The organism is Acinetobacter sp. SH20PTE14 (assembly GCF_021391555.1).
GTDB classification, from domain to species: domain Bacteria; phylum Pseudomonadota; class Gammaproteobacteria; order Pseudomonadales; family Moraxellaceae; genus Acinetobacter; species Acinetobacter amyesii.
Window position 1 is genome coordinate 518,321 of the sequence record NZ_CP090067.1, and the last position, 115,343, is coordinate 633,663.

The 115,343-nt window shown below is 42.0% G+C and carries 102 protein-coding genes, 1 tRNA gene, 1 pseudogene and 1 riboswitch (2 of these 105 running past the window's edge); of the genes and pseudogenes, 64 read left to right on the top strand and 40 right to left on the bottom strand.

Annotated features, from left to right (window positions below):
- A protein-coding gene (locus tag LXF01_RS02595; protein WP_180183933.1) for a PHP domain-containing protein crosses the window boundary here: on the top strand, nucleotides 1–605 show its 3' portion. 253 nt of this gene lie to the left of the window's left edge; only the last 605 of its 858 coding nucleotides appear in the window; its start codon lies beyond the left edge, outside the window; it ends in the stop codon at nucleotides 603–605.
- On the opposite strand, the gene LXF01_RS02600 is transcribed toward LXF01_RS02595, so the two are convergent.
- The 3 genes from LXF01_RS02600 to radC form a co-directional block, all read right to left on the bottom strand.
- Nucleotides 592–1,641 carry a hypothetical protein gene (locus LXF01_RS02600; protein WP_111885438.1) on the bottom strand — a complete coding sequence of 350 codons (1,050 nt, stop codon included), beginning with the start codon at nucleotides 1,639–1,641 and terminating at the stop codon, nucleotides 592–594. The genes LXF01_RS02595 and LXF01_RS02600 overlap by 14 nt on opposite strands.
- Before the next feature lie 77 nt (nucleotides 1,642–1,718).
- The gene (locus LXF01_RS02605; RefSeq protein ID WP_078191309.1) at nucleotides 1,719–2,630 is read right to left on the bottom strand and encodes a bestrophin family protein; all 912 of its coding nucleotides are present in this window, start codon (nucleotides 2,628–2,630) and stop codon (nucleotides 1,719–1,721) included.
- Between the two features lie 63 nt (nucleotides 2,631–2,693).
- Nucleotides 2,694–3,407 (bottom strand): RadC family protein, encoded by a 714-nt coding sequence (gene radC, locus LXF01_RS02610; RefSeq protein ID WP_233944984.1) that lies wholly within the window; start codon nucleotides 3,405–3,407, stop codon nucleotides 2,694–2,696.
- 112 nt (nucleotides 3,408–3,519) lie between these two features.
- Between radC and coaBC the strand changes: the two genes are divergently transcribed.
- Nucleotides 3,520–4,791: a bifunctional phosphopantothenoylcysteine decarboxylase/phosphopantothenate--cysteine ligase CoaBC gene (coaBC, locus tag LXF01_RS02615; RefSeq protein WP_180128650.1), complete on the top strand. Its 1,272-nt coding sequence runs from the start codon at nucleotides 3,520–3,522 to the stop codon at nucleotides 4,789–4,791.
- A gap of 389 nt (nucleotides 4,792–5,180) precedes the next feature.
- Nucleotides 5,181–5,699, top strand: coding sequence for an Asp-tRNA(Asn)/Glu-tRNA(Gln) amidotransferase subunit GatC (locus LXF01_RS02620; protein ID WP_180026766.1), 519 nt, complete (start codon nucleotides 5,181–5,183; stop codon nucleotides 5,697–5,699).
- Between the two features lie 118 nt (nucleotides 5,700–5,817).
- Here the strand turns inward: LXF01_RS02620 and dusA are convergent, their stop codons facing one another.
- Nucleotides 5,818–6,849 carry a tRNA dihydrouridine(20/20a) synthase DusA gene (gene dusA, locus LXF01_RS02625; protein WP_180183935.1) on the bottom strand — a complete coding sequence of 344 codons (1,032 nt, stop codon included), beginning with the start codon at nucleotides 6,847–6,849 and terminating at the stop codon, nucleotides 5,818–5,820.
- Between the two features lie 284 nt (nucleotides 6,850–7,133).
- Between dusA and LXF01_RS02630 the strand changes: the two genes are divergently transcribed.
- From LXF01_RS02630 to LXF01_RS02640, 3 genes and pseudogenes are all read left to right on the top strand, one after another.
- The gene (locus tag LXF01_RS02630) at nucleotides 7,134–8,549 is read left to right on the top strand and encodes a methylenetetrahydrofolate reductase C-terminal domain-containing protein (protein WP_233944985.1); all 1,416 of its coding nucleotides are present in this window, start codon (nucleotides 7,134–7,136) and stop codon (nucleotides 8,547–8,549) included.
- Nucleotides 8,550–8,736: 187 nt separating this feature from the next.
- Entirely contained in the window at nucleotides 8,737–9,147 is a 411-nt protein-coding gene (locus LXF01_RS02635) for a hypothetical protein (RefSeq protein ID WP_233945414.1), read from the top strand.
- 97 nt (nucleotides 9,148–9,244) lie between these two features.
- Nucleotides 9,245–9,889: pseudogene (locus LXF01_RS02640) on the top strand (hypothetical protein).
- A gap of 55 nt (nucleotides 9,890–9,944) precedes the next feature.
- Here LXF01_RS02640 and LXF01_RS02645 read toward each other — a convergent pair.
- Together LXF01_RS02645 and LXF01_RS02650 are read right to left on the bottom strand one after the other, a co-directional pair.
- Nucleotides 9,945–11,141 carry an MFS transporter gene (locus LXF01_RS02645; RefSeq protein ID WP_180183189.1) on the bottom strand — a complete coding sequence of 399 codons (1,197 nt, stop codon included), beginning with the start codon at nucleotides 11,139–11,141 and terminating at the stop codon, nucleotides 9,945–9,947.
- A 123-nt stretch (nucleotides 11,142–11,264) separates the two neighbouring features.
- Nucleotides 11,265–12,182 carry a DMT family transporter gene (locus tag LXF01_RS02650; RefSeq protein ID WP_180183190.1) on the bottom strand — a complete coding sequence of 306 codons (918 nt, stop codon included), beginning with the start codon at nucleotides 12,180–12,182 and terminating at the stop codon, nucleotides 11,265–11,267.
- Nucleotides 12,183–13,123: 941 nt separating this feature from the next.
- On the opposite strand from LXF01_RS02650, the gene LXF01_RS02655 reads away from it, so the two are divergent.
- The 5 genes from LXF01_RS02655 (at nucleotide 13,124) to LXF01_RS02675 (ending at nucleotide 18,351) form a co-directional block, all read left to right on the top strand.
- Nucleotides 13,124–14,251, top strand: coding sequence for a Re/Si-specific NAD(P)(+) transhydrogenase subunit alpha (locus tag LXF01_RS02655; protein WP_111885447.1), 1,128 nt, complete (start codon nucleotides 13,124–13,126; stop codon nucleotides 14,249–14,251).
- 11 nt (nucleotides 14,252–14,262) lie between these two features.
- A complete protein-coding gene (locus tag LXF01_RS02660) occupies nucleotides 14,263–14,583 on the top strand; it encodes a proton-translocating transhydrogenase family protein (protein WP_078191287.1) in 321 nt (106 codons plus the stop codon).
- A 3-nt stretch (nucleotides 14,584–14,586) separates the two neighbouring features.
- Nucleotides 14,587–16,041, top strand: coding sequence for an NAD(P)(+) transhydrogenase (Re/Si-specific) subunit beta (locus LXF01_RS02665; RefSeq protein ID WP_078191286.1), 1,455 nt, complete (start codon nucleotides 14,587–14,589; stop codon nucleotides 16,039–16,041).
- A gap of 347 nt (nucleotides 16,042–16,388) precedes the next feature.
- Nucleotides 16,389–17,720: an ammonium transporter gene (locus tag LXF01_RS02670; RefSeq protein WP_180183191.1), complete on the top strand. Its 1,332-nt coding sequence runs from the start codon at nucleotides 16,389–16,391 to the stop codon at nucleotides 17,718–17,720.
- 13 nt (nucleotides 17,721–17,733) lie between these two features.
- The gene (locus LXF01_RS02675) at nucleotides 17,734–18,351 is read left to right on the top strand and encodes a hypothetical protein (protein WP_168378723.1); all 618 of its coding nucleotides are present in this window, start codon (nucleotides 17,734–17,736) and stop codon (nucleotides 18,349–18,351) included.
- 92 nt (nucleotides 18,352–18,443) lie between these two features.
- On the opposite strand, the gene rsfS is transcribed toward LXF01_RS02675, so the two are convergent.
- The 5 genes from rsfS to LXF01_RS02700 all read right to left on the bottom strand — a co-directional run bounded on the left by rsfS (nucleotide 18,444) and on the right by LXF01_RS02700 (nucleotide 24,359).
- Nucleotides 18,444–18,836 carry a ribosome silencing factor gene (rsfS, locus tag LXF01_RS02680; RefSeq protein WP_086178424.1) on the bottom strand — a complete coding sequence of 131 codons (393 nt, stop codon included), beginning with the start codon at nucleotides 18,834–18,836 and terminating at the stop codon, nucleotides 18,444–18,446.
- A gap of 73 nt (nucleotides 18,837–18,909) precedes the next feature.
- Nucleotides 18,910–19,707, bottom strand: coding sequence for a hydroxypyruvate isomerase family protein (locus LXF01_RS02685; protein WP_180102850.1), 798 nt, complete (start codon nucleotides 19,705–19,707; stop codon nucleotides 18,910–18,912).
- A gap of 42 nt (nucleotides 19,708–19,749) precedes the next feature.
- Entirely contained in the window at nucleotides 19,750–20,619 is an 870-nt protein-coding gene (locus tag LXF01_RS02690; RefSeq protein ID WP_180078719.1) for an NAD(P)-dependent oxidoreductase, read from the bottom strand.
- Between the two features lie 32 nt (nucleotides 20,620–20,651).
- Nucleotides 20,652–21,440 (bottom strand): crotonase/enoyl-CoA hydratase family protein, encoded by a 789-nt coding sequence (locus tag LXF01_RS02695; RefSeq protein WP_233944986.1) that lies wholly within the window; start codon nucleotides 21,438–21,440, stop codon nucleotides 20,652–20,654.
- 111 nt (nucleotides 21,441–21,551) lie between these two features.
- Nucleotides 21,552–24,359: a GacS-like sensor histidine kinase gene (locus LXF01_RS02700; protein WP_233944987.1), complete on the bottom strand. Its 2,808-nt coding sequence runs from the start codon at nucleotides 24,357–24,359 to the stop codon at nucleotides 21,552–21,554.
- 153 nt (nucleotides 24,360–24,512) lie between these two features.
- Here LXF01_RS02700 and cysM point away from each other — a divergent pair, with 153 nt between their 5' ends.
- The 24 genes from cysM to LXF01_RS02820 all read left to right on the top strand — a co-directional run bounded on the left by cysM (nucleotide 24,513) and on the right by LXF01_RS02820 (nucleotide 47,308).
- The gene (cysM, locus tag LXF01_RS02705; RefSeq protein WP_078191278.1) at nucleotides 24,513–25,433 is read left to right on the top strand and encodes a cysteine synthase CysM; all 921 of its coding nucleotides are present in this window, start codon (nucleotides 24,513–24,515) and stop codon (nucleotides 25,431–25,433) included.
- Between the two features lie 32 nt (nucleotides 25,434–25,465).
- Nucleotides 25,466–26,284, top strand: coding sequence for a 3'-5' exonuclease (locus LXF01_RS02710; RefSeq protein WP_180004601.1), 819 nt, complete (start codon nucleotides 25,466–25,468; stop codon nucleotides 26,282–26,284).
- Nucleotides 26,285–26,290: 6 nt separating this feature from the next.
- A complete protein-coding gene (gene rlmD, locus LXF01_RS02715) occupies nucleotides 26,291–27,688 on the top strand; it encodes a 23S rRNA (uracil(1939)-C(5))-methyltransferase RlmD (RefSeq protein WP_180102845.1) in 1,398 nt (465 codons plus the stop codon).
- Between the two features lie 24 nt (nucleotides 27,689–27,712).
- Nucleotides 27,713–30,019: a RelA/SpoT family protein gene (locus tag LXF01_RS02720; protein ID WP_078194183.1), complete on the top strand. Its 2,307-nt coding sequence runs from the start codon at nucleotides 27,713–27,715 to the stop codon at nucleotides 30,017–30,019.
- Nucleotides 30,020–30,213: 194 nt separating this feature from the next.
- Nucleotides 30,214–30,837: a beta-ketoacyl synthase chain length factor gene (locus LXF01_RS02725; protein WP_111885454.1), complete on the top strand. Its 624-nt coding sequence runs from the start codon at nucleotides 30,214–30,216 to the stop codon at nucleotides 30,835–30,837.
- Nucleotides 30,831–31,643 carry a lysophospholipid acyltransferase family protein gene (locus tag LXF01_RS02730; RefSeq protein WP_180177121.1) on the top strand — a complete coding sequence of 271 codons (813 nt, stop codon included), beginning with the start codon at nucleotides 30,831–30,833 and terminating at the stop codon, nucleotides 31,641–31,643. The genes LXF01_RS02725 and LXF01_RS02730 overlap by 7 nt, the downstream gene beginning before the upstream one ends.
- Nucleotides 31,627–31,887, top strand: coding sequence for a phosphopantetheine-binding protein (locus LXF01_RS02735; RefSeq protein ID WP_086178413.1), 261 nt, complete (start codon nucleotides 31,627–31,629; stop codon nucleotides 31,885–31,887). The genes LXF01_RS02730 and LXF01_RS02735 overlap by 17 nt, the downstream gene beginning before the upstream one ends.
- Before the next feature lie 9 nt (nucleotides 31,888–31,896).
- Complete coding sequence (locus tag LXF01_RS02740; RefSeq protein ID WP_111885456.1) at nucleotides 31,897–32,145, top strand: acyl carrier protein; 249 nt, start codon at nucleotides 31,897–31,899, stop codon at nucleotides 32,143–32,145.
- The gene (locus tag LXF01_RS02745) at nucleotides 32,142–32,696 is read left to right on the top strand and encodes a septation protein IspZ (protein ID WP_180177120.1); all 555 of its coding nucleotides are present in this window, start codon (nucleotides 32,142–32,144) and stop codon (nucleotides 32,694–32,696) included. Before LXF01_RS02740 ends, LXF01_RS02745 begins: the two co-directional genes overlap by 4 nt.
- 54 nt (nucleotides 32,697–32,750) lie before the next feature.
- Nucleotides 32,751–34,418: an AMP-binding protein gene (locus LXF01_RS02750; RefSeq protein ID WP_233944988.1), complete on the top strand. Its 1,668-nt coding sequence runs from the start codon at nucleotides 32,751–32,753 to the stop codon at nucleotides 34,416–34,418.
- Nucleotides 34,419–34,433: 15 nt separating this feature from the next.
- Nucleotides 34,434–35,168: a glycosyltransferase family 2 protein gene (locus LXF01_RS02755; RefSeq protein WP_180177118.1), complete on the top strand. Its 735-nt coding sequence runs from the start codon at nucleotides 34,434–34,436 to the stop codon at nucleotides 35,166–35,168.
- Between the two features lie 68 nt (nucleotides 35,169–35,236).
- Complete coding sequence (locus LXF01_RS02760; protein ID WP_218954599.1) at nucleotides 35,237–36,115, top strand: LpxL/LpxP family acyltransferase; 879 nt, start codon at nucleotides 35,237–35,239, stop codon at nucleotides 36,113–36,115.
- 5 nt (nucleotides 36,116–36,120) lie between these two features.
- Entirely contained in the window at nucleotides 36,121–37,644 is a 1,524-nt protein-coding gene (locus LXF01_RS02765; protein ID WP_180177116.1) for an HAL/PAL/TAL family ammonia-lyase, read from the top strand.
- A 15-nt stretch (nucleotides 37,645–37,659) separates the two neighbouring features.
- Complete coding sequence (locus LXF01_RS02770; protein ID WP_180134499.1) at nucleotides 37,660–38,079, top strand: acyl-CoA thioesterase; 420 nt, start codon at nucleotides 37,660–37,662, stop codon at nucleotides 38,077–38,079.
- Nucleotides 38,080–38,149: 70 nt separating this feature from the next.
- A complete protein-coding gene (locus LXF01_RS02775; protein WP_233945415.1) occupies nucleotides 38,150–38,728 on the top strand; it encodes an outer membrane lipoprotein carrier protein LolA in 579 nt (192 codons plus the stop codon).
- The gene (locus LXF01_RS02780; RefSeq protein ID WP_180177114.1) at nucleotides 38,703–41,048 is read left to right on the top strand and encodes an MMPL family transporter; all 2,346 of its coding nucleotides are present in this window, start codon (nucleotides 38,703–38,705) and stop codon (nucleotides 41,046–41,048) included. The genes LXF01_RS02775 and LXF01_RS02780 overlap by 26 nt, the downstream gene beginning before the upstream one ends.
- On the top strand, nucleotides 41,045–42,343 hold the full coding sequence (locus LXF01_RS02785; protein ID WP_180177113.1) for an NAD(P)/FAD-dependent oxidoreductase: 1,299 nt from the start codon (nucleotides 41,045–41,047) through the stop codon (nucleotides 42,341–42,343). The genes LXF01_RS02780 and LXF01_RS02785 overlap by 4 nt, the downstream gene beginning before the upstream one ends.
- The gene (locus LXF01_RS02790) at nucleotides 42,333–42,902 is read left to right on the top strand and encodes a DUF3261 domain-containing protein (protein WP_180177112.1); all 570 of its coding nucleotides are present in this window, start codon (nucleotides 42,333–42,335) and stop codon (nucleotides 42,900–42,902) included. The genes LXF01_RS02785 and LXF01_RS02790 overlap by 11 nt, the downstream gene beginning before the upstream one ends.
- A gap of 7 nt (nucleotides 42,903–42,909) precedes the next feature.
- On the top strand, nucleotides 42,910–44,091 hold the full coding sequence (locus LXF01_RS02795; RefSeq protein WP_373685128.1) for a beta-ketoacyl-[acyl-carrier-protein] synthase family protein: 1,182 nt from the start codon (nucleotides 42,910–42,912) through the stop codon (nucleotides 44,089–44,091).
- A complete protein-coding gene (locus LXF01_RS02800; protein ID WP_233944989.1) occupies nucleotides 44,088–44,519 on the top strand; it encodes an ApeP family dehydratase in 432 nt (143 codons plus the stop codon). The genes LXF01_RS02795 and LXF01_RS02800 overlap by 4 nt, the downstream gene beginning before the upstream one ends.
- Before the next feature lie 2 nt (nucleotides 44,520–44,521).
- The gene (locus LXF01_RS02805; RefSeq protein WP_180177109.1) at nucleotides 44,522–45,247 is read left to right on the top strand and encodes a 3-ketoacyl-ACP reductase FabG2; all 726 of its coding nucleotides are present in this window, start codon (nucleotides 44,522–44,524) and stop codon (nucleotides 45,245–45,247) included.
- Nucleotides 45,247–46,467 carry a beta-ketoacyl-ACP synthase gene (locus LXF01_RS02810; RefSeq protein ID WP_180177108.1) on the top strand — a complete coding sequence of 407 codons (1,221 nt, stop codon included), beginning with the start codon at nucleotides 45,247–45,249 and terminating at the stop codon, nucleotides 46,465–46,467. Before LXF01_RS02805 ends, LXF01_RS02810 begins: the two co-directional genes overlap by 1 nt.
- Before the next feature lie 21 nt (nucleotides 46,468–46,488).
- The gene (locus LXF01_RS02815) at nucleotides 46,489–46,923 is read left to right on the top strand and encodes an excinuclease (protein ID WP_180177107.1); all 435 of its coding nucleotides are present in this window, start codon (nucleotides 46,489–46,491) and stop codon (nucleotides 46,921–46,923) included.
- Nucleotides 46,924–47,128: 205 nt separating this feature from the next.
- Nucleotides 47,129–47,308: a hypothetical protein gene (locus LXF01_RS02820; RefSeq protein WP_233944990.1), complete on the top strand. Its 180-nt coding sequence runs from the start codon at nucleotides 47,129–47,131 to the stop codon at nucleotides 47,306–47,308.
- Nucleotides 47,309–47,733: 425 nt separating this feature from the next.
- Here LXF01_RS02820 and secF read toward each other — a convergent pair whose 3' ends face one another.
- The 8 genes from secF to queA all read right to left on the bottom strand — a co-directional run bounded on the left by secF (nucleotide 47,734) and on the right by queA (nucleotide 55,996).
- Nucleotides 47,734–48,696: a protein translocase subunit SecF gene (secF, locus tag LXF01_RS02825; protein ID WP_233944991.1), complete on the bottom strand. Its 963-nt coding sequence runs from the start codon at nucleotides 48,694–48,696 to the stop codon at nucleotides 47,734–47,736.
- A gap of 10 nt (nucleotides 48,697–48,706) precedes the next feature.
- Nucleotides 48,707–50,605, bottom strand: coding sequence for a protein translocase subunit SecD (gene secD, locus LXF01_RS02830; RefSeq protein ID WP_233944992.1), 1,899 nt, complete (start codon nucleotides 50,603–50,605; stop codon nucleotides 48,707–48,709).
- Nucleotides 50,606–50,659: 54 nt separating this feature from the next.
- Nucleotides 50,660–50,989: a preprotein translocase subunit YajC gene (yajC, locus tag LXF01_RS02835; RefSeq protein WP_078191271.1), complete on the bottom strand. Its 330-nt coding sequence runs from the start codon at nucleotides 50,987–50,989 to the stop codon at nucleotides 50,660–50,662.
- 106 nt (nucleotides 50,990–51,095) lie between these two features.
- On the bottom strand, nucleotides 51,096–52,226 hold the full coding sequence (tgt, locus tag LXF01_RS02840; protein WP_233944993.1) for a tRNA guanosine(34) transglycosylase Tgt: 1,131 nt from the start codon (nucleotides 52,224–52,226) through the stop codon (nucleotides 51,096–51,098).
- 80 nt (nucleotides 52,227–52,306) lie between these two features.
- Nucleotides 52,307–53,203: a DUF4303 domain-containing protein gene (locus LXF01_RS02845; RefSeq protein WP_233944994.1), complete on the bottom strand. Its 897-nt coding sequence runs from the start codon at nucleotides 53,201–53,203 to the stop codon at nucleotides 52,307–52,309.
- A gap of 81 nt (nucleotides 53,204–53,284) precedes the next feature.
- Complete coding sequence (locus LXF01_RS02850; RefSeq protein WP_078191268.1) at nucleotides 53,285–53,851, bottom strand: LemA family protein; 567 nt, start codon at nucleotides 53,849–53,851, stop codon at nucleotides 53,285–53,287.
- Nucleotides 53,852–53,905: 54 nt separating this feature from the next.
- Nucleotides 53,906–54,934, bottom strand: a complete 1,029-nt coding sequence (locus LXF01_RS02855; protein WP_233944995.1) for a hypothetical protein — start codon at nucleotides 54,932–54,934, stop codon at nucleotides 53,906–53,908.
- A 21-nt stretch (nucleotides 54,935–54,955) separates the two neighbouring features.
- Entirely contained in the window at nucleotides 54,956–55,996 is a 1,041-nt protein-coding gene (queA, locus tag LXF01_RS02860) for a tRNA preQ1(34) S-adenosylmethionine ribosyltransferase-isomerase QueA (protein WP_180173448.1), read from the bottom strand.
- 178 nt (nucleotides 55,997–56,174) lie between these two features.
- Between queA and LXF01_RS02865 the strand changes: the two genes are divergently transcribed.
- Nucleotides 56,175–56,261 (top strand) — tRNA-Leu (locus LXF01_RS02865).
- A 258-nt stretch (nucleotides 56,262–56,519) separates the two neighbouring features.
- Here the strand turns inward: LXF01_RS02865 and LXF01_RS02870 are convergent.
- A complete protein-coding gene (locus LXF01_RS02870; RefSeq protein WP_180164886.1) occupies nucleotides 56,520–56,819 on the bottom strand; it encodes an HNH endonuclease in 300 nt (99 codons plus the stop codon).
- 191 nt (nucleotides 56,820–57,010) lie between these two features.
- Nucleotides 57,011–59,245: an NADP-dependent isocitrate dehydrogenase gene (locus LXF01_RS02875; protein WP_233944996.1), complete on the bottom strand. Its 2,235-nt coding sequence runs from the start codon at nucleotides 59,243–59,245 to the stop codon at nucleotides 57,011–57,013.
- A gap of 559 nt (nucleotides 59,246–59,804) precedes the next feature.
- Here LXF01_RS02875 and LXF01_RS02880 point away from each other — a divergent pair.
- From LXF01_RS02880 to LXF01_RS02915, 8 genes are all read left to right on the top strand, one after another.
- Nucleotides 59,805–60,895, top strand: a protein-coding gene (locus LXF01_RS02880; RefSeq protein ID WP_085940648.1) for an IS4-like element ISAba1 family transposase whose coding sequence is annotated in 2 segments (ribosomal slippage) — nucleotides 59,805–60,345 and nucleotides 60,345–60,895 — 1,092 coding nt in all. Because the reading frame shifts where the segments join, the coding sequence is not laid out codon by codon here.
- A gap of 661 nt (nucleotides 60,896–61,556) precedes the next feature.
- Nucleotides 61,557–62,858, top strand: coding sequence for a sensor histidine kinase (locus LXF01_RS02885; RefSeq protein WP_180177103.1), 1,302 nt, complete (start codon nucleotides 61,557–61,559; stop codon nucleotides 62,856–62,858).
- Between the two features lie 92 nt (nucleotides 62,859–62,950).
- Nucleotides 62,951–65,710, top strand: coding sequence for a bifunctional [glutamate--ammonia ligase]-adenylyl-L-tyrosine phosphorylase/[glutamate--ammonia-ligase] adenylyltransferase (glnE, locus tag LXF01_RS02890; RefSeq protein ID WP_180177102.1), 2,760 nt, complete (start codon nucleotides 62,951–62,953; stop codon nucleotides 65,708–65,710).
- A gap of 18 nt (nucleotides 65,711–65,728) precedes the next feature.
- Nucleotides 65,729–66,655 carry a branched-chain amino acid transaminase gene (locus LXF01_RS02895; protein ID WP_078191262.1) on the top strand — a complete coding sequence of 309 codons (927 nt, stop codon included), beginning with the start codon at nucleotides 65,729–65,731 and terminating at the stop codon, nucleotides 66,653–66,655.
- 83 nt (nucleotides 66,656–66,738) lie between these two features.
- On the top strand, nucleotides 66,739–67,632 hold the full coding sequence (locus LXF01_RS02900; protein WP_233944997.1) for a mitochondrial fission ELM1 family protein: 894 nt from the start codon (nucleotides 66,739–66,741) through the stop codon (nucleotides 67,630–67,632).
- A gap of 89 nt (nucleotides 67,633–67,721) precedes the next feature.
- Complete coding sequence (locus LXF01_RS02905; RefSeq protein WP_233944998.1) at nucleotides 67,722–69,191, top strand: phosphoethanolamine transferase; 1,470 nt, start codon at nucleotides 67,722–67,724, stop codon at nucleotides 69,189–69,191.
- Nucleotides 69,192–69,329: 138 nt separating this feature from the next.
- Nucleotides 69,330–70,139, top strand: coding sequence for a polysaccharide deacetylase family protein (locus tag LXF01_RS02910; RefSeq protein WP_078194168.1), 810 nt, complete (start codon nucleotides 69,330–69,332; stop codon nucleotides 70,137–70,139).
- A 2-nt stretch (nucleotides 70,140–70,141) separates the two neighbouring features.
- Nucleotides 70,142–71,134, top strand: a complete 993-nt coding sequence (locus LXF01_RS02915; protein WP_180039878.1) for a glycosyltransferase — start codon at nucleotides 70,142–70,144, stop codon at nucleotides 71,132–71,134.
- Here LXF01_RS02915 and LXF01_RS02920 read toward each other — a convergent pair.
- Nucleotides 71,131–71,802, bottom strand: a complete 672-nt coding sequence (locus LXF01_RS02920; RefSeq protein WP_180039880.1) for a hypothetical protein — start codon at nucleotides 71,800–71,802, stop codon at nucleotides 71,131–71,133. The genes LXF01_RS02915 and LXF01_RS02920 overlap by 4 nt on opposite strands.
- Before the next feature lie 102 nt (nucleotides 71,803–71,904).
- Between LXF01_RS02920 and LXF01_RS02925 the strand changes: the two genes are divergently transcribed.
- A complete protein-coding gene (locus LXF01_RS02925; protein ID WP_180039882.1) occupies nucleotides 71,905–72,573 on the top strand; it encodes an SGNH/GDSL hydrolase family protein in 669 nt (222 codons plus the stop codon).
- Between the two features lie 30 nt (nucleotides 72,574–72,603).
- Here the strand turns inward: LXF01_RS02925 and LXF01_RS02930 are convergent, their stop codons facing one another.
- Entirely contained in the window at nucleotides 72,604–73,647 is a 1,044-nt protein-coding gene (locus LXF01_RS02930) for a polysaccharide pyruvyl transferase family protein (RefSeq protein WP_180039884.1), read from the bottom strand.
- Between the two features lie 124 nt (nucleotides 73,648–73,771).
- Between LXF01_RS02930 and LXF01_RS02935 the strand changes: the two genes are divergently transcribed.
- Nucleotides 73,772–74,734, top strand: a complete 963-nt coding sequence (locus tag LXF01_RS02935; protein ID WP_180177099.1) for a hypothetical protein — start codon at nucleotides 73,772–73,774, stop codon at nucleotides 74,732–74,734.
- On the opposite strand, the gene LXF01_RS02940 is transcribed toward LXF01_RS02935, so the two are convergent.
- From LXF01_RS02940 to LXF01_RS02955, 4 genes are all read right to left on the bottom strand, one after another.
- Nucleotides 74,731–74,955 carry a hypothetical protein gene (locus LXF01_RS02940; protein ID WP_067767767.1) on the bottom strand — a complete coding sequence of 75 codons (225 nt, stop codon included), beginning with the start codon at nucleotides 74,953–74,955 and terminating at the stop codon, nucleotides 74,731–74,733. The genes LXF01_RS02935 and LXF01_RS02940 overlap by 4 nt on opposite strands.
- Nucleotides 74,956–75,080: 125 nt before the next feature.
- Nucleotides 75,081–75,947, bottom strand: coding sequence for a lysophospholipid acyltransferase family protein (locus LXF01_RS02945; protein WP_233944999.1), 867 nt, complete (start codon nucleotides 75,945–75,947; stop codon nucleotides 75,081–75,083).
- Nucleotides 75,948–76,262: 315 nt separating this feature from the next.
- Entirely contained in the window at nucleotides 76,263–78,047 is a 1,785-nt protein-coding gene (gene aspS / locus LXF01_RS02950; RefSeq protein ID WP_180102833.1) for an aspartate--tRNA ligase, read from the bottom strand.
- Between the two features lie 160 nt (nucleotides 78,048–78,207).
- The gene (locus LXF01_RS02955) at nucleotides 78,208–78,987 is read right to left on the bottom strand and encodes a DUF4184 family protein (protein ID WP_180102832.1); all 780 of its coding nucleotides are present in this window, start codon (nucleotides 78,985–78,987) and stop codon (nucleotides 78,208–78,210) included.
- Between the two features lie 147 nt (nucleotides 78,988–79,134).
- Between LXF01_RS02955 and znuD the strand changes: the two genes are divergently transcribed.
- Entirely contained in the window at nucleotides 79,135–81,219 is a 2,085-nt protein-coding gene (znuD, locus tag LXF01_RS02960; protein WP_180173458.1) for a zinc piracy TonB-dependent receptor ZnuD, read from the top strand.
- A gap of 109 nt (nucleotides 81,220–81,328) precedes the next feature.
- Complete coding sequence (locus tag LXF01_RS02965; RefSeq protein ID WP_180102830.1) at nucleotides 81,329–82,795, top strand: phospholipase D family protein; 1,467 nt, start codon at nucleotides 81,329–81,331, stop codon at nucleotides 82,793–82,795.
- Nucleotides 82,796–82,884: 89 nt separating this feature from the next.
- Here LXF01_RS02965 and LXF01_RS02970 read toward each other — a convergent pair whose 3' ends face one another.
- The gene (locus LXF01_RS02970) at nucleotides 82,885–83,343 is read right to left on the bottom strand and encodes a hypothetical protein (RefSeq protein WP_180102829.1); all 459 of its coding nucleotides are present in this window, start codon (nucleotides 83,341–83,343) and stop codon (nucleotides 82,885–82,887) included.
- Between the two features lie 183 nt (nucleotides 83,344–83,526).
- On the opposite strand from LXF01_RS02970, the gene LXF01_RS02975 reads away from it, so the two are divergent.
- Nucleotides 83,527–83,991 (top strand): RcnB family protein, encoded by a 465-nt coding sequence (locus tag LXF01_RS02975; protein ID WP_078191247.1) that lies wholly within the window; start codon nucleotides 83,527–83,529, stop codon nucleotides 83,989–83,991.
- Nucleotides 83,992–84,038: 47 nt separating this feature from the next.
- On the opposite strand, the gene LXF01_RS02980 is transcribed toward LXF01_RS02975, so the two are convergent.
- On the bottom strand, nucleotides 84,039–84,536 hold the full coding sequence (locus LXF01_RS02980) for a phosphate-starvation-inducible protein PsiE (RefSeq protein WP_180059425.1): 498 nt from the start codon (nucleotides 84,534–84,536) through the stop codon (nucleotides 84,039–84,041).
- Nucleotides 84,537–84,704: 168 nt separating this feature from the next.
- Here LXF01_RS02980 and LXF01_RS02985 point away from each other — a divergent pair, with 168 nt between their 5' ends.
- Nucleotides 84,705–85,337, top strand: coding sequence for an FMN-binding negative transcriptional regulator (locus LXF01_RS02985; RefSeq protein ID WP_180173470.1), 633 nt, complete (start codon nucleotides 84,705–84,707; stop codon nucleotides 85,335–85,337).
- Nucleotides 85,338–85,351: 14 nt separating this feature from the next.
- Entirely contained in the window at nucleotides 85,352–85,897 is a 546-nt protein-coding gene (locus LXF01_RS02990) for a GNAT family N-acetyltransferase (RefSeq protein ID WP_180102828.1), read from the top strand.
- Nucleotides 85,898–86,009: 112 nt separating this feature from the next.
- On the opposite strand, the gene LXF01_RS02995 is transcribed toward LXF01_RS02990, so the two are convergent.
- From LXF01_RS02995 to LXF01_RS03005, 3 genes are all read right to left on the bottom strand, one after another.
- Nucleotides 86,010–87,791, bottom strand: a complete 1,782-nt coding sequence (locus tag LXF01_RS02995) for an acyl-CoA dehydrogenase C-terminal domain-containing protein (RefSeq protein ID WP_180078760.1) — start codon at nucleotides 87,789–87,791, stop codon at nucleotides 86,010–86,012.
- Nucleotides 87,792–87,984: 193 nt separating this feature from the next.
- Nucleotides 87,985–89,787 carry an acyl-CoA dehydrogenase C-terminal domain-containing protein gene (locus LXF01_RS03000; RefSeq protein WP_078194152.1) on the bottom strand — a complete coding sequence of 601 codons (1,803 nt, stop codon included), beginning with the start codon at nucleotides 89,785–89,787 and terminating at the stop codon, nucleotides 87,985–87,987.
- Between the two features lie 316 nt (nucleotides 89,788–90,103).
- Nucleotides 90,104–90,733, bottom strand: coding sequence for a hypothetical protein (locus LXF01_RS03005; RefSeq protein ID WP_180102827.1), 630 nt, complete (start codon nucleotides 90,731–90,733; stop codon nucleotides 90,104–90,106).
- Nucleotides 90,734–90,867: 134 nt separating this feature from the next.
- Between LXF01_RS03005 and baeS the strand changes: the two genes are divergently transcribed.
- The 6 genes from baeS (at nucleotide 90,868) to LXF01_RS03035 (ending at nucleotide 99,692) form a co-directional block, all read left to right on the top strand.
- Nucleotides 90,868–92,538, top strand: a complete 1,671-nt coding sequence (gene baeS / locus LXF01_RS03010) for a sensor histidine kinase efflux regulator BaeS (protein ID WP_233945000.1) — start codon at nucleotides 90,868–90,870, stop codon at nucleotides 92,536–92,538.
- A 12-nt stretch (nucleotides 92,539–92,550) separates the two neighbouring features.
- On the top strand, nucleotides 92,551–93,237 hold the full coding sequence (locus LXF01_RS03015) for a response regulator (RefSeq protein ID WP_078191240.1): 687 nt from the start codon (nucleotides 92,551–92,553) through the stop codon (nucleotides 93,235–93,237).
- Nucleotides 93,238–93,323: 86 nt separating this feature from the next.
- Nucleotides 93,324–94,730 (top strand): hypothetical protein, encoded by a 1,407-nt coding sequence (locus tag LXF01_RS03020; protein WP_218948622.1) that lies wholly within the window; start codon nucleotides 93,324–93,326, stop codon nucleotides 94,728–94,730.
- Between the two features lie 26 nt (nucleotides 94,731–94,756).
- A complete protein-coding gene (locus LXF01_RS03025; protein WP_233945001.1) occupies nucleotides 94,757–95,848 on the top strand; it encodes a hypothetical protein in 1,092 nt (363 codons plus the stop codon).
- 438 nt (nucleotides 95,849–96,286) lie between these two features.
- On the top strand, nucleotides 96,287–97,984 hold the full coding sequence (locus tag LXF01_RS03030) for a carboxypeptidase regulatory-like domain-containing protein (protein WP_180102825.1): 1,698 nt from the start codon (nucleotides 96,287–96,289) through the stop codon (nucleotides 97,982–97,984).
- A gap of 352 nt (nucleotides 97,985–98,336) precedes the next feature.
- Nucleotides 98,337–99,692 carry an amino acid permease gene (locus tag LXF01_RS03035; protein WP_233945002.1) on the top strand — a complete coding sequence of 452 codons (1,356 nt, stop codon included), beginning with the start codon at nucleotides 98,337–98,339 and terminating at the stop codon, nucleotides 99,690–99,692.
- A gap of 247 nt (nucleotides 99,693–99,939) precedes the next feature.
- Here the strand turns inward: LXF01_RS03035 and LXF01_RS03040 are convergent, their stop codons facing one another.
- The 5 genes from LXF01_RS03040 to LXF01_RS03060 all read right to left on the bottom strand — a co-directional run bounded on the left by LXF01_RS03040 (nucleotide 99,940) and on the right by LXF01_RS03060 (nucleotide 104,242).
- The gene (locus tag LXF01_RS03040) at nucleotides 99,940–100,251 is read right to left on the bottom strand and encodes a 3-hydroxybutyryl-CoA dehydrogenase (RefSeq protein ID WP_180035831.1); all 312 of its coding nucleotides are present in this window, start codon (nucleotides 100,249–100,251) and stop codon (nucleotides 99,940–99,942) included.
- Between the two features lie 136 nt (nucleotides 100,252–100,387).
- Nucleotides 100,388–100,759, bottom strand: a complete 372-nt coding sequence (locus tag LXF01_RS03045) for an MmcQ/YjbR family DNA-binding protein (RefSeq protein WP_218948640.1) — start codon at nucleotides 100,757–100,759, stop codon at nucleotides 100,388–100,390.
- Between the two features lie 36 nt (nucleotides 100,760–100,795).
- Nucleotides 100,796–101,401: a L,D-transpeptidase family protein gene (locus tag LXF01_RS03050; protein ID WP_180103180.1), complete on the bottom strand. Its 606-nt coding sequence runs from the start codon at nucleotides 101,399–101,401 to the stop codon at nucleotides 100,796–100,798.
- A 112-nt stretch (nucleotides 101,402–101,513) separates the two neighbouring features.
- Nucleotides 101,514–102,959, bottom strand: a complete 1,446-nt coding sequence (locus LXF01_RS03055; RefSeq protein WP_180103181.1) for a protein adenylyltransferase SelO — start codon at nucleotides 102,957–102,959, stop codon at nucleotides 101,514–101,516.
- Between the two features lie 122 nt (nucleotides 102,960–103,081).
- Complete coding sequence (locus LXF01_RS03060) at nucleotides 103,082–104,242, bottom strand: acyl-CoA desaturase (RefSeq protein WP_078194143.1); 1,161 nt, start codon at nucleotides 104,240–104,242, stop codon at nucleotides 103,082–103,084.
- A 189-nt stretch (nucleotides 104,243–104,431) separates the two neighbouring features.
- Here LXF01_RS03060 and LXF01_RS03065 point away from each other — a divergent pair, with 189 nt between their 5' ends.
- Entirely contained in the window at nucleotides 104,432–104,965 is a 534-nt protein-coding gene (locus tag LXF01_RS03065) for an META domain-containing protein (protein WP_180103182.1), read from the top strand.
- Between the two features lie 66 nt (nucleotides 104,966–105,031).
- Here LXF01_RS03065 and LXF01_RS03070 read toward each other — a convergent pair whose 3' ends face one another.
- The 3 genes from LXF01_RS03070 to LXF01_RS03080 form a co-directional block, all read right to left on the bottom strand.
- The gene (locus LXF01_RS03070; protein WP_078194141.1) at nucleotides 105,032–105,745 is read right to left on the bottom strand and encodes a glycerophosphodiester phosphodiesterase; all 714 of its coding nucleotides are present in this window, start codon (nucleotides 105,743–105,745) and stop codon (nucleotides 105,032–105,034) included.
- A gap of 185 nt (nucleotides 105,746–105,930) precedes the next feature.
- Nucleotides 105,931–106,515, bottom strand: a complete 585-nt coding sequence (locus LXF01_RS03075) for a cob(I)yrinic acid a,c-diamide adenosyltransferase (protein WP_180074270.1) — start codon at nucleotides 106,513–106,515, stop codon at nucleotides 105,931–105,933.
- Nucleotides 106,516–106,562: 47 nt separating this feature from the next.
- Nucleotides 106,563–108,416: a TonB-dependent receptor plug domain-containing protein gene (locus LXF01_RS03080; RefSeq protein ID WP_180103183.1), complete on the bottom strand. Its 1,854-nt coding sequence runs from the start codon at nucleotides 108,414–108,416 to the stop codon at nucleotides 106,563–106,565.
- 236 nt (nucleotides 108,417–108,652) lie between these two features.
- Nucleotides 108,653–108,808, top strand: a riboswitch (cobalamin riboswitch).
- A gap of 126 nt (nucleotides 108,809–108,934) precedes the next feature.
- On the opposite strand from LXF01_RS03080, the gene LXF01_RS03085 reads away from it, so the two are divergent.
- The 6 genes from LXF01_RS03085 to LXF01_RS03110 all read left to right on the top strand — a co-directional run.
- The gene (locus LXF01_RS03085) at nucleotides 108,935–110,803 is read left to right on the top strand and encodes a TonB-dependent receptor domain-containing protein (RefSeq protein WP_180103184.1); all 1,869 of its coding nucleotides are present in this window, start codon (nucleotides 108,935–108,937) and stop codon (nucleotides 110,801–110,803) included.
- Between the two features lie 160 nt (nucleotides 110,804–110,963).
- The gene (locus LXF01_RS03090) at nucleotides 110,964–111,605 is read left to right on the top strand and encodes a phosphoribosylanthranilate isomerase (protein WP_180103185.1); all 642 of its coding nucleotides are present in this window, start codon (nucleotides 110,964–110,966) and stop codon (nucleotides 111,603–111,605) included.
- Nucleotides 111,589–112,815, top strand: coding sequence for a tryptophan synthase subunit beta (trpB, locus tag LXF01_RS03095; RefSeq protein WP_180103186.1), 1,227 nt, complete (start codon nucleotides 111,589–111,591; stop codon nucleotides 112,813–112,815). The genes LXF01_RS03090 and trpB overlap by 17 nt, the downstream gene beginning before the upstream one ends.
- 221 nt (nucleotides 112,816–113,036) lie before the next feature.
- Complete coding sequence (locus tag LXF01_RS03100; protein ID WP_180103187.1) at nucleotides 113,037–113,762, top strand: CPBP family intramembrane glutamic endopeptidase; 726 nt, start codon at nucleotides 113,037–113,039, stop codon at nucleotides 113,760–113,762.
- Nucleotides 113,763–113,783: 21 nt separating this feature from the next.
- Complete coding sequence (locus LXF01_RS03105; RefSeq protein ID WP_180055840.1) at nucleotides 113,784–114,308, top strand: DUF1543 domain-containing protein; 525 nt, start codon at nucleotides 113,784–113,786, stop codon at nucleotides 114,306–114,308.
- A gap of 139 nt (nucleotides 114,309–114,447) precedes the next feature.
- Nucleotides 114,448–115,343, top strand: the 5' portion of a protein-coding gene (locus tag LXF01_RS03110) for a DUF2804 domain-containing protein (RefSeq protein ID WP_180035840.1). Its footprint extends 97 nt past the window's final position; 896 of the gene's 993 nt are visible here — the first part of the coding sequence; the start codon lies at nucleotides 114,448–114,450; the stop codon falls past the right edge of the window.

Sequence of the window (115,343 nt, forward strand, 5' to 3'; positions counted from 1 at the left end):
TAAATATGCAAAATCCTGCGCCTTTACAAGCCTTATTGATGGATCAAAAGCGTATTCGAGCGGAACGTGCTCGGCAGATTTGTGACTTACTGATACCGTTAATCGGTCAAGATATTTATAGCGATGTGATTGCCAAGGTCGACCATATTCCAGATCGGGTAACACGTACCCATATTGCCAAAACTTTGGTGGAAAAGGGTGTGGTTTCACGTTCACAACAAGCTTTTGATAAATATATTAAAGAAGGCAAAAAAGCCTTTGTAAAATTTGAAGGTCCGAGTCTTGCTGAAACCATTGAGGTGATTCATGCCAGTGGTGGCTTTGCAGTGTTGGCGCATCCGACGCGTTATGATTTATCTGCGACCAATATTCGTTATTTGATTGAAATCTTTGCTGAAGCGGGCGGTGATGCAGTGGAATTACCACCGGCAATTGAGCCATTATCGACTCGTCAAATGGTAGATCGTATGATTGCTGCCTTTAACTTAAAAGTTTCTGTTGGCAGTGATTTTCATGGTGACAATATGCCGTGGATTAAACTCGGCAATATTCCTCGAGTGAAAGAGGGGCAAGTTGGAATCTGGGACAGTTTTAAGTCACATTGACATCAGGATCTTCGATAAACGGTGAAGTTCGATAATGCTGAATGTTACGGTAAAGCAGATAGAGGCAGCCCACGGCAACGCATGCCCAGAACCATGCCTTGAACAAAAACGCGATGATAAAAACACTGATGGCGATTATGCACAACAGTAGACTTGTCACGCGTTGAGGATGCCTCTTGGTCAGCAAGGCAGATTGCATGGTAGGTTGATGTTTAAAATTGCGATAAGGAATAAAATCAATGGCGCTTGAGAGTGCCAATTCGAGTTTATCAAAATGCCGTGCCTGTGAACTGATACGATAGCTCTGCCCATAACTGGTTTTCAGTTTGAGGAGATAACCGGGTTGATCTTCTTCACGAACGGCATGAATTTCCGATAAATAAGGTAAATCCAACGTAAGCCGTGTTGGAATCTGCTCAAAATAGATATTCCCCGTATAGGGCATGGCAAAGTAGTTTTTCATTTGATGAAAATCATCAAGCTGATCATGCGCATATAACTGCACGATGGTGCGCGTACGTGCCAAATAATGCACCCAAATCTGTTGCCCAATGAGGGCAGAATTCAATTGCACATGAATGTTTAAAAACAAAGTACTCGCAAAGACTTGATGGAGATCGACGCTAAACCATTTCGCCTCTTCAAGTTCATTGAGCTTTAAGAGCAATTGTTGCTGTTTGCCTTGCCACCAATGTTCACGGACCTCTCGATAATCCACAATCACAGCATCTGAACTGCGTAAGGCGTGTTCTTTTAAATCCAAAGCCAATTTGGGATCAATCAAATGCTGTTGAATCCAAAATGGAAATTTGATTCTTTGCGATTTGTCACGAAATATACTGATGACAAATAGAGCACTCATCAGGAATAAGAATTGCCAATTGCTTTGCCATGATGTGAATAATATGCCTTGCCATGCTAGGAGTAATGCGATGCTAAACAGCAACACAACGAACATGAAAATCACAGCAAGCGCTTTGCAAGGATGCAGAATCGGTTGTGGCTTATAAGTGAAAATCCGTTTTTTTATTTTCATGATTTTTCCTTATTATGGGTGTTGTATGGATCATGGATCTGAATGCGATCCGTGCATTCAGGCGAAACGCATACCAATTATAATAAATTATGATCTTTAGCTTGAATCGGTGGTGGGGTGGGTTTTCCTAAAGTTCCAAGAAGTTCAATTTCAATAGTACGCACCATCGAGTCCAATGGAAGGTCATTACTTTGTGTACCAAAGGGCTCTTCAATCTCAGAACTCAGCGCATCTAAGCCTAAAAAGGTATAGGCCAAAATTCCGACCAAAAGGGGGGTTGCGAGACCTAAAGTAGAACCCAAGCTAAAGGGTAAGACAAAACAGAAAAAATAAACGGTTCGATTCAGCAAGACCGAATAAGCAAACGGTAATGGCGTGGTGGCAATCCGGTCACAGCCGGTTTGTACGGTGCTGAGTTCCATCACATGCTGATTCATCTGGGTATAAATAATATCTGAAATCTCACCATCTTTGAGCGCCTGCATCAGCTCCCATTGAATCAAACTCAACGTGTACTGCGGTGCATTGGCCTGTTGGTATAACTGGGTGATGGCATTCGCACTCATGCCGCTGGTTTCAACCAGTTCAGTGGGATTGGCGGTTTGATGGCGGAGTCGGTCACGTAAAACGTTGGCAAAGACGATCACATGTTGAATCACACGTTCACGACGACCTTGACTGAGTAAACGGCAGTCACGGTCAAAATGGCGTGCATTGGCAATCAAAATGCCCCATAAACGCCGAGCTTCCCACCAACGGTCATAGCAGGCTGAGTTTTTAAAGCCTAAGAAAATCGACAGCACGACACCAATTAGGGTAAAGCCGACCAAAGGAAATTCGGTAAAATGAAAGATATCGACATAGGATAAGCCGCCCACAATGGCAGACAGCAACATAACGATCCCGAGCGGCGGTAAAACCTTAGGTAAAATCGTTCCTCGCCAAGAAAATAGCAGTTTAAAAATACTCGGTTGGTCACGGACGATCATGTTCGAATGATAATTTCTAGTTTTAAAAAATTATGATGATCTTCGGGTTTGCTCAAGCACTTGTCAATAACTGTTTGATGCAGATGAGTGTGCTTGGAGCAAGCCATGTTCAGCAAAGGAAAAACTCCCTTCTGTGGAGATAATGCAATGATCGATCAGTCGAATTTCCACCAGCTGACAAGCCTGCTGAATGAGTCGAGTCAATTCCAGATCGGCAGCAGAGGGTTCTGCACGACCGAAAGGATGATTATGTGCAATGACAATACTGCTGGCGTGTTCAGAAATGGCATAACGCAGCAGTTGATTGATGGAAATTTCACAGGTATTGAGGCTGCCATAAAAAAGTTTTTTAAAGTTTATTTTTCTTAAATGCGCATCTAGACAGAGCACGCCAAAGACTTCTTGACGTTCAGCTAAAAATTCAAAGCGAAGAAAATTTTGTAATTGTTCAGAGTGTTGCAAGTGCAAGGCTTCATTTTGAAAATGTTGACTCACATAGCGTTTACCGAGTTCTTTTACCGCCATGAGCTGCGCATATTTACTGTTTCCGATGCCATGAAACTGGCGCAAATCCTCAAGTGACGCATCCATCAGCGCTTGCAACTGACCAAAATGTTGAATCAGGAGTCGTGCGAGCTCGACAGCAGAATGCTGCTGGGAACCAGAGCGTAGGAAAATAGCCAGTAACTCAGCATCGGATAAACTTTGTGCGCCTTTTTGAATCAGGCGCTCACGTGGGCGCTCTTGTTCAGGCCAATTTTTAATTGAATTATTCATTATTCTTAGACTTTTTTATTATCAGTCAATCGGCTTTTTCACAGCAGATTGTTGGGTCAGTGCATATTTAATGCTATTGTGAGCGCCACTGCAACAGATAGGTAGCCTGTTCGTGAGCTTTGATTTAAGTGTAATGCCCACAAAAAATATTCTTTTAGGTGTCACTGGTGGTATCGCAGCCTATAAAAGTGCCATTCTTGTCCGTCGGTTAAAAGATGCCGGATTTGATGTGCGCGTGGTGATGACTCAAGGTGCGCAAGCCTTTGTGACCCCGCTAACGTTTCAGGCGCTTTCAGGCAACCCTGTACATACCGAATTACTCAATCCCGAAGCAGAAGCGGGCATGGGGCATATTGAATTGGCACGTTGGGCTGATTTGGTATTGGTTGCTCCTGCAAGTTGCGACACGCTGGCAAAATTTGCGGCGGGTTTAGCAGATGACCTACTTTCGACACTTTATCTTGCAACAAAAGCACCCGTCTGGGTTGCCCCTGCGATGAATCAGCAAATGTGGGCAGCCAAAGCGACACAGCGTAATTTAAATACACTGGTTGAAGATGGCGTACATGTGATCATGCCCGATGCCGGTTCTCAAGCCTGTGGTGATGTGGGCTTAGGGCGTATGCCTGAGCCTGAAGATTTAGCGAATCAAGTGACGGCCTATTTTCATCAAGCACAGCGAGCTATTGCTGAAAAATTTGGCATGCTTGCAGGCAAACATGTGGCGATTACAGCAGGTCCTACACGTGAGTCGATAGATCCTGTTCGTTATATTTCCAACCACAGTACAGGTAAAATGGGGTTTGCACTGGCAGCGGCTTGTTATGCAGCTGGGGCTAAAGTGACGCTGATCGCAGGACCCGTCAGTTTAGATACACCAAATGGTGTACGACGGATTAATGTGCAGTCTGCAATTAAAATGTTAGAGACCAGTCTGCAAATGTTAGATGAAGGCTGTGATATTTTTATTGCAACAGCAGCCGTTGCGGATTATCGCGTGGCAGAAGTTGCAGAGCATAAAATCAAAAAAGCTGGCGATGAACTCAATGTGGCTTTAATTAAAAATCCAGATATCGTTGCAACGATTGCGCAGCAGTCAAAACGTCCATTTATGGTGGGATTTGCCGCCGAGACACGCAATGTCGAAGAGTATGCTGCAGGCAAACTTGTGGCGAAAAAACTCGATATGATTGCGTGCAATGATGTCTCACGTAAAGACATTGGCTTTGCTTCAGACGAAAATGCCATGACCGTGTTCTTCGCCGATCAATATCAAATGGAAAAGCGTGATTTAGAGAAGGCGTCAAAACAAGAAATTGCACAGCAATTGGTGGAAGCCATACATGATGCGCTACATCATGAGCCTGAAATGGACGATGAATAATTTCAGTTGATTCCTTAAAAATCCCCGCAATATTCGGGGATTTTTTATGGCGCCTTTACGATGTTTTATTTCAGGATTTATATTGAAAATTCACAATGGAATCGTTTTCATGTTGAAAATATGAAGGTTAGGAAACTACTACCAAAATGGTCATTTTCAACAAAAATATGTCAGCAAGAGACCAAGGCTGTCAGTGTTTTAAAACAGTAAAAATGCAATTTAAGTGATTGATATCAAAATTAAATATAAAATTGAGAAATCTTGATAATTTGGCTTGTGCTGTGTGTTTTATTGGCTATTATGAAGCAAACAATGAGGAATGTTTGGATCGGAATCTGTGATCGGTCTGACTTTTTCATCAAGAATAAATGCATCATGGGGGATGCAATATGTTTCGATGGCTCACCATTTTTTTACTGTTGAGTTTGGCTGGTTGTAGTTATTTTGTCTCGACAGATGAATTATCTCGGCAGATTGAGCAGCAGATGCAGCACGAGTTTGATCAGAATCCAGATTATCGGCAGTACCATTTACGGATTCAAAATATAAAAGTATTAGAACGTAAGGGATTAAGTTTTAAGGCTCAGGCGACGTTGCAATACGATGGTCAGCCTTATACTGTTTTGGTCGATATTTACAAAGATTTGCAAGGTTATGCATGGAAAATAGATGAAGAACAATTTGCCTTCATTGACGAAGCTGAAATTGCAAAATATCAGGCGCAGTTAGATCAAGAGTTGAATCATTTGGTTGAGGAATTGGAACAGCCAACCGAGGAGGTTGAGCCTGTTACATCGGCGCCTGAGAGCTATGTGGGTTTGCGTGAGGAAGAAGATCCATCAGATTATCAATGGACTGGCTATGATGAGCCTTTTCCCAAGGGGAACATTACGGTCAATAGTCATTGAGCAATGATGTGACTGTTTAGATGATTTAGCTGAGTTGTGACGATGTTGCCAAATACGTACTTGGTGAGGCATGACGAATAAAAAAGCCCGCAAAATAGCGGGCTTTTACTTTATAGGATTAATCTTCTAAAACGACTTTAGGATGATCACGTAAATAGTCTTCTGTACGTTGCATTGCATCTTTAATATTTTGGATGGCATTTTCCACATCGGCAAAGGTTTTGGCATTGCCACCACTTAAAGCCTGACGCCATTTTCGAGCACCTGGTAGGTTTTGGAATAAACCTAAAATATGACGGGTAATGATAGAAAGCGGCGCACCTTCTTCCATGCGTTTAGCAATATATGGCAGCATCTGCTCGATAATATCGAAACGGTTAGGTAATTCGAGATCCCAAAGCTGACCGATCTCAGCCAATAAGTATGGGTTGTGATAAGCCTCACGGCCAATCATCACGCCATCAACATGTTGTAAATGTTGTTGTGTTTCAGCAAAGGTTTTCACTCCGCCATTAATTTCGATCAATAAATTTGGACGTTCTTGTTTCAGACGATAAACATCTTCATAACGTAAAGGTGGCACATCACGGTTTTCTTTTGGCGACAAACCTTGCAGCAGGGCAATACGGGCATGCACGATAAAATTGTCACAGCCAGTCTTTGCCACGGTATCGACAAAATGCAGCATTTCTTCATAAGACTGCATGTCATCAATCCCGATGCGGTGTTTCACGGTCACTGGAATATCAACAGCATTTCGCATTTCAGCAATACATTCAGCCACCAAATCAGGCTCTGCCATCAAGCATGCACCAATTTTATTGTTCTGAACGCGGTCACTCGGACAGCCGACATTGAGGTTCACTTCATCATAGCCCCAGTCCTGTGCCATCTTGGTACAAGTTGCTAAATCTTTAGGATTTGAACCGCCAAGCTGTAACACAATCGGGTGTTCTTCGTTGTTATAGTCCAAATGACGATTCGCACCACCAAATAAAATCGCACCTGTGGTGACCATCTCGGTGTAGAGAATCACATTAGGGTTAAACAAACGTGCAAAGAAACGATAGTCACGAGTCGTCCAATCCATCATCGGCGCAACACTAATTCGTGGTTGAAGTTTATTTTCAATGGGTTGGAGATCAGTCATTAAAAAAACACGCCTTAAAAGAACAAGATGGAAGAACGAAATGGAAAATGGTGAAGAAATACCAAAAGCTGTCTGAAATACGATGAAAAAAACCGCATTTCAAGACGCGCGCAATATTAGCATAAATTGTGGTTTGGGGCATGGTCTTGCTAGCGTGACATATTCAAGGTCAGGCTAGAAAAAGTCGGAAGTGTGGCTTAAGTAATTTAAATTTTTATGTGATTAATCTATAATTTTATAAACTTTATTGTATGGTTTCTCAGCAGATTTAACTGCCTGCCTTTATGTCTTTATTTTCCCAATATCTATTGCAACGCCAGTTTTGTATCTCGTTTGAATATCTAACGACGCAAAAAACGCATCTGGTCCCAACGACATTTGCAGGCTTTCCTGTGTGCATGACATTGGCTGACCGAGTACAAAGTGACACGGATATTGCTCCTTTAGAAGCAATGCAAGACTACCCTCAAAGCATTGAAAAAATTCTGCATTATTCGGGGAAAGGTCGAGATATCTCAGATTTTCAAACTTTTCTGAAAGATGCTCAGCAGCACGGGGTAGAGAATTTACTTTTGCTCAGTGGTGATAAACTCAAGCAGCATCAGGATGGGGCAAATGATCCGAGTTTACGGAGTCGTTATTTAGAGTCGGTCAATCAAGTCATGGCAGCCAAATACTTTGGCGGGTTTTATTTAGGGGTGGCGTTTAATCCTTTTAAATATGCAGAAGCAGAAAAGGATGCGCAGTATTTTAAACTGGATAAAAAAATTCAAGCTGGCGCTGACTATGTGATTACACAGTTGGGCTTTGACATGGATGTGTTGAGCAGTTACCAACACTATATGCAGCAATACTATCCACATGTACCTGTATTGGCGTGTGTCATGCCGCTGACCTTTATCCGTGCCCGCTTTATGGCCAAGCAAAAAGTCGCAGGCATCGTGCTTTCAGCAGATGTATTAAATTTTTTGCAACAAGAACAGCAAACTGACGCCATACAAGCTGAACAAAATGTCTATGCCCGCTGCGCTTTACAAATATTAATGTGTCAGCATTTGGGCTATGCAGGGGTTCATTTATCGGCCTGTCATAAAGCGGAAGAACAAGAGAAGTTGCAAAAAGCAATTTTGCAATTTGCCACATTAACGTTTGAACAATGTTTAGCAAAATGGAAAATGCTTTGGCGCTCTAGTGTAGATGTGAACTTCCACCCGACGGGCGCAAATAACCATAAAGCTCCAGTTGAACAAGTTTTGAAATATAAAAGTATGCATGTCATGCATGAGTTATTTTTTAGTTCAAAACTGGCCAAAGGGGCGGGATCTTATATTTTTGCGGCCAAATTATGGCAAAAACCGAAAGCTGATGCGGCCTTGCTGAAAACAGAATTTATCAGTAAACATGGCATCGTGGGCTGTGAGAATTGCGGACAATGTCGTTTAGGTGAAACCTTATATATTTGTCCTGAAACCTGTCCCAAAGGATTAGCCAATGGACCCTGTGGTGGCTCCAACCTTGACCGCTGTGAGTTTGAAGACCGTGAGTGTATACACTCGGTCAAAGCGCGTTTGGCGAAAGCCGTCGGTCAAGAAAAAATGCTGAAGCAAGAGCTCATCCCTACCGTTGCAATTGAAACTCGGCACAGTAGCTCTTGGAAAAACTGGTTCGTTCCACCGAATTCGTCACCAACAGAACATTAATTCACTTAAAGCATTATTCAGTCTGAAACTTTATAAATGTGAATCTTTCAGGCGCTAATCATTCTAAAAATCAGACGAATAGTCGTATAAAAAAATGAAAAAGATGAAAGAAACAATTAAGATCAACAGCAGATGAAAATCAAAAATTAAAAATAGAAATTTGAAGAATTTGGGGGAATACCACATGATGAAAAAAACCTGCTTAGGATTAGCTTTAGTTTTCACATTGTCAGGCACAACAGGCTGTTCAGTTGTCATGGCAAGCAAGCAGCCAAGCAAGAAAAATACCGAAATGATTCAACAAGTGCTGTCTCGTAACTTGGTGATTGCTGAATTTGGCGCACCGATCACCTCTGAATATAAAAATGGCAAACGCCATGAAATTTATACTTTTACTCAAGGTTATTCGACTGCCAGTAAAGTGGGACGTGCGTTTTGGCATGGTGCGGCAGATGTGGCGACCGTGGGCTTATGGGAACTTTTAGGAACACCTGCCGAATCCGTTTTTAACGGAAAGAAAATGTCTTATGAATTGATTTTTGATGAAAATGATCAGTTAGAACGTTATACCTATCTCATACAAGATGAGACCAAATAGTTGAATACAGAGATATTTTTATTGCATGCCGGTAAACAATTGCGCTAAGTTCAAATGGTAGAAAAATAAACGAATTATCCATTGGAATTTAGCAGGCATGATGCTACTTGAAGAAATATTTAAAAGTAAAAAGTTGGAACATACCGACCAATTTAATTTACGCATTCATCGTGGGTTAAGTTGGCTGAAAAAGTCGATTGATCTTTAAGATGACCTCGATTTGCAATTTATCAGTTTGTGGGTGTCCTTCAACGCAATATATGCGCAAGACTTACAGATTGCTCAGGACAAGCAAAGCTTAAGGCAGTTTTTATATGTGATTTGCCAAAAGGATACAGAGCATAAAATCTATAATATTTTATGGGAGCGTTTTAGTCAGCCGATACGATTGTTTTTGGATAATCCCTATGTTTATCAAGGTTTTTGGGATTATCAAAATCAAAAAATTAGCCATGACGCATGCAAAGAGGGCTTAGTGCATGAAAAACAGAAAGTACTGCACGCGCTTAAAGAAAAGGATTCCGTTGATATTTTAATGGTGCTGTTCAATCGCATGTATACGCTACGCAATCAAATGGTTCATGGCGGCGCGATCTATAAAAGTTCGGTCAATCGGAAACAGCTTCAAGACGGCTGCACAATACTGTTGGCACTCTTACCGGTGTTTATGGTGATTCTTTTGGAAAATGCAGAAACCTTGGATTTAGGCAAACCCTTTTATCCTGTGGTGCAGGTCAGTTAATTTTCAAAAAACTAAAGCCACAGTAATGTGGCTTTAGAGTAATGATCCATACATTTCATTGTGGATATTTTAGTTGCCGCGCAGTATAGAGTTGATCGATCAATACAAAAAAACCAGAAGCAATGACTAAGGCAATCCCTGTCATGCAGGTGGTGGTCCAGCCGCCATGATGCCATGCAAATACGCCCAAAGCTGAGCCACATGCACCACCGACAAAATAAAAAGTCATGTAAATTGAATTAATTCGAGATCGTGCAATCGGGTTGAGTTGGAAAATAATATTTTGATTACAGCTATGCACCATTGCCAAACCGAGGTTGATTAGACCATAGCCCAAAATATAAAAGGCGAGGGAGCTTCCACCCATATACAGCAGTCCCCAACTGAGGGCTAAGATGCTACAACCGAGCCAGGTTAATTTTCGGTTGAAACCCAAATCCGCCCAACGCCCAATCCACTGTGTCGATAGCGCACCAAACACACCAACTAACGTTACAACACCAACCCAAACATCGGCCAATTGAAAAGGTGGCTCAGTCAGTAACATGGCAATGGTGGAAAACAGCATACTCATCGCGGCAAAGACACAGCCTCCAATTAGAGAACGGAAAATTAACCGTGGCTCATGTTTGAGTAATGCGCCCATGGACTGGAAAACTTGGCTGTAGGGCATCCGTGTGATGCTGACCACGGGCAGACGTTTTTTGAGTAATAGTGCTAATACCAACATCAAGAGAGCACTGAGGATGTAAATCGATTTCCAATGAAACAGATAGGACAATAAGCCAGAGAGACTGGTCGATAACAGAATGCCGACCAATAACCCACTCATTAAAAAGCCAACAACTGCCCCAATTTTTTCAGGTCGAATCGCAACCGTGACCAAAGGGATGAGGACCTGAGCAGCCACTGAAAATAGCCCGGTGATAATGGTTCCTGCCCAAAGCATGTATAGATTGGTTGAAAAAGCACAGAGGGCTAAACCGACAGTTGCACCAAGCATGAGCAGAGGAATAAATTTGGCTTTATTCACAATATCGCCAATCGGCACAATAAACAGTAGACCCAAAGCATAAGAAATTTGCGCAAAGGTGACGGTTAGCGCCACCTCTGATTGTGGAATTTGAAAGCTTTGTTGGATAGAAGCGACTAAAGGTTGGCAATAATAATTGGCACCCGCACATAAACCACATGCAGCAGCCATAAGCCACAACAAAGTTTTATCATGGCTAATGTCGATCGAGGCTTTCATAAATTTTCCAGATTTTGGGCGGAAGCGTATGCAAAGAATTTGCTGCCACGCTGTTGTGGTCACTATAAGGAAAATCAAACAGGTCTTAAAGTGTTTCTCTGTGAATAGTATCCAAGTAGGGGTTTAGGATTTCTTACTGAGACTGATCATCAAGACACCCAGCATATTCAGACCGCAACCGACCCATTGCCATAGGTTTAAATGTTCATTCAACAACGCGACGGCCAGTAAAATCGTTAAAATGGGCCCGATAGAGGCAATCATGGCCGATTGTGCTGCCCCGAGTCGGACTATACTTTGCATCATCAAAATGGTTGGAAGTACGGTAACCAATAGTCCGAGCGCTAAACCATACAGCCAGACTTGACTCGGGAGTTGTTGAAGCAAGGCAATGGGCTGCGGTGTTGCAAATAGAAAATGAATAATCGTCCCAACGCAGGCTATGCTCAGGGCTAGACCAGTAAAGTGTAAAGAACCAAACTTTTGCATGAGGCCTGGCGTGAGTAATAAGTAAATTGCAAATAACACGGCGCTGGCAAAAACCAAACTACATCCGATCCAAAAGTACTGATCATGTGGTGTGGCATTTTGTTCTTGTAGCATCACTAAAACTGTCCCGCCATAACTTAAAATCAGGGCAAGAATGGTTTTAAAACTTAGTGGCTTTTTGAATAAAACAGCGGAAGCCAGCACGGTTAATGTGGGATATAGGAAAAGTATAATTCGTTCAAGTGAAGCACTGATATACATCAAGCCACGGAAGTCGAGCCAGCTCGAAAAGTAATAGCCGATTAATCCTGAAATGAGCAAGAGCACCCAATCTTTTCGTTGAATCATTTGATAGGAACATCGACTCAGCCATGCAATGACCAAGAAAAACGGCAATGCACTCATCATGCGTAAAGCCATGAGGACAGTGGCATCGACAAGAGGAGAAAGTGCATAGGCTTGCTTAATAAAGATCGCTTTGGTACTAAACAAGAAGGCAGCAATCAGCGCAAAAATTGCACCGATGAAGTGCGGACTAAGGTTTCTTGACATAAGTTAAGGTGTGCCTCATGACGACTGAACGAATTCGACAGCATTGATCCGATAAGTTTGAACTGTCATTTTGATTATAAAAAATGCATCGTGTGAGTAAAAATGCAAAAAAAGAATAGTACTTATTCCTTTATGCATAAGGGATTGCTAGATCAAACATGAAAAACAGTGGAAGAAATGACCAATTTGGTTTTGAATTTTTTAATCTCAACATGACTCGGCAGGTCAAATATATCAGGCTGAAACATTTAAGGTGAAAATTGCACACAAATGGTGCAATAGTGTTTTTTAGGGATAGAAACTCAGTAGCAATATCATGATGCTAAATATTCAAAAAATTATTTTTTTAACTAAAAAAGTCAATTCTAAGACTTAAGGCGAAGCATCAGGTGGGGAGGGCAAGATCTCAATAAACCCGAAACGTGGGCAAAAATCCATCGGATATTCAAGCTGACCGATTTGACGAGACTGTGGCAGAAAAAAGTCAGTTTTCAATGCAGGTCAGCATGTCAAAACTGTCAAATGAGTCAACGAGCTGATGCAGTTTGGATGAAAGAGTGGCTTTACCTGACTTAAGTCGATTTTTCACGACACGTTCAGGTCATTCTGTGTTGAATGAAAATGTCACAATGATCAACGCAGTGAAACAATCTGCACTAAAACTAGCGAAATTATTTATGTTTTTGGTCTTAAGTAATATTAAAAAGTTATAAATAGGATAAAAATGAGTAATAAATCGACAAATAAAACTGAATAAATGAAATATCGCACCATTCTTTTCATGAATCATGAGTTCAAAATATGGGTATTTATTAAATAAATATTGGGTAGTATTTTAAAAAAGTTCAATTAGAATCCAAAAATTGTACAAAAACACATCCTGAGGGGAGACATCGCGGATTGCGATGTTTACTTAAGAAAAATTAGCTTGAGGAACGCTCATGCAGATCGGAATTCCAGCCGAAACTGTTGTCGGTGAAAATCGCGTCGCTGCGACGCCTGAAACAGTAAAGAAGTTGATCAGCGCTGGTCATAGCGTCGTTATTGAACGTGGAGCAGGGGTAAACGCTGCTTACATCGATAGTGCCTATGAACAAGTTGGTGCCAAAATTACGGATGATGCCTATACCGGTAGTCAAATGATTTTGAAAGTTCGTGCGCCTAAAGGTGACGAAATTCAAAAACTCACAGCGGGTACCACCGTTGTGGGGATGTTTGACCCTTACCGCAACACCGAACTTGACCAATTTGCGTCACAAAACGTGTCTGCATTTGCATTGGAACTTTTGCCACGGACCTTATCTCGTGCGCAAAACATGGACGTACTTTCATCTCAAGCCAACCTTTCAGGTTATAAATCTGTGCTTTTGGCTGCGGCAGAATATCAACGTATGTTCCCAATGTTGATGACAGCAGCAGGTACAGTGAAACCTGCACGTGTTGTGATCATGGGCGTAGGTGTTGCAGGCTTACAAGCTATTGCAACAGCAAAACGTTTAGGTGCCGTAGTTGAAGCAACTGACTTACGTCCTACAGCACGTGACCAAGTTGAATCTTTGGGTGGTAAATGGTTAGACGTACCAATGTCACCAGAAGAGCAACAAAAAGCAGCTGATGCTGCGAAAAATGGTTATGGCTGGATGCCGGGTGAAGACTACATTCGCGACCAAGCGATTATTGTTGATAAAGCCGTATCGAATGCTGACATCGTGATTACGACTGCATTATTGCCGGGTCGTGACGCACCACGTTTAATCAAAGCAGAAACTGTTGCCAAAATGAAACCAGGCTCAATCATTTTAGATATGGCGGTTGAAACTGGCGGGAACGTTGAAGGTTCTGTCTGCGGCGAAAATGTTGTGACTGCAAATGGCGTGAAAATTCTCGGTATTCCAAATATTCCTTCAACAGTTTCGACTGAAGCGTCGGCACTATACGCACGTAACGTTTTGAATTTCATTGAAACCCTGTTTGATAGCGAAAAGAACTTCGCAATTAACCCTGAAGAAGAAATTCAAAAAGCACTACTTGTCACTCATGGCGGCCAAGTGCTGCTGAAACGTGGTTAAGGAGAATCATCATGGTTGAAACGATTACTATTTTTGTCTTGGCAATCTTTGTTGGTTACTACGTGGTTTGGGGGGTAACACCTGCACTACATACACCATTAATGGCTGTAACCAATGCTTTGTCATCGATCATTATCGTTGGTGCGATGATTCAAACCGTTGGTATCCCAGGTATTGTGGATGCAAGCGTACAGTTCCAAAGCATTAACGTGGTGAGTATTTTAGGTGCGATTGCCGTTTTCCTTGCAAGTATCAACATTTTTGGTGGCTTTGCGGTGACTGCACGTATGCTTGAAATGTTCAAACCTAAGCAAAAGAAAAAAGAGGGTTAATCCATGGAATTCATTAAAGAATATGCGGATTGGTTCTACCTGATTGGTGCCGTTCTTTTTATCTTAACGTTGCGTGGTTTGTCTGGTCCAAAAACTGCGATTCAAGGTAACCGTTATGGCATGATCGCAATGGCAATTGCTGTAATTACTACATTCTTTGTCGCAGATCATCCAGTGATTTGGATGATTGTGGGTGCAATGGTGTTGGGTGCGGTCGTTGGTATTGCACGTGCAAAAACAGTTCCGATGACGCAAATGCCTGAAACTGTGGCACTGATGCACTCATTGGTCGGTTTGGCTGCGGTACTGATTGCGATCGCTGCGATTCTACATAACAACCAATTGACTGCGGCATTCGCGGAGAATGAAGCGGTATTAACAGCAGCGGGTGTAGAACATGCCCACATGAGCAAAGTTCATTTATTTGAATTGTTTGTAGGCTGTTTCGTTGGTGCGATTACATTCACAGCATCGGTATTTGCTTACGGTAAATTGGCTGCGAAGAAATGGGCAAAAACCATTTCAGGTGGATGGGTAAAACCTGTTCAAGCTTTAATTTTCCTAGCGATGTTGGCGTGTGGTATCTACTTCTTTACCACAGGCAACATGAACGCATTCTGGGCAATGACTGTTCTTGCACTTGCATTTGGTTGGGTATGGATTGCGCCAGTAGGCGGTGGTGATATGCCTGTGGTGGTATCGTTACTAAACTCGTTCTCAGGTTGGGCAGCAGCAGGGATTGGTTTCACGCTTGAAAACAACATGCTGATTGTTGCAGGTTCACTGGTTGGTTCATCGGGTGCAATTCTGTCTTACATCATGTGTAAAGCCATGAACCGTTCAATCATCAACGTTTTGTTTGGTGGTGCAATGGGTGGTACAGCAGTAGCGGCGGCGGATAATGGTGAAAAAGCACAGCGTAATCACCGTTCAGGCTCTGCAGACGATGCTGGCTTCTTGATGTCAAATGCGGATAGCGTGGTGATCGTACCGGGTTATGGTATGGCGCAAGGTCGTGCACAAAATGCCGTGAAAGAATTGTGTGAAATCTTAAAAGAACAAGGTGTAAAAGTTCGTTTTGCGATTCACCCAGTGGCAGGTCGTATGCCGGGTCACATGAACGTACTTTTAGCTGAAGCTGATGTTGCATACGAAGACATTCTTGAAATGGACGAGATCAACTCAGACTTCCCAGCAACAGATGTAGTACTGGTGATTGGTGCGAATGACGTTGTCAACCCAGCGGCAAAAGACGATCCAAGTTCTCCAATTTACGGTATGCCAATCCTTGAAGCGCATAAAGCACGTACCATTATGGTGATCAAACGCTCTATGGCTACAGGCTACGCAGGTCTAGACAATGACTTGTTCTATAACGATAAAACGATGATGATCTTCGGTGATGCGAAGAAAGTTGTGGAAGATATGACAAAAGCCATTAATGGCGGCGGTCATTAATCCATATTGCCAAAGTCCCGCTGTGATAAAGCGGGATTGAGGAAGATTTAAACCACCTTCGGGTGGTTTTTTGTTTTCTTCGCTTTTATTTTCTTGGCTTTTGATTAATGAATGCTTCACACTAAAAGTGCACAAATATTTAGCGCATCAGGTGCTTGAATCAAATTGATGCGTATTTTGAAACAAAGGTGCAGATTGATGCGCTGTTTTGTTTCATTAGATTTGATCTCAGCGATTCAGAACATCGTTGCGAACTGATTTTGTGATGCAATGTATTGAAAAATAATTAATTGTCTGAAATTTGGTATTCTTTTTGCACAGCATGGTTATTCTTGGGGGGAATAATCATGAAAAAAACATACTTGATGGCACTGTTTCTGAGTGTCCTGACATCGACTGCATGGGCAGTTGACCAGCAAATCGCCAGTAATATTCAAGAAATTCGTATTTCACTCGACAGTATTTGGGTGGTACTGGGCGGTATCTTGGTCTTCTTTATGCAAGCCGGATTTGCCATGATCGAAAGTGGTTCAGTTCGCAGTAAAAATACCGTGAATGTACTCATGAAAAACTACATGGATGCCTGCTTGGGTGGTCTGGTGTTTTGGTTGGTGGGTTTTGGTCTGATGTTTGGGGTCAATACCACGGGCTGGTTTGGCTTCAGTCATTTTGCACCCGATCAACTGGATGATTGGCACTGGAACCTTCTATTTTTCCAAATGATGTTTGCTGCAACGGCAACCACCATTGCCAGTGGTGCAATGGCAGAGCGGATTCATTTTGTGGCTTATGTGGTGAGTGCGGCCGTTGTCTCAGGTCTGATTTATCCTGTCTTTGGTAGTTGGGCATGGGGCAGTTTATTTGGCGGAGACGGTTGGTTAAAAGCACTCGGATTTATCGACTTTGCAGGTTCGACCGTGGTGCATTCAATGGGCGGCTGGGTTGCCTTGGCTGGCATCATTGTATTGGGACCACGTTTGGGTCGATTTGGACGCAATGGGCAAAGCCATTATTTACCAGGGCATAACTTACCTTTGGTAGCATTAGGCGGTTTTATTTTATGGTTAGCATGGTTTGGTTTTAATGCAGGCTCGACCATTAATGCCAATGTCAGCGTAGGACGTATTGCTTTAAATACGCATCTTGCGGCGTGTGCTGCCGTGGTTGCATATATGTTGCTCTGTCTCATCCGATCTAAAGCCATTTTGATCCGCAGTACGATCAATGCCTCACTGGGTGGCTTGGTTGCCATTACGGCAGGCTGTGCAACGATGTCTCCACTGTATGCGGTCATCACCGGTTTATGTGCAGGTGTGATGGTGACCTTCCTACCAATGCTCATGGAAAAAATGAAACTGGATGATGTGGTTGATGCGGTGACCGTGCATGGATTCTGTGGCGCATGGGGAACATTGGCTGCTGGGATCTTCCTTGAAAATAATATGTTTAATGGCGATGTCATCGCGATACAAGGGCTTGGAGTGATTGCAGCCTTTTTATGGGGCTTTGGCGTTGCGTTCATTGTATTTAAGGTCTTGGACAAATTGTTGGGTGGCTTACGGGTGAGTAAGCAACATGAACAACGGGGTTTGGACTATACCGAACATGCTGAATTGTCTTATCCCGAGTTTCAAAAAGATGTGACTTTTGAAACGGATGATATGACCAAGCGTCATTAACAGGAGTAAAGCAATGAGCACCGAACTGTTGAATTTGGCACAACGCCGCGAAGCTTTAGAAAAAGGCTTACAACAATTTATTCATGGGACTTTACTCGACAGTGCGCTACGGCACTGGGAACAGCAGTACAGCATGAAACCGTCATTTGTCTTGAATCGCTTCTTAAATGATATCTGTACCACAGAGGAGCTTCGCTTTTATCGTAAAGATATGCTGAAGCAAGTTTTGTATGAGTTATCTACCTTAGAAAAGCAGGAACTGTTAAGGGTTGAAAAACCGCAGGAGCAGGAGCAAGAAGACGAGCTCATTGCAGAGACCATTAGCGAGGCCTTTTTAGGCTTTATCGAGTCAGTCATGCTGACGGTGAAATCTACAGATCAGGCTGATTTCACCCAAGATGTGATTCAGCAATTAGAAGAAATCGGGCTGGCAATTGCAGCAAATGCACAAATTAATTCAGCGAGTTTTGTCGAGTTTTTGCCCTTGACCAGTTATGCCAAAGTTTTGACGAGCATTTATGAAGTGTATTGTGACTTTTATGGCCCGATGCGTGCAGACCAAGTTTATGCACAAACCAAGCTGAAAATTAAAGCCAATTATCCTGAGGTGGATTTACATCAACTGCTTTAGTGTAGGGGGTAAAACACCATGAAGCTGATTGTCCGTGTATAAAGTGAAGGGATAAAAAAAGCGACCTAATTAGGTCGCTTTTTTCTGGAAGCTTAAGCTACAGTTTCTGGAGCTGTACGCCATAAGCTTTCTAGATCATAGAATTTACGTGCTGTAGGTAACATCACATGTACCACTACAAAACCGAGATCAATCAGGATCCATTCTGCATCACGTTCACCTTCAACGCCAATCGGGCGGAATCCAGCTTTACGTGCTTCTTCTGCCACGTTGTCTGCAAGAGACTTAATGTGACGAGTTGAAGTACCGCTCGCAATTACAATCGCATCTGCGACATTGCTGATTGCTTTGATATCAAGTTCAACAATATCTTTGGCTTTTACATCTTCAAGTGCTTCACGTACAACAGCTAAACAAGCTTGTACATCTTTGATATTTGCGAGATCGTGAGAATTAGAAGCGCTGGGCGATGGTTCTAAATTCATAGAGGGTATGATTTCCTGACAATTTTACATGTTCTAATATAGCGGTTTTGTTGATGAATTTCAAATCAACACGTCATTGACCATTAGCTAAATGAGGGAAGTATTTGTCTTTCCACGCAAAAGAATGTGATGAGTTGCTTCGTGGTCGGTATTCAGCCGCGATGTAACCTGTATATTGGCTTTGATCTAACCATTTAAAAATCTCAGCAAATGGAATCTGCGCTGAGTCAGGTTCATGTCGCCCCGGACAGTCAGCAAACTGTATGTGACCGATATCCTGAATATTTTCTGCCAAAGTACTGAGAATATCTTCACCCATCATCGCCATGTGGTAGCAGTCATATTGCATCTTCAAAGTAGAGTGTTGTACAGCTTCAAGCATTTCCTGAGCTTGGGCAATATTTTGGACCAAAAAGCGCGGCATATCAGTGCTATTAATCATTTCAAATACCGGTTGAATATGATGTTCAGACAACATGTGGCACGCCAGTTTGAGGTTGCTCGACAAGGTATTTAAACATGGGAGCAAGTCAGCATCTTGTGGCTGTTTGCCGGCTAAAATATTGACACTCGGTACATTTAACGCAGTGGCATAGCGAATGCATTGTTCTAAGGCCTGATGAAATTGATTTTCACGCCCCGGAACTCCCGCAAGACCATCACCGCCTTGCATCAAATCACCCGCAGGGACATTGATTAAACACAGGCTTAAATCATTAATGGTGAGTTGGGTTTGGATCTGCTCAATACTCAGCTCATACGGAAACTGAATTTCTACATGCTTAAAACCGTGTTCACGAGCCAAAGCAAAACGCTCTAACAACGGCACTTCGGTAAAAATCATGGATAAATTAACCGCGAGCTGAGTCATGTATATCGTCCTTGAAGCAATTTACTTCTAAAGTGAAAGTCGTTAGTTTTGTTCGACATGTTGAATGATGGTGGCTAAATCTTTTTCTGCAAAACCATTGTCCTGATGGGCTTTGAGTTGCGATAAAGCTAGGCTGGCAACAGGGATGCTTAATTCAAACTGGGCAGCCAGTTGGACTGCATTATTCAGGTCTTTAGATAAAGTTTGAACTTTCCATTGCACGGGTTCGAACTGATGCGTTGCCATACGTGGGGTTAAAATCTGAAAAGGCTTTGAATCTGCAAATCCACCGGCAAGCGCTGGTGCCAATAACGTGGTGTCTACACCTGATTTCTCGGCCAGTGCGACAGCTTCTGCGATTAACGTGCTATTGGCAGCGACGATCAGCTGATTACAAATTTTGGTGGCTTGACCTGTACCTGAGTCGCCCATGCGGGTAACACGTTGAGATAAAACATTGTAAATCAGACTCAAATCTTGAATCGTTTGAGCATCACCACCGGCAAAGATGACCAAGGTGCCTTGTTCAGCACCTGCTGTACCCCCCGAAACAGGCGAGTCAATCCAAGTGACTTGTTTCAACTTTGCAGCATGAGCCAATTGATGGGTTTGATTCACAGATAGACTCGAGAAGTCGACAATAATTTGTCCTGCCGCTAAATGATTTTCGATGCTTGCATATACCGCAGCAACAGCAGCATCGTCTGCGAGACAAGATAAAACCACAGGATAATGGGCAATCTTCTCCAATTGAAGCGCTGTCGCGCCAATCGCAATCAACTCATCACACGCAGCAGCAGTTCTGTTCCACACCGCAACTTCAAATCCTGCCTGAATGAGACGCGTGGCCATACGGCTACCCATCAGCCCCATACCTAGAAATGCAATTTTTGTATTACGATCAAACGCCATGTGCTGTACTCAATCTATCCTGTGTGACTATTTTACTTATATTGGCGTGGTAAAAACTGAACCTCTGGGTTCTTGTCTTTTTTACGTGCCAATTTGCTGTTTTTGCCGAGCAGTAATTTTAATTGCCAGATTTTTTCTAAGCGTAAAGATCGTTTTGGACTATGTTCCATGGCATCTAGCACTTGTTTTGCCGCTGCCAAGGCATCTGGTGAACGTTGTGATAATTCTTCGGCTAACTGCTGCGCTTGAAGCAAAGGCTGTTCATTTAAATGCGTCACTAAGCCAATATCCTTGGCATATTCTGCGTCAAAAATACGTGCTGTTAAGGTTAATTCTTTGGCTAAATCCAGTCCTATCACACCTTTGAGTGAGCGAGTTAAGCCCATATCAGGGACTAAACCCCAACGACTTTCCATAATCGACATTTGCGTTTTCGGGTGGGCAATACGGATATCGGCAGCCAAGGCAAGTTGCATGCCTGCACCAAAGCAAAAGCCTTCAAGTGCGGCAATCACCGGCACAGGAAGTTGCTGCCAAATCAGAAAGGCTTTTTGAAATAAACTTTGACCGGGTTTTAACAGTTCCCATGCAGCATAGGCACGATTTTTCGGATCATTTAGGTCAGCCAAATCAATGCCAGCACTAAATACATTGGCTTCACCGGTTAAAATGACACAGCGTAAGCTACGATCTTTTTTTAATTTTTCAGCGGTGCTAACCAATTCTTTGAGCAATGCAAAGCTCATTGCATTACGTTTTTCTGGACGGTTTAAGTAAACCGTTACAATGCCATTATTTTTTTCTACACGTAATAAAGCCATGGTAATTACTCTTGTTGTTTCTGCGCCCGAGCATAGCATGCACCCTGACAGGATACATGACAGTGCAGTCACAACAGAAGCTAGACGGCACTGACTTTAGTCGGACTGCGCTTAATTATTTTGTTTGGCTAAGATTTGTTGAGCTGCGTGTTCAACTTGCGCCATGACATTTTTTAACTCATCAAAACGGTTCAAGGTTTCTTGGACAAAAGCGTCATCCGCTTTACGGCGTTCCTTACGTAAGGTCGAAACAAATTGCTCAAATTGACCTGAAACCTCTTGGAGGGTTGGAGCGCCCACATAGCGGGTTGCGCCATAAAGCCGATGTAGTACATGCTCTAATTGTGGAAAATCTTCATCTTCGATGAGCTGTGCCATTTCATGGATTTCTTGCTCAAAGCTATCGACGAGCATTTTTAGTAAATCGACTGCAAGGTCTTCTTTATTCGCGGCCAGCTGCAAGCTTTGTTGCCAATCTAAAATACTCGGCTCTAGGGCTTCAATCACTGAACTGCGCTCTAAAACCGGCACTTTCTTAAAGTTATCGGTAGTCCATTGGGTCAAGATTTGAATAATTTGATCCATTTGAATGGGCTTGGTGACATAGTCATCCATACCACTTTGCAGAAGCTTTTGTTTTTCATCAGAGAGCGCATGTGCCGTCAAAGCGATAATTGGAAGGCGCTTATGATTTTCAAAAGTCGACTCAAGTGAACGAATGGCACGCGTGGTATCGACACCTGACATCACTGGCATTTGAATATCCATAAATATGAGGTCAAAAGCCGTCAAACCTTGCTCTTGGCGAGCTTGAATGATTTCAATGGCTTCTTGTCCATTCAAAGCCTTGGTGGTTTTCACATTTAACTCAGAGAGCAGGGCTTCAAGTACAATCAGGTTCGGTAAATGATCGTCGACAGCCAAAATGTGCAGACCTTGACCATTAAATTCTTCATGTTGCTCTTGATCAAACCACGGCTCATTACTCAACAACTGAATCAGCGCTGTACGGCTGAGGGGTTGATGCAATGGGCGAGCACGGTACTCGTTCAACATGTTTGGATCGAGCATCATTTGGTAGCCATAAACCGCTAAGTTACCGCTATAACGATGACGAATTTCTTTCAGTAAGGCTTCGGAGTCGCCGCTATGGTCGACGATCAACCAAGTATTTTCATTGGTTTGCAACTGATTGAGTCGGCTAAATAAATCTAGGATTGACTGCGTTTCAATATGTTCAACATCATAATTTTCTAAATAATGACGTAGGACATTGGCGGTTGCTGGATGCGCTAAATAAGAAACAACATGTAGATTGCTAAATTGTGGATGCACAATTTCAATTTCATCATCCACCACAAAACGCGCAGTAAACCAGAAGGTTGAACCTTTTTCTGTTGGGGCACGTTCTTGGTTATCTTCAAAACCAATTTGTCCATGCATTAGGCTGACCAATTGTTTGGAAATGGCAAGACCTAAACCCGTACCGCCAAATTGACGGGTCACAGATGCATCACCTTGCGAGAAGGATTCAAACAGTTTCTTACGGTCAGTACCACTTAGCCCGATACCACTATCTTGGACACTAAAGTGCAGCAGACATTGACCGATGTCATCGTGCTCCATACGGACACGGACAATAATTTCACCATCTGGGGTGAACTTAATCGCATTTGAAATTAAGTTGGTTAAAATTTGTTTGAAGCGTAGGGCATCACCAACCACAAATTTCGGCACATTGTCCGCATAGTAGAAGGTCATATCGATGTGCTTTTGCGCTGCCAATGGAGACAACATATCCATCACATCAAAGACGGCTTCTTCTAAGTCAAATTGCGCAGTTTCAAGTTCTAGTTTGCCTGCATCGATTTTCGAGAAATCAAGCACGTCATTAATTAAAGCCAATAAATGCGCAGAAGATTTACGAATCGTTTGTAGATATAAATTTTGTTCATTACTGAGGTTGCCTTGGCGCAGTAAAAGATGAATAAAGCCATCAATACTGTTAAGTGGCGTGCGCAGTTCATGGGAAATATTGGCTAAGAACACCGACTTCGACTGATTGGCATGGATCGCTTGGTCACGAGCTTGACGATAGGTGATGTTTTGCACTTCCAAAGTATCGAGGGTGCGTCTTAAGTCATCTTCCGTTTGTTCGGTATGTTCACGTAACTCTAAGAAACTGAAATGCAAGCGTTTAACCACATTGGCAATATCACGCTGTAATAAACGGAGTTCGCCAGTACTGTTAATGATCATGTGCTGATCTAGGGTGTCGGCATTTAAACGTTGTAACTGCATACGAATTTCGTACATTGGTGCAATCCAACGACGTGAATAGAAATTCAAACACAGCAAAAGTAATAAGAGCGTCAATAAACCTGTTGCAATCAACACGATTAACACGCGATAGCGGGCAATTTGCAGCGGTTGATTATCCAGTTCAATGCTTAACCATGCCGGCGTCTGGGTTGAATCTGAAATTTTCAGGGCATAAACATGGTTACCCTGATGTGGAATTGGTCCAATAAAAGATGCTTTACTGTCAAAAGCAGGCCAAATAGCTTGATCTTGAAAGCCAATGCTCAGGCGGTTATTGCCTTTGAAATCTATAATCGCAGCACGAATCAAATGTTTTTCGTTCAACATGCTTTGCATGGCATTACGAGCTTGATCAAACTGCCACGGATAATGGTTGAGCAACTCTATAGCCGATTCTGATGTCGGTTGATAGCGCGTCAGAATCGCAACAGCCATTTGTCTTTGTTGTGCTTTGGCTGCATTGGAGGTTTCTGTTATTACCAACATCGCACCGACACAAGCCAAAATGGTGATCGGCACGAAAATAAGTGCAATCAACTGACCATAGGCATGATTTAAGTGTAGGCGTTTAAAAAGCTTTTTGTTGATATTTGACATGGTTTAAGCAGTTTATTCCTTATGCCCCGAATATTAGCATGGATTATTTAAAACTGATTGTGCTTTAATCACTTTCACGAAAAAGCGAGGCAAATGGGTGCAGGCAAAGGCATTTTTTCATACAATAGGCGCACCTCGATATAGGTGTGAATAATGAGTAATACAACCCCTGATTTTCAAGCAGACGATTTTTTATTAGACCATTACGTCGGCAACACGCCGTTAGTGCGTTTACAGCGTCTGGCAAGTCATACTCAAGCAACAGTATTAGCCAAGTTAGAAGGCAATAACCCAGCGGGTTCGGTCAAAGATCGCCCTGCATATAACATGATTATGCAAGCGGAAAAGCGTGGTCAGATTAAACCGGGTGATACGTTGATTGAAGCGACGAGCGGAAATACAGGGATTGCTTTAGCTATGGTTGCAGCAATGCGTGGCTATAAAATGACCTTGATCATGCCTGCAAGTTCTAGCCAAGAGCGTAAAGATGCCATGCGTGCCTACGGTGCTGAACTGATCGAATCTGAAAACATGGAAGAAGCACGTGATCTTGCCCTTCAAATGGAAAAAGACGGCAAAGGTTTAGTCCTAAACCAGTTTGGTAACCCGGACAATGTGGAAGCACATTACCTCACTACGGGGCCTGAGATTTGGAAACAAACAGGCGGTAAAATTACACATTTCGTCAGCTCAATGGGAACCACTGGGACCATTATGGGGATTTCGAAATATTTAAAAGAACAAAATCCGGATATTCAAATTGTTGGTTTACAACCGTCTGAAGGTTCAAACATTGCCGGTATTCGCCGTTGGCCACAAGAATATCTTCCTACGATTTTTGACCCTTCACGTGTTGATCGCATTATGGATATTCCGCAAATTGAAGCGGAAAAAACAGCTCGTCGTTTAGCACGTACAGAAGGTATCAGTGCAGGTACCTCATCGGGTGGTGCGGTATGGGCTTCAGTTAAATTGGCTGAAGAAAATCCGGATGCCGTGATTGTTTGCATCGTATGTGACCGTGGTGACCGATACTTGTCTACTGGTCTATTCTCTGTTGTTGATCCTGAATAATTACAGTGGCCGATTGGCACTGGTGAGTACTTATGCGTTTACCTGTTTTAATTTTTGATATCGAAACACTGACAGATTTGAAGTCAGGTGCGCATTTGTATGGACTGGATCTGCCTGAGGTGGATCTAGATGCTGCGCTGACTAAACTGCGTCGCCAAGAGGCGGGCACGGATTTTCAGCGTTTGGCCTTGCATGAAATTGTCTGTATCTCTGGACTATGGATTGATGAAAAGGGCATGAAGTTGTTTTCATTTAGCCGTGAAGACAATAGCGAAGCTGAAATTTTAAAAAAATTCGTTTCTATTTTTGAAAAGCGTCATCCGACCTTGGTCAGTTGGAACGGTTCACAGTTTGATTTGCCTGTGATTTTGTTCCGTGCCATGTATCACGGACTATCTGCACCAAGTTTGTTCGATCAGGGCGAGATTGATACGCAAAAGCGCTATAATAACTACCAGAATCGTTATCATCATCGTCATGTAGATTTGATGGATGTCATGGCCATGTTCCATGGTCGTCATTTTCAAAAGCTCGACGATGCAGCACATTTACTCGGTTTCCCCGGTAAACGTGGTGATGGTGGCTACCATGTGCCTGAATATGTGCGTGAACAACAGTGGATGGAACTGACCAGCTACTGTGAAGGTGATGTGCTCAATACATGGTTGATTTATTTACGCTGGCTGTTGCTGAAAGGACAGTTATTGTTAAATGATCATCAGCACCTGATTCAAAGCACGATTCAATATTTACAAACTCAGCCGCAACACGCTGATTTTTTATCGGTATGGCAGCAAACCTCGCAACGTACCGAATTCACCCAATCTGATTTCCCATCTTCCACACATTAGGTACGCATGAAACACAAAGCCAAACCCCAAAAAGCCCAACAACCCATTTATACATTTCAGGTTGAATCGCTTTCACATGAGGGGCGAGGCATAGCGCACTTTGGCACGCATCCAGATCATCCTGCAGAAAAACACGGTAAGAAAGTCTTTATCCGTTATGCCTTGCCGGGTGAAACAGTGCGTGCGCGTATTACCAATGTCGTTAAGCGTCTTGAAGAAGCAGACAGTCTTGAATTACTGAGTGAAGAGTCTGCTTTACGGGTAAAACCGGCCTGCCCACATTATGGGGTCTGTGGTGGTTGTAGCATGCAGCATATCCATCCAGATGAGCAAATTCGTTTAAAACAAGACGTTTTACAATCACATTTGCAACATTTTGCCGGCATTCAGCCTGATCAATGGTTAGCTCCTTTACGTTCATTGCGTGAAGATTACCGTCGCAAAGCACGTATTGGCGTGCGTTACCTACCTGCAAAAGATAAGCTCGTGGTTGGCTTTCGTGAGAGCCAGTCAAATAAACTGACTTCGATTGACCGTTGTATGGTGTTGGATCGTGAGTTTGGCTCCATCACCACACTCAAACAACTGTTACAAGGTCTGCAAGGTAAAGCAGATATTGGGCATATGGAACTGGCCATGGGAGATCAAGAAATTGCCCTCCTGATTCGTCATACGGCGGAACTTTGCGCGGAAGATGTCAACCAATTAGTAAAATTTGCGTTACATAAAGAGTGGCAACTGTACTTACAACCTGAAGGGCCAGACAGCTTACATCGCGTGGATCATCCCGATGCACCGATGCGTCTGCACTATGGTCTAAGTGACTTTGCTGTGGAATTTGGCTTTAATCCTCAGGACTTCACGCAAGTGAATTCCACGATTAATCCGCAAATGGTGAAACTGGCATGTGAATTGCTTCAGTTACAACAGGGTGAGCGAGTTCTAGATCTGTTTTGTGGCTTAGGAAACTTTTCTTTACCACTTGCTCAATGTGTGGGTTCAACGGGTCAAGTCGTTGCAGTTGAAGGGAGTGAAGAAATGGTTCAGCGTGGTGCAGAAAATGCACAAAACAATGGCCTTTCGCAACTGAAATTTTATTCACAAGATTTAACAAAAGATTTTTCGCATCATTCTTGGGCAAAACAAGGATTTGATGCATTATTGATAGACCCACCACGTTCTGGTGCAGAAGAAATAATGCGTTATGTGCCCAAATTTGGTGCAAAAAGAATCGTTTATGTGTCATGTAATCCTGCAACACTAGCACGCGATGCTGGAATGCTGGTACAACAAGGCTACCGTTTGAAAAAAGCGGGTGTCATGGACATGTTTACCCATACAGGGCATGTCGAATCGATTGCTTTGTTCGAAAAAGAAAATCAGATAAACGATCAAAAGTTATGAAGCGTAGAAAACTAGGAGTAGGGTATGGTCACAGTACGTGAACAATTACCTGGACGTCTCAATGAGTTGTCACAGGAAACGACTGTAGAACATGCCGAGCAAGCACAGCATGATCTAGCTGAATGGCTAGAGCGCGTGAGTGGCATGTTTGACGGGGCTCCTCTAAAGCAACTCGAAGAAGTTGCACATCTGACCTTGCAGAATGAACTTGAAACAACGGTCAACCATCGCTCGAATACCTTTTATACGGGTATTGAAATGGCGGATATTCTTGCTCATCTGTATGCGGATGAAGATACGTTATCAGCAGCCATGCTGTATCGAAGTGTTCGTGAAGGCGTAACCAGTTTAGAAGAAGTCCAAAGCAAATTTGGCGATCAAGTGCATGCTTTGGTCAAAGGCACGCTTGCTATGGGTAAGTTGTCTGATCTGATTGAGCAAAATAAACGTCTAGAAGATCATTTTAATAATAACCAACGTGAACATTTGACCGGCATTTATAAAATGCTGATTTCGGTGACCGAAGATGTTCGTGTTGTATTAATCAAACTTTCTGAACGTACTTATGCATTACGTGAGCTAGCGCATTCAACCAAAGAACGTCAAGAGCGTGTCGCACGAGAAATTTTAACCATTTACTCGCCGCTCGCGCACCGTTTAGGGATTGCACAGCTTAAGTGGGAGCTTGAAGATCTTGCTTTCCGTTATCTTGCACCTGAACGCTATAAAGAAATTGCCTCTTTACTGAATGAAAAACGTTTAGAGCGTGAACAATATATTCAGTTCGTGACAGAAAAGTTGCGTAAAGAACTATTAGATCATGGCATTGAGGCCGAGATTAATGGTCGGGTGAAACACATTTATTCGATTTATCGAAAAATGAAGAGTAAGAACCTGAGCTTTGATCAGCTTTATGACATTCGAGCAGTTCGCGTTTTGGTGGATAATGTACCTGAGTGTTATCACACACTGGGGATCGTTCATCAGATTTGGCGTCATATTCCGCATCAGTTCGATGATTATATTACCAACCCGAAAGCCAATGGTTATCGCTCACTGCACACGGCCGTGATTGCAGAGAACAAATCTTTAGAAGTGCAAATTCGTACGCATAATATGCACGAAGAAGCTGAGCTCGGGGTGTGTTCGCACTTTAACTATAAAGAAGGTTCTAAAACCACAGATTATTCATTTAATCATCGCTTACATTCTTTACGTGCAGTGCTTGAACATTATCAAGAACGAAATGATGCTAGCGCCCATAAAGAAGATGAGGCTTCTGAAAACTTCGAACAAATCCAAGAGTTTGAAGATTTTGAGAAAATCTATGTGTTCAGTCGTGATGGTGATATCAAAGAATTACCACGCGGTTCGACCGTGCTTGACTTTGCCTATCATGTGCATACTGAAGTGGGCAACAAGTGCTATGCAGCACGGGTGAACCAACGTTATGTACCTTTAACCTATACCCTCAAAACTGGGGAACAGGTCGAGATTTTAACCAAGAAAGATCGTGAGCCTAACCGAGATTGGTTGGTAAACTCGCTGGGTTATATCAAGACGGCTCGTGCACGTGATAAGTTGCGTCATTGGTTCCGTCAGCAAGACCGTAGTAAAAACTTGGAAGTGGGACGTGAGATTCTGAATAAAGAATTATCACGTTTGGCGATTCACCCGAAAAGTATCGATTTGAATGATTACTGCAATCATTTTAATGTGAAATTGGGTGAAGATATATTGATTGGCTTGGTGAGTGGTGACATTAGCTTGCATGCTTTAATCAATCAGGTTAACCGTCATATGCACCTCGATCAGGATGAGCCTGAACTGGTGTTAAAACCAACCTTGAACCCACGTGCAAGTCATACGCTTTCGGCGCATGGTATTTTGATTGATGGTTTGGACAATGTAGAACTACACATTGCTCAGTGTTGTCAGCCTGTGCATGGTGAATCGATTGCTGGTTATATCACCCTGAATCGTGGCGTAAGTATCCATAAGGTCGCATGTCCGGATTATATCCGTATGATTGGGCAAGAGCCTGAACGTGCGGTTGAAGCGGATTGGGAAATGCAGCCAACTCGTGGTCAAAGTGTGCAAATCGTGGTGGAAGCTTATGACCGTCGTGGTTTGCTTAAAGATCTGACTCAAGTGATTTTCTCAGACCAAATCAATATTCGTCAGGTGAATACCATTTCCGAGAGTGATGGTATTGCCAATATGAAGCTATTGATTGAAGTGAAAGGCTTGGCGCAGTTGTCGAAACTGTTGGCACGTCTAGAGCAACAACCAGGCATTATTAGCGCACGTCGATTGGTACAAGGTAGCTAAAAATAAAGCTGTATAAAAAAACCCGCTGCGTGCGGGTTTTTTATATTTTGGCATTTATATTATTTCATGGGGAAATATAACTAAATCTATGATATTTCATACGGTCAACATATATTCTGTAAAAAAAAAATCGTCAATGCTATAATCCGCACCATTCTGAAATATATGTTTTAAAGGCTAAGGAAATACAGCGCATGGTGCTTATGAATATGTCTCGGCTGGTGATGAGCCGGGCCGATGAGGTATTTCCTGCCTTAGAGCAAATTCCTGCAATGCAGCGTCGCCGTTTGTCATTGGTGGCGAAGCTGGCTTTAAACTCGGCTATGCAGGTTTTGGCAAAACAGCGCGTTGACTATATTGTATGGGTTTCGCAGTATGGTGATGAAACCAAGACCCTGAAAATTTTAGAAGATGTGCTGCATGAGCAAACACCATCGCCGACGCAGTTTTCAACTTCTGTACATAACGCTGTATCCGGTCTGTATTCGATCTTATGCAAAGACGCTACTCCTTCAACCAGTTTAGCTGGTTCTTGGAATGATGCATTGATTGAAGCCTATGCTTGGCTCAAGACGATGCCCGAAGCCAGCCGCGCGTTGGTGGTGTATTATGATGAAGCCTTACCTGAACTGTATGCTGAACATCAGCCCTTTACTGCTTTTGCTATGAGCGCATTGGTTTCACTGCAACCTGAAAATTTAAAGCTGGATCTTTCTCACCATTCGGACATACAGACGTATTTTCAGCAGGCATTACAATTTTATCATTTCTGGCAAGATGACAGTCAATTTGAAAGCGCTGCGTGGACAAAATGCTGAACTTAAAAAATATCAAGAAAAAAGCCAATTATGTCTGGCGTGTCGGTGCGACAGGCTTTAGTTTTGCCAGCTTTGGAGCAGGTGGAGCAGCGATAGGTGGCCTTGTTGCGCCTTTGGTGAAACTCAGTACCCAAGATGAAGCCTTACGCATACAGCGCACGCAAAAAGTCATTAAGCACAGCTTTAAAGGCTTTACTGAAATGATGGTTAAGCTAGGCATTATGACCTATGAAGTTGAAGGGCTGGAAAAACTGCAGCACAGTCAGCAGGAGTTGGTGATTGCCAATCATCCGACACTGATTGACGTTGTGATATTAATTGGTTTAATGGAACAGGCAAATTGCGTGGTCAAACAGACGCTGTGGTCTAACCCATTTACCAAAGGCCCTGTGCAGAGTGCGGGCTATATTCTAAATGCAGGTTCAGAACAATTTATTCAGGATTGCGTGAACAAACTGCAGCAGGATAAAGCGGCATCATTACTGATTTTCCCAGAAGGGACACGGACTGAAAAAGATAAGCAGCTGAATGACTTTCAGCGCGGCGCTGCCAATATTGCCTTGCGCGCAGGTGTGCTGATTCGGCCAGTACTGATTACATGTACACCTTCGACCCTGACCAAAAATGAAAAGTGGTATCACATCCCAGAACAGCCTTTTCATATTCACGTGAAAGTTTTGGATGCGATCCAAGTGGAAGACGTATTGGATGATGTAACGGTCAATCCAAAAAATGTACGTCAATTAAATCAACAATTACAGTGGTTTTTTAACCAAGAGTTATCCTTAAATGAACAATCTTGCTGATGAATTGAAGCAAATGATTATTGATGTGCTTGCCCTAGAAGACATCACCATTGCAGACATTGAAACAGAAGCGCCTTTATTTGGCGACGGTCTGGGTTTGGATTCAATTGATGCATTGGAGCTGGGCTTGGCATTGAAAAAGCGTTACGGCATTCATTTAAATGCAGAGTCTGCAGAAACCAAAGAACACTTTAAATCAATTCAAAGCTTAGTGGCTTTAGTTGAAGCTCAGAAAACAGCATAAGAGGTTGCTATGCTTGCACAAGAAACCGTTTTAGAAAAATTGCGCGAATGGATGGACGAATTGTTTGAAATCGCGCCTGAAGATGTACAGCTTGAGTCCAATCTGGCAACAGATTTGGATGTAGACAGCATCGATGCGATTGATTTGGTCGTAAAGATTAAAGAATTAACCGGTAAGCAAGTAAATCCGGAAGATTTTAAAAATGTCCGCACCGTACAGGACGTTGTAGCCGTCATTCAGAATATGTCAGCTGAATGAATGCAGTTTTTAAAGGGATAGCAGTAATCGGATTGATTCTCTATCCTTTTTTTGTCGGCTATGGTTTGGCAAAAGGCCACTATGCATGGGTGAGTGTGCTGCTGATTGCACTGGGCATGATGCGCATGTTCAGCAAGGGCAATGCTTTGCTGTGGCCTTTGACCGGCTTTGCTATACTCTGCGGTGGGCTAAGCTTGATACTTAAAGATCATGCGTGGCTAAAACTGTACCCAGTCTGCATGAATGTGGGTGCTTTGATTATTTTCAGTATGACCTTAATCAAACCGCCATCCATGATTGAGCGCTTTGCGCGGTTAGCTGAGCCAGACTTACCGCCAGAAGGCGTGCATTGGACACGTCAAGTCACCAAAGTGTGGTGCGGATTTTTTGCTATCAATGCGCTGATTGCATTATGGACGGTGTATTTTGTGTCAATGAAGATTTGGGTGCTGTATAACGGTTTTATTTCCTATATGTTGATGGGTATTTTATTGCTCGGAGAGTACCTGCTGCGCAAACGCCAGCAGCGATTGCATCAGGCGCAAAAATAGCGTCATTTTCATTTTTTTAATTTAGAAAATAATCACGGTTTAGAAATAACATTTATGTCTTGTCATTTTCAGCACCATCTGCATTCATCCCGAACTTTATGTATTCAGTCTGATCTACGTGAAATTTCATTTCAGGATTTTTGGCAGGATGTTGCGCTGCAGGCAGCTCAGATCCGCATGTCATCTGAACCTGTTTGGGCGCTGTGGGAACAAGACAGCTATGAGTTTTTGGTGCTGCTATTTGCTGCTTTGCAGGCAAAAAAACAGGTATTGCTGCCGCCAAACCGTGTCAGTGACTTAGAAAAAGAATTGGCTGCCGAGCAGATCTATTTTCTAAAACGTAGTAAAAGCTCAGATAAAAAGCATCAAGAAACTTTTGAATTTGATGACGCCTTTTTAAATCAGGCGCAGGTGTATTTTTATACATCAGGCTCTACAGGCCAACCGAAAAAAATTCCTCGCACCTTACAGCAGCTGTTTAATGAAGTTTGCGGCCTAGATGCTAGCTTTACTTTGCCCGAACAGGCCATCGCAATTGCAACAGTCAGTCATCAGCATATATATGGCTTACTATTTAAACTGCTGTGGCCTTTGGCGAGCGGGCGCAGCTTTTATCAAAAGCAATTGGCCTTTCCTGAAGATGTGGCCGATATTCAAAAGAAAATTGCGCATTTACAGCTGCCAAACTATGTGATTTCCAGCCCAGCCTTGCTCAAGCGCTGGACCAAGGATGTGCTGTTGCAAGACTGTATTACGGTGTATTCCTCTGGCGGCAAGCTGGATGCGGGTGTCCGCCCATATTTGAACAGTCCCATTACAGAAGTGTTTGGCAGTTCTGAAACAGGCGGAATTGCGCATCGTCAGCAGGATGATGCCTTATGGACTCCTTTTGCCAATGTTGATATTCAGGCTCAGGAACAGCAAGAATTGGCAGTCAAAACCAATCATGCATTTAGTACAGACTGGATTTTGACGGGTGATAAAGTCGAACTGACAGAAATGGCGAACCCTAAGAGCCCATTTCGATTGCTGGGCCGTTTAGACCGAATTGTGAAACTGGAAGAAAAGCGTTTAAGCCTCGATGCCATTGAGCTGAAAATTGCAGATTTAAATGCTGTACAGCAATGCCACGTTTTGGTGTATGAAAAAGAGCACCGTCAAATTTTAGCCGCGGTGGCTGTGCTGACGGATGAAGCGCGTCAGCATCTGCAGGAAATGGGCAAAGCGGCATTCGTAGCGCAGCTAAAAAAACAATTAAGTGAAAAGCTGGAAAGCATTGCCATTCCGCGGCAATGGCGCTTCTTGTCCCTGATGCCGCAAAATGCACAATCAAAACTCAATAAGCAGTATTTAAAGTCTTTGTTTCAGCCAATGCAGCTGCCTGTAATTTTGACACAGCAGATACACGATGAGCAGCTTAATTTAGCGCTGGAATTCAGTCCTGAGTTAGAATGCTTTAAAGGACATTTTCCGAATTTTCCAATTTATCCAGGCGTTGGTCAAATTGGCTTCATTCAGCATTTTGCAAAGCAGCATTGGGCGGATTTGCAATGGTGCAATGGTTTTGAGCAGTTAAAATTTCAGGACTTGATTCGTCCTTATCAATGTGTGGATTTATCCTTGATGCGAAAGGCGCACAAAGTCAGTTTTGAACTGAAACAACACGATAAAACATTGGCTTCTGGGCGGCTGCTGTTTGCTGTTTCAGCGGTGGAAGAATAAGCCGAGGGTATAAGAATGCAGCATTGCTTTGTAATTCCAGTTTACAACCATCCGCATTATTTGGCGGCCTTAACTACGCATCTAAACGTTTTTCAGTTGCCTATTATTATGGTGAATGATGGCAGTGATGCTGAATGTACAGCGGTGCTGCGGTCATTGGCTGCAGATAATCCTTTACTGGATTTGGTTGAGCATGAAGTCAATCAAGGCAAGGGCGGGGCGGTTATGACGGGGCTGCAGCATGCATATAAGCAGGGCTATAGTCACGCCTTGCAATTAGACTCGGATGGTCAGCATGACTGGAATGATATTCAGCACTTTTTAGATGCCTCGACGCAGCATCCAGAAGCGATGGTGATTGGTCTGCCTGTATTTGATGAATCTGTGCCGAAAAAACGCTTATATGGCCGTTATGCCACGCACATTTGGGTGTGGATTAACAGCCTATCCTTTGAAATTAAAGACAGTATGTGCGGTTTTCGAGTTTATCCGCTGGCGCAGACAGTAAAAGTACTGAATAGCGCTAAATTTCAGCCCCGTATGGGCTTTGACTCAGAAATTTTGGTGCGCTTGAAATGGGAAAATGTACATTTTGTGAATGTGCCGACGCGGGTCATCTATCCTGAAGACGGTATTTCGCATTTTAATGTTTGGCGAGATAATTTAGGGATGGCTCGCGCGCATAGCCGGTTATTGGGCGGCATGCTGCTGCGTTTACCCAAATTGCTGTATTACAAAGTGAAAGGCTAAGCGTGTCAGAGCAAAACGTGTCAGAACAAAAGACTCCCAAATGGAGCAGCATCAAAGAGCGTGGCGGCATGTTGCCACTGATGCTGATGCTCGGCTTTTACCGATTGGGTGGACGCTGGCTGTGCAGATTGGTGCTGTATTTTGTGATTATGTGGTATTGGCTGTTTTCAAACACAGCACGCCAAGCTTCTTTACTGTATTTAAAAAAGCTGCATTATTTTGCAGGCAGTCAATCACCTTTTGCGTCTGAGCCGCATATGGGGCAGACCTATACGCATCTCATGCAGTTTGGCGAATGCATTTTAGATAAAATTGAAGGCTGGCTGGGCAATGTGGCCGAGCAAGAACTGCAGCTGCATGGGCATGAACATTTCCGTGCGCATTACCAAAAAGGCGCAGTGATTGTGGTGTCGCATTTTGGCAATATCGAGCTGCTGCGAGCAGTGAAATCTGAGCATCCGCAAAAAATTAATGTGCTGGTCTATCAAAAGCACGCGACAAAATTTAATGAATTTTTAAAGAAGCTGAATGAGCATGCCGATGTGAATTTGGTTTCGGTAGATGAGTTGGGTATTGAAACCGCATTGATTTTGCAAGATAAGCTGGATCAAGGTGAGTGGGTGATTGTGGCTGCCGACCGTGTACCTGTGCAGTCTGGCCGTGTCCAGCCTGTTGAGTTTTTAGGGGAACAGGCGCTGTGGCCGCAAGGCGCGTGGATTTTGGCAAGTTTATTGAAAGCGCCCGTTTTGGCGGTGTTTTGCTATCGGGTGCAAGCGCATTTTGAAGTGCATATTCATAAAGTGGCCGATCAGCTGAACTGGCCGCGTAAAGAGCGCATGCAAGCCATGCAGCAGACCACTCGGCAATATGTGCAGCTGCTGGAAAAGCATTGCATGCGTGCGCCGTATCAATGGTTTAATTTTTATAATTTTTGGAATAAAGGATAAGTCTTGTGTTAACGATTGGGGAATTCGCTCTCAGCATTGAAGATATTGTGGCTGTTGCGCGTAAAGAACATCAAGTAGCACTGCCTGCTTCAGATGAGTGGAATGCATTGATTCAGCGCGGCGCAGATTTTCTCGATCAGTTATTGCAGGATGAAGGCGTTATTTATGGCGTAACCACAGGCTATGGCGATTCTTGCCTTGTGGAAATTCCACCGCATCAAGTGAATGAATTGCCTTTGCATTTGTCACGCTTTCATGGCTGCGGTATGGGCCAAAATTTGGATTTAATCACCGCGCGTGCAGTGGTTGCCGTACGGTTATGTTCGCTGGCACGTGGCTATTCAGGTGTATCGCATGCCTTGCTGCAGCGTTTGGCGTGGATGCTGAATGAAGATGTGATTCCCGTCATTCCATCGGAAGGTTCTGTCGGCGCTAGCGGTGATTTAACCCCATTGTCTTATATTGCGGGTGCTTTGGTCGGTGAGCGTGATGTGTATTATCAAGGCAAGATTGTACCCATTGCAGAGGTATATGCTGAAAAAGGCATGCAGCCTTTAGTGATGCGCCCTAAAGAAGGTTTGGCGTTGATGAATGGCACGGCAGTGATGACGGCTATTGCCTGCTTGAATTATAAAAAAGCAGAACAGATAGCCTTGACCAGCACCATGGTGACAGCATTGAATGTCTTGGCGCTGGAAGGTAATCCAAGCCATTTTGATGAGGTCTTATTTGCGCAAAAGCCGCATCCAGGCCAGCAGCAGATTGCTGCGCAACTGCGTGTTTGGCTGAACAGCCAAGTGCAGACAGAGCACCAAAGTTCACGTCTGCAGGACCGTTACTCACTGCGCTGTGCACCGCATATTATTGGCGTATTTGAAGACTCAAAAGTGTGGCTGCGCCAGTTTATTGAAAATGAATTAAATTCCAGCAATGACAATCCATTGATTGATCCTGTGAATTTGCGTGTACTGCATGGCGGACATTTCTATGGCGGTCATATTGCGCAGGCCATGGACAGTTTAAAAATCATGATTGCCAATATTGCAGACTTGATGGACCGCCAGCTCGCGCAATTGGTCGATTACAAAATGAATAACGGCCTGCCGCGCAACTTGACGGGTTCAAGCCCAGAACGCATGCCGTTGAATCATGGATTTAAAGCCGTGCAAATTGGGGTGTCGGCATGGACAGCAGAAGCACTGAAACAGACTTTGTCAGCATCAATTTTTTCTCGTTCAACTGAATGTCATAATCAAGATAAAGTCAGTATGGGAACCATTGCAGCGCGTGATGCGAGTCGTGTGATTGCGCTGACTGAACAGGTAATGGCGGCATTGAGCTGTGCTGCTGTGCAGGCGGTTCAATTGAAAGGTTTAGATACAGAACTCAGTCCAGTATTAACAGCATTTCAACAGTGGGTGCTTCAAAGCTTCAACTATGTGGAGGAAGATCGCCCTTTACAAAACGAGCTGCAGGCGCTGGTCAACCGTTTTGAAAATTTAGAACTTTTGAACAGCATTGCTGTATAAGCCAAGGATAAAGCGATGCATGCAGATGTGATTATTGATGTGCCTTTTCATGATGTGGACACAATGAATGTGGTTTGGCATGGGCATTATTTAAAATATTTTGAAATTGCCCGCTGTAAGCTGCTGGATCAGTTTCATTATAACTATACGCAAATGCGTGATTCAGGCTATGTATGGCCTGTAATTGAAAGCCATGTGCGCTACGTGCAGGGCATCGAATTTGAACAAAAAATCCGTGTACGCGCAATTTTAAAAGAATGGGAAAACCGTCTGAAAATTGAGTATCAGATTTTTGATGCAATTTCGGGCAGACGCCTCACTAAAGGTTATACCACGCAAGTGGCAGTGAAGATTGCAACACGTGAAATGTGTTATCAGTCGCCTCAAATTTTATTGGACTGTTTAAATGTATGGTCTGAATTTAAAGCGGAGTAGTAGGATGAATATTCGATCTCCTATTTTAAAAGCAGTATTGCCGCTGTGTTTGATTACAGCTTCTGCTCTGATGACATCTGCAGGTCATGCGCAGAATACCGAATTGAAGCAGGTCTTTTCGCAATTGGCGGCAACGCCAGTGGTACGCGCCAATTTTGAACAGCAGAAAAAATTGGCTTCGCTGAATAAAACCTATGTTTCGAAAGGCGAAGTGCTGTTCAGTAAAAATCAGGGCGTGCTTTGGCAAATTCAAAGTCCTGTGAAAGCAGATCTAATCGTGACGCCGCGTAAGCTGGTGCAAAAAACGCAGCGCACTTCAAGCCAAATTGCAGTTGATAAAACGCCTTATGGTTCTGTTGCGACTATGTTTTTACAGCTGATGTCTGGTAATGAAACTGCACTGGCGAAAAACTTTAATGTGGTTTCAGCCAATTATACTCCTGCACAGTGGAATGTGGTGCTGACACCAAAGAGCAGTTTATTTAAAAAACTGTTTGTCCGTGTTGATGCTCAAGGTCAGCGTTATGTGAACCGCATTGTGATTCAGGAACAGGCCAATAACAGCACGGTCATCCGATTTAGTCAGCAAAGCGCTCAACCTCAAACTTTAACGGCTGCGGAAAATGCGCTTTTCCAATTGGCAAAATAAATTTACAGCCATTTGGCTGGTCATACTCTGTGTCATTGCGGTCGTTTTAGCTGCGGCATGGCTGAACAATGGCATTAAAATTCAGACCAATATTTTTGCCTTGCTGCCAGAAACACATCAAGATGCGAATCTGGAGCGTGCGCAAAACTATGTCAGCAATCAGCTGAATGACAAAGTCTTTGTAGTGCTGGATGCTCAAAATGATCAGCAGCTGGATCAAGCCACAAAACTACTGAAAACGCAGGCCAATCAAAGCCAACTATTTCAGCCTATGCGTCCTCAGCTGGACTATGACAAATTTGCCAAACTGCTGTATCAGCACAAGGCAGGGCTATTAACCCAGAGCGATCGTGAACTGCTGCAGCACAAAGATTATGCCACCTTAGCAGAGCAAGGCTTATTGCAATTGATGAGTCCGGGTATGCCGGTCACGGCGGAAATGCTGCAAAGTGATCCGCTGTTGCTGTTTCCACGTTATGCGATGGGGCTTAGCGCGTTACAGAACAATTCAGATATTAGCCTAGAACAAGGCTTTGCCACCAAGCGCGATGAACAGGGCATTTCCAGATTGGTGGTGCTGCAGCTTAAGAACAGTCCTTACAGCATTGCCTATCAAGAACAGACCGATGCTTTTATTCAGCAGATGAATCAGCATCTGCGCCAATTGCAGGTTAAACCGCATTGGACAGGAACACTGCTGTTTGCGCAATTTGGTACAAACTCTGCAAAAGAAGAAATTTCGACGATTGGTGTCGGTTCAACCCTCGGCATTCTGCTTTTGGTGTGGTTTGGCTTCCGCTCTATCCGCCCCATGCTGACAGAAATGGTCGCGGTGGGCACAGGCAGCTTGGTCGCATTTGCTGTTACCTACAGTATTTTTGGCGAAATTCATTTAATGACTTTGGTTTTTGGTGCCAGTTTGATTGGCGTCTGTGTGGATTTTTCATTTTACTTTATGGCCATGCAGTCGCAGCACCGTCAAATTGATGGTTTTGCCGTCTTAAAGCCATTATTGCCGAGCTTGTTTGTGGGGCTGATGACCACGCTGCTGGCTTATGTGGTACTGAGCTTTACGCCATTTCCGGGCTTTAAGCAGATCGCTGTGTTCTCTATGGTCGGTCTAAGCGCCGCATGGATTACCAGTATTTTACTGCTGCCGCGCTTGCCTGCTTTAAATGCCGAACCTGCGATTCGTGTGCTGAGTTTTATTGGCCATTCGCGCAACTACATTCAAGCGCGCAATCGCTTACGCTATATCTTGATGGCGCTGATAGTTGCAGTGACTGGCAGCAGTTTACTGTTCTTAAAAAGCAATGATGATATCCGTAACTTGCAAAGTATGGATCAACGCTTAAAGCAGGAAGATCAGTATGTGCGTGAACGATTTATGCAGCAGCAGGGCAGTGATTATTTTGTAGTACAAGGCAAAACATCTGCAGAATTAGAGCGCAATGAACAGTACTTACTGGATCAGCTGTCTGTGTTGCAGCAGGCTGGAAAATTAGATGCGCTACAGGCACTGGGGCAGTGGGTGCCGCCTCTGGCGCAGCAAAAGCAGAATGTAGCTATGCTTCAAGCCATTCCAAAGCAGGCATTGCGTGATTATGCACAGGTGCTGCAACTGAATGAGTCTGACGTTTTGAATTGGCAGGTAAACTTGAAGCATCAGCCGCTGCTGAGTGATGCTGTGTTTCAAGATCATCCGCTGCATTTTTTACAGATGAGTTCTACCCAGCGTTTAGTCATGCTGCAAAATGTGCATGATGTGGCAGCTTTGCAAAAATTAAGCAATCACAACGTGCAGCTGCTACGGCCAGTTAATCAGCTGTCTGAGCTATTTCAGCAGCATCGTATGCAAGCACAGTGGCTGCTGCTGAGTGCTTTGGCAATTTTAGCCATTGGCTTAGGGCTGCTATATGGGAAAAAATCCATCCTGCCGCTGGTGCTTCCCGTGACCATGGCGTTGATGACAACCTTTGCCATACAGGCTTGGTTAGGCGTAGAAATTAATTTGTTCAGCATTATGGGCACCTTCCTGATTATTGGCATTGGCGTGGACTATGCGATTTTCTATCGTCATGGGCATGACCATCCGCAAGTGGTCGGCATGGCGCTGTTTCTATGCATGATGTCGACTTTCTTTGGGTTTGGACTTCTGTCCTTTAGCCATACCTATGCCATTCACAGCTTTGGCTTGACGGTGCTGCTCGGGGTCATTTTTTCATTTATTTATGCAACATTGTTTACATCTTCCGATGCAGAGCATGTTGTGGTTCAGCAATATCAGCCAAAGCTGAGTAAAAAGGTAATAGTGCAATGAGCACACTACAGCACACAGATGTTTTAATTATTGGCGCAGGGCCTTCGGGTAGTTCGGCAGCAGCCTTACTGCGTCAAAAAGGCTATCAAGTGACGGTGATCGAAAAACAATATTTTCCGCGCTTTTCAATTGGGGAATCTCTACTGCCGCAGTCTATGGTATTTCTAGAAGAAGCTGGCCTGCTGGAGACGGTGCGTGAGCATGTCGAAGAATATGCATTTCAATTTAAAAACGGCGCAGCTTTCCTAAAAGGCCCGCAGCGCAGTTTCTATGATTTTACTCAAAAATTCAGTGAAGGCCCGGGCACTACTTGGCAAGTACGCCGTGCCAATTTTGACCATTTGCTGGCGCAGCAGGCAGGCAAAATGGGTGCAGACATCCGCTTTGGTCATGAAGTGACAGCTGTAGATGTAGAAAGCGCGCATCCTATTTTAACGGTGAAAGATGAACAAGGTCAGCCTTATCAAATTCAAGGCAAGTTTCTTCTGGATGCCAGCGGCTTTGGCCGAATTTTGCCTAAATTTTTAGATTTAGAAAGCCCATCAGATTTCCCAGTTCGTCGCGCCGTATTTACGCATATTGAAGACGGTATTTTGGATGATCTAGAATTTGACCGTGAAAAAATCTTGATTGCGGTGCACGAAAAAGATCATCGTGCATGGTATTGGCTGATTCCTTTTGCCGATGGACGTTCATCGTTTGGTGTAGTTGCAGAACAAGACTTTTTTGAAAAATACGGTTATGACGGTAGTCCCGATTATGATTTAGAGGCATTGCAAAAACGCATTTTGGCGGATGATGTGAGTTTATCTAAGGTGCTGCGCAATGCGAAGCATGATACGCCAGTCCGTACATTGGTTGGCTATTCTGCCAATGTTAAACAGCTGGCTTCACATAATTATGCATTGCTCGGCAACGCGGGCGAGTTTTTAGATCCTGTATTCTCTTCAGGGGTGACTATTGCGCTGAAATCTTCTAGCTTGGCCATTCCTTTGGTTGATAAAGTATTGCAAGGTCAGTCTGTGGACTGGATGGTGCAGTATGAAAAACCGCTGCGCAAAGGTATTCAAGTGTTCCGCGCCTATGTGGAATCTTGGTATACAGGCGAATTTCAAGATGTGGTATTTTCCAAGAAGCAAGATGAAAAAATCCGCCGTATGATAGCCTCGCTTTTGGCAGGCTATGCGTGGGATGAAACAAATCCGATTCACCGTAATGCCAAGCAGCGTTTGAGCACATTGGCGGAATATTGCCGCGAAGCGCAAATGCGGGAAACCATGACAGATGGCACTTAATTTAAATGCTAAAATCACTGCTTTAGTTTTGGCTGGCGCTGTTTTGTGCAGCGGCTGTCAAAGCTTGGCGCCTAAAATTCTGCCTAAGGCGCAAGGCTTGTCTGCGCCGCAATGGACCGCGCAAAGCTATCAGCGCCAAGATCAAATTGAAGTGCAATGGAAAGAACATGGCTTCAGTTTTTTGCTGTATCAGCAGCAAAGCGGTCAGCAGCTGGACATGCTGGCGCTGAGCCTGACTGGGCAGCAGCTGTTTAAACTTAGTTTTGATGGGCAGCAGGTTCGTGTGGAACAGCGTATAGATGCCATGAAATACTTGTCCTTTGACTACGTGGTGCGGGATATTCTGTACGCAACCTATCCACAGTTCATGGCATTACATGCAGGGCAAACGGCTGTGACGCAAAAAGACGGTGTGGTATATATCAATCAGCAGCCCGTATTAAACATTCAGCCGCTAGAAGGAGCGGTTGAACTGAATAACCTGCAAGTACCGTATCAAATGGTAATCAGCGCGGTGAGCAATACTTTGGAAGATGATCGAGGCGAGAGTGACCAATAACAATATCATGCGCCATTCTGCTGTGGGGATACAGTTCAGCGCGGCTTTGTCTGCTTTGGGGGAAAATGCCAGTGAATTGAAAAATGCACTGTGCACTGCAGACAATACATTAACGCAGCGTCAAGATTTAATTGCAGAGCGCACGGTTTGGGTGGGGGCTTCTGCTGCATCCTTAGAACAAAACATACCTGAATATTTACAGCCTGCAGATTCGCGTAATTTACGATTTGCTTTAACCGCTTTGCGGCAAATAGAGGCGGATATTCGCGTCTATACCGCGCAATTTGCAAAGCAGCGCCTTGCGGTTATTGTCGGGACATCTACGTCAGGCATCGCAGATAATGAAACTGTGTTGAAAGTGCATTTTCAGCAATTGTCTAATGAGTCAGTGCAGCATCAGAAACAGGAAATGGGCTGCATAGCCAAATCACTGCAGCAGTACTTGGGCTGGGAAGGCCCTGCATATACTATTTCAACAGCATGCTCTTCGGCAGCCAAAGCCATGGCTGCAGGGCAGCGCCTGCTAAATACCGATTTGGCCGATGCTGTATTGGTTGGCGGTGTAGATACACTGTGCAAGTTAACTTTAAATGGCTTTGATAGCCTAGAAAGCCTGTCCAGCAGTATATGCCAGCCTTGTGGTGCGCAGCGTGACGGCATCAATATTGGTGAAGCGGCGGCGTTATTTTTATTGTCCAAAGACTCGGCTCCAGTGATGCTGTTGTCAAGTGGTGAATCTATGGATGCATGGCATATTTCTGCGCCGCATCCAGAAGGACAAGGTGCGGCAGAAGCTATGCAAAAAGCCTTGAATAGTGCAGGCTTGAAAGCCAGCGACATTGGCTATTTAAACTTGCACGGTACATCCACTCCGCAAAATGATGCGATGGAAATTAAAGCGGTGCAGACTGTTTTTGCAGATTATCCAGTTGCACTGAGCAGCACCAAGCATAAAACGGGTCACTGCCTAGGCGCGGCAGGCGCGATTGAAGCTTTTATTTGCCAGCAGGTGCTGTTAGATCAGTCTTGGCTGCCTTTGCATCACGCAGGTGAATTAGATCCAGCTTTAGCCCAGCAGAATTATGTTTTGGACAGCCATGCAGCGCAGCCGATGCATTATGTTATGAGCAACTCCTTTGCTTTTGGCGGCAGCAATATCAGTTTAATTTTAGGAACCGTTTTGCCATGATGGATGCCGTACAGTTTATTCCGCATGAAAAACCCATGGTTTTTGTGGATCATCTGATTCAAGCCAATGATCAGTTTGCGATTGCGGAATTACAGATTCGACCTGAGCTGATGTTTTGCGAAGCCGAAGGTTTGCCGACATGGAGCAGCATTGAATTAATGGCGCAAACCATCAGTGCCTATGCGGGGCATAAAGGGCAAACTAAAGGCTTGCCGCCTAAAGTCGGCTTTTTATTGGGTACGCGTAAAATGCAGTTGCCATGTCCATATTTCGCTTTGGGCAGTACCGTGTGTATTCGAGTTGAGCAGAGTTATCTGCACGAAGGTCTAGGCCAGTTTAATTGTGAAATTGAATATCAAGAACATCGCTTTAGCGCCATGCTGAGTGTATTTGAACCAGAAAATATGAATGACGCGATTGGGAAATGAACGTGAGCAGAAGAATTTTAGTAACAGGATCCAGCCGCGGTATAGGTAAGGCAATTGCTTTAGAATTGGCAAAAGCTGGTTTTGATATCACTGTGCATGCGCGTTCTCGTCAGCAGGAAGCGGAGCAGGTAGCGCAAGAAATTCAGACTATGGGACAAAGCAGTCATGTGCTGATGTTTGATGTAAACGACCGTGAAAATATAGCCTCAATTTTAGAACAGGATATGGCTGAGTATGGCGCGTTTTATGGTGTAGTGCTGAATGCAGGCTTAACCCGTGATGGCGCTTTTCCAGCCTTGACCGATGATGATTGGGATGAGGTGGTATCGACCTCACTGAATGGTTTTTACAATGTGCTTAAGCCATTGATGATGCCGATGATCCGATTGAAAAAAGGCGGGCGTATTGTCACATTATCCTCAGTTTCTGGTGTGATGGGCAACCGCGGACAAGTCAATTACAGTGCTGCCAAAGCAGGCTTAATTGGTGCAACCAAAGCGCTGGCGCTGGAATTAGCAAAACGGAAAATTACCGTTAACTGCGTGGCGCCCGGTTTAATTGAAACCGAAATGGTGACAGATGAAGTCAAAGAACATGCGCTAAAAATGATTCCAATGCAGCGCATGGGGCAAGTGGATGAAGTGGCAAAAACGGTTAAGTTTTTATGTAGTGATGATGCCAGCTATATTACCCGCCAAGTGATTTCGGTAAATGGAGGACTGATTTGATGAAACGTGTAGTCGTTACAGGCATGTCAGGCATCACTTCATTGGGTGAAACCGCAGATCAAATTTTTGAACAATTTGCAGCAGGTAAAAGCGGCATCCGCTACATGCCCGATTGGGAAGTCTATGGTGATCTGCGCAGCAAGCTTGGCGGTCCTGTAGAGAGCTTTACCGTTCCCAAGCATTTTAACCGTAAGGTGACCCGTGGCATGGGCCGTGTAGCATTAATGTCTGTAGTCTGCGCAGAAAAAGCGCTGGAAGATGCTGGCCTGCTCAACCATAAGATTCTGCAAAGCGGTGAAGCTGGCGTGGCCTTTGGTTCATCTGCCGGCAGTGTTGATGCGGTCGGTGAGTTTGGCGCCATGCTGCTGGACAATAATATGAACAAGCTGAATGCGACGACCTATATCCGGATGATGTCACATACCAGCGCGGTCAACATGACGGTATATTTTGGTTTGAAAGGCCAAACATTTCCAACGTCCAGCGCCTGTACTTCAGGTTCCATGGCGATTGGTCAGGCATACGAAGCCATTAAATACGGTAAGCAGACAGTGATGATTGCAGGCGGAGCAGAAGAGTTGAGCGCTGCAGGTTCTGCGGTGTTTGATGTGCTGCTGGCGACCAGTACGCAAAATGACAGCCCAGAAAAAACACCGCGTCCCTTTGATGCAAAGCGTGATGGCTTGGTGGTGGGCGAGGGTGCAGGCTGTCTGATTTTAGAAGAATATGAACATGCCAAAGCGCGCGGAGCGAACATTTATGCAGAAATTATTGGTTATGGAACCAATACCGATGGTCAGCATGTAACACGTCCAGATTCTGAGATGATGGGACGCTGCATGCAGCTTGCACTGAAAGATGCGCAGGTAGATGTCTCGGAAATTGACTATGTGAACGCGCATGGTACATCGACCGATCAAGGTGATGTCGCTGAAACTCAAGCGACAGCCCGCATATTAGGCAAGAAGCCGATCAGCTCATTAAAGAGTTATTTTGGGCATACGCTAGGTGCTTGCGGCGCGATTGAAGCCTGGCTGAGTATTGAAATGATGCAACGTAAACAGCTGGTGCCGACTTTAAATTTAGAACAGCTTGACAGTGCCTGCGGCGATTTGGATTATATAGTCAATGAAATGCGTTCAGCAGAAACGCACATGCTGATGAGCAACAATTTTGCATTTGGAGGGATTAATACCTCCTTGATATTTAAACAGGTTTAATTTAAAAAAGAGGGAAAAATAATGATATTGAAAAATATCTGTGCTGCAGCTGTATTGATGGCAGGGGCAATGACCGTTGTGCATGCAGCAGATGCCATGCATGATTTTAATTTCAAAGAAGCTGTTGATCGTGCAGTTGCTGACGGTACGCTAGATGGTTCTGTGAAATTTTATCTGGCAGGGACAAAATCTGGCGGTAAAGTCATTGAAAAAGGTTTAGTCACCAATAAAAAAACCAACGGTTTTGCCAAATCTGCAGAAAGCTCATGTGATCATGTACTGCGTTCTGCATTGATTCAATTCCAAAATACCGCTAAAGCCAAAGGCGCGAATGCAGTAACTAACTTGGTGAGTTTCTACAAGTCAAATGAAACTCGCAGCACCTCCACATATCAATGCGCGAAAGGAACTGCGATTGCAGGCGTAGCGCTGAAAGGTGATATCGTTAAATTTTAAGTGATTGCTGTATTTTAAACATAAACATCAAGCTGAGCAGGGCATGAATAAGCCAAGAACCATTCAAGTGCTACAAATGCCATTGCTCAACTTGCGCCTTTAACGCGCGATGAATTTTCTGATATGCGCGCTTATCAGGCCTATAAAAAAACAGCAAATTTATCAGCAGCGCAATTTACATCTTTCAGACGCCATGCAGCGGCCCATGCAAGACACAGATTTTTTAAAGACTGAATTTGGTAAACCTTATTTAGCCCAAACAGCAGCGCTCGCCTTTAATCATTCGGATAGCCAGCAGCATTATGCTTTGGCAATCAGCAGTCATAATCATGATATAGGCGTAGACGTGGAAGACTTAGCGCGCAAAGTGTGTTTCGAGGCATAGACTTGTCATGACTTTCATCCCAATGAGTTGGTGAACTTGGGGCAGGCAGACTCCTGATGAATACTGGTTTAAAGTGTGGACGATCATGGGAGCTGTACTAAGCGCTTGTGGACTAGGTATCCGCATGAGTTTAAATGTGTTTGATACGCAGGCGTATCCTTCGCACAATGGCGAGATATACTGTCATGCGAAAATAGGTTCATTTGCTTATTAATACTATTGTTCCCGAACATGATGTTGACCGAATCATGGCGATCAAAGTAGTCTTACAAATAGTTTACATTTCCTGAAATTCAAATTTTTTAGCATGAATAGAATTCTGCATAAAGCATAAATTTAGAGTTGCTTATTCGCTGCATATTGTAATTCGCCATAAAAAAACCCATCCGAAGATGGGTTTTGAACTGAAATCAAAGTTGAAAACCTTAAGGAATCTCTTCTTCTTCAAATTCAGGCTTCACTTGTACAATGAAGTCTTGACGGTTTAGACCACGCCATAGCGCGAAGGCTGTACCAATGTAGATTGATGAATATGTACCCACAAATACACCAACAAACATTGCAACAGAGAACCATTTCAGACCATCACCGCCCAGTACCATCATCGCTACAACAACCAGTAATAGTGTCATTGAGGTATGAATGGTACGGCGAAGTGTTTCAGTTAATGCACTGTTGACAACTTCGAGAGGCTCAGCACCACGAATCTTACGGAAGTTTTCACGAATACGGTCAGATACAACGATGTTATCGTTGAGCGAGAAACCGATAATCGCGAGTAGTGCAGCCAAAACTGTTAAGTCAAACGGCCACTGCATCATGGCAAAGATACCAATGGTCACCACGATATCGTGGAATAAAGACAGTACAGCACCCATCGCAAGTTTGAATTCAAAGCGAATAGTGACATAAACCAGCATGAGCAGTAGGGCAAGACCTACAGCGCCAGCAGAACGCACGTAGAGTTCATTACCGACTTGACCGCCAACCACATCAACTTTATGTACTTCTGCTTTATTGCCCGGCAATTGAGCAGCAGTCGTAATGGCTTTGGTTAGGTCTTCAGCTTCAATGTCTTTTTGAACTGGCATACGAACCATCAGGTCGCGGTCAGATCCTAAGGTTTGTACCACAGGGTCTTTAAAACCAGCTTTTGTCAGCGCTGAGCTCACATCGGTAGATTTTACTGGTTGACTATAGTTCAACTCTGCTGCCACACCGCCAGTAAAGTCCAAACCGAGGTTTAGACCTTTGGTGCAAATAAAAAAGATACTTGAGAGCGTTAAAATAATCGATATCAAGGCTGCCGATTTGGCAATCTTCATAAACGGAATAATGCGCTCGTTGTCAGGACGGCCGTATTGTTTCGGTTGAGTATTTTCAGTCATCTTAGATCTCCTAAATGCTCAACTTCTTCAGGTTACGTTTTTTACCATAAATGATTTGTACGATTGCACGTGTCACAGTAATTGCTGTGAACATTGAGCAGACAATACCAATCATTAGGGTAACCGCGAAGCCTTTAATTGGGCCTGTACCAATTGCGAACAGAATGAAAGCAACCAAGAATGTGGTTAAGTTGGAGTCAAAGATGGTGTTATACGCACGATCATAACCCGCAACAATCGCCTGTTTCGGCGAGGCACCCCATTTAATTTCCTCTCGTATCCGCTCACAGATCAGTACGTTGGCATCGACCGCCATACCAATGGTAATTACGATACCTGCAATACCCGGAAGGGTGAGGGACGCGCCAATCCAAGACATGATGGTTAAAATCATGGCAAGGTTAACCACGAGTGCAAAGTTGGCAATCAAGCCGAACACACGGAAGAAGACCACCATCCAAATCGCAACCAATAAGAAACCGATTTGAGTTGATAATACGCCTTTGTCGATGTTTTCTTGACCGAGACTCGGACCAATCACACGTTCTTCAACGAAGTACATTGGCGCTGCTAATGCACCTGCACGTAACATCAATGCAAGTTCAGACGCTTCTTGAGGTGAATCTAGACCAGTAATACGGAACTGGGAACCCAATACGGCTTGAATCGTTGCCGCATTGATGACCACAGATTCGGTATAAGGTGTACGAACTTCAGTTTGTGTACCTGTTGCAGGATCAGCAACATAACTAATTTTTTGTTTGTTCTCGATGAACAGAACAGCCATTCGTTTGCCTACAGCATTACGAGTGGCTTCAGACATCAACTTACCGCCCGCAGTATCCAAAGTAATATTTACTTCAGCACCACCTGTATCTTGGCTAAAGCCTGATGACGCATTTTGTACACGTTCACCTGTTAAGATACGGTTACGGTTAAGCAATAATTGACGACCGCTGTCCAAAGATTCATAAGCAAATGCTTCTGTACCTGGCGGTAATGAGCCTTTTGCTTGACCTGTGTAAGGATCGATATATTGATCGTTTAAATCAGAAACTAAGCGGAACTCAAGGTTCGCAGTACGACCAAGTACACGTTTTGCTTCAGCAGTATCTTGCACACCCGGTAATTCAACCACAATACGATTGCTACCTTGAGTTTGTACTAATGCTTCCGCTACACCTAACTCGTTAATACGGTTACGTAAAGTTGTTAAGTTTTGGTTGACAGCATAAGACTGAATTTCTTGTTTACGTGTATCCGTGTAGCTTAAACGTAGTGTTGAACCTTCAGTTGTTGCAACCGCTTGTTGAGTATATTCATTGCCGTTACGACGAAGGAAATCCATAGCTGCAGAACGATCATCATTATTTGCAAATTGCATCGTAATGGTGTTGTTGTTCAAAAATAAGCTATTGAATTTTAATTTATTGTCGCGAAGTTGGCGACGTAAGTCAGCCGCAGACGTTTCCATACGTTGTGAAATGGCTTTATCCATATCCACTTCAAGTAGGAAATGTACACCACCACGTAAATCCAGACCTAGCTTCATTGGTTTAGCACCAATTTTTTGTAGCCATTCTGGCGTAGTAGGCGCAAGGTTCAGTGCGACGACATAATTTTCACCGAGCCCACGACGTAGTGCTTCTTTCGCTTTTAATTGTTGTTCGCTCGAATCAACACGTAATAAAGCGGCATTATTGGTGAAGCTATTGTCATGGCTGGCAATATTTTCAGATTTTAAAATCTGCTCTGCTTTTTGTACGATGCTTTGGTCAATCTGGGTACCGGCTTTGGCACCTGAAATTTGAACAGCAGGTTCATCAGGATACAAACTTGGCAGGGCATATAATGTACTGATGACTAGTACCACTAGAATCAGTAGATATTTCCATGCTGGGTAACGCATTCGTTTTCTTCTTAAAATGAAAAAAGCCGTGCGGGTGCACGACTTATTTTTTGATTAAAGGTTATTTAGAGTGCCTTCAGGCAGAACTGAAATCACACTTGCGCGTTGTACTTTTACTTCTACGCCACGGTTCAGTTCAACAACTGCAAAATCACCTTCGATTTTTGTGATTTTACCCATTAAACCGCCCGCAAAAACAACTTCACTACCAACACCTAGGCTTTCAATTAGTGCACGATGTTCTTTTGCACGTTTTGATTGAGGGCGCCAGATCAAGAAGTAGAAGATTGCGACAAATACCGCAATCATCAACAGGTTTGCCATCATGCTTGGTTGCTGTGCAGCTTCACCTGCTGCGTGAGCAGTAGAAATAAAAAGGCTCATTTCATTTTCCTAAACTAAAAAAACTGGTTATCAATACTTTGATAAATAAATTGGACTTGTTCAGCAATTTACCTTGTCTTTTTCTTCAGCGCAAATGCTGAAAGAATTAATCTTGAGGACAAGGTGGCACTTCCATGCCGCGACGACGATAAAAGTCTTCAACAAACTCATCAAAAGTGCCATGATCGAGAGCATCACGCATCGCTTCAGTCAGACGTAGGTAATAACGTAAGTTATGAATAGTACCGAGCATCGAACCGAGCATTTCGCCGCACTTCTCAAGATGGAAGAGATAAGATTTGGTGAAGTTTGTACAGGTATAGCAGTCGCAATGTGGGTCAAGCGGACTTTGATCATGACGATATTTGGCATTACGAATACGCACTAAACCGTCGGTCACAAAATAATGACCATTACGTGCATTTCGAGTTGGCATTACACAGTCAAACATATCGACACCGCGACGAACCGCTTCTACGATATCTTCTGGTTTACCGACTCCCATCAAGTAACGTGGTTTATCCGCAGGCATTTTCTCTGGAAGATAATCCAATACTTTGATCATTTCTTCTTTAGGTTCGCCAACAGACAAGCCGCCAATCGCATAACCATCAAAATCAATTTCTTTCAGACCATTTAAAGATTCATCACGTAAATCTTCGTACATGCCGCCTTGGATAATACCAAACAGGGCATTACGGTTTTTCAGCACGTCATGATGTTGAGTCTTACAACGTTTCGCCCAACGCAATGAAAGCTGCAATGATTTTTGCGCTTCTTCATGTGTCGCAGGATAAGGCGTACATTCATCAAAAATCATCACGATGTCTGAATTTAGCGTGTGCTGAATATCCATCGAAATTTCAGGAGATAAAAAGACTTTAGAGCCATCAATCGGAGAGCGGAAAGTCACGCCCTCTTCTTTAATTTTGCGCATAGCGCCAAGGCTGAAGACTTGGAAACCACCTGAATCTGTCAAAATCGGGTTATTCCATTTCATGAATTGGTGTAAGCCACCATGTTCACGAATAACATCTATGCCTGGACGTAGATATAAATGGAAGGTATTGCCCAAAATAACTTGGGATTTAATTTCTTTAATGTCACGTGGGAGCATGCCTTTTACAGTACCGTAAGTACCGACAGGCATGAACATAGGTGTTTCAACAACACCATGTTCAAGGGTTAAACGGCCGCGACGAGCACGGCCCGATTGCGCCAATTTTTCAAACTTCATACAAGGTCCAGATCAAGGCGAAAAAACAGTTCGCTGATGGTAAGAGTGCTAAAAGTGCTCTATTTTCCTTGATTCTGCGGTTAAACGCTAGCTTTGTCGGGTGTTAAGTCTGTAAATTTATAGATCGCATCTTGTGACAGGGCTTCATCTGAACTCTTGGCATTAAAATAAAACTGGTTAATTCGCTGCAAAATTTCTTCTTTATCCATCGCAAACGTACCTTTCGGGTCCGATGTCATGGCTACGATGCTGTCAATGAGCTTTTGAATATAGGGGTTCGTGGTTGCATAACTTTTTTCTAAGCTTAAGAGATAGACTTCATTGGCAACATGTAAATAGTTATAAGGTTGTATTTCAACGATTTGGGCCAAATCAATCAGCAGGTCTTTATCATACTGAGACAACTTCATACGCTTGGGTAAGCTGTCGAGCTTGAGTGGTTGTTTGGATTTGAGAAAATCGTCAAGTTGTGTGCTTGGAGTATTTAAAAGCTGAGCTGAATAAATTTCTATTTCGGGCTGTGTCTGGACCGTGATAAAAAACAGAATATTGTCCAGTTCTATGCCGTAGGACTGGACCAAGTCGATTTTTGTTTGTTGTATGGCATTGAGCAAGATTGAAAGATGGTTAGCCGATTCAGACTTCATTGAGCTTTCGATCGAAGATGGATCAAGGTCTAAAAGACCCACTTCATTTACAGATGTTAGTTTAAACTGCGCCAAGTCTTGGTCGAGGGAAAGGGCACTACGAGAGCGCCATTTCGACACATTCCATCGATCATGCGCTGCAAGATATTGAGCAGAATCTTCATCTTCGACAAAAATACTACGCTGCGTAGAGACTGCGATATAGTCCATGGAAAAATAGGGATTGAACACCAACGTACATGCGTAAATATGGTCGTCTTGGTGCTGCTCATAGAGTTTGAAAAACGCCTGAATCAGCACATTTTTCAGTGCATTAATTTGATTTTGCATATTTTATTTTTCTTTCTAGTTTTGGAGGTACTTGAGCACCTCATCATTATTTTTTTTACTTTTGTGCATTAAAGCCCGAACTTAAAAGTTCGGACGATAATCAAAATTTTGGCTGGCAGCTTGATCGCGGAAAGGGCGAACCGCTTTTTTACTCAGCAATAGCGTATTAATAATATTGTTAGGAAACACTTGAATGTGGTTGTTGAACAACTCAACGTTGCGGTTAAAAATAGTAATCGCCGCACCGACATTTTCGTTTTGTTCTTCAATTTCATTCATCATTTTCAGATAAATATCATTGGCTTTGAGCTCTGGATAGTTTTCAACCACAACATTCAGGCTGCGCATTAGATCTTGATTTAAGGCTTCAATACGCTGTAATTGGCTGACATCGGTACTGTTTACGTTCAAATTCATAATGTTTTGACGGAGTTCAGTGACTTTTGCCAAAGTCCCTTGTTCAAAATTGGAATATTGCTCAACCAAAGGCTGTAATCCATCTAAAATTTTGATTTTTTGACGTTCATAGCTAGCTACATCTGACCATGCACGAATGGTTGCATTGTGATGTCGGACAATATTGTTGCGAATCATGATTGCACCAATCACCAATGCAATGATGATTAAAACAAAGATCAAAAGCCCCATAAAATTTTATCCTCAAGATAAAAGGTCGTAAGTTAAAACATTATTGTATGAAATCTATTTTAAAAACTGCGTTAAATCGTTTTTCAAATTTTCTAAAGCATTTAATTTAAAGGTTCTGAGATGTCCACGCAATGTCGAAACATCCTGAATTCGTTTTGCTTTACTACTGACTTTAAATAAATCTGTAGAGCCAAGATAGCACATTATTCGGTGGCTCGGATGAAATAGCAGATCACCTTCACGGTTTTGAAAAAAATCCGCCAGTCGGAGGACAAATCCCGGGCTGAGTAATTTAGCCATTTCCATTTGGTTATCGCCATAAAACTTTAATTTTTGATTGGTTTGAATGTCGCTGCTATGCCAAGGAAAACTATAGGGATAGCCAAAGTTTTTACCTGTTGCAGATACGGCTAGTCCATGGATGCCAATATCAAAAACAAATACGCCCCACAGGTCTTTATGAATTTCTTTCACCGTGACTTCATCACCGTCTTTGTCACGTACTTTCAGTTCATTCACATAGTGATAATGAAAGACCATGACTTGATGCTGTTGCTGATTTTCGTCTTCCCAAACGGTGCTCGCGAAGGTCTGAATATCATTCGAAAGGCTGCCTTGTTTAAACACGGGGAACATACGTTTAAGATTGCCAATAAATTGTAGATTATTCAGTGGCATCGAAATGTATTGAGGCTGTCGGTTAAAAGCCAATTGGTATTTTTTTGCGATGCATTCGGTTTCTAAAAACGCAATAACATCTTCGAGCGGGTCATCTTTTTCATAGCTGATATAGGCCCAGAACACCATGGCCAACCCCACAGCAAAGCAGAGCTGTGCCCAGCCATGATCGGGCTGAATCACAATAAACAGCATGAAGCCGATACCCAGTGCGGCTAAAGCTAGGGGGAGTAAATTTTCAAATTTGAGTGTAATGGGAGCATTCCATGGATGCAGTCCATCGAGGAGCTCTTGGTGTGTTTTGGCGTTTCGGCCTATATCCCAGAGCCGAGCGATATTCTGAAAAACCACAGCATTCTTTTTTCGACGAATATGGATGGAGTGCTTTACAGAATCTATCGGCATAGGGATGATTTCGGCGTAATTTTATTTGTGGTTAATATTATCAATTAACATCGCATCACCATAACTAAAGAATCGATATTGGCTTTCGACGGCATGGTGATAGGCATTCAAAATATTATCTCGACTGGACAACGCTGACACTAACATGAGCAAGGTAGATTCAGGTAAATGGAAGTTGGTAATTAAACGATCGACTACTTTGAACTCATAACCTGGGTAGATAAAGATTTGTGTATCACCAGTCCAACCCTTGAGTTCGCCGCCATTGGCTTGAGCGGCACTTTCAGTCGCACGAGTCGCGGTGGTGCCAACAGCAATGACTTTATTGCCACGTGCTTTTGTTTCACGGATTAAAGCCATAGATTCTTCTGACACGTCACACCACTCACTGTGCATGATGTGATTTTCAATGTCATTGGTGCGCACGGGTAAGAATGTACCAGCACCCACATGCAAGGTAACAAAGGTTTTATTTACGCCTTTGTCCGCCAATTTTTTGAGTAGCGCTTCATCAAAATGTAAGCTTGCTGTTGGTGCTGCGACAGACGCCAATTTGGTTGGGTCGTTAAACACGGTTTGATAACGTTCGGTATCAATCGCTTCTGCTTCACGGTTAAAGTAAGGCGGAATCGGTAAAGCACCGTATAAATCTAAAACTTGTAAAATAGGCTGTGAAAATTCCACAACAAATAAGTTTTCATGACGGCCTTGAACGGTCACTTTAACTTCGTCTGGACCAATAAATAATTCCGCACCTTCTTTAGGCGTATTGCTGGCTTTAATGTGGCAATGTGCGGTTTTTGGGTCAAGAATACGTTCAACCAAGACTTCAACTGCACCGCCAGTTGCTCGTTTGCCTTTCAAGCGGGCTTTCATTACTTTGGTATCGTTCAGTACCAATAAGTCACCTTCATTGAGCAAGTCTAAAATGTCAGTGAAATGATAGTCGTGATATTCGCCATTCAGATCGAGATGGAGCAGGCGTGATGCACTACGTGTTTCAAGCGGATAGCGGGCAATGAGTTCGTCAGGGAGATTGAAGTTAAAGTCAGAAAGTTGCATGTTAAGAAATCTGAAAAGGGGATAATGAAATTTGGCTTAGTATAAGCTTTTTTAGGTTTTAACGCTGAAATTGATGGATTATCCATCTAAAAATTCTTATACGGTTTATTTTTAATCAAATGAGAACATCATGCGTTGACAAGTTTTTGAAACAGTTTATTATACGTTTCAACACCTTCCCGAGGTGGTGAAATTGGTAGACGCGGTGGATTCAAAATCCACTATCAGAGATGATGTGTCGGTTCGAGTCCGACCCTCGGGACCAAAATTCTAAAAAACCCCCAAGCTTATTAAGACTTGGGGTTTTTTATGTCTAAAAGTAATGAATTATATAAAATTCCTAGAAAATTTCCAATGATTTCACTAGCCACGTTTCAGGTGGTCACTTCGTAAAATGAGTACCTGAATTTTGTTTGGGTACTCATGGTGGAATCAGATGCTAAGCTTAAATTATTAGATCAATACAATAATCAAATGTGATTGATCGGGTGTATTATAGGGCTTGTAGTATTTAAAAGATTTATTAACTATCTAAAGCTACTTTGAGGACATCTGCAATTGTCTCAGTGTTGACACCTCTTTTTCGAGCATTCTCAGAGTGGAACCAAGTTGCTAAGTCTTTATTGCCTTTAGATGCATTGCAGCCAACACAGCACAATGCAATATTGGTTAAGGTTGTAATTCTTATATCGTTGATAATGTGTTCCCAAGACTTCTTGTTGGCTCTTTCAGTGCCAAACTTTTTGCCGCAATATACACAGCACAGATCTCGCTCCGAGACCGCATCTTCTATGTGCTTTGGTATTCCCCATGAATTTGCCATTTTAGGTTTTCCTTATTTTAGGGCTGTAGTTGAATGAAAAATCCTAACCTTTGATAAATCACATTCATAAAATTTAGAGCAAAGTATTAAATGAAAGAGTTGTCATAACACTATATAAATGAGGGTATAAAAAAACCAGCGCCGAAGCGCTGGTTTTTTACATCACTAACTTAAGTTAGTTTTGCATCAACTTATTGAGCAGCATCAAGAGCAGCATTCAAAGTTGCGCTTGGACGCATTACAGCATTTACTTTCGCTGTATCTACAGCGTAGTAACCACCGATGTCCGCAGCTTTACCTTGAACTTCAGCAAGTTCTGCAACGATTTTTTCTTCGTTGTCAGCAAGAGCTTGAGCAAGAGGAGCGAATTTCGCTTTAAGATCTGCATCTTCGTCTTGCGCAGCAAGTTCTTCAGCCCAGTATTTAGCAAGGTAGAAGTGGCTGCCACGGTTGTCTAGTTCGCCAGTACGACGTGATGGAGACTTGTCATTGTCAAGCAATTTACCAGTCGCAGCATCAAGCGTATTTGCAAGAAGTTTAGCTTTCGCGTTGTCTTCTTTGATGCCCATTTCTTCAAGAGAAACAGCAAGCGCCAAGAACTCGCCTAAAGAATCCCAACGTAAGTGGTTTTCTTCTACAAGTTGTTGTACGTGTTTAGGCGCAGAACCACCCGCACCAGTTTCGTACATGCCGCCACCAGCCATTAGAGGCACGATAGAAAGCATTTTCGCAGAAGTACCCAATTCCATAATCGGGAATAAGTCTGTTAGGTAGTCACGTAGGATGTTACCAGTTACAGAAATTGTATCTAGGCCACGAGCAACACGTTCAAGTGTATAACGCATAGCACGTACTTGAGACATGATTTGAATGTCTAAACCAGTAGTGTCGTGCTCTTTCAAGTAAGTTTGAACTTTCTTGATGAGTTCGTTTTCGTGTGGACGGTACGGGTCAAGCCAGAAGATCGCAGGCATTCCTGAGTTGCGTGCACGAGTCACAGCAAGTTTCACCCAGTCACGGATTGGAGCGTCTTTCACTTGGCACATACGCCAGATATCGCCTTCTTCCACGTTTTGTGACATCAACACTTCACCAGTTTCTAGGTCGGTGATGTTTGCAACACCCGCTTCAGCGATTTCGAAAGTTTTGTCGTGTGAGCCGTATTCTTCAGCTTTTTGCGCCATCAAACCAACGTTAGGTACAGTACCCATAGTGCGTGGGTCAAAGTTACCATTCCATTTACAGAAATTGATCATTTCTTGGTAGATACGCGCGAAAGTAGATTCAGGCATTACAGCTTTACAGTCGTACTGTTTGCCGTCAGCACCCCACATTTTACCGCCACCACGGATCATTGCTGGCATAGATGCATCTACAATTACGTCATTAGGTGAGTGGAAGTTAGTGATGCCTTTTGCAGAATCAACCATTGCAAGTGCAGGACGGTGTTCTTGGCAAGCATGTAAGTCAGCAATGATTTCTTCACGAAGAGAAGTCGGAAGAGTTTCAATTTTTTCGTAAAGACCAGACATACCGTTGTTGATGTTAATACCTAACTCATCAAACAATTTGCCGTGTTTTTCGAATGCATCTTTGTAGTAAATCTTCACACAGTGACCGAAAACGATTGGGTGAGACACCTTCATCATAGTCGCTTTTACGTGTAGAGAGAACAAAATGCCTGCTTCTTTACAATCATCTAATTCTTTTTCATAGAAGTCGCAAAGTGCTTTTTTGCTCATGAACATTGAGTCGATGATTTCGCCGTCTTGAAGCGCAACTTTATGCTTAAGAACAATAGTTTCACCAGACTTAGTGATCAATTCCATTTTTACATTGCGAGCGCGGTCTAAAGTCATAGACTTTTCGCCGTGGTAGAAGTCACCTTCGTCCATGTGAGAAACGTGAGTTTGTGACCACTGTTTCCATTCGCTCATAGAGTGCGGATGTTTCTTCGCGTAATTTTTTACTGCAGTAGGCGCACGACGGTCAGAGTTACCTTCACGAAGTACAGGATTTACAGCAGAACCTAGGCATTTGCTATAACGTGCCTTGATTTCTTTTTCTTCCTCAGTCGCTGGGTTTTCTGGGTAGTTCGGAATTGCAAAACCTTTAGACTGTAATTCTTTAATGCAAGCAGTTAATTGGCCAACTGAAGCACTGATGTTCGGAAGTTTGATAATGTTTGTGCTTGGATCTTGGGTTAATTGTCCAAGCTCTGCCAAGTTATTTGGCACCTTTTGTTCTTCGCTTAGGTAGTCTGAAAATTCAGCGAGTACACGTGCTGCAACTGAGATATCGCGTTTAACGATTTCAACGCCAGCAGGTTTAGTAAAGGTTTCAATGATCGGCAGCAGAGAGTAAGTCGCCAATAATGGCGCCTCGTCGGTCAGTGTGTAGATGATAGTTGACTTTCCACCAGCCATATATAGCCCCTTGCTTTAGATTGTGTCTTTGAGGTCCGAGCTTGTGGCTCGCCTCTATGAACCGATTTGCTTAAATAAAACTATGAAAGTATCGGGGTTCATTGCTTTTCAGTCAACGCAAGATCCTGTGATGTGGTCATTTCGTAGAAAAATGATACAAAAGAAGTGCAGTTTAACGCCCAATTTTAGCGCAAAACCGAAAAGGGAAATATTGAAAGCTTGTTATTCATAGCTTAAAGCTATTGAACAATTAAATTTAAATCATTTTTTTTGGGCTGATCTGTTCTTTATGGCTCGTTCAAGTTTTATTTGTAAAGCAAAGCGTTTGATAGGTCAAACCGAATGCCTTAACTTTTAGGTGTAGATTTGGTGCGGAAGTTCGAAAATTAGTCAGGATTGAGGACTTTATTAAAGAACGACGTGAGTTTGATGCTCCGTTTGACTTTGAACGTTCGCGGAATGTTTATGCGATAACTTATATATCTGATCTCTGTACACGACAAAAATAGATAACTCATTGAAATAATGTCACAATAATTGTTTTCTAACGACGAATACTATGACACATCTCAATGAGTTATATCTTATCTTAAACAAATCTCTAAAATGGAACAAGTCACATTTAAAGTGCTTTGCGCTCATCATGCTTGTGATTATTTTAAAGCAAACATGTAATCTTTCTTCTGCATCTAAAGCCTTGCCCATCAAGTGTTTACCACAATCATTTTATCGACGTATGCAGCGCTTCTTTGCAGGTCAGTATTTTGATTATCGTCAAATTTCTCAGTTGATTTTCAATATGTTTTCATTCGACCAAGTGCAACTGACTTTAGATAGAACCAATTGGAAATGGGGAAAACGAAATATTAATATCCTGATGCTCGCAATCGTTTATCGTGGAATAGCGATACCTATCCTTTGGACATTGCTTAATAAACGTGGAAATTCAGATACGAAAGAGCGTATTGCTTTGATTCAACGCTTTATAGCCATTTTTGGTAAAGACCGTATTGTGAATGTGTTCGCAGACAGAGAGTTTATCGGTGAGCAGTGGTTTACATGGTTAATTGAACAAGACATCAACTTCTGCATTCGTGTTAAAAAAACTTCATTGTCACCAATCATTTAGGAAAGAATCATAAAATTAGTGATTTATTTCGCCATCTTAAAGTTGGTCAAATTGAATGTCGTAAACGACGGATTTTGGTTGGTCGGGTGAAACTATATATAAGTGCACTACAGTTAGAAAATGGAGAGCTTTTACTCGTCGTTTCTCCTCAGTTTAATGCCAATGCTATTCAGGATTATGCATTACGCTGGGAAATTGAAACCTTATTCAGTTGTCTCAAAGGACGCGGGTTTAATCTTGAAAATACGCGCTTGACAGACCCTAGACGAGTGAAAAAATTGATTGCGGTGTTAGCTATAAGCTTCTGTTGGTGTTACTTAACGGGTGAATGGCAACATAATCAAAAAAAAGCGATAAAAATAAAGAAGCATGGACGACTCTCAATGAGTTTATTTCGCTATGGTTTAGACTATGTTCAAATGGCGATTCAGCGTTTAATTGGTTTTGGGAAAAAAGAAGAGTTTAAGGAAATTTTGGCAATTTTAAGAAAGCAGAATCCTGATAGGATAAGGGTTCTGTGAAATTTGTCGTGTACAGAGATATCTGATGAATAAGGCATGGCACTTTTTCAGCTTCAGTCATTTGGGTGAATGAGTTCATGTACAGTAGAAGCATGAAACGAATCTTTAGCTCAGTTTAATAAAGTAAAAGCGAGCAGGTATGGTTTAACGCTCAAATGACACACACAACTGATAAAAACTAATAAATTAGTCTAATGGAAAAACTTAAAAATAGATTCATTTAGTGTAGCTGACTGAAACGAGCATCCTGATGAGCAATCTGGTCGTAGAATAATCATAAAACTCACTATTTTTTGTGATGTAGTTAAAGAAAATTAAACCCAGTTTTTTAGGTCTTATGTAAGTGAATATTTCTTTTGGTCATGTTTTTAGTTTGAATAAAACGCGAAAAGTACGATTTAAAATAAACAGTTAATAAAATTTAAATTAATTTAAGTTTCTAATTTTATTGTTTTAATTTTTGTTTTACCTTTAATGTTATGTTCTTTATAGATATTTTTATTTTCTAATTGGATGAAAGTTCGATTAAATAGCGCATTTGTAAATGATGTTTGTCTTTTTGTTGGGTTTTGTTATTGAGTGTTTGGGCTATTTTTGCTATTAATCTTGAACATAACAGTTGGTTTTTATCTTTAAGATAAACCCTGAGGAGAGCAACGGGATGGCTTTACGTTTACTGGATATTGGTACACAAACCGAATTATTAACTTCCTGTCGTTTGTCTTTATTGATGGGGGTTTATACGGACGACAACCGCATTGCAGAATTTTTAAAGTTCGCGCGTGGTATTGTGCAAGTCGATAATGCTGTCCTCGCATTTAAAAATGAACCTTATATATGGTATGCGTCAGAGCACATATTTAAGGCCTTTATGGCCGAAGCTGATGATGATCGTCTAGATCAGTTTTTTGCTGAACATTCCCGTATAGATCGCGACACTGAAAATTACCAAGCTTACTGCGACTATATGCAGGAACTGGGTTTAGGGCATCAGCGTCTAGTCGCTTTCGATTTAAAATATGATCAAGACTCTATTGGTAAAGTGATTTTGTTTGATGATCAAGTCACTGCATTTGAAGCCAAACAATTAAAGATCGTTGAAGAATTTGTACAAAGTCTAGTCAATATTATTCAGCTTCGCGTTGAAAATGCTGAATTAAAAGAAGCCTATGAACAGCAGTCGGCACTTAATTTTAGTAAGACTAAATTTTTCCAAATTATTGCGCATGATTTAAGAGCACCTTTTCATGGTCTACTTGGATTTTCTGAAGTTTTGGCACAGGAGCGTCATACCTTAGATGATTCGAGTGTGCAAAATATTGCAGACTATTTATATGACACCACACAGTCGACGTATAACCTCTTAGAAAGCCTGTTGAACTGGGCTATGGCAGAAGGTGGTCGCTTTGTTTATCACCCGATTAATTTTGATTTACATCAGTCTGCAAAAATCGTCAGTGATGTCTTAAATAGCTTGGCTGTGAAGAAAAATATTCGACTGATCAATGCCGTGCCTGAAGGCATTAAAGTCAATGCAGATATCAATATGATCACATCAGTGATGCAAAACTTGGTGTCAAACGCATTGAAATTTACCCATACCGATGGTAGAGGTGTGGTGACGATTTCAGCCGATCGAGATGGAGAACGGGTTGTATTCACTATTCAAGATACTGGATTGGGGATGACCCAAGCTCAGATTGATGATTTATTTCAGCAAAAACTGACGGTTAGTATTAAAGGTACGGCAGGAGAACGTGGTACGGGGTTGGGTTTAGTCCTTTGTAAACGTTTTGTGGACTTAAATCAGGGTGAAATTGTGGTGAACTCGAAAGAAGGTGAAGGCACACAATTTAAAGTCTGGTTGCCACAGGCGACGAGCCTGCATCAAACCCTAAGTACCGAGAGCAGCAGTGCACAGAAAGATGAGACCTTAAAAGATGCGACCTTAAGTGAACTTTAATGCGCATCTATTGGTATAAAAGCCTAAAAATACTTTTCCCTAAGCGTTATCAACTGTTATAACTAGAAAAAAATCACGCTAGGGTTTGTGAAATGAATGCGGAGCAATTGCAGAAAACATTACGTGCCAGTCAATATGCTGAACAGGTGCTCGGAATCCATCAGGCCAGTTTAGAACAAGACTATGCAATTGATCAGTTTCAAACCTCGCTCAGTACAGCACAAATTCAACATTTTGTCGCAAGCAGCCTTGCCGATATCCAAGATGAAAATAGTTGGATGCGTGCAATTCGTGTGCTGCGCGCACGTCTCATGTTTCGTTGGATTTGGCAAGATGCCAATCAACTCACCGATGTCGTCACCTTAACTCGAGAGCTTTCAGACTTTGCCGATGCGTCCATCTGTGCGGCAAAAGATTTTGCACTAAAGCCGTTGATTGCGAAATATGGCGAACCGCTAAGCTATAAGGGGAAAGTTCAAGACCTGATTGTGGTTGCCATGGGAAAACTGGGTGCGCAGGAACTTAATCTTTCAAGTGATATTGATCTTATTTTTGCCTTTGATGAACAGGGTGAAACCAACGGTCGAAAATGTATTGATGTGCAGCAGTTCTGTATTTTATGGGGCCAGAAATTAATTTACTTGCTTGACCATATTACCGCAGATGGTTTTGTCTTCCGTGTAGATATGCGCCTTCGCCCATGGGGTGATGGTTCTGCCTTGGCAATCAGTCATGCGGCATTAGAAAAATATTTAAGCCAGCATGGACGCGAATGGGAACGCTATGCCTGGATTAAGGCACGGATCGTCACGGGCGGTAAAGAAGGCGCCGAGTTACTGGAAATGACCCGACCTTTCGTCTTCCGCAAATATGTCGATTACACCGCTTTCGAAGCTATGCGTGACATGAAAGCCATGATCGAACGTGAAGTGCTACGTCGTAATATCGAAGAGGATATTAAACTCGGTGCAGGCGGAATTCGTGAAGTTGAGTTTATTGTTCAAGTCTTTCAGCTCATCTATGGCGGTTCAAAACTCGAGCTGCAAGATCGTCAGTGTTTGGTGAGTCTGCATCATTTAGGTGAAGTTGGATTATTAGAAAATACCGCGGTTGCTGATTTAGAAGATGCGTATTTATTTTTACGTCGTATTGAACATGCGATACAAGCGCTCAATGATCAGCAAACCCAATCGTTGCCCCATGAGCCTGAACCACGCCAACGTATTTTAGATACTTTAGGTTTTGCATCTTGGGATGACTTTTTGAATGTACTCAATCAGAAGCGTGCCAAAGTCATTTACCAATTTGAGCATCTTATTAAAGAAAAAGAACCCGATCCGTTATTGGAAAGTTTTAGTCATTTAGAAGCCCAGTTGAACGATGTTCTAGATGATGATGCCAAAAATTTAATTCACGAATTTTGGTATGGACATGCGCTGAAAAAATTACCTGCCAAAGCTGTACAGCGCTTAAAAACCTTTTGGCCACATCTCATTGAGGCGATATTACAGTCAGATAAACCTCAGGTGGCCTTACTACGTCTCATGCCTTTGGTGGAGTCGGTGCTGCGCCGTACGGTCTATTTGGTGATGCTGATTGAGAGCAAAGGGGCATTACAACGATTAGTGAAAATGGCAACAGTGAGTCCTTGGATCTGCGAAGAATTGACGCATTATCCCGTGCTGTTGGACGAGTTTTTGTCGATGGATTTTGAGCTGCCAAAGCGTAAAGATTTAGAAGACTCTCTACGTCAACAACTGCTTCGAATTGAAATTGATCAAGTCGAAGACCAAATGCGTGTTCTTCGATTATTTAAAAAATCCAATGTCTTAGCAGTAGCTGCTAGTGATGTTTTGGCAGAAAGTCCGTTGATGAAAGTGTCGGATGCATTGACCGATATTGCTGAAGTGTCGGTGAATGCAACCTTGCATTTGGCATATCAAATTGTTGCCAAAAAACATGGCTATCCAATTGATGCAGAAGGGCAGCGTTGTTCGATTGATCACACGGCTTTCGCGGTAATTGGCTATGGCAAGGTGGGTGGCATCGAGCTGGGTTATGGTTCGGACTTGGATTTGGTGTTTATTCACTATATGGATGAACAAGCCGATACCGATGGACAGAAACCAATTAGTGGCTTTGAATTTGCCATGCGGGTTGCACAAAAATTTATGTCCTTAATGACCACGCAAACCCTAGATGGTCGAGTGTATGAGGTGGATACACGTTTACGACCTTCGGGAGAGGCGGGGTTATTGGTGACCAGCTTAAAAGCCTTTGAGCAATATCAACATAAAAATGCTTGGGTCTGGGAGCATCAAGCTTTAGTACGTGCCAGAACGATTGCAGGTGAGCACAGTTTACGGATTGAAATTGAAAACTTGCGCTGTAATATTTTGACTCAGCCACGCGATGAGAACAATGTTCGTGCAGAAGTGCTAAAAATGCGCCAAAAAATGAAAGACCATCTAGGTTCTTCTAAAGAGCAGCAAAAAGATGGAATTTTTCATTTAAAACAAGATGCAGGTGGTATCGTTGACATCGAATTTATGGCACAGTATGCAGTATTAGCATGGAGTGGGTCGAATCCCGATCTCGCCCATTACTCTGACAACGTACGAATCCTTGAGGATGCCGCAAGAACGGATTGCTTATCCAGCGCCGACGCGACAGCATTGATTCAAGCTTATCTCCGTGAACGAGCCGAGAGCCACCGTTTAGCACTTGCGAATCAATCCATGCAAGTTTCAGCTGACGATTGGCACGATACCCGAGTGGTCGTTTGCAAGCTATGGCAAAGATTAATTGATCCAACTGCAACGTTTGCATTGGATAAAAATGACTGTGTATAAAAATTTGGAGTGTGTGCCATGAACTTGGCTGATCGTGATGGTTTTATTTGGCAAGATGGACAATTAGTTGACTGGCGTGAGGCGAAAACTCACGTATTAACACATACATTGCATTACAGCATGGGTGTGTTTGAAGGCGTCCGTGCTTATGAAACTCCGAATGGAACGGCTATTTTCCGTTTAAAAGAACACACTAAGCGTTTATTAAATTCTGCAAAAATTTATCAAATGAAAGTCCCATTTGATCATGCAGCATTAGAACAAGCTCAAATTGATGTGGTTCGTGAAAATAAATTGGCTTCTTGCTATTTACGCCCAATTATTTTTATTGGTTCAGAAAAATTAGGTATTGCAGCAACTGACAATACAATTCATGCCGTTGTTGCTGCATGGAGCTGGGGTGCTTACCTTGGTGATGAAGCGATGGCGAAGGGTATTCGTGTTAAAACGTCTTCATTTACGCACCATCATCCAAACGTGACCATGTGTAAAGCAAAAGCATCTGGTAACTATACTTTGTCAATTCTTGCCCACCAAGAAGTGGCACATGCTGGCTATGACGAAGCAATGTTACTCGACCCACAAGGTTATGTATGTCAAGGTTCAGGCGAAAACGTATTCTTAGTTCGTGATGGCGTGATTCATACTCCTGACATCGCGGGTGGTGCACTTGATGGTATTACCCGTCAAACCATTATTACGATTGCGAAAGACCTTGGTTTTGAAGTGGTTGAACGTCGTATTACACGTGACGAATTCTATATCGCTGATGAAGCATTCTTCACAGGTACTGCTGCTGAAGTGACGCCAATCCGTGAATATGATGACCGTCAAATTGGTGAAGGCTGTCGTGGTCCAATCACTGAGCAAATCCAAACTGCATTCTTTAATGCGGTACAGGGTAAAGACCCTAAATATGCGCACTGGTTAACTTACGTAAAATAAGCTGATCGGTTAAGATGAAAAGGCGAAACTAAGTTTCGCCTTTTTTATTGGCTTGAAGATATTGAATTTTTGGGAACGTGACTATGCATATTGTTTATGTCAGTGATGGTAAAGCAGGACATCGCTCACAAGCTTTGGGTTTATTTAAAGCCATGCAGCGCCAATCTCAGGAAGTAGTCACATTTCAAGAAATTTCAATTGATGATTTGCCTATAGTGACACTTATTTCTGCGCTATTTAGCCATCAGCTTCATGCCGTAGAACACGAGCCAACCTATATTTTTGGCGTCGGTAGCCACACACATTTTCGAGTATGGCTGTTGGGCAAGGTGTATAACAAAGCCAAAACCATTATTTTAATGAAACCAAGCTTGCCGTTTGCATGGTTTGATTATGCGGTAATTCCACAGCACGATGGTATTCAAGCATCAAATAAAGTACTAACCACACAAGGTGCGTTAAATCCTATTGTGAATGAGGAGCGGCATCAGCACGGTCGAATCCTGATCGCTTTGGGTGGCTCTTCAAAACGCCATCAGTGGAATGCGGCTAAAGTGCTCCAAGCGATTGAGCAGATAGTCGAGCAGAATCCAAATTCAGCAATCATTTTGACCACTTCACGGCGCACACCAAAAGCATTTTTAGCAGAACTAACGCAGTTGAAAAATATTGAAAAATTGCAGATTTTCCCTGTTGAGGATACGCCGCAAGGTTGGATTTTTGAAGAAATGCAAAAAGCTGAAGCAGTTTGGGTGACTGAGGATAGTGTTTCAATGATTTACGAGGCTCTCACCGCGGGTTGTAAAGTCGGGGTGATTGAAGTGGATCGGCTGAAGGAAGACCGGATTACCAAGTCGGTAGATGAAATTTTAAAACAAGGCTTGGTGTCGTTACAGACCACTTTAACTGATTTGAAACTCGCTACCGAATTTAAAGAAACTGACCGTATCGCTAAAAAGATTGTACTCGGTCCCTAAAGTATAGATAATACCCGACGAAAAATTTTCTACTAACATTTCAGTCTATCTCGAAAATGTTTGAATAATATTACAGGGTTGTCGGGTCAATGCTAAAAACCTATTTGTTTCCTTTTTTGCTTTCAATTGGGTTTTGTGTTGGCTTAGGTTTTTGGGACTATTTATCTGAAATCAAAGATGCTCCTTTATTCTTTGTTTTGGTTCTTTCGAGTACGTTTTTATTCATTGCTGTAAAACAATTACATAGTCGTATTTTTAAGTACATTTTCCTTGCGCTGTTTTTTGTCATTAGCCTGTATATTGCAAGTGGGACGGGGTTCTTACAAGGACACATGTCTTTGGGAATCGTGGCATCGATGTTCCAAAGCAATACCAATGAAGCTTTTGAATTTTTATCTGTAGTTAATCCTAAATATATTATTTTTGCCTTGATTTTATTTTCAAGCCTCTGTTTTTATATTCTATTTTTTAATCCAACTCGTCAGGGAAATTATCGCAAGCTGATTTTGGCACTTATCTTTATTGCCAACGGCGTCAGTGTGTTTGGTGTTCAAACTGCACTAGCGACGGTTAAATATAAACAAGAAGAGGCCAAACTCCTTGAGGATAATGTGCAAGATATCGATTGGGAAATTCAGCAGGTGAATGCTAGCTATGACAATCAAGTGATTATCATTGGTGAGAGTGTTCAGCGAGATCATTTATCACTCTACGGTTCGAAAGACGATACCACACCTTTTTTAAATGAGATGCCACTGGATGTTGTAGATCATTACATCGCAACTGCACCGAATACGGTAACTAGTCTGACTCGAACGCTGACTTTGGTTGATCAAAATCGTGAACCGCAGATTGCAAAAAATGTTGTGACGCTAGCAAAACAAGCGGGCTATAACACCATATGGATTTCAAATCAGGGATTTATGGGGAAAAATGATACGGCGATTTCTAAAATTGCCATTCATGCCGATCATCAGTTCTTCCTGAAAAGTGGTAACTATATGTCGAGTAATATTGATGATGACAAAATGGTCGAAATATTACAGGCCCAGTTAAAAAAATATGCCAATCAAAAAAATGTGATTTTTATTCATATGATGGGTTCACATCCGGATGCCTGTGAACGTCTGTTTAATGCACCACGTATGTATGCGAATAAACCTGAAACGATTAATTGTTATTTATCTTCGATCAATAAGTTGGATCACTTTATAGAACAGATATATACCACTTTGAAGGCTGATCAGCGTAATTTCAGTGTGACGTATTTTTCTGATCATGGTATGACCGTGGATGAAGATTCATATCATGTAGATAATGATTTTAAAGATAATTATCAGGTTCCATTTTTTGTATTACGTAGCGATGCGCAGGCCAAAAACTACTATAACAAGACTGTGAGTGCCTATGATTATATGCATATTTATGCAGATTTATTGGGGGTGAAAACACCATTATTAGATCCTAAAAAATCGTTGGCGAATATCGAAGATAATCAAAATGTCACCGTTTTTGATTGGGATGATTATGTGCCATATCAGTCTTTAAAAGGTCTGTAGTAATCGACTCAAGCTTATTTATATGGGGTTAAATACTGCTAACGAAATCTTTCACAATCAAGGAAATTATAGGCGTGTACTTTTAAAGCTTCAGAGCGTGTGGCAACATAGCCTGAGTGTGCTTAAAGGCTTATCCCTGTGATTTATATTGTTCTTATTCTTCTGTTATTGGTGATTGCGTTCAGCTACAAATATGCTTGGTGGAAACCTGCAGTCGATTGGAAGAAACCGCGTGTATTGATGTATCACATGGTTCGTCAGCATATTGATGGTGCAAAATTTAATAAGCTGCGAGTGAATCCTGAAGAGTTTGAAAAGCAAGTGGCGTGGATGAAGTCCGAAGGTTTTCATTTTGTGACCATGCAAGAACTACAAGACGACTGGGGAAAACACCCAGAAAAAACCGTTGCGATTACCTTTGATGATGGATATCTAGATAATTTAGAACATGCCTTTCCGATTTTAGAAAAATATCAAGCGAAAGCCACGATTTACGTGGTGGTAGATCGACATGACCGGGATTGGTCAACCTATAAGAAAGCCCATCATAACAGTGGTGAGTTAGCACGTGAGCCTAAGTTGAATGATGAGCAAGTCAAACAGTTGGCAGCCAGTGGTTTAGTCGAAATTGGCTCACATACCATGACGCATGCAAATTTAGATAAATTGAGTGATGAAGCGTGTCTTTCTGAGTTAACTCAATCGAAGCAGCAATTAGAAGAAATGACAGGAAAACCAGTACATAGTTTTGCTTATCCATTTGGAATATATTCGGAACGTGATGTCGTACTCGCAAAACAAGCTGGCTATACCAATGCTGTGACCACCATAGAAGGCATTGATGACTTCAGTCCTGATTTTATGCAATTACGTCGTATTAAAATTAGTGGTAAAGACTCGATGTTTGCAGTGAAGTTAAGACTTAAATTAGGTAAGCGAGAGGGTTGAGCATGCGTATTACATTAGTCATGGCCAGTGCTGAAGATGGTGGTCTAGAAAAGCATGTGATTGAATTGGCGAATGGGTTAAGCCAAAACAATCAGGTCAGCTTGATTGCGCATGAGCGTTTTGCTCATTTACTCGATGCAAAAGTGAATGTTGTAAAAATGGATTTGAGCGGAAGTCGGCATAATCCTTGGACAAAGTATCAGTTAAAAAAGAAAATTATTGAAACTCAGCCAGATGTATTACATGTACATGCAGCAAAAACAGCCCAATTTGTGCATGGAATGGTTAAATCATTTGCTTTCCCCTGTGTCGTAACGGTTCATGGTCAAAAGAAAAAGAATCAAATGAATCAATCATTTGATCATATTATTGTGGTGAGTGAACAGCTAAAACATCAATTGGAAAATCCATCCAAAACATCAGTGGTATATAACGGCGTTGAACTGAAGATCGTTCGTCAAGAATTTCAAAAGAATCGTAAGTTCATTGCAGTTGGTCGCTTAAATGAGGTGAAAGGTTTCGACGTTTTACTTCAAGCTTGGCAAGATATTCCTCATCGGTTGACGATTGCAGGCGAAGGGGAACAGCGTCCGTTATTAGAGCAGCTTATTCAAGATTTAGATTTATCCGATCGGGTTCAGCTCATCGGATTTTGTGAAGACATACAACAGCAGATCAGTGAGCATGAAGCACTTATCGTCTCGTCTTTACGTGAAGGTGGTCCTTACACTTTGGGTGAAGCTTTATTATTAAACCGACCTGTTTTTGGAACCTGTGTTGGGATGATGCCTGAGTTTATTTCCGAAACGTGGTTATGTGAAACGAGCGATGCCGATGCTTTACAACAACTGATCAAACGCTATTGCGCTTTGGAGCATCCTGAGTCTGTTTTTCAAGATGCATTTAACTTGGCACAGCAGCATTTAACCATCGAGCACATGCTCTTGAACACAGAACATGTATATAGGCAGGCGATTGCGAGTCAGACTGCTTAAACTTGTTTATAGTTAGTGACTTCGATGAACTTTTTAAAGAAAGGCTGAAATACTGGTGGCATGTAGGCTGAACTAATAAATTTGGTGCTTACTTCTGTAATGCCGTAAATTTTACAGAACATAATACGATGATGTCCTTGATTCAGCTTATCTTTTACGCCCATAGAACGGCATAACATGATGTGCATTGGAAAGTTAAAGTCATAACCCGAATCTTTAAAAGATTTTTCCAGTTTACTGTAGCGTTCCTGACGTTTATCTTCATCCAGCTTCCAACGGCGGCTCGTCCAGTTGTATGCCGTTTCAGGCGTTTTAATATTCCGTTCTAACGCATTTTCTGTAATGTCACTGAGTAAAATACGATAGCTATGAGAACCAAAATTTTGGCGACGAGAGCGAATTTTTTTAATAAAAGAACCAAAAAAGTTAAATAAAAAACCTTCGGTTTGGAATGCAAATCGAGTACGTACACGATCTTGCTCCAATGAAGTCACTGACTTTAAATAGATAATACAATCTTGATGCTGGTTTGCTTCACACGCTAAAAGAACAACCGCATCACAACCTAAATGATCACCTTGAAAAGAAAAATCACGCTGCGATAAAGTGATTAAGCTTTCTGGATGAACATGATAAGCTTCTGAAGATAGGCCGAAATCTGCTTGCATGTGGACTCACATTAATGAAATAAATTTGAACGATTCACGATAGTGTAACATGACATATTTTGTAGCGTATAATGCCGCATCACTGTCTTTGGAATAGGTTACATGGGCAAACCAATTCGTTACGTTGCTTTAGGAGATTGTAATACGGTCGGAGAAATAAGCAATATGGGTAATGCTTATCCAGAACGTGTTGCTTTACAACAAGATTGGGCTTTGGAAAACTATGGCTATACTATGAGTACTACTCGTGAAGGGTTACAGTTTTTTAATTTAAAAGACGTGGCTAATACAGATATTTTGAGTATTCAATATGGATTAGTTGACAGCTGGCTGACATTCAAAGGTTCACCTTTTGTCTTGTATTATCCGGATTCACCATGGCGTAGATTATTACGTAAAATAGTGAAAAAAATTAAAAAATATGCGCGAAAAATTCATTGGCATAGTTTGGTTGGGCAGGCTAATGTAGTTCCTGTTCAAGAGTATAAGAAGAATATTGCTTATATGATTGAGCAGACTCAGGCGAAATATATTTTATTGTTGGATATTGCCCCAAATAAAGATATGAGTCGTGAACCACAAACTGTGATTTATAATCAAGCTTTGCATGATTTGGCTGATGGTAAGCGTGTTTTACATATCTCGTATTATGATGAATTAAAACAAAATTTAGATTTTTATTATGATGATTCAACACATTTATCCTCTCAAGGTCAGCAAGTTGTAACGGAGGCAGTATTAGCTGCAATTCGACAAGCTGAATCACATTAAAAGAAAAGCCGCTCATTGAGCGGCTTTTTTTTAGGCACAAATTTGGCTAAAAATCTGTTCATGTTTTAACTTGGTTTGCTGATCAAAACACTGAAGTCTGAGCTTTTCTTCATCGCTAAATTTAGCCTTTGCATAAAGTTGTTCAAGACTCAGTTGTTTTAAGTCTTCCAAACGAATATGGCGATCTGTAACCTGTGCATCATTGAGCAAGTTATGCGTTTTAGAGGTGTTTGATGCAACGATCAACACTGGAATTTGCATCTGTAAACAAAAACATAAGCAGTGATAACGACCAGTGATCACTAAATCACTTTCGAGCATTTTTTGCTTAAAAGCCTGTGTGTCGTCAATACAATAATTAAAGTCTTGATAATAACGACGCGGCTTATATAGCCCAAAGGTGAGTTTAGAAAGAAGATTATATTGTTTTAATTTCTTCATTTTTTTGGGATTGTAGCCAATGGTATGCGCATCTAAGGGCAAGTTTTTGGTGATTGGATGATAGTTAAAGCGTTGCTTTTCAGCATAGGCAAATAGGGCATCACTGACATGGCTATACACCGAATCATTCACAATGACTTGAGCAGGACGTGCAGATGCTGATTCTGTTGTATGAGCTGGATTAAACTGATGACTCGAATAAAAGGTTAAATCGGCGGCATATTCACAATGTGGATGCTGTGGCTGCAACGTTGCTAAACTTTTTTTATCGCGTACATAGAGCCCATCAAAATCTTGAATCAGTTCATTCCAAGACGTTGGGTTATTTTCCCAAGTGCTATTCAGCAGAAATACAGGTTTACCTTGTTGTTTGGCGATAGATCCAAGTTTGAGGAGAAACTCACCAAAAGGCGCTGCATCATGCAGTGTACCTTCTCCATTGATCAGGACAATATCGATATCTTTTAATAACTCAAGCCATTTTTCTTCAGAAATCGTTTGCCCCGTACAAAGTTGAGAAAACTTCGCATCAGGATGATTTTTCTGTATTAGACTGTACAGATTATTCATTACGACTTCGCAACCATGGTGTAGGTTGGTACGGGTATCATTGAGAATAAAAAAGTGTTTCAAAAAGGTTACCTATTGTTCAAGATCAAAATGGCATTGGAAATCATAACGTTTAATTTTGGTGGGCAAATCATTCTGCCTCATCCCTTAATATAGTGTAATAGTGATGATAAAACGATTGTTTATTGTGCGGACCCCATTACAGTTATTTAATGCCTTTGAGGCAATGCAACGGTTTCATCAAGCCGATACGCAAAATGAACTGTTAGTGGTTTATGGTTCACTGCGAGACCATCGCATGATGCAACAGATGTTACAGACACTTCAGGGCTGGGATCGTATTGTATATCAACCTTTTATGGGGTGGAAAAAGAAGTTTTATGCATTTCAGTTGAAAAAGTATTTTCCAGATCATAGTCAATATGACGATATTTTTACAGGGATGATTCAGCATATTCCACTGCATCTCATGAATACTTTAAATGCAAAAAATTATTGGTTAATCGATGATGGCAATGAAACTCGGATGATTGTGGATCATCTAAATCAGGGCACTTACTACACAAAAGATCGATCGCAAGGGTTGTTCGGGATTAAACAAAAACCTGAAGTTTTAAAAAAAATTCAATTATTTACCTTGTATGAAGATTTAAAAACTACACATCCGGTGACGATCAATGATTATCGGATCTTTAAACAAAACGCTCGTGCGCTAGAGACAAAAAATGGTTGCGATTTAGTCATTGGTTCGAATCTTGTGGGAACTTATCTTAAGTCGGAAGCAGAATATTTAAGTATTTTAAAATCGCTTAAACAGCAACTGGCGGATCGGCATTTATACTATGCACCACATCGATATCTGAGTGAAAGTACCGTTCAAGCGATTGAAAGCATGGGCTATGAAATTTTGAAATATGATACGATTTTAGAGCTTTTTCAGTATGAGCAGGGCTGGTGTTTTGAGCGCTATTATTCGATACGTTCGACTGCTATCGACACCCTGACACAGCTTTATGGTACAGCAGGGACATTTATACGCTTAGATGAGTCGCACTTTGTAAGTCATGCAAAATGGCAAGAATGCAATGAAATCTGGAATACAGCACAGCACGTGATCAGTTTGGAAACAACTGAGAGAGCACTGAATTAATCTTCAGTGCGATCTGCGTTGCCTTTCAACACCATATAAATCAAACCGACAAAGATTAATAAGGCACCTGCAAGGCTGCTGACACAGAATAAAACAATACGGTTATAGGTGGTTAAGTTAAATAATTCGTTGGCTAAAATGTAGCGCATGAACAACCATTGTACGACAGAAAAAACAATCAACACGATTGCACGACGACGGACTTCAGGACGCATAGCCATAGGAGAATCACTTAAAGTGGAAATTGAGGCTATTATGCCACTGTCGATAATCGATCTCAATTGAATAAGATTAATTCAAGCCTGTGGAACACAACTCTAAAAGTTGAGATGTTCTTAGATCACCTTTATTTGCGGTATATATTGATATTGCCAAAGCAGACCCGAAAGCGCTTATAAGACCAGATATACTGTTCTGGTGCTTGGTTAATGATGTCTTGCATCGCGATGTTGAGGGTGTCGACAGAGGATTGTAAGTCTTTAGATAAAATCTCGTCTGATAAGGTTTGGCAATGCACATCAAAGTGCCTTAAGTTGGGTTGTCGGATACAACTTAAGCCAATGACATTGCATTGGGTTTTTGCAGCAAGTTTTGAAACCAGTGTAATTGATAAAGTATTTTGCCCAAAAAAATTGGAATAAATACCGCCTGAAGGCTTCGGTAAATGGTCTGGTAAAATGACCGTTAGGCCACCTTGTTTCAAATGTTTAAAAATGGCACGGATCCCTGTTTCATCTGTAGGAACGAGTGTTGCGTTAAACTTTTCTCGTGCTTCTAACAGATAACGATTGATCCCTTTATTTTTATTCGGTTTATACATAATCATCGGTTCTGTATACAGGTTCAGCCATGCATTGAGTAATTCCCAGCAGCCAAAATGCGGAATCACAACGATCACACCTTTTTTATTCGCAAGTGCTTCCGTGAGGATATTTTCACCATAAATGTTTTTCAATAAGCTCAGGCTATAACTTGGCGGCATCCCCCAACATTTAATAAATTCAATATAGGTCAGGCATTGGCTGCGGATACTTTGGCTGACGAGCTGTCTCTGCGCTGTCTCGGACAAGTCTGGGTAGGCCAGTTGAATATTGATGCTAGTGATACGTTTGATTGATGAGTTAAACAGGTCAAGAATAAACGCGATCATCAAAGCCAAGTTTTGTAACAGCCAAAGTGGCAATAGCGCGATGATTTTGAATATAAAGTACATGGATCACAAGGTCTCAAAATTGACAGCATGGAATAAAATAAATTTTGCCAAGAGACCGGACTTATTCAGTGAAAAGTACAAAAAGATCTGAATCTAAAAACAAAATAATCGGAAGTGGAAAATTGAGCTGTCCATTGCTCAAAGGATGTAGTGCAACATCATAACGTACTTGAAGCGTTTTGATATTAGCAAAGTAAATCAAATCTTTAATTTATATTTTGTAGGTTTTCTACCACTTTTTATAGGTTGAAATAAAAAAACCCTGCATAGCGCAGGGTTTTTTGAAACTTAAAATCTAAATCTTAAAATGTAAGATTATTTAGATTCTTCAGCTTTTGGTTTTTCACGTAAGCGAATACCTAAGTCACGTAATTGGTTCGCTTCAACTGGCGCAGGCGCTTGGGTTAAAGGACATTCCGCAGTCTTAGTTTTCGGGAATGCAATCACGTCACGGATAGAAGATGCACCAGTCATCAACATCACTAAACGGTCAAGACCGAATGCTAAACCACCGTGAGGAGGCGCACCGAATTTCAACGCATTTAACAAGAAGCTGAATTTCTCTTCTGCTTCTTCTTCAGAAATACCAAGCGCTTCGAAGATCGCTTTTTGCATTTCTAGGTTATAAATACGAAGTGAACCACCACCGATTTCAGTACCGTTCAATACCATATCGTAAGCAACAGAAAGTGCAGCACCTGGATTGTTCTTCACTTCTTCAACGCTTGATTTTGGCAGCGTGAATGGGTGGTGAACAGATGTCCATTTGCCATCGTCAGTTTCTTCGAACATTGGGAAGTCAACAACCCAAAGTGGCGCCCACTCGCAAGTTGCAAGTTTCATGTCGTGACCGACTTTAATACGTAAAGCACCCATCGCATCATTTACGATTTTCGCTTTGTCCGCACCAAAGAATACGATGTCGCCATTTTCAGCACCAACGCGTTTCAATAGATCAAGTACGATAGGCTCGATGAATTTAACGATTGGAGATTGAAGACCTTCAATACCTTTTTCAAGTTCGTTGACTTTGATGTAAGCCAAGCCTTTCGCGCCATAAATGCCAACGAATTTAGTATATTCGTCAATTTGGCTACGTGGAAGCGCGCCAGCACCTGGTACGCGAAGCGCAACAATACGGCCTTTAGGATCTTTTGCAGGACCTGCGAATACTTTGAACTCAACGTCTTGCATCATGTCTGCAACATCAACAAGTTTCAAAGGAATACGTAAGTCAGGTTTATCAGATGCATAGTCACGCATTGCATCTGCATACGTCATACGTGGGAACTTGTCGAACTGAACGTTTAGAAGTTCTTTGAACATCTTAACCGTTAAACGTTCCATCAAATCCATAATGTCATCGTCACTCATGAACGATGTTTCAACGTCGATTTGTGTGAATTCAGGCTGACGGTCAGCACGTAAGTCTTCATCACGGAAACATTTCGCGATTTGGTAGTAACGATCAATACCACCCACCATCAACAACTGTTTGAACAATTGTGGAGATTGTGGAAGTGCGTAGAAGCTACCATTAGAAACACGACTTGGTACTAAATAGTCACGCGCACCTTCAGGAGTCGCACGAGTCAAAATCGGTGTTTCAACGTCTAGGAAACCATTTTCTTCGAAGTAGTTACGAATAAGGTTTGTTAATTTAGAACGGAAACGTAAACGATCTAACATTTCTGGACGACGAATATCGAGGAAACGATATTTCAAACGTACTTCTTCAGAAATATTGGTATTTTCGTCATTCAATGGGAATGGAGGAGTTTCAGACGCAGCAAGAACTTCAATTTCTTTGCCTAAAACTTCGATTTGACCACTCACGATATTCGCGTTTTCAGTACCTTCGTAACGACGACGTACACGGCCTGTAATTTTTAATACGAATTCTGAACGTGATTTATCAGCAGTCGCGAAAGCTTCAGGAGTATCAGGGTCAATCACTACTTGAACAAGGCCATCACGGTCGCGCATGTCAAGGAAGATTACACCACCGTGGTCACGGCGACGGTGAACCCAACCGCATAATGTAACGGTTTGGTCGATTTGGGCTTCAGTAAGTGAGCCGCAGTAATGAGTTCGCATCATAGCGTTAGAAATCCAACTATATGGGTTAAGGTCAGCGAATGCGTAAACAGCGCACCGCTTTTATTCGAATAGGGGATTATGCCTCTTTTTGGCTGTTTTGTCACAAGGACTTATTGCTAAAACTGCCAAATTTACAGCAAATTTTCGGTCAATGATGGGCTTAAGCCGATGACGTTGAAAAAATATTGGTGCTCTTGCTTAAGATCAGAAATATCAGACTACCGAGGCTAAACGTGGCCAAAAATGCACGGAAAAAATAATTAATAGCCTTGCCGACATAGGCATACAGGTCATGCACAAATGCATCTGAATAAATACTGTCAGCAAAATAAAAATAACTAGCGATTCCCGCAGCTAAAGACAGGGCCGCCAAACCATATACATAGACTTTGATGGTTGTGGGGACGTTTACAGTACTTCGATAGTGAAGATGATGACGATAAATCATCCATGCCAAAACGGGGAGTGCCAAGCCAGATAATCCAATTTGCAACACGCGATGTAGGGGATATGAATGACCAAAAAATTGAATCGGTAGACTCAATAGATCCTTAAATGCAAAGGTACGAAAGTCAACATGGGTCAATCCATCCCAAACAATATGCGTCGAAGTTCCAATGATGAGTGCGAGGATGAGACTGAGCATAAACCCACAGCATTGATTAAGACTCTGTAGATGCAGCGGCTTATTTAAACCAAAAAAAGCAAATAACATCGGGCGATAAAGCACATACCACAGCACACAAAACAGCAAACCTAGGATTAAGTTTGGAACAATTAACCCAGACCATTGATGTGAACCTGCATAGTCAGCATTGGTAAATAAACGGAATAAATCCGGCACCATGCTACCAATTGCGAGTGCTGCAATAGGCAGGCGATTTCCGCTTAATTTGGAAATAGGCGGTGCGAGTACAGCATGGGATATGGTAAAAGGCATTGAACTAAAATAAATAAATGAATAAATACAATGTGGTATCAGTGAGTGTATATGATTTGGGCAGATTAGAATGTTTTTTATTGCAAAACGAATGAAATGTTATATTATAACATTATTCAAAAATAGCCTGATTTGAGTCTCTCCAACATGTCTTTTCATAAGAATTTAATAACTGTTTCGATTTTTGCAGTGATTGCACCCAACCTTTATGCCGATGATCCAGAACAACAGGTACAAAAGCTCGAAGCTATTAATGTTCAGGTCCATCCCTTAAACCAAAGTGCTGCAGATTTTGCGGTTGCAGATAACATTATTAAGCATAAAGATTTGGCACAAGGTGGAGTCACTATTGGTGATGCCATTGCCGGACAACCTGGAGTGTATTCAAATCAGTTTGGTGCAGGCTCAAGTCGACCTGTAATACGTGGGCAAGATGGGCCACGTGTCAAAGTGTTGGAGCATGCATCTGAAACAGCAGATGTTTCAACTTTATCCCCTGACCATGCAGTGACGGTTGATCCAATTTTAGCGAAACAAGTAGAAGTGATTCGTGGGCCATCCACTTTATTGTATGCAGCTGGGACGGTTGGTGGGTTGGTGAATGTTACCGATCAAAAAATTCCAACGCAGATGCCTGAAAATGGTTTAGAGGGGCAGGTTGGGCTACGTTATAACTCAGGCAGTGATGAAAAATTGGCGAGTGCCGGTGTGACGGCTGCTTTAGGTGAGCAATTTGCCATCCGTGTAGAAGGCTCGAAACGTAAAGCCAATGACTATATTGCACCCAATTATTTTCATGATCATGATGGCGAATTAGAAAAAGAACGCCGAGTCGGTAATACTTTTGCAGAAGGGCAAAATGTCAGTGTGGGCGCGTCATGGATTCATGATCGTGGTTTTGCTGGACTGTCTTATAGCAACCGACAAGACCAATATGGCCTGCCGGGTCATAGTCATGAATATGAAAGCTGTCATCCACATGATGACCATCTACACTGTGATGGTCATGATAACCATGGGCATACCGATGAACATGATCATTCAGCGCATGACGAACATGATCACGATCATGATGCCGCAGGCCCATGGGTCGACTTAAAGTCAGAACGTTATGATTTCCGTACCGAACTTGCGAATCCGTTTGCGGGCTTCCAAAAACTCCGTGCACATGCAAGTTATACCGATTATCAACATGACGAAATTGAAGGTGATACAGCGGCAACGACCTTTAAAAGTCAGGGCTATGATGGTCGTTTAGAGTTGGTGCATAACCCGATTGCGGATTGGGAAGGGGTGATTGGCGCACAATACAATCAACAAAAGCTTAATATCAGTGGTGAAGAGTCACTGATGAATCCAAATAAAACCCAAAAATGGAGTGTGTTTGGTTTAGAGCATAAACAATTTGGTGATTTTCATGTCGAGCTGGGCGCCCGTGTCGATCAGCAGAAAATTCAGATCGATTCTGCACAAAAAGATTATGATGATTATGGCATTTCTTATTCAGGTGCTGTGAATTGGGCGTTTGCACCAAATTATAAATTGTCCTTGGTGGGTTCTCATCAAGAGCGTTTGCCATTGGCGCAAGAGCTGTATGCAGATGGTAAGCATTTTGCGACCAATACCTATGAACGTGGGAATGAAAATCTAGATGTTGAAAAATCTAATAATCTCGAATTAGGTTTCCATTATGAAAAAGATCAGTTGGATTATCACATTCATGTGTACCACAACTGGTATGACAATTATATTTATGCCGCAACCAAAGATAATTTTGAAAACTTCCGCTTAGTTGATTACACCCAAGGCAAAGCTAAGTTTTATGGCGCAGAAGCTCAAGTGGGTTATGCCATTAATGATATGTATAAACTCAGTGTCTTTGGTGATTATGTACGCGGCAAAATTGATGGTGAAAATGCGCCACGTGTGCCTGCAGGGCGCTTAGGAACCAAGGTAGATGTTGACTTTTCCGATGGTTGGTCAGGTCTTGCAGAATATTCACATGTATTCAAACAAGACAAAATCACTGCATTTGAGCGTGAAACAGATGGCTACAACATGGTGAACTTGGGTGTGGCCTATAGTGGTCAGTTGAAAGATCAAAATGATTATCGGGTCTATTTCAAAGCCAATAATTTATTGGATGAAGATGTTTATTCTCACACGTCATTCCTTGCCAATATTCCTCAATTCGGTCGTAATTTTACGGTCGGTCTTGAATTTGGTTTCTAATTGAATTTGCACAGACTTCTCTAAGTAAGTCTAGGTAAAGTCACAGAAATCCTCTTGAAAAATCAATGAATAAAACCTAGTCTGAGCGCATTAGACTAGGTTTTTTCTTATGCGCATCATTCAACGAATACATCACAAGCTCAATTGGTCACGTCGTCGCTATGTGGGTGTGGTCATTGGTTTATTGGTTTTAGGTTATTTGGCATCGGCAACCTATCACACGCTAAAACCACTGCCGGAAGGGCTGAACTACACGGGAAAACTTCGCCATGCCGAAGTGAACTTTTTAGTGGATGAAACCTATATCGATGCGCAAGGAAAGCAGCAACAGGAACATCGCATTTTTAAAGAAATGCTGAAAATGATTGAGGAAGCACAGTCGACCATTGTGTTGGATATGTTTCTCTTTAATCCTCAAGTTGGCGACTCTCAATTAAAACATGAACCATTAACACAGGAACTGACCGATGCACTGATTTTGAAGCGTCGTCTATCTCCTCAAGTGGAAATTTTTGTGATTACTGACCCGGTCAATTCGGTATATGGCGGCATTCAACCTGAACATTATCGTCAATTGCGTCAAGGTGGAATTGAGTTAATCGAAACCAATTTGGTACCGCTTCGTGCATCCAATCCTGCATGGTCAGGCTTTTGGTATATCTGCTGTCAAGATATTGGCAATAATCCTAAACAAGGCTGGTTACCGAATCCATTAGGTACGGAAAAAGTGACGATTCGCAGCTATATGGATCTGTTTAACTTTAAAGCGAATCACCGAAAAACTTTGGTGGTAGATACCATCGATGGCTGGAAAGGTTTAGTCACCTCTATGAATCCACATGATGGTAGCTCACGACATTCCAATGTGGCCTTAACCGTCAAAGGCATGACCGCGATTGATCTGTTAAAGACCGAGCAAGCCGTAGGCATGATGTCCAAAGCCAATATTCCATTTGTGGTGATTAAGGATGTTGAAGCCGCGAAAACTCAGCCACAGGTTCAAGTGCTGACTGAAAAAGCTATTTATGATGCCACACTCGACTTAATTGATAGTGCGAAGAAAGCTGGAACTGAAATTGATATTGCTATGTTCTACTTGTCAGAACGTAAAATTACCAAGGCACTCATTGCTGCGCATGAACGTGGCGTGAAAGTTCGTGTATTACTCGATCCGAATAAGGATGCTTTTGGGCGGACTAAAAATGGCATTCCAAATCGACCTGTAGCATCCGAATTACATGATGCGGGTATTGATGTACGTTGGTGTAATACCCATGGTGAGCAGTGCCATAGCAAGATGATTTTAAAACGAACTGCTTATCAAGCCGATATGATTTTAGGTTCGGCAAATTTCACGGCGCGTAACTTGAAAAACTATAATTTAGAAACGGATTTACGAGTGATCGGTGTGAAAGATGCTCAAGTTTTTAAAGATGCATCACAGTACTTTAATACCGCTTGGTCAAATCTGGATGGTAAACAAATGAGTGTCGATTATAGTAAATATGCGGATGAATCGACCTTGAAATATGTGTTGTATCGCTTTATGGAATGGAGCGGATTATCTACTTTTTAATTTTTCCCTCATCCTAACCTTCCCCCAAAGGGGGAAGGAATTCCCTCTCATTTCAGGAGAGGGTTAGGGAGAGGTATATTCAGCAATTATTAATTCTTCGGTACAGGATTCGGCGGAACGATTTGATCTAAATCTTTATCTGTCATTTGATCCAATTCTTTAATATCGGTTTTGATTTTCCATTTATCGGCATCATCTACTGGTTGTGGCAAACGAGCTTCTAACCAGTCACAGATGACATCTGGTGGAAAATCGGCGTGGTTACATTGAATCACCCAAGACAAGAATTGTTTTGCTTCGCCATTCATATATGGTGGCGGAGAAACCGGTAAAAATTGAGTCGGTAAGCGTTCATTTTTAGAAATATAGTTCAATACATGGCCCAATTCTTGAACAGTTTGCCATGCTAAAGGGTGATCTACATCAATTTGAAATTTAAACCACCAAGCAGTTTTACCATCGGTTCCGTACGAGTCAATCAGTTGTTCTTGAATACTTGGAACTTTAGAAAAAAATTGATGAAGTCGGTCAAAACTTAATTCAGACACAGCATTTGATCCACTACGAAATAAAATCAATCTTAGCATAATCCAATGAAAAACAGGCTAGCCTGAAGGTGCGATCAGCTTGGTCGGAAAATTAACAAATTCTTGCACTTGATGGATTTTTATTCATTTTTTCTCCTACAATGGAATTTATACTGAGCGTATAAACCGTCGAGGAGAGCTTAAGTGAAAACCACATTATTCTATGCGATTGCAGGTGTGATGCTGATCAGTGCTTCGGCCAGTACTTTTGCGGAAAACAAATGGGCAAACTACCAAGGTGTGGATACATCAAAACCACAACACCGCCCACCGTCGATGAATCGGCCTGGCTATCCGCAGCATGCGCCGAATTATCCTCAACATTATCCTCAGTATCCAAGTCGTCCGCCGGTTTATCCGCAATATCCAAATCGACCTTATCCGCAGTATCCTCAGAGTGGTATTAGCATTCAATACAATGCACCGACCACGATTACTCAAAATTCACAAAGCTATAGTTGGGTCAATGGCGATCCTGCGAGTGCCAGTATTTCCAGTTCGACCTATACCTTTATCAGCGATTGGAAACGGATTGGTTTACCAGCACCCCCAAGTGGCATGTATTGGATCTTTGAAAATGGTCGCTATGTATTAGTGCCGAATCGGTAATTTAATCTACCCAAACCCCTCCTTAAAAAAGAGGGGCTTTAATAAGACTAAGCTAACTCATCATCTTGCGGACGTGGGGTTTTTCCTTCAGGCAGTGGCTTCTCGGAATGCTTATCTCGAATAACCGAAGGATATGTCCAAGAGGCATAGCGCACAATCAAAATGGCCACAGCAAGGATGAGGATCGAACCTGTAGTAATGACCAAGCCCATATCCGCTTTATGGTCATGTTGAATGTCCGAAATCAGTAAACGGGTCAGGGCAGTAATAGCAATATAAATCAGGAAGCGTACCGGCATGTGGTTAGTTTTAAAATAAATACCGACCATGGCACCGAGTTCGAGGTAAATAAACAATAATAAAATATCGTCAATCGTGGCGAATTGCTTAACTGTAATAATTTCAAAAATGGTATGACCCGCAGACCATAAAATCATACAGCCGATGACAAACAGCGCAAGATAATGAAAACCTTCTACAGCAAGATTGCCAAGTCGGTCGAGGAGGGCTTCGATTTTTTCTACTTTAGGATCACGGTGTGTCATATATTCCTCCTGTGTAAATTGCATGAATATTCAATGAAGAACAAGTCATTAAATACCTAGCAAATTTCATGCACATTAAGCGCATATGACAAAAATATTTTTTAGGTTTAATAAAGGTTTTAATGTTAAGTTTGAGCCTAAATTTTGTCCTATAAAAATGAAGCGACGATGTATCAACCAACGCATTTTAAACATGATGAACTGCCTGATCTGATTGATCTTATGCGTAAGTATGCTTTGGCGACAGTAATACTGACTGCACCCAATGGTGAGTTGGAAGTGAATCATTTACCACTAGAATATGGCGCTGAGTCAGGCGAATTGGGCATATTGCGCGGTCATATTGCCAAGGCTAATCCAATGTTTGAATTGCTAAATCAGTCAGCACAAGCCTATGTGATTTTTCATGCCGATGATGCATATATTTCGCCAAGCTGGTATGAAGGAAAACAGGAGCATCATCGCGTTGTACCGACATGGAATTACCGCGTGGTACATGTCAAAGGCAAGATACGTAAAGTTGCAGATGAAAAATATTTACGAGGGCTTCTGGCTCGGTTGACTCGGCAACATGAAGCTAGCCAACCCATGCCATGGAAAATGGGTGATGCACCGAATGATTTTATTGCGGAACAACTGGAAAAAATTGTAGCAATTGAAATCGATATTCAGTCGATGATCGGGAAATTTAAAGTGAGTCAAAATCGCAGCGCTATAGATGCGATGAATGTGGCAAAAGCTTTGGAAAGGTCGAATGCTGAAATGGCGGAGTCGATCAAAAAATTTTATCCCATGAAATAACAGGCTAAATAATCATGCCCAATAGGATTGAAACTGAACGTTTATGCCTGAGAAAGTATCAGTTAGGAGATGAAATTTCATTATTTGATACATATTTTTCGAATATAGAAGCAACTCGTTATCTGCAGCGGTTGCCACATTTAACGATTCAACAGACTAAGAGTGTTTTAGAAAAGTGGGCAGATCATTATTGGTCGATACACCATCCTGATTTTGCATGGGTGATTAGTGATAAGAATACGCAGTTAGCGATGGGCTTACTGTATTTCTTCAATCAAGAAAACCATGGGGAAATACATTTTGGGTTAGGGGTGAATTTTCATGGTTGTGGTTATATGACTGAGGCCTTAATTGGGGTAATTAAGTATTTAAAGCAGAATCAGGTCACGAAGGTTGTTTCATCGTTTTGTGCTGAGGAACATCTAGCATCACAAAATGTCTTAAATAAGGCCGGATTTAAATTAGATAAAGATAAAACGCATTGGGGGAAATTTCCAATGCTAGACGATCAGTTCCATCCTTGTTTTACATATCGAATGGAATTGGAAGATTATGAATAAGTTGGTACGTTTATTATTTTTGCTTAAAGAATCCTATTCATTGGTTATGTATGAAGAGTAATAAGTAAAAAAATGCCCGATAAATCGGGCATTTTTGATTTTGTGTATTTAATTAAGCTTGGTTGGTAAAGTAATCTTCAGAGAAGTTCATGATCACTTCAGAACCTGCTTTTACTTTAGCAATGCGTAATGCCAATTCAGGTAAAATACGCTGCGTGAAGTAAAGAGTCAGTGCAAGTTTGTTTTGGTAGAACTCGCCATCTTTGTCTTTTGCTGCATCTGCAATGCGGGCAAACATATAGGCAAAGCTGAGTAGGCCTACAGCATGTAGGTAATCAACTGCTGCTGAGTTCGGGAACTCAATGTTTTCACGAGCAGCTTCAAGTACATATTGAGTCACCGCTTCAACTTCAGCTGCAGCATCTAATGTTGCATCTTTGATGTAGTTCAAGCTGGCATCTAAGTTGTTGGCAAAATCACGAATTTCTTGGATATATTCAGCAATGAATTCACCATTGCACTTAATGGTTTTACGACCAATTAAGTCTTGAGATTGAACGCCGTTGGTCCCTTCGTAAATCTGTGCGATACGCAGGTCACGAATACATTGTTCCATACCCCATTCACGAATAAAGCCGTGACCACCGAAGACCATTTGGGCATCTAGCGTTGCTTGGAAAGCTGTATCTGTCAAATACGCTTTCGCAATAGGTGTTAACAGCGCAACACGGTTATTGGCTGCTTTGACTGCTTCTGGGTCAGTAGAGAACTTGGTAATGTCCAGTTGTTGACCCACATAAACCGCAAATGCACGAGACGCTTCATTGTTGGCACGTGCGTTCAGCAACATACGACGTACATCACCATGAACTAAGATGCTGTCTGCAGGTTTTGCCGGCGATTGCACGCCAGAAGCGCTACGGCCTTGTAAACGATCAGTCGCATATTGCGCTGCATTTTGATAAGCAAATTCAGAAGCACCTAGGCCTTGAATACCCATAGACAGACGTTCGTAGTTCATCATGACGAACATCGCTGCAAGGCCTTCATTTTCTTTACCAACCAGGTAGCCTTTCGCGCCATCAAAGTTCATCACACATGTTGCAGACGCTTTGATCCCCATTTTATGTTCAATAGAACCAGGGCCTACAGCATTACGCTCACCCAATGAACCATCTGCATTCACCAAGAATTTAGGTACGATGAATAGTGAAATTCCGCGTGAGCCCGCAGGCGCATCAGGCGTTTTCGCTAAAACTAAGTGGATGATATTTTCAGAAAGGTCGTGGTCACCGCCAGTGATGAAGATTTTCGTACCTGTAATGTTATAAGTACCGTCTTCATTACGTTCGGCTTTAGTTTTGATAATACCTAAATCTGTACCTGCATGCGGTTCAGTTAAGCACATGGTGCCTGACCATTCGCCTGTATACATTTTTGGCAAATAAGTTTCTTTTTGCTCTTGTGATGCATAGCTGTTTAACGCCATGCCTGCACCAACAGAAAGAAGCGGGTAGAGCATGAATGATGGGTTGGTTGCAAACAGCATTTCATCAGCCAGAACAGTCAGCATTTTTGGCATGCCTTGACCGCCCCATTCTTCATCTGCGCCTAGACCAATCCAGCCGCCTTCTGCATATTGTTTAAATGCTTCTTTGAAACCAGCAGGAGTCGTGACATTGCCATTGCTATAGGTTGCGCCTTCTTCATCACCTGTGCGGTTTAATGGATGAGTGACGTTTTGCGCAAATTTTGCCATTTCTTCAAGAATGGCTTCTGCAGTAGCAGCATCAACGTGAGCAAGATTTTCGTTGTTTTGCCAGAATTGTTCTGCTTTAAAAACATCATTTAAGATGAATTTCATATCTGCAAGCGGCGCATTATAAATTGGCATGTTCGTTCACCTGTTTATTGTTTGAATCTATGGACTTGGGGCAATTTGTATCGACACAAAGCGTGGAGAAAATTGACCAAAGTAAAATTATGGGACTATTTATAAAGAAAAAGGACTGCCAATGCTATGACCGTCCTTTCTCTATTTCTGCACTCACGAGTACAATTTTTTGAATATGTTTTAGATATTCACATTAGAATGCAAAGTGTTCTGCATCCAATGCCATAAGAGGATCTAGGCCACCTGCAATCACTTCTACATGAGAGCGAACGCGTGGTAAGATTTTCTTGAAGTAGAAGCGAGCAGTCGTTACTTTTGCATTGTAGAAATCAACATCTGTTGTTCCTGCAGCTAAAGTTTCTTGTGCAACTAGTGCCATGCGAGCCCATAAATAAGCAAGCGTTACATAACCAGAGAAGTAGAGGTAATCGACTGCAGCAGCACCTACTTCTTCAGGGTTTTGCATTGCTTTCATACCAATCTGCATGGTTAAGTCGCCCCATTCTTTGTTTAGCGCAGCAAGCGGCTCAACAAATTCTTTCATGGCAGCGTTGTCTTTGTTAGCTTCAACAAATTTATGGATGATCTTGGTGAAGTCTTTCAACATTGCACCTTGAGTACCCAATACTTTACGGCCTAACAAGTCAATTGCTTGAATTTCAGTCGTACCTTCGTACAAGCATGAAATACGTGTATCACGTACAATTTGTTCCATACCATGTTCAGAAATGAAGCCGTGGCCACCAAATACTTGAACACCGTGTTTTGCAGATTCAGAACCTGTTTCAGTCAAGAATGCTTTAGCAATTGGAGTTAATAATGACAAGATATTGTCAGAGAACTTACGTTCTTCTTCAGTTGCACCTTGTTCCACGATATCGGCATGGAAAGACAATAAGTAAACCAGAGCACGACCAGCTTCAGCAAATGATTTTTGCGTAAGCAGCATGTTGCGTACTGCAGGGTGAACGATAATTGGATCTGCTTCTTTTTCAGGTGCTTTAGGGCCTGAAAGTGAACGCATTGCCAAACGGTCTTTTGCGTAAGCAAGTGCACCTTGGAAAGCGCCTTCAGAAGCTGAAAGACCTTGTACAGCAGTACCGATACGTGCAGTGTTCATGAATGTGAACATGCAGTTTAGACCGCGGTTTTCAGGGCCAATCAAGAAGCCTTTTGCGTTATCAAAGTTGATGACACAAGTCGCGTTACCATGGATACCCATTTTGTGTTCAATCGAACCACAACGTACCGCATTGCGCTCACCAATTGAGCCATCAGCATTTACATTGAATTTAGGTACGATGAATAATGAAATACCTTTCGTGCCTTTTGGTGCACCTGGAAGACGAGCAAGGACGATATGGATGATATTTTCAGCCATGTCGTGTTCACCAGCAGAGATAAAGATTTTCTCGCCAGAAATTGCATAGCTACCGTCTGCTTGTGGTTCAGCTTTAGAGCGGATAATACCTAAGTCAGAACCTGCATGAGATTCTGTTAAGCACATCGTACCAGTCCATTCACCTGAAACAAGTTTAGGCAGGTAAGTGTCTTTTTGCTCTTGAGAACCGTGATGTTCTAATGTACGGACAGCACCATGAGATAGACCAGGGTACATACCCCATGCCCAGTTCGAAGTACCCACCATTTCTGAAATGATGTTACCTAGTGAAACTGGTAGACCTTGACCGCCATACTGTTCTTCAGCAGACAAAGACGGGAAACCGAGTTCGATATATTTTTGATACGCTTCTTTAAAACCAGTTGGTGTTGTTACAACGCCATCATTCCAAGTACAACCTTCACGGTCGCCGACTTGGTTAAGAGGAGAAAGTTCATTTTCACAGAAGTCAGCAGCAGCTTCTAGATATTGGTCAACCAACTCACGGCTTACGGTGTCTGAAAATGCAGGCAGTTGTGCATAGTGATCTTCTGCTTTTAAAAGTTCATGCAGAACAAATTGCATATCACGTAAGGGCGCTTTGTATTGTGGCATATCGTTTTCCTCAATACTGGTTTCTACCAGCGTTAGTAATCCTAAATAACATTTGAACGTGTCTTCAATGACACGTATTGGAATGGTTCTAATCGTGCAACATCTTCTTATTGGGTACAAGCATTTCAGGGTGATTTGTTGGTGACTGTAAAGTCAAAGAAATATCCCTTGAAAAAGCTAAGTGCATTGAGTGTAAACGCTTTTAGATGAAAATGAATGACACAAATAGTCAAAAAGCGTAAAAAGATATGTCCAATAAAAAAGGCACTCATGGGAGTGCCTTTTTTAAGCAATGATATTGCGATCTAAGTTTGGATTATTTCACTGGCGCTGGCGTTGGGGCAACAGGGGCTTTAGGTTGGAAGCGAACTTCACATTTACCATTGATTTGCTGTTCGCCAACTTTAATGGCAACCGCACTGCCATCAGTCTTGCCTTGGCATGCTTTCATAATGGCTTGTTGTTTCGCTTGGCGTTCAGCTAAACGTTGATCAAACTGTTTAGTCAGTTCTGCACGTTTTGCATCAGTCAGTCGCTCACCGCGTTGCATCTGACCACGCATGTCGCCACGCATTGGATGATGTTCACCGCGCATTGGTTTGTGTTCACCACGTGCTTTTTTCATGTCTTGACGGTCTGCTTTGAACACCATGGTACATGTACCATCAATATTTTTATCGCCAGCTTTTACTTGAACTGTTGAACCTGTAGCCTTACCATCGCAGGCTTTTTGCATATCAGCAAACACTTGACGTTGCTCGGCACGCATTTGTTTAAAATGTTCACGTTGCTCAGGTGACATACGACGGTCGTGATCATCATGATGTTGTTTCATCATACGGCCATGATCGTTATCTTTTGGTGCGGTTGTCGATTGACAGGCAGTTAATGCACCCATGCTCAGTACGCTTGCACCGATTAAAGCAATTTTGGTCATTTGTTTCATAGTCTTTACCCCACCAGATTAGATCTTTTTCCGATGGTTAAAGATTAAATAATAAAGATGTAGAAACAATGGAGAGTTTTTTAGTTGCGTGTTCGCTACAATAATGAATATAGAAGAAAAATGAGAGTTCTCGTTTGAAAATACGTCGTATCCCGATTGCCCTACGCTTGTTTCTGACTGTGCTGTTGACGACGCTCGTCATCACAACGGTAAGTCTTGGCGTTTTGCATTGGAATATGCAGCGTAATTTCACCAAATATGTGGCCGATGTCGAGATGCAAAAGCTTGACCATGTCATTGAAAATTTAGCCGATGTGTATACGGTCTATCATGATTGGGGCAATGCGATTCAGGCACAGATTCTGCAAATTGAAGGGCAGGCAGCGCCAGATGACTATGATCGTCTCTCTCGGTGGTGGCTACGTCGTCAATATGACATTGCATTGCAGCAGCGCTATTTCCAAGATCATAGTTTAAATGCAGCATCGATGCTGGCAACACCACAGCATACGGCAGAGCAAAAAATTGAAGAGCTGAAATGGTTGGAACAAAACTTACCATCTGAGTTCCAACCCTTTGAAGGTTTAAAATTTCCTTTAAGTACGAACCAAAATGTATTCCGTCCAAAAGAGTCGAACACGGATGAAAAAGATGCAGATCAATCCTCACAAAGTAACAGTAATAATGGTGGTAAGAAACAATTTATCCAAATGCCTGACCGCTTGGGCTTGAGTTCGCGTTTATCTTTATATGATGCACATCGCCAATTTGTTGTGGGTGAGCCGACAGATGAACAAATCTCTTATCGTCCGATTATGGTGAATAATCAAATCGTGGGATATTTGGGGCTCAAACCTGTACTCGATCAAGATGATGCGATCAGTATTAACTTCTTTAGTAAGCAAAAACGTTATTTATTATTGGTTTATGTGATTACGTTTATTGCAAGTTTGATTGCAGCATTGTTATTGGCAACATACTTTAAAAAACCGATTCAGCGTTTGTTAATGGGAACACGTGAATTAACCAAGGGCAATTATCAACATCAAGTTGCAGTGAACCGTAATGATGAGCTTGGTGATTTATCGAATGAATTGAATCAGTTGGCTGTAATTCTCGATCAGCATGAAACGTCACGTCGTCAATGGGTGGCTGATACTTCACATGAATTGAAAACGCCATTGGCCGTGTTACAGGCTCAAATTGAGGCGATGCAGGACGGTATTCGTAAGCCAACGCCAGAGCATTTTACTTCGATGTTGAATCAAGTCAGTAGTCTGAAAAAATTGACCAAAGATTTGGCAGATTTGGCGCAAGCTGATGCACAGCAATTAAATTGTTATCTCACTACGATTAATCCGTGGGATGTCGTTGTGCAGGAAGTTGAAAGCTTTAAGCCGAAGTTTGAGCAAGCGGATTTGAAAATTACCGCAACGGGCGAAGGGACTTCATTACAATTAGATATAGACCGTTTTAAACAGATTATGGTCAACTTATTGGGTAACAGTATTCGTTATACGCAAGCTGGTGGTGAAGTGCATGTTCATACTGAGCAAGATGAAACCCAGTGGACCGTGTATGTTGATGACAGCCCATTTGGTTTAACTGATGAACAGTTGGCACGTATAGGTGAGCGTTTCTATCGTGTGGATGATTCACGTACGCGTGCAACTGGTGGTACAGGATTAGGATTGGCGTTATCCGTAAAAATAGCTAGAGCATTGGGCGGAGAATTGAGTTTTGATCATTCTCCATTGGGCGGTTTGCGTTGCAAATTGACATTTCCCAAACAGATGAAATATTAAAAGGAAGCATGCATGAAACATATCATGTTGGTTGAAGATGAAGTGGAACTTGCACAGCTGGTGCGTGATTATCTAGAGGCTGCAGGCTTTGAAGTCAGCATGTTTCATGATGGGCAAGAAGCCTATGACAGCTTCACGCAGCGTAAGCCGAGTCTAATGATTTTGGACCTGATGGTGCCCCGTATGGATGGCTTAACCATTTGCCGTAAAGTCCGTGAGCAGTCTGATCTGCCAATTATTATGGTGACTGCACGCACTGAAGAAATTGACCGTGTATTGGGGCTTAATATGGGTGCTGACGATTATGTCTGCAAACCGTTTAGTCCGAAAGAATTGGTGGCACGTGTGCAAGCAGTATTACGTCGTTTAGAACGTAAAGCAGAGCCAGAGGTGAATGATTTATTCCGTATGGACAAAGCACAGCAACGCATTTGGTATCAACAAAAAGCGTTGAGCTTAACGCCAACAGAGTTTCGTTTACTAGAGTTGTTTTTAGAGCATGTAGGGCAGGTGTATTCACGTGCGCAATTGCTTGATCATATTAACCCAGACAGTTTTGAAGTGGCTGACCGTGTGATTGATAGTCATATTAAAAATTTACGTCGTAAGATTTCAGATGCAGCGGAAACCGGCAACCGTCATGAATGGATTCAAGCCGTGTATGGCGTTGGTTATCGTTTTGAATATCCAGAGGATTAATGTTACTTTTTGTTCTTGAATCTTTTTTTAAAAGCCTTTAATTTTTAAAGGCTTTTTTATTTGTATTTTTAAGAGGGAAAAACATAATGATTTTAAAAAAAACCTTATTAGCAATAAGCTGTTCTGTAATTTTAACTGCATGTGGCGGTGGTGGCGGCGGGTCTTCTAGTAGCGGTGGGACTTCAGATAATGGCGGTTCAAATGGGGAAACAGCTAACCCATCAAATCCAGCAACAGATTTAGAGAAAGCTAAAGTATTAATCAAAACTACGAACAATATTATTGCCTATTTTGACAGTTTTAAAGGTTTGCAGTCTCAGTATGAGCCTGCATTTGATGCTGTAAGTAATGCAGGAAATGATATTAGTAATGCTTCTGATCTCATCATTACTTTAGCTTCATTGGCGCAGAAAGATGCTCAAGGTTCCACAAAAGACTATACCGCTGCAGAATTAGAGGCACTTTTAGAGGATGATGCGACCTATGGGGGGATATATTATCCAGATTATATTTTGAGCAAAAATGGTCTTAAAATCAGCGTAACACCGACTTCAGTTTCTGTTAATGGAAGTGTATCGGCTAAATATTGGATGGACTATATATGGGATAGCAGTACTTTTACTGGAAAAGATGTTTTTAGCGATGCGGTTTTGATTACTGTAAGCAATTTAAAGTTGGATGCGCCATTCACAGCATCTGCAAAACAGCATGATTTTAAAATAGTTTCAGGCGGTAAAATCACAGCTAAAAATGCGGATGGATTAGAATCAAGCTTAGGGTTTAATAGCAACAGTACCGCTCAAGTTGTTTATGATACAGATATCAAGCTGGAAGACTCAGAAAGTGAAAATGCTCCGGTTACGGCACAATTTAAATTTTTAAATGTTTTGTTAACAACTCAGAACGCGAAGCTGAATTTAACTGAACTTTCAAGCAAAGCTGCTCGAGTTAAATTCAAAAATGGTACTGAAACATTTAATCAAATTATTCCATATGAAATTATTTTGAAAGGTGAAGCTTTAAGCGGAGCAGAAAACTTAGGCTTAGATGCAAATATTAAGCTAAAAAATGATCTGACTAAAACCTTTGATATTACCCAAGGCGAATCTGCGGCTGCATTTATTAATGCAGATTTGACAGTTAATCTCTCTGGTAACGTAAAAGGTGGGGGGGCTGCTGTGAAGCCATTCAGTTTACTGCTTAACGCTAAAAGGAATGATTACCAAAAAGGGATAGCAAATCTTAAAGTTACAGTTGATCAAAATACATTAAATATAGATGTAAAAACTGACAATCTGATCGCGCAATCTCCAATTATCTGGTCAAGAGTATCTCATGCGAATGGTGCATTTGTAGAAATTCCAGATTTAGATCAATTCAGTTCTGCTGATATTAAAGTCGGTACTGTTAGCTACGGTACGATCAATAGAGTATCGAATAGCATTTATTCTGCGAAATTTACCGATAACACTGTGCTAATGATTGCACCATAATAATGAATTAAGGAGAGGGGGTAACGATGTTCCCCCTTTTTTCTATGTTGAAAAAAAAATTAGTATTATTGGGATTATCGCTCCCGTTTTATAGCTATGCACAAGAGGCTATCTATTATCAAGTGCAAGCAGATGTTTATAGTGAACCGTTAGCGATTCATGCATTTACAGATGATTGGGATGATTCTAAGTTTAAATCAGGAAAAAATGCATTTGCTCATGGTTTAATGCAATTGGGCGTAAAGCAGGGTAATTGGGATTTTAGCTGGATCTGGCGATATGACTATGCGCTCAATTTCAGTGAGGATACAGCAAAGCTTTATTATCAAATACAGAATGAACTGCCTATCGATGCAAACTCAACGTATGACTTGAGGCTTGAAGCACAGCATATTGATACTGTTGGGTCTCGGGCTGCCTATACATGGCCCATTAGTTCGAATTGGAATTTAGAAACGGGTATAACCGCGTTAATTGGGCGTCATTATATTGATGGTCATATTAATGCGCTAGGGGTAACGACAGATCAGCAAGAGCTTATGGACCGCGTCAAATGGCTGAATGGGAGCATAGATTACAGTTATGATCATCCTGCTTTGAAAGAAGATAAAATGGGCTGGAATGAGCAGGCGCATAGCGGGTATGGCTATGCCCTAGATGCGACTTTAAGAGGTGCTATTGCAAAAAATTGGAATTTAAAAATTAATATTCAGGATGCATTGGCATATTTATATTGGCAAGATGCTCCATACACACGATATAACATCAGCTATGATCAAGATAAGCGTCCACGGTTTGATATTCAGGGAGAGTTTGATAAAGATAAGACCTATGCGCAAAAGCTGCCATTTAAAATTTATTCGGATTTAAATTATGACTCAGAGCAGGCTTGGAGTTTAGGACTCAGTTCAATCTCAAATGAGTATATAAGTCTTTGGCAGCTCAATGCATATTGGAATACAGGGCTAATGTGGGGAATCCATTTTGAACCCCAAACCAATTCGTTTGGCCTTTCCGTCAAACATGAAAACTTTGGTTTTAAATACATAGCAGATTCATTCAATACCAACCAAGCAAAACGTATGGGCGCGCAAATATATGCGCAATATCTATGGTAAGTGCTGTTGGACCAGCGACTGTAAACAGATTAGCTTCTTTAGAATGTGTAAAGTTTTAAGCAGTTGTTTTATTTAACCGTATTGATATGTATTAAAAAAAGCTTTGCATTGTCATAATGGAATTTAAATTGTTCGGTTATGGATAAGTTTGAATTTATCTATAACTTTTTTTATTTATATCGTAAATTTTTTATTTTTTAAAGTTTTTATCAGTATTAGATATTTATTAGTATTCCATTTTTGAAGGAATGGGCATCCCTTAACAGCAAAACAATGGCAATTGGATGAATGATAAAAATCACATAAAAATGCGAAATTTGCGCATTTAATGAAAATTGGTTATTATTTTGCTGGAATATTCACCAGTATGTTTGGGCTGGTAGAGTTCAATGTTGAGATAACAATTTTTAAAAATGGAAAAGCCAGAGGGCAGAACAGATGAAAAATAGCGCTTTTGTAAAAATAATAATGGTCACGGGTGTCTTGGGTTTAACGGCATGTGGTGGTAGTGATCGTGACGAGACAGGGAGTGTACCGCCAGAGCCAGTTGCCGATGCTATGGTACAAAAGAGTGTAGAAGAGCTGACTTTATTAGATGTGAATAATCTTGCTTTAAATGCTGCGTCGATTCAGATTTTAAGTGATGAAGAATGGCAAAAAGTACAATCAGGCAGTCTGAAAATAGCAACGAATACAATTACAGCGGATGATTCTGAGCAGTTCTTTCCACCGATCAATAGTTTACCGACAGCGACTCATTTTAAAGGTCAAAGTTACCTTGCGAATGCTCAAGGCATCGTTAAACTGCCTAAATTGGCTGCAGGCACATATTATGTTTTGGTTACTAAAAATGGACAGTCTGCAGTTTCGGCATTCTTGATCCATCCTAAAAATACCAATAAGAGCATTGTGTTGAATGTGGTTCTCAACTGCTTAGACCAAGACTGTCAGACACTAAGTGATGCACCAGTCAATGATGCAGTGGTCGGAACATTCTCTGGTCAAGTGATTTTTAAAGGGAAACCTTTGGCGAATGCGCAAGTGTCATTGTCTGGCGGTACAGCGACCAATGGCGCATTTGTTAGTGCTTTGACTGATGCCAATGGATATTTCACGCTTTCATTTAATGTATCCAGTGCGCTGCTTGAAGCATTGAAAAATGCCACGCTCACCATTAACGGTGCAGGAATTAACACTATTACGAAAAAAGTTACGGTCATTGCTTCTTCTGCATCGGGCTATCAATTTGAAGTGCTGCCTGAAACAGCATCTGCAGATGTGGTATGGCGTGAAACTTTTGAAGTGGACTCAGCAACCCGCAATGCATGGACAAAGTCGCAGCCAAGTGTGGCTAATGTCGATTGGCAGTTGCTAAACAAAGGTCACAACATTCGTAATAATCAAGTAAATCAGCGTGTGCGCTTAGCGCCGAATGACCAAAGTCAAGGCAAGGTGCCTGAGCCACTGCAAGGCAATACGGCATATTGGTATGGCGACAAAGTAAATGGCAACTTTATTGGCGCTTTAAGTGATTCATCTTTGGCTCCAGAGTTTGATGGCGGAACATCTAATACCCATAATATGGGTGAGTTAATCTCACCTGCCATTAATCTAAGCCAGTATCAAGCGCCTTTGAGTTTAAGCTTTAAAACATGGTGGGAAATTGAGTCGGTCAATCCAAATAATCAAGGGTTCGATTTGATGAATATTTTAGTTTCTACCGACGGTGGCAACAGCTTTAAGACCTTGGCTCGATTAAACCCGCTGGCAGATCCATCCTCGGCATATGAGCGCGCGCCGATTCCATACAGTAATTTAGGCTTTAACCTCGCACCGGCTGCTGTTCAGCAAGAAGCAATTTCATTAGATGAATATGCAGGCAAGGCCAATGTTCAGCTGAAATTCCAATTCAGAACAGTCGATCAACTTTATAACGGTTTCCGCGGTTGGATGATTGATGATCTGGTGATTCAGAAAAAAGCCGGAACTTTCCCATTATTTGATGGTGCGAGTTTTGATGAAAATTCGGATAGTTTCTCTCAGGACTATAGTGGCGCAGCTGCAAAACAAGCGGGCACTGTGCTGAAAAGCACGAAGAGTTATGCACGGTGGGCTGAAGTGCCACAGCGAAAATAAAGATTTACATGACACCGCAGCATGAATAAATAGGTTTAGACGTTCTGCATTCACTATCAATCATCCATCAAGTGAAGTGAATGCTAAAAAGCAGCTCTCTATTGAGGGCTGTTTATATTTAAAGGGACAATATATTCAGCCACTTTAGTATACTGGCGGCTAAAGCTTCCGGCTGTTCGAGTGGAATCTTATGGCCCGTATTGTCCATCCTATCAATTTGACCAAGTGCTATGGAGAAATGCAGCTCACGCGCTGTATTCCATAATGATTCATACAGAAATGATCTGTGAATATTTGGCTGCAAAGAGCTGCACAGGCTACAATCCACTTTTTTATAAGATGAGAACGTGTTGTGAGCAGCGAAATGCCTCAACTGCAGCGCCGATTAAAGAGCCGTCATATTCAGCTGATTGCAATGGGTGGCGCAATCGGGACAGGGCTATTTTTAGGCTCTGCGCATATTATTGAGTCGGCTGGACCATCGATAATTCTGGGCTATTTGATTGGTGGTTTGATTGCTTTTCTGATTATGCGCCAGCTGGGCGAGATGATCGTGCAAGAGCCAGTCACAGGTTCATTCAGTCATTTTGCTTTTAAGTATTGGGGCAAGTTTGCGGGCTTTTTAACGGGCTGGAACTACTGGATTCTGTATATTTTAGTAGTGATGACCGAGCTGACCGCGATAGGCAAATATGTCAATTACTGGTGGCCGCATGTGCCTGCTTGGATTTCAGTTTTGGTGTTTTTTGCTGTGATTACGCTAGCCAATTTAGCTAATGTCAAACTGTATGCAGAATCTGAATTTTGGCTGTCGATGATTAAGGTTGTGGCGATTGTTGCCATGATTATTTTTGGTATATACCTGCTACTTACAGCGGGCGCAGACTCTACCGCTTCGATTAGTAATTTATGGGTACATGGCGGCTTCTTCCCGCACGGTTTTGAAGGCTTATTCTATATGCTAGCCTTTATGATGTTTGCTTTTGGCGGCATTGAATTAATCAGCATGGCGGCGGCTGAAACTGAAAATCCTGATCAAAATATCCCGAAAGCGGTGAATCAGACCGTAATCCGCGTGTTCTTATTTTATATCTGTTCCTTGGCGGTACTGCTGTCGCTGGTGCCGTGGAATCAGTTGAAACTTGGCGGTTTGGATCATAGTCCTTTTGTGATGATTTTTAATCAGATGGGGATTGATTGGGCGGCGCATTTGCTGAATTTTATTATTTTGACGGCCTCCGTTTCGGTCTGTAATAGCGGCATGTATGCCAATAGCCGCATGCTGCTTGGTTTGGCAGAACAGGGCAATGCGCCAAAAGCCTTTAAACAGGTGAATAAGCACGGGACACCGATTGCTGCAGTTTTATTTTCTGCTTTGCTGATTTTTGGCTGTGTGCTGCTGAATTATTTCTTACCTGAAAAAGCATTGAGTTATTTGATTTATATCGTGGTGAGCGCTGCGGTGCTGAATTGGATGCTGATCAGCTTGATTCATTTGAAGTTTAGAAAAGCGATGCAGCAACAGGGCATACTGACCAAGTTTCCTGCTTTATTTGCACCGTTCACCAACTATTTTGTTTTGGTGTTCATGCTGATGATTTTATACATCATGTGGAATCAGGGCTTTATGCTGTCGGTGCTGATGCAGCCCGTATGGATTTTATTGCTGTTTGTACTGTTTAAAGTGATGCAATTGAAGAAGATTTAATACCATGAAGGCTTAGGGAAGAGCCTTTGTTCACTGTCACTAAAAAATGATTTTGAAAAATTCTGACAAAATACGCAAATTGAGTGAATATTCATATAAAAACTGCTCTAGTGCACTCAATTCTAGGGCGAATTTATATAAGATTATGATTTATATTGGATAAAACAAATTATTTCGTATAACGTGTATTATGTTAATTTTAGGAAATCTTTAGAATCACTATGCAGATAATCAATTCAATTGCGAATCACTTTATATTGTTTTCTACACAATAGTTTTTCCATTTATTTTTAAAGTCTTCTATAGCTTTTTCTGCTTCTTCCTCTTTGGTATAGACAGGTGATTTCTTCACTTCATCTACTATCTGATTGAAAATTTCACCTTCCTCTTTGAAGAGGTTGCTATAAATACTTTTAGCTTTTTCTACATCTGAACCCATTTGATGAAAAGTCATCAATGTGTCTGCTGCATATGCAATTCCATCACATTGTTCATTGTCATCCGCATTTGAAAAGGAACAAGTTAGTAATAATATCGAAAAAATTATTGGTTTTTTCATAATGGGAAATTTCATTTTAAATATGAATACTAAAAGATTTCTATGGATATTAAAATCCATAGAATTTTACTTCACTTAACATAATTGCGATTATACTAAATTTGCAAAATCAACCAGATCGAAAGGGAAGTGTTATCTAAACACTCCTCAGCAACTCAATCCTTTGCCGCTGTCCTTTATTTAACTTGGATACAACTAATTCATAAGAATTTAGCACCAAATCCTGCAGCAGTTCTTCTTCCAATTCTTCATCTGTAAAAACAGAAATCCAATGCTTCTTATTCATATGCCAGCCCGCACGAATAAAGGGATAAATATCTTTAAGCATTGCGCCATTGTCTGGCAGCACTTTTAAATTGATAGCTGCTTTGCCTTTTAAATGAAAACTCAGCATAAAAACCTTATCCATCACTTTAAACACATCACAGCCTTCACCAAAAGGCTGGCTGCACGTGGTTTCTGGCAGGGCGAAGGCCGTCTTAGCAGCTGCAGCGTGTAATGCAATCATAAGAAATAAACTAAAAATAAGCTTGAATGTTAAAGCCTAAGGATGAATATGAATAACGGTATCTTTATTTACCAATTGCCAAATTTCATCCATATCAATATTACGCACTGCAATACAGCCCCAAGTCCAATCTTTTTGTGGGAAATACGTCATCAGTTGTGGTGCAGCTTTCATTTGTAAACTGGTCGCCGAACCATGAATCATAATGTCACCACCTGCAGAAACCCCTAGATTTTTAGCCTTCTGTTTATCGGCCGCATTGGGGTAAGAGATATGCAGCGACTTATAAAATGAACTTTGTGGATTGCGCCAATCTATATGATAAGTTCCTTCTGGCGTCTTGCCATCACCTTCTTGAACTTTATGTCCAAGCGGTTGAAAACCCAGACGCATCGGGTAACGCCGAATGACCTGATCCTGATGTTTTAACTCTAAATAACGCTCAGCTTTATGTACCTGAATATTGTCGATCGGCGTTTCTGTGCGAATTTTTTGAATTTGCAAATCACTTAATTTAGGTGGAAAGGCCAGTGCATTGGCAGGTGTAGGTAGATATTTTTCAAATTTTTGATAGCCCGAATAGCTTGCAACAAGGCAGATTAGGATAGCGAAACTAAAGATCGTGATATTTTTTCTTGTCATTGTAATTTAGTGGATAAACTGCTTTCGCAGTCCATCGATTTCTGAATTGTGGATAATGTTTAAATTATCCACAATTTTGATTCGAGTGAAATGTGGATTTGTGGATAATTTTTTAAGACGAGCAGCTGACCATCACTTCAGGCACATCACTTGGTAAAGGTCCTAAATCTTCAGTTTTTTCTAGGTCAAGTTGTTTAGTAAATGGTTGGCTCAATAATGTAAACAAACGCTCAACTTCTGAAAAATCATTACGTTCAGCAAGCTCAATGGCCTTTTGCGCCATATGGTTACGCAAGATATATTGCGGATTGGCCTGTGCCATTTCCGCATCTAAAGCATCGGTGTCCTGATGCTCACGGATACTTTCATATTGTGCCAAGAAACCTTCAAAGGCGCGGCGGTCTAAGCAGTCATCTTTAATGGCTTCATATTCATGATTTTGCAGACGAATAAAGCTTTGCGTGTAGTCCAGCTGTTCACTTTGCAGAATACGCAAAAAGGCCATGGCGCAGTCAAAGCTGTCTTTATGGAAACTTGGCAAACCCATTTTCTGAGCTAAGCCCAATTTATAATGTTCTAAGAAGGTCAGTTCAAAATGCTCTAAGCACTTAGCTAAATCTTCTTTCCACTGTTCTTTGTCATAATCTGCAGGGCAGAGCGGAACGAGATTATTCAGCCATTGCCATAAATTCCAATGCCCAATGCTCGGCTGCTGCTGATAGGTATAGCGGCCTTGGTAATCCGAATGGTTGTTGATCCAGTTTGGGCGGAAGCGCTCCATAAATCCATAAGGTCCAAAATCGAGCGTTGAACCAGTAATATTCAGATTGTCAGTATTCATCACGCCATGTGCAAAGCCAATCAGCTGCCATTTGGCAATCATCACTGCGGTACGCTGAATGACTTGGGTCGCAAAAGCTAAAATAGGTTGTTCGGCATCCAAGCATTCAGGGTAGTGCCACTCAATACATTTCTGCGTGAATTCAGGCAGTAAATCACCCTGATACTGATTGATCCATTCAAAGTGCCCCAAACGGATATGACAGTCAGATGTACGCAGCATCATTGCACCGAGTTCGAGTTTTTCACGCTGTACGCCTTGCTCAGAACTGGTAAAACCCACCGCATTGCTTGATGCAACGCCTAAGCTGTTCAGCGCATGTCCTGCCAAATATTCACGAATGGTCGAGCGCAGCACTGCACGACCATCGCCCATGCGTGAGTAAGGGGTCGAGCCGGCACCTTTGAGATGGAGGTCAATGGTTTGCCCATGTTTATCGATGATTTGCGCAATCAATAAGCCGCGTCCATCGCCTAATTGGCCTGCCCATTGTCCAAACTGGTGACCTGCATAGACCATGGCCAAAGGTTCAAATTCAGCAAAGGTTTTTTGACCGCTGCAGATGTCTACCCACGCAGCTTGATCTTCTGCCGACCATTGCAGCTCATCTGCAAGAGCCGCATTAAAATGCCCAGCTTTTGCGCCTTTTAAAGGTACAGGCTGCTGATGATGGTACAGGCGAGGTGGCAGGGTGTTATAGCGGGCATTGAACAGCATAATGATCTTTAAAAATTCAAATTATGTTTAAACTATAGCAAAGACCAGATAGAAAAACTGTAGCTTAAAATCAATAAAGCCTCCACAAGGGAGGCTTTATCATTTGAGGAGCTTTAAAACAGTTAAGCGGTTTTCTTTTTCAAATTACGCATTAATTGATTCAGTGTTTCACGGTGCTGAGATAGGCGTTGTTCAACTTGCTGGAATTCAAGTTTGAGTTTGTCATCCATTTGATGAATTTTTTCAGCAACTGCTGTTTTCTTCGCTTGAATTTCCTGTTCTTTTAATTTTGCCCAGTCATTCAAAGTTTGCGAAAACGCATCATATTCTTGAGAAATACGTTGTTTTGCTGTGGCGATGTCATCGGTCATATTCAGACCATAAATCGCAAGGTCTTGTTCAGCATATTTAAACTTCATTGCCAACTCAGCTTTTTTAATATTAAAGCTTGGAATACGGCGTAAGTTCTTTGCCAAACCTAATTTAGAACATGACCAAATTAGCCATTTAGTTGGGTCATATTGCCACCATTTCACACCATTACGGTAGTCGTATTGGAAAATGTGATGGTAGTTATGATAACCCTCACCCCAAGTAGCAATAGCTAGAACAAAGTTGTCACGTGCCGTATTTTCATCAGTATACGGACGTTTTCCCCACATATGGCAAAGTGAGTTAATAAAGAAAGTTACATGATGGCTTAAGATTAAACGCATTAAACCGCCCAATAATAGAACGCCCCACATATCACCTACAGCCCAACCAATTGGCAACAAAATAGCTGCGTGAACGGCAATCACTAGAGGGATGTAATATTTGTCTTGGAACATCACGACTTTATCTTTTAATAAGTCAGGTGCATTTTTATAGTTTGGTGCTGCTGCAGGATAATCACGAAGCATCCAACCAATGTGTGCATACCAAAAACCACGGTTAATTGAGTATGGATCTTGATCCACATCATCAACATGACGGTGATGTGTACGGTGGCCTGAAGCCCAAAATAAAATACTATTTTGAACTGCAAAAGTACCCATGAGCATTAAAATGATTTTTAAAGGCAAGGTTGCTTCATAAGCACGGTGTGCCCATAAGCGGTGATAACCTGCGGTAATACCTAAACTACTGACACCCAGTAAAACAAACATACTGATCCAAGCAGCGGCACTAAAATCATGATTAATGGCATATAACGGAATTGCAATAACTGCGACAATAGGTAAAAACACCAATGCAAAAATGGCAATCCAGTTCATTGGGGCTTTGGGTAGGGGAGCATTCATCTCCAACAGCACTCCTGAAACCTTGGGAGGTATAGATAGGACGAATCCCATTAAACTTTTAAGGGATTTTAAACGTACAGAATAGTAGCACGGGAAAACCCGTTTTCACCACTGTTATTGTACAGTTGTATTGTTCTAGACAGTAACATAATACGACTGAAGTTATTTGACTTTTTGTGGAGTAAGAAGATGCCAAAAAAACAGCAAATTTGTCAAAATAATCTGAAATTACTTATCAAATACTGCATCTGGGGCAGCTTTCTGATCAGTTGTCTTGGACTGATGGCTTGTCAAAGTTCTCCGACACAGACGGTGACTACAAAGTCACAAGGGAAGTCATATGGCAGCAGCGTTGAGCAGCCATTAAAAGTTATTCGCGTGAACGATGGGATACAAGATATTCCATGGACGATTGTGAAAATCGCTGGACAAAAAGCTAAGTTCTTTCATCATCAACCTTATCTTCAGTTCAATTCGCAATTTCGACAAATTCAGGGAAATACGGGATGTAACACTATCAGTGGCACTTATGTGATCGATACCTTAAAACACAGCGTTGATCTGAATGCCCGAGCAGGTTATTTCAGCTGTGATTCGGCTTTGGCTCAAGAGGCTGAACTTTCAGATGCCTTGCAAGCCGCAACTCAATTCCAAATAAAAGGGAAACAGATGACGATGCAAAACAGTCTGGGAAAAACTGTATTGGTTTTGGAAAGAAAATAGACCGATTGAAATAGCGACGTGTTGATCGAGAAGTGAATTACACAAATCTAGGTGAATAAAGCAGCATTAAAAATGCTGCATCATTAATTTAGGATAGTCGGTAATTAAACCGTTGATGCCCCAATCTTTAAGCTGTTTAGCACGATCAACGTCGTTGACGGTCCATACACTCACATTTAATTTTGCCTGCTGTGTGGCCTGAATAATGTCTGAATTGGCAAGTTGGTTCATCCAACCGATTTGGATACAACCTAATTTGAGTGCTTGTTCAATCGCTTTAAATTTTACGTCCGTTTCAACCAAAAGCCCGCGTTTGAAGCCGGATTTTTTTTGTTGCAAAGCAAGATGAATTTTAGGGTCAAAACTGGTGATCACCGCGGAATGTTCGAACCCTTGGAGCTGTTGTTCCAAGGTTTCAGTCAGTGCTTCAGCTTCAGTCTGTGTCTTCACTGCTTTCACTTCGACTTCAATATGATCGAAGTTATGAATAATTTTGAGCGTTTGTTCGAGCAGTGGCGTCGGCTCAACTTTATTCCATTCTGACCAAGTCACAGCATGGTTATAGGGTTCTAACTCTTGTGAACTACATTCATATAGATGTTTATCTTGACCTGTCGTTCGCATAAATTGGTCATCATGCATGATCACTAGGGCACGATCTTTAAGTTGCCGAACGTCAAATTCGACAGCACGAATTCCTAAGTCTTGAATATATTGGAAACCACCTAGGGTATTTTCAGGTGCTTCACCACGAGCGCCACGGTGACCGATTATGCGCATACGAGGCCTACAAAAAAAGATGTTAAGAACATAATGTCCTGTAAGAATGACAGGGAGATGACACTGTTATTTTGATCCGATCATTCTGAAATACAAGAATGATCGGACGAAATGTTTCGATTTATTTCAATGTAAAGTAGACTTTTAATTGATCAAAGGATTTGAGCAATTTTTGAATCCAAAACTTATTGATCAATCGTGTCGTTAATATTTTTCTGCCACAGCACTTCAGAGCCACCTTCAGCACGTTGTAATGTACGCGATGCAACAAATAACCAGTCTGAAAGGCGGTTCAAAAGCTGCAATGACGGTGCTTGAATGTTCTGGTCGCGGTTATGTACAGCCATTAAACGGCGTTCTGCACGTCGGCAAATTGCACGAGCTTGATGGGCAAAGCTGCACACCAATGTTCCTGATGGCAGGATAAAGTCTTTGAGCATTGGCAGCGCTTCATTCATGCGGTCGATGTCATTTTCCAAAAACTCAATCGACACAGGCTGTACCAAGTTGAAGTTTGGAATACAGACTTCACCGCCAAGGTCGAATAACCAATGTTGAATTAGGCTGAGGGATTTATCCCAAGTCGCTTTGTCTTCAATGCTGCTAAGTGCAATGTGTGAACGCAGAATACCAATACTTGAATTGAGTTCATCGACATCGCCTAGGGCTTCGATGCGTAAATCATCTTTAGCTACGCGAGAACCGTCGCCTAAACCTGTCGTGCCTGAATCGCCTGTGCGGGTATAAATTTTACTTAAACGGTGGCCCATTTTAATTGTCCATTTTTTGATTAAAAGTTGAATAAATCAGTGTGAAATTAATATCTAACTGTGATGCCAAAGGAAGCCAAACGGCCGCCATTTAAATAGAATTTGCCGTCGAAATTGCCAGCAGAAGCCGTTTTATATTGAACATCGCCGACATTTTGAATATTGGCAAAGAAGCGCAGTTGCTCGTTGGGTTGGTAATAACTATTGAAATCAATCTGAGCATGTCCAGGGATCACATCCTCATCATAATTACTGCTGTCTGAATGGCTGTTCGCACTCAGCGTTGTTGACAGCCCATAATGTTCATCAGCCCAACCAGCTGACAATGCCAGTTTTTGACGTGGGCGGCGGCTCAAATCCAAACCTGTTTTATCATTTTTTGCTTGATTGTAGCTATAACTGGCCTTTGTAAAAAATGCCTCATTGCTCCAATTCACATAGACTTCTGAACCTTGAATGGTCACTGCATCAATATTGGCAAACTTCCAGTTATTGTTGGGATCAGAATCAATAAGGTTATCAATTTCAGTTCTGTAGATAGACAAACCAGTTTTTAGTTGTGGTGTCATTTGTAGGTCTAGCCCAATTTCATAGGATTGACTTTCTTCGGGTTTTAAGTCAGGGTTTGCATAGTCGCCATAATATAAGTCGTTCATGGTTGGCGCTTTAAATGCTGTACCAATATTGGCATAGCTACTAAACAACGGCGTGAAAAAATAACGCGCAGCAACTTGTCCGACCGTGTGTTGACCATATTTTTCATGGTCTTCACGACGAATACCCGCTTGAGTTTTTAATTTATCAGTTTGATATTGGTGCTGTAGATAATAACCCGTACTGTTTAAGTCTTGATGAAAAGACTCTACAGTTTTTAGCGTTGATGTTTCTAGCTGCCGATGGGTGATGCCTGCAATGATGTTCTGAGACGGCGTCATTTGCTGTTTTGCGGTCAGTTCATATTCAGTGGATTCATAATGGGTCTGTTCAAAGATTTTGAGCTGTTCCAACTCATCTTTAAAATAAGACACGCGAGCATTCAGGGTCAGCTGATCTGTGGGGTTGAAGCGTGACTTCAGGGTTGCAATTTGATTTTTAAAATCTTGCGACTTTTGCTTATATTGCAGTGAATTCCAGCTGTATTGCTCATATTGAGAATTACCTTGGTTTTCAGAATAATCCAATGAAGTGCCAAAGCGTGTTTCTTCATAGCCAAATTTGGCAGACACGCCTTTTTGATTAAAGCTAGAAGCTCTGGCATTTTCATGTTCATGAATCAGTGTGCCGTCGGTTTCTAAACGCTGTCCACGAATTTGCGCATAAAAACCTTGCTTGGCTAGGTCTACCCCGACAGTACTTTTATAGGTTTGATTTTCACCTATTTCAGCGCTGATAAAAGCTGCATTTTTTTCAGGGGTTTTGCTAATGATTTGTACCACACCACCAATGGCATTGGTGCCATAAAGGACAGAGGCTGGGCCTTTTAAAACCTCAATCTGCTTAATGTCTGTGGTATCTATAAAATTATTTGGCGCTAAACCGCTGGCATCATTATTTAAACGGACACCGTCACGCAATACCAAAGTGTGGTCTGACTCTGTGCCACGTAAAAAAAATGAAGCTTGTTGTCCATAGCCACCCAGCTGCACCATATTGATAGAAGCATCACTCATTAATAAATGTGGAAATGATGCAATTGGTGATTGATCTATGAGCGACTCGTCAATAATGGAAATACGTGCAGGTACATTTTCTAATTTTTCTTGTGAGCGTGTTGCCGTGACGACAATGGTGTCCAATTTAGGTTGTGCAATGGAATCTGCTGCAACAGATATTTGGGAGCTAAAAATACAAAGGGCAGATATGCCAGCTGCAAGAGCAGTCGGCTGAAAAGGAAAAGGCATACAAAGCTCCATGCATTTACCCCACGTAAATGATTGAGTGATAGAACACAGTGAGCAGGTATCGGACTGGCAAGGCATTGCTTGCGCACCGTTGCGGGGGCAGTGTTGTGGAAACTTCCCATGCCAACTGTTGTGAATGGCTTAAGTATAGAGAACTCCGATTTATCGAACAATCAAATCTATCGGGCATTTTAGTGTTGCTGCATATTCAGCTTGACTTGCTGTGGGGCAGAAACTAATCTGCCCATGCTTCAGGTGCTTCCTTAATTGAGAAGTGAAACTGGGAAGTCAGTCCAGCAGTATAGAGCTGTTGTTATCTGACACTGCCCCCGCAACGGTGAATCGTTATTCATAACGTAAGTCCGGAGACCGGCCTGATGCAGACCTATTCATAATGCGGCGGGCGTTATAGCGGGATTGCATCATTGCGCCAATATTGGCCTTGCATTGCTGACCCTGAATCCGCCTGCGTTATCCATTTTATTATTCGCACGGGCGGTGCGATCGGGGAATACAGCATGCATTCTTTTTCTAAGACTCTTATCGGGTCGCTTTTTGTTTTATCTCCACTTTCTGCTGCGATGGCAGAAGACCAAGTTCATCAACTTCCAGTCATTACCAACACGGTTGCCAATATTGTTGAGCAAGACTCACAAGAAACTTTGGCGGCAGTGACCGTGATTAACCGTGAAGAAATTGAGCGCAAGCAATTTAATTCACTACAAGACTTATTACGTACTGTGCCGGGCGTAACATATAGCAATACTGGTGGTTTAGGGAAAACAACCAGTGTTTCTATTCGCGGTACAGGCAATCGCCATGCATTGGTCTTGGTAGATGGTCAAAAAGTGGGTTCTGCAACGCTTGGTGAAACGGCTTTTGAGCATTTCCCCATTGATCAAATTGAGCGTGTCGAAGTTCTGCGTGGTCCGCGTTCAAGCTTATATGGTTCAGAAGCCATTGGCGGTGTAATTCAAATCTTTACCCGTAAAGGGACGCAAAATGGGGTGAAGCCTTTTGCATCTTTTACCTATGGTTCACATGAAACATATCAAGGGAATGTTGGTTTAAATATTCGCCAAAATGATACTTGGGCAACTCTGAATGTTGCAGGAACGAAAACTCAAGGCATTGATGCGACAAATATTAATGAATCTAATGACTTGGATAAAGATGGCTACGAAAATAAGTCAGCATCTCTGCGTATGGGGCATAAATTCAATGATCAATTTGATGTTGATGCAAGTGTCTTAGTCGTTGATGGTGAAAATGAATATGATAATAGGGATGACTGGGGTTCTCCTTATATTGATGCAAAAAATGTGCATAGTAAAATCGAGCAAAATGTTTACAGCATTGGTGCTACCTATAAGCCTTTTGATATATGGACAACACAAGTCAAGTTAGGTCGCTCCGAAGACAAGTTAGATAGCCGAGATGGCTATCCATCAGTGATTAACACCCAGCGAGATAGTTTATCTTGGCTGAATACATTGGACTTTAATCAGCAAAATACATTGATGCTTGGCTTTGATTATCAGAATGATGAAGTATCAGGTACTAAATCTTATGCTGTTAAAGAGCGTGATAACAAAGCTTACTTTGCGCAATATCTAGGTTCATTTGGTAACTTCGATGTGCAAGGTGCAGTCCGTCAGGATGATAACGAGCAGTTTGGTAATCATACGACTGGAAGCGCGACTTTAGGATATCGCTTCAGTGATGCAGTGCAAACTTATGTCAGCTATGGTACGGCATTCAAAGCCCCGACATTCAATGATTTGTATTGGCCAGGAAGTGAAAACCCGACATTAGTTCCAGAAGAGTCTGAAAACTATGAAGTTGGTTTTAAAGGTGTGGTGAGCAATGTTCAATGGGAGCTAAACGCTTTCTATAATGAAATTGAAAATATGATCGCATGGGCACCAAATGCATCTTGGAATTATGTTCCAAGCAATATAGATAAGGCAAAAATTAAAGGCACTGAACTATCACTCACTCAGCAGTTGAATAATTTTCTTTGGAATATCAATTATACCTACCAAGAGCCTGAAAATGAGACAGCAGGATCAAATGGCAAACAACTGGTCTTAAAGCCAAAGCAAATCTTTAATGCTTCCGCAGACTATACAATGGATAAATGGACTATCGGTGCTTCAGTTCATGCAGAAGATAAGCGTTATACCAATGCTACAAATACTGATGAGTTGGGTTCATTTGCTATAGTAGATACGCGAGTAACTTATCAAGCAACGCCTGAATTTAGTGTTCAAGCCAAGCTTGCCAATATGTTTGATAAAGAATATTCGACCAACTACAGCAATAGCACTTTATTTAATCAAGACGGTCGCACAGCTTGGGTAACACTGCGTTATGCGATGAAATAATCGATTCAATAATTCAAAAAGCCCTGAACATTCAGGGCTTTTTATTTTTGCAGTGGAATCATGCTGAAAATCCACGCAATGCATGAAAATTGCATTACAATGATTCGCCTTTATATTCATAGATAGGCTGTGAATAGGGCGGAGTCAGAGCCAAAACAACATGCGAACCCGTGCCAAAATCTGCGGAATTACACGTACTCAAGATATCCAATCTGTCGTCCAAGCTGGCGCAGATGCGATCGGATTTGTATTCTTTGCGCCCAGCCCGCGCAGTGTAACGGCAGTGCAGGCCGCTGAACTGATTCAGCATGTGCCGCCCTATGTGCAGACCGTGGGTTTATTTGTGAATGCATCGGCTGCAGACATACAGGATATTTTAAAAATTTCACCTGTAGATATCCTGCAGTTTCATGGTGATGAAAACCCTGAACAGTGCCAAACAATTGCGCAGTCCGTTGGGCGCCGCTGGTATAAAGCCATTCAGATGAAACCTGAACTGGATGTGATTGCCGAAATCCAAGCTTTTCAGCAGGCAGGGGCAAGCGCCGTACTGCTCGATGCATGGCATCCAGAACTGAAAGGCGGTACAGGGCATAGCTTTGACTGGGCACAGTTTCCAAATCTCGATATTCCTTTAATTTTGGCGGGCGGTTTAAAGCCCGAAAATATTGAAGAAGCGATTCAAATCACTGGTGCTTACGCCGTAGATGTGAGTGGTGGTGTAGAATCGGCAAAAGGTATTAAAGACCAACAACTCATAGAACGCTTTATGCAAGGAGTCCATCGTGGATCAGCAAAATAAGATTGACTATACCCAATTCCCTGACGCACAAGGGCATTTCGGTATTCATGGCGGGCGTTTTGTGTCAGAAACTCTAATGGCAGCACTTAAGGACTTAGAAAAGCTCTATTTCCGCATGAAAGATGATGCCCAGTTTTTGGCAGAATTCGACCGTGACTTGGCGTATTACGTCGGTCGTCCTAGTCCTTTGTATTATGCTGAACGATGGTCGAAAGAGTTGGGTGGTGCGCAAATTTATTTAAAACGTGAAGACCTGAACCATACAGGTTCACATAAAGTGAATAACACCATTGGTCAGGCTTTGCTGGCTAAGCTTTCAGGTAAAAAACGTATTATTGCGGAAACTGGCGCAGGTCAGCACGGTGTAGCAACGGCAACAATTGCAGCGCGTTTAGGCCTTGAATGCGTAGTGTTCATGGGTGCAGAAGACGTAAAACGTCAAGCGATGAACGTGTACCGTATGCGTTTGCTTGGCGCGACAGTTGTACCTGTAGAAAGCGGTTCAAAAACATTGAAAGATGCCATGAACGAAGCGATGCGTGACTGGGTAACCAATGTTGATTCAACTTATTATGTGATTGGTACTGTTGCAGGTCCGCATCCGTATCCGCAATTGGTTCGTGATTTCCAATCGATCATTGGCCGTGAAGCGCGTAAACAAATTCAGGAACAAGCTGGCCGTTTACCAGATGCGCTTGTTGCATGTGTAGGCGGCGGTTCAAATGCAATGGGCTTATTCTATCCATTCTTAAATGATGAAGATGTGAAAATGTACGGTGTTGAAGCTGCAGGCTACGGCATTGAAACGGGCAAGCATTCTGCACCATTAAACGCAGGTCATGTCGGTGTACTTCACGGTAACCGTACGTACTTGATGTCGGATGATCAAGGTCAAATCATTGAAACGCATTCAATTTCTGCAGGTTTAGATTATCCAGGTGTAGGCCCTGAGCACAGCTTCTTAAAAGATATGCACCGTGTGAACTATGTGCCAATCAATGACTCTGAAGCGCTGCAGGGTTTCCGTGATTTAACTCAAATTGAAGGTATTATCCCTGCGCTAGAAAGCTCACATGCGATGGCTTATGTGACGAAACTTGCACCGACCATGGACAAAGACCAAATCATTATTGCAACGGTGTCAGGCCGTGGCGATAAAGACTTAATGACCGTTGCCCGCATTGATGGCGTAGAAATGGTTGAGATGTAAACTCCTTTAAGCCTCTCCCTTTGGGATGAGAATCTCGGAATATATTCTGAGTTCGCAAGTGGAGAGGGTGAATTAAAAATCGCGCAGAAGCAATTCCGCGCGATTTTTTTTGGGCTGAAAATTTTATTGAGGCAAATCTCTACAAAACAGATGTAGAATAAAAGTGTGAAATAAATCACAATACTGTGTAAATTTTATTGCTTTAGAAAGACTTTATAACAATGACGTTTACCCAATTGGTTCGTGCAGAATCCTTTCCAACCCATATTTATTGGCAATGGCGTGATACTTTTGCGCTGTGCATTCTTCCGCTGATCTTGTTCAACAGTTATGTCTTAGACCAATTTTTTGGTGTTTCAGCTCAGGTTGCTTTGGGTGATTCGATCTTTCGCGGTATTTTATTTATTGCCGTGTGTTGGCTCTATAAAACGATGCTGTATACGCACTGGCAAAAGTATAAACAGGCCTTTTGGCGTTCAAGCCTGTTGGTGGTTGTCGGTGCAGTCGTCTTACAAGTGGTGATTTCTTTTACACGCAGTCTGTTGCCCGTTGGTGAGAGCATTGAAAAAGAATCGACCATTGATCCTAATACGATTGCGTTTTTTAGCTTGCTGATCATCAGCCTTGGGCCATTATTTACCGCTTTGCTTGAAGATATTATTTTCCGCTATACCTTGCTGCAAAAGCTGTTTGTACAGCCGTGGCTGTGGCGAGTGATTTTGGTCTTGCTGAACTCAATCTTATTCGGCTTGATACATTATCATAATTTTGATGGCGATTTGATTGCGACCATCAGTTTTATGGCGGCAGGCCTATTTCTCAACCTCATCTATTTGTGGACGCGTAACATTTGGCATGTCTTACTCATTCATTTCGTCAACAATGCAGTACTCTCTTTAGGCGGCGTGATTTTGTTGAAATTACTTCAGCCCTATGTGGGCAGTTGAAGTCAAAAATAGGGGGAGATTGTGTCCAGTTTATTTATGGTGATGCTCGGCGGACGCCATCCAAGAGCAAATATCGAAGTGCATGATGTCATTCTTGCAGTGGGTAACGCATTAGAAGAGGTTTATCCGCAACTGAGAACGGCATGGTTTGGTGAGCAAAAAGGCTTACATATTGATGCTTGGGCACAGGTACATACAGTCAGCACTGAAAATCGGCATTATCGTATCCAATTTTGTGATGCCGCGCCCCGAGCTGAAGATGAAAAATTATGGCTGATTAATCTCGGGGGATATGATGCCCGCGAATTTGGTGAATTACATCGTTATGTTTTGGTGACGGGACAAAATGCCAGCGTTGCAAAACAACGGGGCAAGGCTTTTTTTGAGTCACATTGGCAAAAACAACATACCGACCGAACCCTAGATGTTGATGATTGTATTGCGATTGATCATGTCTATGGGCGCTATATCGAATTGGTTGAAACCCCGCATAGCCAGCAAAATTCATGGAAAAATGATTACATCTTAATAAATGAACATTTGTGATGATTAAGAGCTGAAATGTCAGCTTTTATATTTTTTTGTGATATTCGCCTGAAATCAGATGGATTGTCTTTTCAGGCGTTAAATAATAGGCATAATAACATTCAGGATTTAGACCTTAAACCTCAATGGAATGGCGTATATGGATTTAATACGGCCGAATGGACAGCCGCATTATGGGCGTTTTAGTGAACTTCCCAATCGTATCGATTTAAGTAAGTATGAATATAAGACACCGTATGGAAAACGACTTCAAGGTTGGCGTAAGCGTTTAAAATATAAAAAATTTAAATTTTGTTGTATTCAGCATGAACATTATACGATTGGTCTAGCGATTGCCGATATCGCGTGGGCAGGGCACGGTTTTGTCTATGTGTATGACCATATTACGAATGAAGTGTTGGAATGGAATTCGATTAATTTCCTGTCACGCAATACCGTTTTAGATGAACAACCTTTATTTAATCAGAGTCATTTTATTAAGTCAGGGATTCAACTGGACATTCAGCATGCCAATGGTGTGCGATACATTCAAATGTCGAAACATGGCGAACTCAAACTGAGCGCTCGAGTGTTTTGTGCGGGGACTGATCCGCTGAGTATGTGTAGCCCCACAGGGATTAATGGTTGGACCTATACTCAAAAACTAACGACGTTAGGCTGTGAAGGTTTCTTTATCAATAAGCAAGGCAAGACCATTCAATTCCATGACCGGACATTGGTGTCTTTAGATGATACCTGTGGTTTTCTTCGTCCTGAAACCGCATGGTTCTGGCTGTCGTGTAACTTTTGGGATAGTCAAAATCGACGCGTTGGGATCAATCTTGCCTCTGGTGTAAATGAAAGCTTTGGCAATGAAAATTGCCTGTGGGTCAATGGACATTTGTATCCCATGTCTGATGTGCTGTTTCAGCAACAAGGCGATAATCAATGGAATATTAGCTCATTAGACAACAGCTTAAATTTGATCGTCAGCACAGGTTGGCGGCGCTATGAAAACCTGAATTTAAGATTGGTCGGTAGTCAGTTCAGTCAATG

Excerpts from the sequence above, each read along its gene's own strand:
- LXF01_RS03040 (WP_180035831.1), bottom strand. The coding sequence starts at position 100,251 with ATGAAAAAACCAATAATTTTTTCGATATTATTACTAACTTGTTCCTTT.
- LXF01_RS02725 (WP_111885454.1), top strand. The coding sequence starts at position 30,214 with ATGGTGCTTATGAATATGTCTCGGCTGGTGATGAGCCGGGCCGATGAG.
- aspS (WP_180102833.1), bottom strand. The coding sequence starts at position 78,047 with ATGATGCGAACTCATTACTGCGGCTCACTTACTGAAGCCCAAATCGAC.
- LXF01_RS02820 (WP_233944990.1), top strand. The coding sequence starts at position 47,129 with ATGCAAGACACAGATTTTTTAAAGACTGAATTTGGTAAACCTTATTTA.
- LXF01_RS02635 (WP_233945414.1), top strand. The coding sequence starts at position 8,737 with ATGAAAAAAACCTGCTTAGGATTAGCTTTAGTTTTCACATTGTCAGGC.
- LXF01_RS03065 (WP_180103182.1), top strand. The coding sequence starts at position 104,432 with ATGCCAAAAAAACAGCAAATTTGTCAAAATAATCTGAAATTACTTATC.
- LXF01_RS02925 (WP_180039882.1), top strand. The coding sequence starts at position 71,905 with ATGGGCAAACCAATTCGTTACGTTGCTTTAGGAGATTGTAATACGGTC.
- LXF01_RS02745 (WP_180177120.1), top strand. The coding sequence starts at position 32,142 with ATGAATGCAGTTTTTAAAGGGATAGCAGTAATCGGATTGATTCTCTAT.
- LXF01_RS02620 (WP_180026766.1), top strand. The coding sequence starts at position 5,181 with ATGTTTCGATGGCTCACCATTTTTTTACTGTTGAGTTTGGCTGGTTGT.
- LXF01_RS02730 (WP_180177121.1), top strand. The coding sequence starts at position 30,831 with ATGCTGAACTTAAAAAATATCAAGAAAAAAGCCAATTATGTCTGGCGT.
- LXF01_RS03030 (WP_180102825.1), top strand. The coding sequence starts at position 96,287 with ATGAAAAATAGCGCTTTTGTAAAAATAATAATGGTCACGGGTGTCTTG.
- LXF01_RS02845 (WP_233944994.1), bottom strand. The coding sequence starts at position 53,203 with ATGCAAAATCAAATTAATGCACTGAAAAATGTGCTGATTCAGGCGTTT.
- LXF01_RS02790 (WP_180177112.1), top strand. The coding sequence starts at position 42,333 with ATGGCACTTAATTTAAATGCTAAAATCACTGCTTTAGTTTTGGCTGGC.
- LXF01_RS02630 (WP_233944985.1), top strand. The coding sequence starts at position 7,134 with ATGTCTTTATTTTCCCAATATCTATTGCAACGCCAGTTTTGTATCTCG.
- yajC (WP_078191271.1), bottom strand. The coding sequence starts at position 50,989 with ATGAGCCTTTTTATTTCTACTGCTCACGCAGCAGGTGAAGCTGCACAG.
- LXF01_RS02915 (WP_180039878.1), top strand. The coding sequence starts at position 70,142 with ATGCGTATTACATTAGTCATGGCCAGTGCTGAAGATGGTGGTCTAGAA.
- LXF01_RS02980 (WP_180059425.1), bottom strand. The coding sequence starts at position 84,536 with ATGACACACCGTGATCCTAAAGTAGAAAAAATCGAAGCCCTCCTCGAC.
- LXF01_RS02650 (WP_180183190.1), bottom strand. The coding sequence starts at position 12,182 with ATGTCAAGAAACCTTAGTCCGCACTTCATCGGTGCAATTTTTGCGCTG.
- LXF01_RS02965 (WP_180102830.1), top strand. The coding sequence starts at position 81,329 with ATGCGCATCATTCAACGAATACATCACAAGCTCAATTGGTCACGTCGT.
- rlmD (WP_180102845.1), top strand. The coding sequence starts at position 26,291 with ATGAAACACAAAGCCAAACCCCAAAAAGCCCAACAACCCATTTATACA.
- LXF01_RS02675 (WP_168378723.1), top strand. The coding sequence starts at position 17,734 with ATGAGCACCGAACTGTTGAATTTGGCACAACGCCGCGAAGCTTTAGAA.
- LXF01_RS02875 (WP_233944996.1), bottom strand. The coding sequence starts at position 59,245 with ATGGCTGGTGGAAAGTCAACTATCATCTACACACTGACCGACGAGGCG.
- LXF01_RS02750 (WP_233944988.1), top strand. The coding sequence starts at position 32,751 with ATGTCTTGTCATTTTCAGCACCATCTGCATTCATCCCGAACTTTATGT.
- LXF01_RS02795 (WP_373685128.1), top strand. The coding sequence starts at position 42,910 with ATGCGCCATTCTGCTGTGGGGATACAGTTCAGCGCGGCTTTGTCTGCT.
- LXF01_RS02940 (WP_067767767.1), bottom strand. The coding sequence starts at position 74,955 with ATGGCTATGCGTCCTGAAGTCCGTCGTCGTGCAATCGTGTTGATTGTT.
- LXF01_RS02995 (WP_180078760.1), bottom strand. The coding sequence starts at position 87,791 with ATGCCAATTTATAATGCGCCGCTTGCAGATATGAAATTCATCTTAAAT.
- secF (WP_233944991.1), bottom strand. The coding sequence starts at position 48,696 with ATGACTGAAAATACTCAACCGAAACAATACGGCCGTCCTGACAACGAG.
- radC (WP_233944984.1), bottom strand. The coding sequence starts at position 3,407 with ATGAATAATTCAATTAAAAATTGGCCTGAACAAGAGCGCCCACGTGAG.
- glnE (WP_180177102.1), top strand. The coding sequence starts at position 62,951 with ATGAATGCGGAGCAATTGCAGAAAACATTACGTGCCAGTCAATATGCT.
- LXF01_RS02870 (WP_180164886.1), bottom strand. The coding sequence starts at position 56,819 with ATGGCAAATTCATGGGGAATACCAAAGCACATAGAAGATGCGGTCTCG.
- LXF01_RS03015 (WP_078191240.1), top strand. The coding sequence starts at position 92,551 with ATGAAACATATCATGTTGGTTGAAGATGAAGTGGAACTTGCACAGCTG.
- LXF01_RS03075 (WP_180074270.1), bottom strand. The coding sequence starts at position 106,515 with ATGGGCCACCGTTTAAGTAAAATTTATACCCGCACAGGCGATTCAGGC.
- LXF01_RS02695 (WP_233944986.1), bottom strand. The coding sequence starts at position 21,440 with ATGGCTTTATTACGTGTAGAAAAAAATAATGGCATTGTAACGGTTTAC.
- LXF01_RS02990 (WP_180102828.1), top strand. The coding sequence starts at position 85,352 with ATGCCCAATAGGATTGAAACTGAACGTTTATGCCTGAGAAAGTATCAG.
- LXF01_RS03060 (WP_078194143.1), bottom strand. The coding sequence starts at position 104,242 with ATGAATGCTCCCCTACCCAAAGCCCCAATGAACTGGATTGCCATTTTT.
- LXF01_RS02810 (WP_180177108.1), top strand. The coding sequence starts at position 45,247 with ATGAAACGTGTAGTCGTTACAGGCATGTCAGGCATCACTTCATTGGGT.
- LXF01_RS02985 (WP_180173470.1), top strand. The coding sequence starts at position 84,705 with ATGTATCAACCAACGCATTTTAAACATGATGAACTGCCTGATCTGATT.
- LXF01_RS02690 (WP_180078719.1), bottom strand. The coding sequence starts at position 20,619 with ATGGCGTTTGATCGTAATACAAAAATTGCATTTCTAGGTATGGGGCTG.
- queA (WP_180173448.1), bottom strand. The coding sequence starts at position 55,996 with ATGCAACTTTCTGACTTTAACTTCAATCTCCCTGACGAACTCATTGCC.
- znuD (WP_180173458.1), top strand. The coding sequence starts at position 79,135 with ATGTCTTTTCATAAGAATTTAATAACTGTTTCGATTTTTGCAGTGATT.
- LXF01_RS03045 (WP_218948640.1), bottom strand. The coding sequence starts at position 100,759 with ATGATTGCATTACACGCTGCAGCTGCTAAGACGGCCTTCGCCCTGCCA.
- LXF01_RS02895 (WP_078191262.1), top strand. The coding sequence starts at position 65,729 with ATGAACTTGGCTGATCGTGATGGTTTTATTTGGCAAGATGGACAATTA.
- LXF01_RS03080 (WP_180103183.1), bottom strand. The coding sequence starts at position 108,416 with ATGCCTTTTCCTTTTCAGCCGACTGCTCTTGCAGCTGGCATATCTGCC.
- LXF01_RS03055 (WP_180103181.1), bottom strand. The coding sequence starts at position 102,959 with ATGCTGTTCAATGCCCGCTATAACACCCTGCCACCTCGCCTGTACCAT.
- LXF01_RS02855 (WP_233944995.1), bottom strand. The coding sequence starts at position 54,934 with ATGCCGATAGATTCTGTAAAGCACTCCATCCATATTCGTCGAAAAAAG.
- LXF01_RS02905 (WP_233944998.1), top strand. The coding sequence starts at position 67,722 with ATGCTAAAAACCTATTTGTTTCCTTTTTTGCTTTCAATTGGGTTTTGT.
- LXF01_RS02605 (WP_078191309.1), bottom strand. The coding sequence starts at position 2,630 with ATGATCGTCCGTGACCAACCGAGTATTTTTAAACTGCTATTTTCTTGG.
- LXF01_RS02755 (WP_180177118.1), top strand. The coding sequence starts at position 34,434 with ATGCAGCATTGCTTTGTAATTCCAGTTTACAACCATCCGCATTATTTG.
- LXF01_RS02700 (WP_233944987.1), bottom strand. The coding sequence starts at position 24,359 with ATGTCAAATATCAACAAAAAGCTTTTTAAACGCCTACACTTAAATCAT.
- LXF01_RS02920 (WP_180039880.1), bottom strand. The coding sequence starts at position 71,802 with ATGCAAGCAGATTTCGGCCTATCTTCAGAAGCTTATCATGTTCATCCA.
- LXF01_RS02710 (WP_180004601.1), top strand. The coding sequence starts at position 25,466 with ATGCGTTTACCTGTTTTAATTTTTGATATCGAAACACTGACAGATTTG.
- LXF01_RS02665 (WP_078191286.1), top strand. The coding sequence starts at position 14,587 with ATGGAATTCATTAAAGAATATGCGGATTGGTTCTACCTGATTGGTGCC.
- LXF01_RS02670 (WP_180183191.1), top strand. The coding sequence starts at position 16,389 with ATGAAAAAAACATACTTGATGGCACTGTTTCTGAGTGTCCTGACATCG.
- LXF01_RS02815 (WP_180177107.1), top strand. The coding sequence starts at position 46,489 with ATGATATTGAAAAATATCTGTGCTGCAGCTGTATTGATGGCAGGGGCA.
- LXF01_RS02900 (WP_233944997.1), top strand. The coding sequence starts at position 66,739 with ATGCATATTGTTTATGTCAGTGATGGTAAAGCAGGACATCGCTCACAA.
- LXF01_RS03005 (WP_180102827.1), bottom strand. The coding sequence starts at position 90,733 with ATGAAACAAATGACCAAAATTGCTTTAATCGGTGCAAGCGTACTGAGC.
- tgt (WP_233944993.1), bottom strand. The coding sequence starts at position 52,226 with ATGAAGTTTGAAAAATTGGCGCAATCGGGCCGTGCTCGTCGCGGCCGT.
- LXF01_RS02885 (WP_180177103.1), top strand. The coding sequence starts at position 61,557 with ATGGCTTTACGTTTACTGGATATTGGTACACAAACCGAATTATTAACT.
- LXF01_RS03100 (WP_180103187.1), top strand. The coding sequence starts at position 113,037 with ATGACGTTTACCCAATTGGTTCGTGCAGAATCCTTTCCAACCCATATT.
- LXF01_RS03020 (WP_218948622.1), top strand. The coding sequence starts at position 93,324 with ATGATTTTAAAAAAAACCTTATTAGCAATAAGCTGTTCTGTAATTTTA.
- LXF01_RS03070 (WP_078194141.1), bottom strand. The coding sequence starts at position 105,745 with ATGCGCATAATCGGTCACCGTGGCGCTCGTGGTGAAGCACCTGAAAAT.
- LXF01_RS02720 (WP_078194183.1), top strand. The coding sequence starts at position 27,713 with ATGGTCACAGTACGTGAACAATTACCTGGACGTCTCAATGAGTTGTCA.
- LXF01_RS02800 (WP_233944989.1), top strand. The coding sequence starts at position 44,088 with ATGATGGATGCCGTACAGTTTATTCCGCATGAAAAACCCATGGTTTTT.
- cysM (WP_078191278.1), top strand. The coding sequence starts at position 24,513 with ATGAGTAATACAACCCCTGATTTTCAAGCAGACGATTTTTTATTAGAC.
- LXF01_RS03050 (WP_180103180.1), bottom strand. The coding sequence starts at position 101,401 with ATGACAAGAAAAAATATCACGATCTTTAGTTTCGCTATCCTAATCTGC.
- LXF01_RS02600 (WP_111885438.1), bottom strand. The coding sequence starts at position 1,641 with ATGAAAATAAAAAAACGGATTTTCACTTATAAGCCACAACCGATTCTG.
- LXF01_RS02735 (WP_086178413.1), top strand. The coding sequence starts at position 31,627 with ATGAACAATCTTGCTGATGAATTGAAGCAAATGATTATTGATGTGCTT.
- LXF01_RS02955 (WP_180102832.1), bottom strand. The coding sequence starts at position 78,987 with ATGCCTTTTACCATATCCCATGCTGTACTCGCACCGCCTATTTCCAAA.
- LXF01_RS02770 (WP_180134499.1), top strand. The coding sequence starts at position 37,660 with ATGCATGCAGATGTGATTATTGATGTGCCTTTTCATGATGTGGACACA.
- LXF01_RS02685 (WP_180102850.1), bottom strand. The coding sequence starts at position 19,707 with ATGACTCAGCTCGCGGTTAATTTATCCATGATTTTTACCGAAGTGCCG.
- LXF01_RS02760 (WP_218954599.1), top strand. The coding sequence starts at position 35,237 with ATGTTGCCACTGATGCTGATGCTCGGCTTTTACCGATTGGGTGGACGC.
- LXF01_RS02660 (WP_078191287.1), top strand. The coding sequence starts at position 14,263 with ATGGTTGAAACGATTACTATTTTTGTCTTGGCAATCTTTGTTGGTTAC.
- LXF01_RS02780 (WP_180177114.1), top strand. The coding sequence starts at position 38,703 with ATGCGCTTTTCCAATTGGCAAAATAAATTTACAGCCATTTGGCTGGTC.
- LXF01_RS02655 (WP_111885447.1), top strand. The coding sequence starts at position 13,124 with ATGCAGATCGGAATTCCAGCCGAAACTGTTGTCGGTGAAAATCGCGTC.
- secD (WP_233944992.1), bottom strand. The coding sequence starts at position 50,605 with ATGCGTTACCCAGCATGGAAATATCTACTGATTCTAGTGGTACTAGTC.
- LXF01_RS03000 (WP_078194152.1), bottom strand. The coding sequence starts at position 89,787 with ATGCCACAATACAAAGCGCCCTTACGTGATATGCAATTTGTTCTGCAT.
- LXF01_RS02775 (WP_233945415.1), top strand. The coding sequence starts at position 38,150 with ATGACATCTGCAGGTCATGCGCAGAATACCGAATTGAAGCAGGTCTTT.
- LXF01_RS02645 (WP_180183189.1), bottom strand. The coding sequence starts at position 11,141 with ATGAAAGCCTCGATCGACATTAGCCATGATAAAACTTTGTTGTGGCTT.
- LXF01_RS02945 (WP_233944999.1), bottom strand. The coding sequence starts at position 75,947 with ATGTACTTTATATTCAAAATCATCGCGCTATTGCCACTTTGGCTGTTA.
- LXF01_RS02785 (WP_180177113.1), top strand. The coding sequence starts at position 41,045 with ATGAGCACACTACAGCACACAGATGTTTTAATTATTGGCGCAGGGCCT.
- LXF01_RS03025 (WP_233945001.1), top strand. The coding sequence starts at position 94,757 with ATGTTCCCCCTTTTTTCTATGTTGAAAAAAAAATTAGTATTATTGGGA.
- LXF01_RS02850 (WP_078191268.1), bottom strand. The coding sequence starts at position 53,851 with ATGGGGCTTTTGATCTTTGTTTTAATCATCATTGCATTGGTGATTGGT.
- dusA (WP_180183935.1), bottom strand. The coding sequence starts at position 6,849 with ATGACTGATCTCCAACCCATTGAAAATAAACTTCAACCACGAATTAGT.
- LXF01_RS03090 (WP_180103185.1), top strand. The coding sequence starts at position 110,964 with ATGCGAACCCGTGCCAAAATCTGCGGAATTACACGTACTCAAGATATC.
- LXF01_RS02740 (WP_111885456.1), top strand. The coding sequence starts at position 31,897 with ATGCTTGCACAAGAAACCGTTTTAGAAAAATTGCGCGAATGGATGGAC.
- LXF01_RS03085 (WP_180103184.1), top strand. The coding sequence starts at position 108,935 with ATGCATTCTTTTTCTAAGACTCTTATCGGGTCGCTTTTTGTTTTATCT.
- rsfS (WP_086178424.1), bottom strand. The coding sequence starts at position 18,836 with ATGAATTTAGAACCATCGCCCAGCGCTTCTAATTCTCACGATCTCGCA.